We start from the raw sequence: 111974 nt of genomic DNA on the forward strand, positions 1-111974 counted from the left end.
GCCGGATCGATCCCCGCGGCAATCATCGTCGCGGCGACCTCGATCGTGTGCGACGACAGTTCCGACGGCGCGATCCATTCGGTCGGGGCGTGGAGATCGGCGATGAAGAACATCGACTCGCCACCCTGTGCGGCGACGTCGTCCTGCAGCGTCACCCACTGCTTCACCGCCCCCAGGTAATTGCCGAGATGGAGATTACCGGTGGGCTTGATGCCGGAAACGACGCGCATGTTGAAACCTATCTGGAACGACGCAGAAGCGTGGAGATGTCGCCCAACCGGAACGCCCCGGTGAGCAATGTCGCGATCGCATAGACGACGCCGCCGGTCGCGACCAGCACCAGCATCGCCCCCCAGCGCTCGACGCTGGTGCCCGTCACGAACGGCTGGAACAGGCTATTCAGGAAATACATCACGACGCCCATGATGAGCGCGGCGACCAGCAGCCGCCACGTCCGGCGACGGAGCCGGGCATCGGGCGTGAAGTGCCCGCGGCGGACGAGCGTCCGGTACAGCATCGCGACGTTGACCGTGCTGGCGATCGCGGTGGCGAGCGGCGGGCCCATATGGCCGAGCGGCTTGATGAAGGCGAGGTTGAGCACGAGGTTCACAACCATCGACATCGTCGCATAGCGCACCGGCGTGCGCGTGTCGGAACGCGCGTAATAGCCGGGCGTCAGTACCTTCACGAGGATGTACGACGGCAATCCTATCGAGAACGCGGCCAAGGCCTGCGCGGTCAGCACGCTGTCCTCGAGCGCGAACTTGCCGTGCTGGAACAGTGCACCGACGATTGGCACCCCGCACACGATCAGCGCGACTGTTGCGGGGAGAGTGAGGAACAGCGCGAGTTCCATGCCGCGGTTCTGCGTGGTCATTGCCTCCGCATCCTCGCCGCGGCCGAGCTGGCGTGAGATCGTCGGAAGCAACACCGTGCCGAGCCCGATCCCGATCAGCCCGAGCGGGAGCTGGTTCAGTCGGTCCGCAAAATAGATGTATGAGACCGAGCCGGCCGGCAGCAACGCGGCGGCGAGCGCGGTCGAGACGACGAGGTTGATCTGCACGGCTCCGGCCCCGGCGGCGGCGGGCCAGATCAGCGACATCAGCTTTTTAACGTCGGGATTGAGTTGCGGACGCTTGAGGCGGAGCTTTACGCCCGACGCTCGGCAGGCCCAGATCAGCCACAGAAGCTGCAACGCGCCCGATACCGTGACCGCGATCGCCTGGTTGCGCGCGGTCAGCAACGGCTGGTGTTCGTGGAACAACAGCAGCGCCGCGATCAGCGTCGCGTTGAGCAGGATCGGCGCGGCCGCGTTGATCCAGAATTTATGCAGCGAATTCAGGATGCCGCCGAGCAGTGACACGAGGCTGATCAGGAGCAGATAGGGCAGCGTGATCCGCGAGAGGTGGACGACATAGTCGAACCGCTCCGCGCTCGCACCGTTGAATCCGAAGGTCAGCAGCCACGTCATCGGCCACGCCGCGAGTTCGAAGATCGCGGTCATCAGGATCAGCGTCGGCAGCAGCACCGACAGCGCGTCCTCGGCGAACGCGATCCCGTCGGGCAGTCCGCGGCCATCCTTGTCGCCGACCTTCCGATTGAACATCGGGATGAACGCGGCGGAGAACGCGCCCTCCGCGAAGAGCGCGCGGAACATGTTGGGAAGGCGGAACGCGATCAGGAACGCGTCGGACGCGAACCCGGCGCCGACGAACCGCGCGAACAGCGAGTCGCGGACCAGCCCCAGGACGCGGCTGGCGAGCGTCAGCCCGCCGACCGACCCCAGCGCCTTGGTGAGGTTCATCTAAGCGCGCTCCGCCTCCGGTCGATCAGGCCTGGCCGAAATCGCCGACGTTGGGCTGGATGCCAGCCTGCTCGGACTGCTGGATATAGAGCTGCGAGAAGTCGATCGGCTCGAGCAGCAGTGGCGGGAAGCCACCGTCACGGACGGCATCCGACAGCACGCGACGCGCGAACGGGAACAGCAGGCGCGGGGCCTCGCCCAGCAGGAACGGCTGGACATGCTCGGCCGGGATGTTGCGCAGCCCGAACAGGCCCGCGTACGAAAGGTCGACGATGAACGCGACCTGGCCATCGCTCTCGGCGCGGACGTCGATCTTGAGCACGACCTCATGCACTTCGTCGCCGACCTGCGCCGCGCCGATGTTGAACTGAACGTCGATCGCCGGGGGCGTCTGGTTCTGATAGACGGCGGGGGCGTTGGGGTTCTCGAACGACAGGTCCTTGACGTATTGCGAGATCAGCCCGGCAGCGGGGATCGTGTCTTCACCGTTCGCGAGAGCCTGGTCTGGCGTGGTGAAGCCGTTGTCCTGATCATCCATTCGTCGTGTCCTTAGAAGATAAGCGCGGAAATGGGACCGAAGCGGCACGCTTGCGCGTTCATATCGGTCAGGGCGCTGCGAGTAGCAGTGCCGACGGGGCGTTTCAACGGCCCCGGGTTTGAATAAACGCAGCTTTGGCCTATGTTAGCCCGAAGATCGGAGGCACGGTTGTTTTACGTAGTTCTTCTCGCGATGGTTGCAGGCTTCTTGGCGATGCGACTCTACAGCGTGCTCGGCAAGCGAACGGGGCATGAACAGCCCCTGCCGCGGGCAGCCGAGGACCGCCCCGCGATCGCCGCCGTTCCGCGAACGGTCGACGCTGCCACGCCCGAGCCGCGCGAGATCGCGAGCCGCAACATCGAGCCGCGCGCCGAAGCCGGCCTGCGCTCGATCGTCGCCGCCGAATCCGGGTTCGACGTCAACCAGTTCCTCGAAGGTGCGCAGGCGGCGTACCGCATGGTCCTCGAAGCGTTCTGGAAGGGCGACGAGGAACAGCTGGGCTATCTCGCGGAAGACGACGTTCGTGCGGCGTTTGCGGAAGCAATCGCGGCGCGGGTTGCGGCTGGTGAGGTTCTGGACAACCGTCTCGTGTCTATCGAGCGCGCGGTCATTTCCGATGCGAGCGTGTCGGGTCGCGATGCACGGATCACCGTCAGGTTCGATGCAGACATTGCCGCGGTGACGCGTGATGGCGACGGCGTCGTGCTGGCCGGGTCGCTGACCGACGCCGTCGAGACGCATGACGTCTGGACGTTCGCACGGACGCTGAGAAGCAGCGATCCGAACTGGAAGCTCGCCGACACCGACGAGGCGTGATCGTGCGATCCAAGGGGGCCGGGGCTAGCGCACTGGCGCTGTCGATTTTGCTGAGCGCGTGCGTCGGCGGTGTCGCGCCACCGCGATCGGGGCCGGCGCCGGTCGACGATAACCGGGAATCCGATCGCGAACCCGCGCGTGAGCCGGTACGCGTTCATCCCTCGCGCGACACCGGCGCATCCCCGAACATCCGCGGCATTCAGATGCCGGCGCGCATCGTCGGTGCGGTGCCGGTCCTGCCGGTTCCAGTCATCGCGCCCGTAACGCCGACGAATGCGGCAACTGCTGGTGTCGTCGCGGGGCCTGCGGTTGCCAGCCTGCCGATCGACGACGTTCAGGCGCAGTCCGCGCTGGCGGCCTTCGTGACGAGTTGCCCGTCGCTCGTTCGGCGTAACGACGCGTCGGGTCTCACCCGCGGCGCCGACTGGCAGCCGGCCTGTGCTGCCACGGTTTCGGTGCCACGCGGCGGGGCACGCAATTTCTTCGCACAATGGTTCGAGGCGGCGCAGGTCGGCGACGGCAAGGCGTTCGCGACGGGTTATTACGAGCCTGAGATCGCCGGTTCGCTGGAACGGCGCGACGGTTATGCGCCAATCTATGGTCGCCCGAACGACCTGATCGACGTCGATCTCGGTGCGTTCTCGACCGCGCTGAAGGGCAAGAAGGTCCGCGGTCGCGTCGATCGCAGCAATCTGGTGCCCTATTACGATCGGACCGCGATCGAGCAGGGTGCGATATCGGGACGGGCGCCGATCCTCGCCTGGGCGCGCGATCCGATCGAGCTGTTCTTCCTCCAGATCCAGGGATCGGGGCGGCTGCGACTGCCCGACGGCGAGATCCTGCGCGTCGGCTATGCTACCCAGAACGGTCGTGATTATACCGGCATCGGCGCGCTGATGAAGTCGCGCGGGCTGCTTCAGCCCGGACAGACCTCGATGCAGGGTATCGTCGCGTGGCTCCATGCGCACCCGGCCGAGGGGCAGGCGATCATGCGCGAGAACAAGAGCTTCGTGTTCTTCCGCGAACTCGAGGGCGCGCCGCTGGGGGCACTCGGCCTGCCGGTCACTGGTCAGGTAAGCGCGGCGGCGGACGTCAAGTTCGTGCCGCTCGGCGCGCCGGTGTTCCTGTCGCTCGATCGGCAGGACGCGAGCGGCTTGTGGATCGCGCAGGATACTGGCGGCGCGATCAAGGGCAGCAATCGTTTCGACACGTTCTGGGGTGCCGGCCCTGCGGCAGAGTCGACCGCAGGCGGAATGGCCGGGCGTGGCACTGCGTTCCTGTTGCTACCGATCGGCACGGTTCAGCGTCTGAACGGCCAGCGGGTCAACGGTCAGATAGATGGGGCGCAAGATGGCGGGCCGATCCCTCAACCCTGACCCCCTCACTCCCGAGGAGGCGCAACTCTGGGCGCGCGTGATGGCGAGCGTCCGGCCGATGCGCGTGGTCGCGGTTCGTATCCCGGACCGGGCGCCGCCGCTACCGCCCCCGCCCAAGCCGCTGATCGGGCCAAACGGCAAGGTCATACCGCCCCCGCCCGCGCCGATGGGCAAGGTGAAGCCGTTGATTCGCACGGTCGTCACGCCCTTCGCAAGCCGGCCGAGCGCGAAACCGGCGGTTGTGTCGCGGCCGGTCGCCAAGCCGATCACGGCTAACACGCTCGACGGCGGCTGGGACAAGAGGCTGACGCGCGGCGTGATCAGTCCCGACAGTTCGATCGATCTGCACGGGCATACGCTGGCATCGGCGCATGCGTTGCTCGACGTCGGGCTCGGGCGGGCGATCGCGCGAGGGGATCGCGTGCTGCTGCTGGTGACGGGCAAACCGCCGCGGCCGGAAAGCGAACGCCCGCATGCGCGCGGCGCGATCCGGTCGGCAGTGGCGGACTGGCTGGCGGGATCGCGGCATGCCGATTCGATCGCGGCGGTCCGTGGCGCGCATCCGAGGCACGGCGGGCAGGGTGCGCTGTACATCGTGCTCAGGCGCGGACGGGACTAGCCAGGTTTTGATTTTTCCTCCTCCCCGGCGGAGGAGGAAAAAAGGCTCAGCCGAGTGCGCGCGCGATCACGTTTTCGTAGATATCCGTCAGCGTCAGCAAGTCAGCCACCGCGACCGCCTCATCGACCTTGTGCATAGTCGCATTGATCAGCCCGAACTCGACCACCGGGCAGAGTTTCGACAGGAAGCGCGCATCGGAGGTTCCCCCGGTCGTCGACAGTTCCGGGGCGACTCCGGTCGCGCCCACGATCGCGGCCGACAACAGCGTCGAGAAGGCACCCGGTTCGGTAAGAAACGCTTCGCCCGATACCTTGCCTGTCACGACCGCGCCCGGCGCATGACGCTCGGCGATCGCGCGGATATGCTCGATCAGGTCCGTCCCGCGGTGTTGGTCGTTGAACCGGATGCTGAGGCGCGCCGAGGCCTTGGCGGGTATGACGTTGTGTGCGGGATTGCCGACTGCGATGTCGGTGACTTCGATGTTCGACGGCTGGAACCAGTCGGTCCCCTCGTCGAGTACCACGGTCTCGATCTCGGCGAGGATCGCGATCAGGCGCGGGATCGGATTGTCGGCGAGATGCGGATAGGCGACGTGACCCTGGCGCCCCGGCACGTCGATCCAGATGTTGACCGAGCCGCGGCGCCCGATCTTCACCATGTCGCCAAGCCGCGCGGTCGAGGTCGGTTCGCCGACCAGGCACAGGTCTGGCACGATGCCACGCGCGGCCATCCGCTCCATCAATGCGACGGTGCCGTAGGTGGCTGGGCCTTCCTCGTCGCCGGTGATGATGAGTGATAGCGTTCCGGCATCGCTGCGGCTTGCGGCTGCGACGAAGGCGGCGACCGCGCCCTTCATGTCGACCGCGCCGCGTCCGTAGAGCAATCCGTCGCGGACCTCGCCGGACCAGGGCGAGCCGGTCCAGCCTTCGCCGGGGGGGACGACGTCGACATGGCCGGCAAACGCCAGATGTCGCGGTCCATTGCCGCGTACGGCGAGCAGATTCTCGACCGGGCCATCTGGCGCCTCGCCGACGACGAACCGGTCGACCGCAAAGCCGAGCGGGACGAGCGCCGACTCCAGGACATCGAACACCGTACCGCGCGCGGGCGTGACGCTATCCGCGCGGAGCAGCGCCTGGGTCAACGCGACCGGATCGATCGGCGCGCTCATGCAGGCGTCGGCACCGGCTGCTCGAATTGTTCGAGGACCCATTCCTCTTCCTGCGCGGCGGCGATCCAGTCCTGCATGAACGGATGTTCGAACATCGCCTGCATGTAGCCTGCCGCAAAACGCGCGATCGGCAGCTGGTACGTGACGATCCGCGTGACGAGCGGCGCGAACATGATGTCCGCCGCGCCGAACTGGCCGAACAGGAAATCGCCGTCTCCACCGAAGCGTGCGCGCGCCTGTGCCCAGATTTCCATGACGCGCTGCAGCTCGACGAGCACGTCGTCTTCGGGCATGCGCGCCGGGAAGACCTGGCGCACGTTCATGCTGTGTTTGCGACGCAGCGCGGCGAAGCTCGAATGCATTTCGGCCGCCATCGATCGCGCCATCGCGCGAGCCGCGTTGTCCTCGGGCCAGAAGCGCTCGCGCCCGACCTTGTCGGCGAGATAGTCGACGATCGCTAGGCTGTCCCATACGACTGCGTCGCCATCCCACAGGATCGGGACCTTGCCCGACGACGGCGCGAATTCGTCGCCCGAGCGGCGCTTTTCCCAATCGGCGTCGTACATCGGCACGACGACCTCTTCGAACGGCAGCCCCGACTGCTTGCACGCGAGCCAGCCGCGCAGCGACCAGGAGGAATAGGCCTTATTGCCGATGATCAGTTTCATGCGCGCGGTGCTAGGCGAGGGGGCGACAAGAGGCAATCGTCCCGCTCGCTGATGGGGCCAGGGAGGAGCGTATCAGAACAGGCCGGGGACCTCGCGCTGCGCCGTGCCGGGACGATCGGGCATCAGCAGGTCGCGCCGCGTGTCGGACGTGCGCAACGCGCGTGCGCTGGCGTCGCCGGTGATCGGCGTACAACTGCGGCCTGCGAGGAAGTTCAGCGCCTGTCGCGTCGAGGACTCGAGCGGATCGCCGAGCTGGTAGCCGATATCGTCCGACGCCTGGCACGACGCCTCGACCTTGGTCGCGAGCCCGTCATAGTAATCGCCCTGGCGCGCGGCATTCTGTGTCGCCAGTGCGATCACGCGCAGACGATCGTCGCAGGATTCCCTGTCTAGGGCGATCTGGCCGACCGGCTTGCCGTATGTGTTGGTGCCGATCAGCCCCGCGTTGGCGTGTAGGTACGGCGTGAACGCGTTGATGACGAGTTCGCTCGCGGACGCGGTGCCGCCCGTACCGATGAATGCGATTCGCGTCGGCGCGATCGATTCGGGCTGGGGTGCAAAGAACCGCGTCAGGTTGTTCGCGGCCTTTTCGGTGCGGAACGTGACGTAGTCGAACACCTCGGACGTCGACCGGGCACCGCCGAGCAGGTCGCCGAGATATTCGGCGGTCTCGATCAGGCCGCCACCATTGTAGCGCAGATCGACGATGACCTGCGTCACGCCCTTCGCCCGGAAATCGGCAAACGCGGCCTTCAACGGCGCATTGGCAGTCCGAATGAACGTCCGCAGGTTCAGATAGCCGACGCGGCGTCCGCCATCGTCGATGATCTTGGCGCCATAGCGACTCGAAACCGGCAACAGCGCGAAGTCGGTCTTGGCGACCGTGACGACACGCGAGCCCGCCGCATCGTTGACGCGAAAGGCCCGCGACGTACCGGCCGTATCGGGACCAAGCGCCGTGGACAATCCAGCGGTACCCTCTGCGGCGACGATCGCGCTGACAGTTCGCAAGCTGCTGGACGAGGTGCCGATCGCGATGATTTCCGTACCGCGATCGATCCCGGCGGCGAGACCGGGCGCACCTTCGAACGCTTCTGCGGCAAACAGCCGCTGGCCGGTCTGATCCAGCGCGAATCGCAGACCGAAGCCCGCGGTAGCACCCGAATTGTTATACGCGTTCTCTTCCTTGATCGACGTCAGATAGGTGAAATACCGATCTTTGCGCTGTGCCCGCGCGGTCGCCGTCAGAGCATCGATATAGTCGTCGACCGTGGTGTAGGCCGCCGGGCTCAGCGCGGCGGGAAGCGTGTCCGGGAACAGATACCATTCGCGCAACTGCGCCGCGGCCCAATCCTGGCGCTCGCGAAGCGAGCATCCCGTGCTGGCGGTCGGGGTAGGGGTGACCGTCGTACCACCGCCGGTCGTGCTCGACCCGCTATCGCCACCGCCACACCCCGACAGTAGCGCCACCGCCGCCAGCATCGTCCCGAAACGCATCTGCATCGATCACTCTCCCCGTTGGGGCGAGGCTATGAAATTCGGACCGCGGTGTCAGCCGGAAACAACTGATCGGTCCGATGTCGATGGATTTCGCGGGGGGTGCCGGATCGAGCGCATGATGCCGCCCGATACCGGTTCGTTCAGCTGACCGCTTCGACCACCGCCGCGCGGAGCTCGGGAATGCCCATGCCGTATTCGCTCGACGTCACGAGAATGTCGGGATGCGCGGCCGGACGCTTGCGCGCCTCGATCGCGGTGCGCTCGGTGACCTCGACGAGTTCGGACGCCTTGATCTTGTCCGCCTTGGTCAGGACCATGCGGTAGCTGACCGCGGCCTTGTCGAGCATCTCCAGGATCTCGCGGTCGACGTCCTTGATGCCGTGGCGCGAGTCGATCAGCACGAGCGCACGCTTCAACACGTCACGTCCGCGCAGGAAGTCGTTGATCAGGAAGCGCCATTTCTTGACGACGTCCTTGGGCGCCTTGGCGAAGCCGTAGCCCGGCATGTCGACGAGGCGGAACGCGAGAGGGGCGCCGACGTCGAAGAAGTTCAACTCCTGCGTGCGGCCCGGCGTGTTCGACGTACGCGCCATCGAGTTGCGCCCGGTGAGCGCGTTCAACAGCGACGACTTGCCGACGTTCGAGCGACCGGCGAACGCCACTTCCGGCACCGACGCGTCGGGCAGGAATTCGAGCGTCGGTGCCGACTTCAGGAAGCCGACATGCCCCGCGAACAGTTTCCGCGCATGCTCGAGCATCTCGGGGGTGAACGGCGCGTCGGTCTGCTCGAGATCCGGACCTAAGTTGGGGACGTCGTTCACTTGGTCACCGGCACTTTCAGGCCCGGATGGCGGGCGTACAACAGCTTCTGCTGGATGATGGTCAGGCAGTTCGACGTGATCCAGTACACCTGGAGGCCGACCGCGAACGGCGCCATCACGAACATCAGCACCCATGGCAGCAGCTTGAAGACCTGCTTCTGCGTGTCGTCCATCGGCGTCGGGTTCAGCTTGAACTGGAAGTACATGCTGATGCCCAGGATGATCGGCACGATACCGATCGCGATCATGTGCGGCGGCGTGAACGGCAGCAGGCCGAACAGGTTGAGCGGCGTCAGCGGATCGGGCGCGGACAGATCCTTGATCCACGCGACGAACGGCTGGTGACGCATTTCGATCGTCAGCATCAGCACCTTGTACAGCGCGTACATGATCGGGATCTGGAGCAGCGTCGGGGCGCAACCAGCGAGCGGGTTGACGCCTTCGGTCTTGTACAGCGCCATCACTTCCTGCTGCATGCGGACCTTGTCGTCCTTATGCTTCTCCTGGATCGCCTTCATCTTCGGCTGGACGGCACGCATCGCGGCCATCGACTTGAACTGGCGCTGCGCGATCGGGAACAACAGGCCGCGGATCGTCACGGTCAGCAGGATGATCGCGACGCCGAAGTTGCCGACCATGCGGAACAGCCAGTCGAGATAATAGAAGATCGGCTTCTCGACGATCCGGAACCAGCCCCAGTCGATCGCGTAGTCGAGCTTCGCCACGCCCTGCTGATCGGTGTAGCGATCGAGCAGGCGGACTTCCTTGGCGCCCGCGAAGAAGCGCGAGACCTGCGTGATCGCCTGGCCGGGTGCGACCTGCTTGGGCTGGAGCGCGTAGTCGGCCTGGTACGCCTTGTTGGCGCCCGCGCGGAACTGGCCGTCGAACGCCTGGCCCTGGTCGGGGACGAGCGCGGTCAGCCAGTATTTGTCGGTGAAGCCGAGCCAGCCGCCGGTCGTGGTGAACTTCTGCGCGGCTTCGTCGATGTCCTTGTAGTTCGGGCGGTAATGCGCGCCACCATTGTCGACCGACATCGGCCCGACATGGATCGTCATCGACGACGGATCCTTCGAGATGCCGACGCGGTTGACGAGGCCATAGGTGGCGACGGGGACGGGCGCGGTGCCGGCGTTGAGGACGGTCTGGCGGACCGTGAACATGTAATCCTGATCGACCGCGATCTGGATACGGAAGCGCTGGCCGGTGGCGTTGGTCGCGTCGAGCGTGACCGGCGTGGTCGGCGTCAGCGTGGTCGCGCCCGAGGGCGTCCAGACGGCGTCGGCGGCGGGCGGGGTCAGGCCCTGCGCGCGCCACCCGAAGCTTGCGAAATACGCGTCGGGCGCGCCGGCTGGCGATAGCAGGCGGATCGGTGGCGAGTTCTTCGCGACGGTCTCATCATAACCCTTGAGCACGAGATCGTCGATCCGCGCGCCCTTCAGGTTGATCGAACCGGATACGCGAGGGGTCTCGATGCGGATGCGCGGGGTGCTAGCAATCACGGCGTTGCGATCGCCGATCGCGGCGGCACCATCCGCGGCGGGATCGGCCGCGGGGTTCGCGACGGCCTTGGTCTTGCCGCCCTCGATCCGCGTGACCGGCGGATTCGCTGTCGGGAAGAACTTGCCCTGGATCAGCGGCCATCCGAACAGGATCAGCGCCGCGATCACCGCGAACAGCACGAAATTCTGCTTGTCGTCTTTCACAGGGCGGCGTCTTTCAATTTCTTGTCGATATCTGGGACCGGATCGGGGCCGTACCCGCCCCACGGATGGCAACGCGCAATACGCTTCGCCGCCAACCAGCCCCCCTTGAGCGCGCCATAGCGCCCAACGGCCTCGATTGCATAGGCGGAACACGAAGGATCGTAGCGGCAACTCGACGGCAGGACGAGCGAGGGCCCGAGTTGCCAGCCGCGTGCGAGGAGGATGAGGAGGCGGGCTAGCATGTCAAAACCGACGCTGGCGCGCATGGCAAGATTGTTTCCCCGCGAAGGCGGAGACCCTCCCTGTTCTCCCGCCTTCGCGGGAGAACAGGGAGGGGAAGGATCCGGCAAGGTTGGACGCGATCCACTCGTACCCAAACACCACCCCGGCGGAGGCCGGGGCCCATTTGGGGGCCGTGCCTAACGAAGGGCGGTCCTGCATCACGACCGCTTTCCCACCTGGACCCCGGCCTTCGCCGGGGTGGTGGCATGCGCCGATGCGGTGTCGGTGGCTTGAGCTTGCGGCGTAACCTTGCGAAACGCCTTGCCCAACTCGGTCCGCAACAAAGCGTAATCCCGCTCGACGCCGCCGTTGCGCCCGATCAACACATGATCGGCCCCGGCAACGCCGCGTTCCGCCAACAGCTCACGCGCCAACGCCCGCAACCGCCGTTTCATGCGGTTCCGGACGACGGCGTTGCCGATCTTCTTGGTGACGGTGAAGCCGATTCGCATCGTCTCGTCACCGTCGTCGCGGGGCCGCATGAGCAGGACGAATCCCGGCATCGGTGCGCGCTTCCCCGCATTCGCCGCGAGAAAATCGCGGCGCTTGTCGAGTATGGTTAGGCCGACAGCTTCTTGCGACCGCGTGCGCGGCGTGCATGAATCACTGCCCGGCCGCCGACCGTCGCCATCCGTGCGCGGAAGCCGTGACGGCGTGCGCGTACCAGGTTGCTCGGCTGAAAGGTCCGCTTCATTTGTCATTCCCTAGGTCATCAAATAGAAAACGGCCGCCACGAGGACGGCCTTGATGGCTGGGCGCTTACGGAAAGGGCGGCGGTAAGTCAATTCGCACCCGTCGTAACGGTCGTGTTTTTGGCAGCCTTGGCGCGCTCGTGCCGCCGCATCGCGCTCTGCCGCCGCATCATCCGATCGACGAACTGCCCGGTCCGTGGCCACCGCCGCTTCAGCCGCGCCCATTTGAGCCGCGCCCAGCGCGAATTGCGCAGGACGAGGACCATCCCCCCCGCGAACAGGAAGATACCCGCAGGCCCCGGCAGCGGCGCGAGCAGGGGGGCACTCAGGATCAACACTATCCCAAGCACCAACTGGCCGAAGCGGAGAACGGGGGAGCGGACTGCTTTCACGGAAGGCATGTGGGTCCGGTGTATTAGGTTCACAAGACGGCGCGATCGGAGAGTTCCCGACCGCGCGTCCTTGCAGACATGGCAAATCGGGTATGAATAAGGCGTGACGTCATGTCGCGGGGGAGCGGGCATGGCGGCGATCGTAGCGACGGTGGCGTATCTCGGGCTCGAAGCACGCGCGGTCGAGGTGCAAGTCCAACTGATTCCAGGACTTCCCGCGTTCAACGTCGTCGGCCTTGCGGACAAGGCGGTCGGCGAAAGCCGTGAGCGGGTGCGTGGCGCGATCGCCGGGATGGGACTTTCGCTGCCGCCGAAACGCATCGCCGTGAACCTGTCGCCGGCCGATCTGCCGAAAGAAGGATCGCATTTCGATCTTCCTATCGCGCTGGCGTTGCTCGCGGCGATGGGCGTGGTCGATGCCGAAGCGCTGGCGGATTATGTGATCGTTGGCGAGCTCGGGCTCGACGCGCGGATCACCGCCTCGCCGGGCGTGCTGCTGGCGGCGCTGCATGCGTCGGAAGTGGGGAAGGGGCTCGTCTGTCCAGCCGCGCAAGGCTCGGAGGCGGCATGGGCGGGCGAGATCGAGGTGATTGCCGCGCCTGACCTTTTGTCGCTGCTCAATCACTTCAAGGGCCACGGCCTGCTCAGCCCGCCGAAACCGGGGATCGCGGAGCACGCCGATCACGGTCCGGACCTGCGTCAGGTGAAGGGGCAGGAGACCGCGAAGCGCGCGCTGGAGATCGCTGCTGCCGGATCGCATAATTTGCTGATGGTAGGCCCGCCGGGTTCCGGCAAGTCGCTGATGGCTTCGTGCCTGCCCGGTATTCTGCCGCCGCTCGACCCCGCCGAAGCGCTCGAAGTGTCGATGGTCCAATCGGTGGCCGGCACGCTCTCCGGTGGGCGCTTGACTCGAACGCGTCCGTTTCGTGCTCCACATCATTCCGCGTCGATGGCAGCACTCACCGGGGGCGGGCTGAAGGTGAAGCCGGGGGAGGTCAGCCTCGCGCATCTCGGCGTGCTCTTCCTCGACGAACTCCCGGAGTTCCAGCGCGCCGTCCTCGATTCGCTGCGCCAACCGCTCGAGACGGGTACGGTCAGCGTCGCGCGGGCCAACGCGCACGTCACCTTTCCTGCGCGCGTACAGTTGATCGCCGCGATGAACCCGTGTCGGTGCGGCCACCTCGGCGACGCGAGTCTGGCCTGCGCGAGAGCCCCGAAATGCGCCGCGGATTATCAGGCGAAGGTGTCGGGTCCGCTACTCGACCGAATCGACCTGCACATCGACGTCCAGGCGGTCAGCGCCGCCGACCTGATTCTCCCGCCGCCGACCGAGGGCTCGGCCGAGGTTTCCGCCCGCGTTTCCGCCGCCCGGGCGATCCAGACCGAGCGATACCGCGACTACCCGGTACGCACGAACGCAGAGGCGGATGGCGTGCTGCTCGACGCCGTCGCCACGCCCGACGAACCCGGCCGTAAGCTGCTGGCCCAAGCCGCCGAAGCGATGCGCCTGACCGCGCGCGGCTACACCCGCATCCTCCGCGTCGCTCGCACCATCGCCGACCTCGCGGGCAGCGATACCGTCGGCCGTATCCATATCGCCGAGGCGCTAAGTTACCGCCGCCAGCCGCCCCGCAACTAAAGGCGCAACTAAACCTGCTTGCGGCGGACGAAAGCTTCGTCTAGCCAACCCGCCGCTGCCCCTGTGGCGAAATTGGTAGACGCGACCGACTCAAAATCGGTTGCCGCAAGGCATGCTGGTTCGATTCCGGCCAGGGGCACCATCTCTTTCCAGCGATCACGCGTCGACCGTCGGGACGAGCGGCACAGTGATCGTTTCCTTGCGAAAATTTCGCCGGTAAGGACGCGGGATGGCGAAACGACCGGCCCGATATGTCTCATCGCGGCGGCGCAATCGATCGGGGCTGAGGCCATCGTCGGAGCATTGGCTTCTCCTGCTCGGCGCAGTGGTCGCGTTCGCGGCGATCTTCGGGTCGCTAACCGATCTGCCCTGGCCGACCGAAACCACCACGGATCACCGTAAGCCACGTCTCACGATGGCGCAGGCGCGAGCCTCCAATGCGCTGGTCCCGATCGTTGCCGACAAACGCAAGCGCGCGGAGCCGTTCCGGTTTCGCGGTGGTCCTGCGGCGCGCCTCCAGGCGACCGAATGTCTCGCCACCGTCGCGCTGTATGAGGTTGGCGCCGACCGTGACGGACAGCGTGCAGTCATCCAGGTCGTGCTCAACCGGGTCGGCGCGCGGGGCTTCCCCAAAACGGTTTGCGGGGTCGTCTATCAAGGTGCGAACCGCAAGACCGGGTGCCAGTTCTCGTTCACCTGCGACGGATCGCAGACCCGGCGGCCCGAGCATGACGGCTGGGAACAGGCGCGACGTGCGGCACGGCGGGCAATGAACGGCTACGTCTATACGCCGGTCGGCCGCGCGACCCATTACCATACCGATTGGCTGGTGCCGTACTGGCGCAGTTCGCTCGTGAAGGTGGCGACCGTCGGGTCGCACATCTTCTATCAACGGCGCTGACGGGTAAGGTCAGTCGATCCGGTACTGAATAGGCTTGAAGCTGCCGCCGTTCGATTGCAGCGCCGAACACGCGGTCATGCCGATGACGAGGTCCATCGCAGCGCGGAAGACGATCGTGTCGCCGGCCTTGCTTAGCGGCGGCTCAACGGTGAATGCGCCGGTCTCACCATTGATCGGCACGTTCATGAAGCAGTTGAACGCGACCGGGATCTGGTCCGGCTCGATGTCCCACGGCGCGAGCGCTTCGGCGAGATTGCCGAAGCAGCCGCGATGGGGGTCAGTGTCGCCATAGATGATCGCGAAGGTTTCCTTCGAACACGGCGTCAGCAGGAAATCATGCCGCCCGACATCATCCGAGACGATCTCCAGCATCACGTTGCTACGGTTCGAATAGAGCAGGTCGCCGGTCGTCAGGTACAGCCGGCTCGCATAATCGAGCGTCCGCCCCGACGAGATCGCCTCGCGAACGTCGGCGCGGTTATAGGCGAGCAAGTCCGATACCTGGCGGCCTTCCGGATCGATGACGGTGAGCGTCTGCCCCTTGTCAAGCGTGAACCCGGCCCCCGAGCGCGGCGGGATCGTCTTGATGTCAGCCACGGGCTTCGCCTCGCTTGAAGGGGCATTTCCAGGATTCGTCGACGACGCGTCCGCTATATTGTCGCGCTTCGCTCGATTCGCCGTGGCGCGCCAGCATCGGGTTCATCGAGCCGGCGTATTCGAGGTCGCGCGCGAGGATCGACGAGCGCAACTTGTCGTAGCGCTGCTGGTCGCGCAGCACCTCGAACTGGTCGTGCAGGTTGAACACCATCGCCGGCGATTCGAACTTTCGCGCCGGACGGCTCGCATTGGGATGCAGGCCGACGACGAAGAACGCTTCGCCTGCAAAACTCAGTGAAAAATGCGGATCGTCCGGATCGCTGCTGACCGACGGGTCGGGGCGGTAGCCGAGCCACTCGTCCTTGTCGCTAAGTGACTGAGCACGGGCCCAAAGATGTGCCTCGAACTCCTCTTCCGACAGCAAAGCAGGGGCTTCGAACAATATGATCAGCGTCCGGAAGATCGCGCGATCCTCACGGTATTTGCGGACCGTCTCGCCGAGTGCCGGAGAAATTCTCATGTCATCCCAAGCGGATCGCACGTCGCGGGCGACGAGAATGTCCATCTGTCCCTTGGCGAGCGCCGATTTTGCGCCGACGCAGGGGAATTGCGGCGCCCGCACAGTCTCGATGAACTTGCGCGCGAGCGGGTGGTCGTTCTGGAAGATTGGCTGATACATGGTCGGGGAGGAACCCGCGAACCGCGGCAATGTTTCGCATCCGGCATAACCTTTGATATTGATCAGTACGAATCCCGATCTGTTCTTCTACCGCGCAGGGCGGTACGAGGCCGGATGATGAAGGGGCGTCGATGATCTCGGAAAAATTCCTCATGGGCCGTGGTCGCCATGAGTTGAGCAACGAAGAAAAGCAGGTGCTGGAAGACGGCATCGAGTCCGTGCGGCAGGTGCCCGGGCGCAAGCAGATCGTCCGCGCGGGCGATCTGATCGAGACGAGCACATTGCTGATCGAGGGGTTCGTGTGTCGCTACATGGACGACCGCGAGGGTCAGCGTCAGCTGGTCGCCGTGCACGTACCGGGCGATTTCGTCGATCTACACGCATTCCCGATGAAGCGGCTCGATCACGACATCGCCACGCTCGGGCCGGTCAAGATCGCCTGCTTCGAACATCGTACGTTGCAGTCGATCACCGAGCGGTATCCGCACCTGACGCAGAAACTGTGGTTCAGCACGCTGCTCGATGCGGCGATGCACCGCGAGTGGATCTTCCGGCTTGGGCGGCTTGGCGCGGAAGGCCGCGTCGCGCATCTGTTCTGCGAACTGAACGCGCGACTGGAGATGGTCGGGATGGCGGCCGAGGGACGCTATATGCTGCCGATGACTCAGCCCGATCTGGCCGAGGCGAGCGGGCTGACCGGGGTGCATGTCAACCGCGTGCTGAGAGCGCTGCGCGAGAAAAATCTGCTGACGTTCAAGGCTGGCGAAGTAAATATCCTGGATCGTAAAGCACTTGCAGCCGTTGCTGAGTTCGAACCACAATATCTGTACGGTTCCAGAGGCGACTGACTGCGATGGCAGTACGCCGACGGGGCCGTGAACCAGGGAGCGTAGCCATGTTGAAGCCCGAAACCGTCGCGGGCGTAGCGTCGGCGGAGAATGGCGTGGTCACGCTCGATGGGCCCGACGGACTCGCCATCGCGATGACTCCGGAGGCCGCGGCGGAGACCGGTCGCAGACTGATCGCGGCCGCGGAGCGCGCGGCTACGCAGTCGACCGACGAACTGCCGCTGGACTAGGCGGCGCGCCTGCTCGAAACGAGCGGGCAGGGGCCAAATGACCCGCACGGGTTCCTCCGTCTGACTTTATCACTATGATACCCGGTACATTGACCGGGAGATCCATGTGCAGTTTCTATACCTCGCCGCCAGCGCCGTTGCGTTGATGGCGTCTACGTCGATCGTCGCGCAGACTGGTGCGACGTCCACGACACCCGCCGCGAACCCCTTGCTGGCCGACTGGACCGGTCCGCTGGGCGGGGTGCCGCCGTGGGACAAGGTTCGCCCCGAGCTGTTCCCGCAGGCGTTCGAGACGACGCTGGCCGAACGCGCCGCCGAATACCGCAAGATCGCCGACAATCCGGCCAAGCCGACCTTCGCCAACACGATCGTGCCGATGCAACTGGCCGGCAAGCGCTACGGTCAGGTTATGACGCTGTTCGGCGTGATGACCGGCAACATGAACACCCCGGCCTATCAGAAGCTCGACCGCGAATGGTCGCCCAAATTTTCCGCGGCATCGGACGCGATCACGTTCGACAAGCCGCTGTTCGCGCGCATCCAGGCGATCTACGCAGGCCGCAATTCGAGTGGGTTGAATGCGCAGCAGATACGGCTCGTGACGCGGATCTACGACAGCTATGTGCGCCAGGGCGCCAAGCTGACCGACGCGCAGAAGACCCAGCTGTCGCAGTATAACCAGCAGCTCGCGACCGCGTTCTCGACGTTCGGCGAGAAGCTGCTCGCGGACGAGAGCAAGGCGATTTCGGTCACCGACGAGGCACAGCTCGCCGGCTTGCCCGACAGCGTGAAGGCGGTGGCCAAGGCCGCTGCGACCGAGCGGAAGCTGCCGGGCTTCGCGATCGTCAACACGCGGTCGGCGGTCGATCCGGTGCTGACTTACGCCACCGATCGTGCCCTGCGCGAGAAGGTGTGGCGCGCGTTCGTCAACCGCGGCGACAATGGCGACGCGAACGACACGAACGCGACGATCGCGCAGATCGTCAAGCTGCGCGCCGACCGCGCCCACCTGCTCGGGTTCAAGACGCATGCCGACTGGCGGATGCAGGACACGATGGCGAAGACCCCCGCCGCGGCGATGGACCTGATGATCCGCGTCTGGCCTGCCGCCAAGGCGCGCGTGGGCGAGGAAGTCGCGGACATGCAGAAGGTCGCCGGCACGTCGCTGAGGATCGAGCCGTGGGATTACCGCTTCTACCAGGAGAAGGTGCGTAAAGCCCGGTACGATCTCGATCAGGCGCAGCTGAAGCCGTATTTCGAGCTCGGCAACATCATCCAGGGTTCGCTCTACGCCGCCAACCGGCTGTACGGGCTGAGCTTCAAGGAGATCACCGGCACCGTTCCCGTGTTCGAGCCGAACATGCGCGTGTGGAGCGTGACCGACAAGAACGGCAAGGACGTCGGGCTGTTCTACCGCGACGATTTCGCGCGGACCGGCAAGCGGTCGGGCGCGTGGGCGAACACCTATCGCGGGCAGCGGGGCCTAGCCCCGGCGCAGCTCGTGCTGTCGTCGAACAACAACAATTTCGCCAAGGGTGCGCCCGGCGAACCTATCCTGATCAGCCTCGACGATGCGCAAACGCTGTTCCACGAGTTCGGCCACGCGATCCACGCGATGCTCCAGAACGTCTATTATCCGGGACTTGCCGGCACGCCGCGCGACTTCGTGGAATATCCGAGCCAAGTGAACGAGCATTGGCTGCTGACCCGCGACGTGCTCGACAAATATGCGCGGCATTACCAGACCAAGGCGGCGATGCCGCAGGCGTTGCTCGACAAGGTCGAGCAGTCGAGCAAGTTCAACGAAGGCTTCAAGACCGCGGAATATCTTTCGTCGGCGATCGTCGACATGAATATCCATACCGTGCCCGACGGCGTGATCGACCCCGACAAGTTCGAGGCCGCGACGCTCGCCGAGATCGGCATGCCGAAGCAGCTGGTGATGCGTCACCGCGTGCCGCAGTTCCAGCACCTGTTCGCGTCGGACAGCTATTCGGCGGGCTATTACAGCTACCTCTGGTCCGAGACGATGGACGCCGACACGTTCGCGGCATTCGAGGAGGCGGGCAGTCCGTGGGACAAGCCGACCGCCGACAGGTTCGCGAAGATCCTGCTGTCGACCGGCAACGAGACCGACCGCGCGGAGGCGTATCGCGCATTCCGTGGGCGTGATCCCGACGTGAACGCACTACTCAAGAAGCGCGGCTTTCCGACACAAGCGCCGCAGGGGACGAAGTAATGGCACCCGATCAGAAAACGCGCCTCAAGGCGATCATCGGTGGATCGACCGGCAACCTGGTCGAGTGGTTCGACTGGTACGTCTATTCCGCCTTCACGCTGTATTTCGCACCGCATTTCTTCCCGTCGACCGATCGCACCGCGCAGTTGCTCAGCACCGCGGCGGTCTTCGCGGTCGGCTTCCTGATGAGGCCGATTGGCGCGTGGATCATGGGAATTTATGCCGATCGCCATGGTCGCAAGGCCGGGCTGACGGTGTCGGTCACGCTGATGTGCGCGGGCTCGCTGATCATCGCGTGTACGCCGGGGTATGAGACGATCGGCGTCTTCGCACCGACGATGCTGGTGATCGCGCGGCTGATGCAGGGGCTGTCGGTCGGCGGCGAATATGGCGCGTCGGCGACGTATCTGACCGAGATGGCGGGCAAGAACCGCCGCGGCTTCTTCTCGTCGTTCCAGTACGTCACGCTGATCTCGGGCCAGTTGCTCGCGATCTGCGTGCTGCTGATCCTGCAATCGACGATGAGCGAGGCGGCGCTCGATTCCTGGGGCTGGCGCATTCCGTTCGCGATCGGCGCGGTGCTCGCCGTGGTCGTGTTCTACATCCGTCGCGGTCTCGCCGAGACGCAGAGCTTCGAGAATGCCAAGGCCGATGCGGGCGACGGCAAGCCGAAGTCGGGCTTCATCCAGCTGATCACCAAGCACCCGCGTGAGACGATCACGGTGATGCTGCTGACCGCGGGTGGTACGCTCGCCTTCTACGCCTACTCGATCTACATGCAGAAGTTCCTGGTCAACACCAGCGGGTTCAGCCGCGAAGTGGCAAGCCAGATCAACGCCGCGACGCTGTTCGTGTTCATGCTGTTGCAGCCGATCGCGGGCGGGCTGTCGGACAAGATCGGGCGGAAACCGCTGATGGTCGGGTTCGGTATCGCCGGCGTGCTGTTCACCTATCCGATCTTCGCCGCGCTGGAGACCGCGACCAACCCGATCTATGCCGGGTTGCTGGTGATGGCGGCGCTGGTGATCGTGACGGGCTACACGTCGATCAACGCGGTCGTGAAGGCGGAACTGTTCCCCGCACATATCCGCGCGCTGGGCGTCGCCTTGCCCTATGCGCTGGCGAATACGCTGTTCGGTGGGACCGCGGAGTTCGTCGCGCTGAAGTTCAAGGGCGCGGGCTTCGAACGCGGCTTCTACTGGTACGTGACGGCGATGATCGCGGTGTCGCTGGTCGTGTACCTGCGCATGAAGGACACGCGGACGAACAGCCAGATCGTCGAGGACTAAACTTACTGCTCCCTCTCCCTTTCGGAGAGAGGGCTGGGGTGAGGGGCTGTTCCGGGTGATGCACTGCTTGGTTGCCCCTCACCCCGACCCTCTCCCCGGAGGGGAGAGGGCGCAGTTCAGCTAGCGCGGCAGCTCGATGATCGCGTCGAGACCGCCGCCCACTCGATTCACCAGTCGAATCTCGCCCCCAGCTTCGCGCACGATCGCGCGGGCCAGCGCCAGGCCCAGGCCGATCCCGCCCGTCTCGCGATTGCGCGAGCTCTCTAGCCGCGTGAAGGCGTCGAATACGTCGCCCATCCGATCCTCCGGGATACCGGGGCCCTGGTCCGCTACGACGATCGCGACGGTCTTCGCCCCCGCCTCCACGCGCACTTCCGCCGACACGCCGTATTTGATGGCATTCTCGATCAGATTGCGGACCGCTCGGCGGATCAGCGACGGGCGCAGATGCATCCGCAGCCGCTCCGTCTCGACGAAGCTGACGTCGCTGCCGATATCGCGGAAATCCTCGACCACCGCATCGACCAGCGCCGCAAGGTCGACGTCGGTCAGCGGTTCGCTCGGCCGTCCCAGCCGTGCCAGCGACAGGATGTCGTCGAGCGTACGGTTCATCTCCGCCACCGTATCGATCATCCGTGCTCGGTCGGTATCGTCCTCGACGGACTCGATGCGGACCCGCAGAGCTGCAAGCGGCGTGCGCAGGTCATGGCCGATCGCGCCGAGCATCCGGTCCTTCTCGTCGAGCATCCCCGTCACGCGCAGCCGCAGTGCATTGAACGCGGTGATCAGCGCGGCGACGTCGTCGGGACCTTCGGCGGGCATCGGCGTGCCGGGCTCGCCGGGCCGGAAGCGTTCCGCCGCGAAGCGCAGGTTGCGCAAGGGGCGCGACAGCCGCCGGACGATCCAGAGTACGGGCAGCAGCACGATGATGTAGAGGATCGCGGTCTGGGTCAGCAACGCGATCAGCAGGCGAGACCCCGGTTGCGGCCATGGCGCAGTGACCGTCAGCCAGCCGCGCCCCGGCTGTTCGACCGCGATCAACAGCGCGGTGCCATCGCGATCGCCCCGGCGGTTGCCTGCACCGTGACGGTCGTCGTCGTCATAGTCGCGGCCCGACTGAGGACGCAGGCCGGTGTCGATCCGGCCGACCCGCACGCCCTGCTCTGCAAGCTGGCGGCGCAGTTCGACGGCGACTTCGGGATGGCGTTCGTACCCGGCCTGCGGGATCGGATCCGCAGCGACGCGGCGCACCCTCCCGCGATCGGGGGTCAGCGGCCGTCCGGCATGCGCCTCCCGGTCGAACGCGTCGGCGATCCGCGTCGCCACCGGACGTGTCGCCTGCGCGAGACGAAACTCCATGCGATCGCGCAGGATCAGCCCGAAGTTGATGACCTGCGCGACGAACAGCGCGAGCGCGATCAGCAGCGCCATCTGTCCGGCGAGGCTGCGCGGCCAGGGCTTAAACCGCGTCATACGGACCGGATCACAGGCGGGTGACTTCGGCCGCCAGCGTATAGCCGCCGCCCCAGACCGTCTTGATCAGCTCGGGCGTCTTCGCATCCGCCTCGATCTTACGCCGCAACCGGCTGATCTGGTTGTCGATCGCGCGGTCGAAAGCGGCGGCCTCACGGCCTTGGGTCAGGTCGAGCAACTGGTCGCGGGTCAGGACCTGGCGCGGGCGCGTGACGAGCGCGAGCAGCAGGTTGTACTCCCCGGTCGACAGCGGCACCGACACGCCCTCGCGGTCGATCAGCGCACGCTCGCCCGATTTCAGCACCCAGCCGGCGAACCCGTAGGAGCTGCTCTCCGGCGCATGCTGGCGCGATCCGCCCGCCGTCGCGCGGCGCAAAATCACTTTCACGCGCGTCGCCAGTTCGCGCGGCGAGAACGGCTTCACGACATAATCGTCCGCGCCCATTTCGAGACCGACGATCCGGTCGGTCTCCTCAGCGCGCGCGGTCAGCAGGATCACCGGCACGTCGCTGGTCGCGGCGATGTGGCGGCACAGCGACAGTCCGTCCTCGCCCGGCATCATGATATCGAGAATGACGAGATCGATCGCATATGCCGTCAGCCGCGTCCGCGCCGCCTCCGCATCGCCCGCCTGCGTGACGCGAAACCCCTGCTTGGTGAGGTACACGGCCAGCGGCTCGCGGATCGAGCGCTCGTCGTCGACGAGCAGCAGGTGCGGCATATCTCCCATCGGGGCAGTGTCTAGCATGGCGGCTGTCCAGGGGAAGCACCGACGCCCGATGCCGCCCCTCTTCCAAATTATCGAGCAGGCACGGGCGGGGTCACGCCGTCGCGGCGTTCGCGCCGGTCGACGTGGCGCATCTCGGCGGCGTTGGCGCGCTCGGTCGCGTCGATCGTGCCGTCGTGATTGGCATCCATCCGGTCGAACCGCTTGAGCGCGCGCGCCTCGTATTCCTCGCGAGTCACGCTGCCGTCGCCGTTCGGATCAATCCGGCGCCCCATGCCGTCATGCTTGCGACCGCCCGGCGGTGGGACGGGGACGTCGCGACCGCTGGCCACCACCCGGTCGTGCAGCGCCTCGCGATAGGCGCGCATCTCGCCGGCGGTGATCCGGCCGTCGTGATCGGTATCCATCTGTGCGAAGCGGGCGTCGGCCTGCGCGATCGCTTCCGCGCGCGTGGCGACGCCATCGTGGTTCGCATCCTGACGCATCGGTGGGCGCGGTGTGGTAGGCGTTTGCGCGCCAGCGGCGGACGTGATCGCGCTAGCGGCGAGCATCAGGGTTAGGACGGTCTTGCGCATGTCGGTCTCCAGCGGAGTGGGACGAATTCCCATCGAATGACCGTCGTTCTAAACCCTGGTTGTCGCAGGGTTTTGCCGCCCCTCCACCAATGTGTCGCAAGATATGTCAGTGGTCAGGCGAAGATCGCGACGCTCTGCATCTGTTCGGCGACCGGTGTGCCGTCCGCGTTCCAGATCGCCATCTGCTGGCTCGAACTGCCCTCGCGCACGTAATCGGTGGTCGCGCGGAGCAGCCACCAGCCATCGCGCGTCACCGGCTGCGGACCGAGAATGTTGAGCAGCCACGTCATCGAACTGAGCGGGGCGGGGCCTCCCAGCAGTTTCAGCGCGGACGGCGGCAGGCAATCCGCGACCGCGACGAGCTCGACCATCGGATCGAGCCCGTCACGCTCGGCGAGCCGCACCCAGCGCAGCCATTCCGCCGGTCCGACGCCATCATCGCGCCGATCGAGAAGGTCGAAGTTCCGCGAGAATGCGACCGCGCTGGTCCCGCGAAACGTCCGCGTATCGGGGCCGGGCATCGGGAAGTCGGGCGCGCTGCCGGTCTGGTGATCCACGCGCGACGCGACCGCGCCCATGAACACGAACGTCGCGCGCAGCCCGAGCCCGGCCTCGCTCTCGACATCCGCCTGGACGAACGCCGCATTGCGCCCGCGCCGCAACCGGGTCGCGCGGATCACGATGTCACCAGAGAGGGGCCCGATGAACGACACCTGCGCGGATCGCAGCGGCGGCAGGTCGACGTCCGATTTCTGCGCGGCATGCAGCGCGAGTGCGGCGGAGAAGCCCCCATAAGCGGTGCGGCCCTGCAACCAGTTGTCGGGCACCGTCCCGCGCCACCCGCCGCCTTCGATCGGTTCCAGCGCGTCGATCGCCTGTCTTAGACTGGTCATTATGATCCTTTCATTCTCCGTCATCCTGGGCTCGACCCAGGGTCCAGAGCCAAGCATCGCAGCATTCGTGGCTCTGGATCCTGACGTCCGTCAGGATGACGGGAGGGAGGCCGCCAGCCGGCCGCGGAGCTCGCGCTTCAGGACCTTGCCGATCGCACTGCGGGGTAGCTCGTCCGCGACATGGAGGGCGGATAGTCGCTGCGTCTTGCCGAGCCGTGCGTTTGCCCAACTTAGGATTGCGGATGCATCCTCCGTCGCACCGCCACGCGGCACGTAGAACCCCACTGGGGTTTCACCCCAGGCCTCCGATACCACCCCGATCACCGCGCAGTCCGCCACCGCCGGATGCTGGGCCAACACCGCCTCCAGGTCCGACGGATAGATGTTGAACCCGCCCGAAATGATGAGATCCTTCTTCCTGTCCATCAGCGTCAGGAAACCGTCCTCGTCGAACCGCCCCACGTCGCCGTGGCGGATGTAGCGGTTGCCGTCGGCGTCATGCCATTCGGCGTCGCGCGTCGCCGCCGATCGGCCGTGATAGCCGTTCATCATCGCCGGGCTGCGGCCGACGACCTCGCCCATCTCGCCGGGCGCGACCTCGATGCCGTCATCGTCGATCAGGCGGATCTCGTGCCCCGGCATCGGCTGGCCGACGGTGTGCAGCTTGGTCGGGTTCGCCGTTGCATTCAGCGCGCAACTCGCGCCGCCTTCGGTCATGCCGTAGAATTCGACGAGCACGCCCGGCCAGCGCGCGACGACGTCGGCCTTCAACGCCGCAGAGAACGGCGCGCTGGTGCTGGTCTTGAAACGGAACGTCGACAGGTCGAAACTGTCGAAATCGGGCAGCGCCATGATCCGCTGATACTGCACCGGGACCAGCATCGTGTGCGTCGCGCGGTATCGCTGCGCGAGTTCGAGATAGGCGCGCGCATCGAACTTGCCCATCAGCACGACGGTGCCGCCCCAGCCGAGCGTCGGCAGGAAGCTGACCAGCGTCGTGTTCGAATAGAGCGGCGTCGCGATCATCGTGACCGCGGTGTCGAACCCCGCCGCCGTGTTGCGGGAGACGTGCGCCCAGCGCATCGCGTGGCTCTGGACGATGCCCTTGGGCGTACCGGTCGTGCCGGACGAGTAGATGATGTTGAACGGGTCTTCGGGCGCGATCGCGACGGGGGTTGGCTCGGTCTCTGGAGGAGTGAGCCACGCATCAAAAGATTGTTCCCCCGCGAAGGCGGGAGCGCAGCCTGGGGCTCCGTCTCCGCGGGAGAACAATATTATGCAGGCCGTTAGGAGCTGCCCTTCCAAAGCACGCGCATTCTCCGCATCGAGGAACACCAATGGCGCGCCACTATCCGCAATCATCGCCGCAATCGCCGCCGGCGTCGCGGACGGTGCGATCGGCGTCGCGACGCACCCCGCGCGTACCGTACCAAGGAATACCGCCGCATAGTCGGTCGTCGGCGCCGCGACGATCGCCACCGCGCTCCCCGGCGCGACCCCGTCGCGCTGCAACGCCGCCGCCACCCGGTCCATCGTAGCGTCGAGCGTTCGATAGTCGATGCTGCCCTGCGCGTCGGCGACGGCCGTCCGATCTCCGCGTTCCAACGCGTGCGCACGGATCAAATCGGGGAGGGTGGCAAACCCCGTGGCGAGCATGTCTGCAGCGGTCGTCATGCGACGCATCGCTAGGCGAACGCGTCCGGCAATGCCATACGGTGTATTCGAAAACAGATGTCGAGGAGACGCTCTTGCTGTTCTACGATAGCGCACTGCCAGCGCCCAACCCGCGCCGCGTCCGCATCTTCCTGGCGGAAAAGCACATCCGCGTACCGATGGCGCAGATCTCGATCCCGAAGGCCGAACACCGGTCGGACGCGTTCCTGTCGGTCAATTCGCTCGGCCAGACGCCGGCCCTGGCGTTCGACGATGGCCGCGTGCTGACCGAGAGCGTCGCGATCTGCCGGTATTTCGAAGTCCTCCATCCCGATCCCCCGTTGTTCGGCCACGGCGCGCACAATATCGCCGAGATCGACATGTGGACGCGGCGGATCGAACTGCGGCTGATGACGCCGCTGTCGATGGTGTGGCTGCACACGCATCCCTGGACCGCGCGGATCGTCCAGCCGCAATATACCGAGTTCGGCGAGAGCCAGCGTCCGCGCGTGCTGGCGGCGATGGCGGAGTTCGATCACGCGCTCGATGGTCGCGACTGGCTCGACGGCGAGCGCTATACGATGGCCGATATCGTCCTGCTGACCACGGTCGACTTCGCGCGGTTCGTCGGCGTGCACATGCCGGACGAGCTGACGCACCTGAAGGCTTGGCACGATCGCGCCTCCGCCCGTCCGAGTGCGCAGGCATGAGCGCCAGCATCGAAGGCGCCGTCGCGATCGTCACCGGCGGAGGTACCGGGATCGGCGCGGCGGTCGTGCGGCGACTGGCGGCGCGCGGCGTTCGCTGCGTCATCAACTACGCGACCAGCCGCGAAGACGCCGAGGCGCTCGCCGCCGAAGTGGGGCAGGGCGCGATCGCGGTGCAGGCCGACATCGTCGAGGACGCCGCCTGCCGCATGCTTGCCGGGGCCGCGACCGACGCGTTCGGGCGGATCGATTTCCTCGTCAACAACGCCGGCCGGACGAAGTTCGCAGCCCATGAGGATCTCGATGCGCTCGACGCGGAGGACTTCGTCGACATCTACCGGCTCAATACGGTCGCGCCGTTCCAGATGGTCCGCGCGTGCGTACCCGCGCTGCGCGCAAGTTCGTTCGGGGCGGTCGTCAACGTGGCGAGCGTCGCGGGCGTGTTCGGAATGGGCTCGTCGGTCGCCTACGCCGCCTCGAAAGGCGCGCTCGTGACGATGACCAAAAGCCTCGCGCGCGTCCTGGCGCCCGAAATCCGCGTCAACGCGGTCGCGCCTGGATACGTCGCGACCGGCTGGTACGAGAAGCGCCTTGGTGACGAAGGGTTCGCCAAGCTCAACGCGAAGGTCGCGGCGTCGGTGCCGATGGGGTTCGCCACCGGACCCGAGGATGTCGCGGGGCCGATCGAGATGCTGCTCGACCCAATGAGCCGGGCGATGACGGGCGAGGTGCTGTTGCTGGATGGCGGCGGGCATCTGGATGTCGCGCTGTCGCGGAGACCGGGGCGCGAGGAGTGAAGCAGCAGTGATGGAGCCAAGCCGCCATCGAGCAACATCGGATTGAACCCCGGCCTTCGCCGGGGCGGTGCTCGAGATGAGCAAGGAAGCATGCCTGAGCGGGATCAAGGGAGCGCGTAAACAGCGCTCCCCAAACCATCCCGCCGCGCCTCCTACCGCGTCGCCGCAGTCTGCCCGAACAGCATCTTCTTCGCCTCGTCGGTCATCGGCACGCTCGTATCGTGGATCGCTTTGCCCTTCTCATACGCGGAGATCGTCGCCGGCCGCGCCGCGATCGTCTCGAACCAGCGCTTCAAATTCGGGAAATCCTCGAGCCGCTGACCCTGCGCTTCATGCGGCACGATCCACGGATATGCCGCCATGTCCGCGATCGAATAGTCGCCTGCAACGAAGTCGCGCCCCTCGAGCCGGCGATCGAGCACGCCGTACAGGCGGTTGGTTTCCTTCACGTACCGGTCGATCGCATAGGGAATCTTCTCGGGTGCATAGCGGTTGAAATGGTGGTTCTGTCCGAGCATCGGGCCAAGCCCGCCCATCTGCCACATCAGCCACTGCGTCATGTCGGTCCGGCCCCGCAAATCCTTGCCGCCGAACTCGCCCGTCTTTTCGGCCAGATACAGCAGGATCGCGCCCGATTCGAAGATCGCGATCGGCTCGCCGCCGTCGGTCGGTGCGTGATCGACGATCGCCGGCATCCGGTTGTTCGGCGCGATCTTGAGGAAGTCGGGGGCGAACTGCTCGCCGGTACCGATGTTGATCGGCTTGATCGTGTAGTCGAGCCCGGCTTCTTCGAGAAACAGCGTGATCTTGTGGCCGTTCGGCGTGGGCCAGTAAAACAGGTCGATCATCGGAATGCTCCAGCGATTGTGTCGCTCGGCAGATGGGGCAGGGGGGCGTCGTCGGCAAGCAAGCTGCGCGCCCGGGATTCGATCTCGGCGGATGCGGTAAGGAAAAGATGCTTTGCAAGACCGCGAATCTATGCGAGAGGGCCGCATACCCGGTATTCAGATTGCCCGGACGCTTACTCCACCGACGATGGGGAGACGAGCCCGGCCACGACGTTGGAGAGGGGATAAGGCGGAAGAGCGACCCGAACGAGGACGCATCTTCCGCCGTCCTTCTCACGAAACACGGGTCGTGCCGCCAAAATCGTAAGCCTCTGCTTCTCGGGTGTATTTCCGCTTGTCGCAGCTACGCATCGGGTCGCCGCAAGTCGCCACTAAATTTAGCTTTAGCTTGTCTGGTACGCCTGGTTTGCCCTAGCGTAAGTCCTGTTTCGACTTCGAGGTATTGCCGATGGCCACAGCGTATCAGTCCCATCCCGAGATCGCCGACACGCTGGCGATGAAGCGACGGGGCCTGACGCTCGCGCTGCTCACCTTCACCTATTTCTTCAGTTACATGGACCGCCAAATCCTCGCGATCCTGCTCGAACGGATCAAGGCGGATCTGCTCCTGACCGATACGCAGCTCGGTTTGCTTTCCGGATTGGTGTTCGCGATCTTCTACGCGACGCTCGGCATCCCGGTCGCGCGACTCGCGGATCGGACCAGCCGCCGCAACATCATCGCCGCCAGCCTGACGATCTGGAGCGCGATGACCGCGCTGTGCGGGCTCGCGCAGAACTTCACGCAGTTGATGCTGTTCCGGATCGGCGTCGGCATCGGCGAGGCGGGATCGAGCCCGCCCAGCCATTCGATCATCGCCGATCTCTACCCGCCCGAGAAACGCGCGAGTGCGATGGCGGTGTATTCGCTCGGCGTCGTGCTCGGCGCAGGGTTCGGGACGCTGATCGGCGGGGTCGTCGCGCACTCGTACGGCTGGCGGATCGCGATGATGACCGTCGGGTTGCCGGGGATCGCGCTCGCCATTCTCGTCCGCCTGTTCATGGTCGAGCCGCGCCGCGGCCTGTCCGATGCCGCCCGCGCGGTGGCGACGCCGATGCCGAGCGTCGCGCAAGGGTTCGCGTCGATGTGGGCGAGTGCCCCGGCGCGGCATCTGGTGGTCGGCGTCACGCTGACGTCGATGATCGGTTACGCGCTGACCGGCTGGGGCCCGAGCTACATCCAGCGCTCCCTTGGCATCTCGATGCTCGACATCTCGCGGTATATCGCGCTGCCAGGCGCACTGTTCGGAGCTATCTCGGCGCTGGCGGGCGGCAAGATCGCGGACGTGCTCGCCAAGCGTCACGGGCTGCACGTCCAGGCTTGGGTCGTCCTCGTGATGAAGGGCCTGTCGCTCCCGTTCGCGCTCGCCTTCTATCTGATCGACGCGCCGGCGATCGCGATCGGCAGCTATTTCGTCTCGCTGATCTTCGCCAATTCGTATCTCGGGCCGAGCTTCGCGCTGATCCAGCACCTCGCCCCGTTGCAGATCCGCGCGATGTGGGCGGCGATCACGCTGCTGGTGATCAATCTGGTCGGGCTGGGGCTCGGGCCGACGCTGGTCGGGTGGCTCAGCGATCTGCTCAAGCCCGGGTTCGGCGAGGATTCGCTGCGCTACGCGCTGATCATCATCGTGCTGATGACCCCCTGGGCGTTGTTCCACTATTGGCGCGCCGGGGTTCTGCTGAAGCGCGCGGAGGATGCGGCGGCGGCGCATTAATTGCTGGGCTCATGCTCCAGCATCCAGGCCAGTGCCGACTCGCGGTCGTCGAACACCGCCATGTCGTCCCGCACCGAAGCGATCCGCTTCACCTGCAACCGCGCCAGCTTGCCCTCGGTATACAGCGCGACCTTGCGCGACTTCAGCGGCATCGACACCGCCACGCGTTGCAGCATCGCGATCACCTCCTGCGGCTGGATCGCGGATTTCGAGAAGTTGCAGAGCAGCACGTGGCGCTTGCCCGTCGCCAGCACGCGCCGTCCCTCGCGCTCCAGGTCGCGCAGGAAGTCCTCGACATGCTCGATCGTCCAGAAGCCCGACGCGTCGACCTCGATGATACCCGTCGCCAGATCGGTCGTGATGGTGTGCATGCAGCCTCCGTGAAGGCTCAGGACTGGCGACCAGCCGTTAACGCAGCGTAACCAACTCGATCCGGCTTCGATCGCACGCCAGTCCGAGGCGATCGGTTAGCCCTGCGCCATCCGATCATCGAACAGCCCGAACATCAGCGTCGAAGCGTACATCGCGATCGCCCGCTCGCGCGGCATGGTTGAGGCCCATTTGCGCATGTCGAACGCCGCGTTCTGGAGCGCCATCAACGCCTGCGCCGCGATCAGCGCATCGACCGCGCGGATCGAGCCTTCGCCGATCCCGTCCATCATCATGCCGGCATAGCGCCGCGCGATGCCGTTCGAGCGATCGACCATCGCGTTGCGCACGCCGACCGGCAATCCGCTCAGCGCGGTGGTACGCAGCAATGGCCCGCGTTCGGCGAACTGCACGTCGAGCAAGGTCGCGACCGTGCTAGACAATTTGTGCCAGTAGCTCCCGCCCTCGGCCTCGCCCCGACTTTGCGCATCGGCGATCGTGTCGAAGCTGCGGCGGTAGCACGCAATGACGAGGTCGTCCTTCGCATCGAGATGGTGGTAGAAGCTGCCCTTGGTCACGTTCAGCTCGGATGCGATCTTCTGCACCGATGCGCCGCGATAGCCGAGCTCGTTTATCAGGCGCGTCGCGGCGAGCAGGAACGCCTCGCGCCCCGGCTCCGCCTCGTCATGGCTGAGATCGAGCAGGGTAGGGGACCATTTGGCGTTCTTGCCCGCGATGCCGTGCGCGAACACGTCCATCAGCCGTTCCTCGACCCGGCCATATTGATCGGGCTCGTACCGCGTCAGCCAGATCGGCAGCCAGAACGTATTCTCGAGCAGCACATGCGCGCGTGCGCCGTTGAGATCGGTCTGCGCGCGCGACGAAGTCGGCCCCCACAGCAGCCGCGTCCGGCGGAACACCTCGCGCCAGCCCGCCATCAGCCGGCCGCGCATCGGCTCTTCGGTCGCGCGCAGATCGGAGAGGACGGCGAACGCCTTCTCCTCGCCGCGCTGGATCCGCCCGAGCCGGTCCATGTTGAGCGCGAGATAGCGCCGAACGCGGTCCTCCGGCGTGGCCTCTTCCGCCGCGACGTCGAGCATCGCGATCAGCGATTCGAGCGTGTTCTCGAACGCCGCCGCCGCGAGGTCTTCCTTGCGCTTGAAATAATAGGTAACGCTCGTCGTATTGAGCCCGACGCGCCGCGCCACGTCCGCGAACGTCATGCCCTTGGCACTCTGTTCGTTGATCGCTTCTGCCGCCGCGGCGAGGATCGCGTCACGCTTCGCACGGAAGCGCTTGGTCCCCTGTTCGCTCTCGTCGCTGGCCTCTGCCGGAACCTTCATCGAAACACCCTAACAGCTTCGATTTGAAGATACAGTGCTTTTTAGGCGGTTTCAGGGCGGACTTGAAAACATGCTTTCCGGACCACCGCGTACGCTTTACCGAATACGCGGTATGGTCTAACCCGCCTCCAAAGCGACGACGAACGGAGAGCCCGCATGGATTTCACGCTGAGCGAACGAGAGACGTATTTCCGGGATCGGGTCCGGGATTTCATCGACCAGAATATCCGCCCGCGACAGGCCGATTACGACACGCAAGCCCATGAAGGTGAACGCTGGAAGGTGATTCCGGTAATCGAGGAGATGAAGGAGAAGGCCAAGGCTGCCGGGCTCTGGAATTTCTTCATGCCGCCGCATTCGGGCCAGACGCATGTCGATGATTCGTTCGAATTCGAAGGCACCCAGCTGACCAATCTCGAATATGCGTTATGCGCGGAAGAGATGGGCAAGGTCGGCTGGGCGAGCGAGTGTTTCAACTGTTCGGCGCCCGATACCGGCAACATGGAGGTGTTTCACCGCTATGGCACACGCGAGCAGAAGGAGACGTATCTCGGGCCGTTGATGCGCGGCGAGATCCGCTCGGCGTTCCTGATGACCGAGCCCGCGGTAGCGTCGTCGGATGCGACCAACATCGAGACGTCGATGGTCCGCGACGGCGATCATTACGTGATCAACGGCACCAAATGGTGGTCGAGCGGCGTCGGCGATCCGCGCTGCAAGATCGCGATCGTGATGGGCAAGACGAGCTTCGAGGGATCGCGGCACCAGCAGCAGAGCCAGATTCTCGTGCCGATGGATACGCCCGGCGTGACCATCAAGCGAATGCTTTCCGTCTATGGCTATGACCATGCGCCGCACGGGCATGGCGAAGTGGTGCTGGAGAATGTCCGCGTGCCGGTGGAGAACGTGCTGCTCGGCGAGGGGCGCGGGTTCGAGATCGCGCAGGGGCGGCTTGGGCCGGGCCGTATCCATCACTGCATGCGGACGATCGGTGTCGCCGAGACTGCGATCGAGGCGATGGCGCGGCGACTGCTCGACCGGGTCGCGTTCGGCAAGCGGATCGCCGACTTCTCGGTGTGGGAGGAGCGGATCGCGACCGCGCGAATCGACATCGAGATGACTCGTTTGCTCTGCCTCAAGGCGGCGGACATGATGGACAACGCGGGCAACAAGTCCGCGCAGATCGAGATCTCGATGATCAAGGTCGCCGCGCCGAACATGGCGCTGCGGATTCTCGACGATGCGATCCAGGCGCATGGCGGCGGCGGCGTGTCGGGTGACTTCCGGTTGGCGCACGACTGGGCGGCGATGCGCACCCTGCGGTTCGCGGACGGTCCGGATGAGGTCCACAATCGATCGATCGCACGCAACGAGTTCGGGAAATACGGCGACTTCCGCAAGGGTGGCGTGTCGAGCGGGGATGTCGGGGTGAGCCGATAAACCCCCGTTCGTCCTTCTTTCTTCGTCATCCTGGGCTCGACCCAGGACCCATAGCCACAAGGGCAGCGATCTTGGCTCTGGGTCCTGACTTTCGTCAGGATGACGGTCTCGTTTCGGAGCGCACCTACCCATGAAAGCCGCAGTCCTTTTCGAAGCCAAGACGCCGCTCAGCATCGAGGATGTCACTATCTCGAAGCCGACCGCGCACGAAGTGCTGATCCGCACGATGGCGGTCGGCGTGTGCCGGTCCGACCTGCATTTCGTCGACGGCGCCTATCCGCATGCGATGCCGACCATTCCGGGGCACGAGGCTTGCGGCGTGGTCGAGGCGATCGGCGACGAAGTGCGCGGCGTGAAGGTCGGCGATCATGTCGTCACGTGCCTGTCGGCATTCTGTGGTCAGTGCGAGTTCTGCGTCACCGGCCGGATGTCGCTGTGCATCGACGCCAGCGTGCGCCGTCCGAAAGGCGCTACACCGCGCCTGATGCTCGGCGACCGGCCGATCGCGCAGATGCTCAACCTCAGTGCCTATGCCGAGATGATGCTGGTCCACGAACATGCTTGCGTTGCGATCGACCGCGACATGCCGATGGACCGTGCGGCGCTGCTCGGCTGCGCGATCACGACGGGGGCGGGGGCGGTGTTCAACACTACCGACGTGACTCCGGGCGAGACGGTATGCGTGGTCGGCTGCGGCGGTATTGGGCTCGCGGCGGTCAACGCGGCCAAGATCGCCGGCGCAGGGAAGATCATCGCGCTCGATCCGGTCCCCGAGAAGCGCGCGATGGCGGAAAAACTCGGCGCGACGCACAGCATCGATGCGCTGTCCGACACCGCCGCGGACGAGGTCGTCGCGATCACGAAGGGTGGCGTGCATCACGCGATCGAGGCGGTCGGGCGTGCGCAATCCGCGGCGACCGCGGTCAAGGTGCTGCGTCGAGGCGGCACCGCGACGATCCTCGGGATGATGCCGCTCGGCGAGAAGGTCGGGCTGTCAGCGATGGACCTGCTGTCGGGCAAGCGCCTGCAGGGTGGCTTCATGGGCTCGAACCGCTTCCCGGTCGACATCCCGCGGCTGGTCGATTTCTACATGCGCGGGTTGCTCGATCTCGACACGATCATCGCCGACCGGATGCCGCTGGAGCGCATCAACGACGCGTTCGACGAACTCCGCCGCGGCGATACGACCCGTAGTGTGATCACCTTCTCGTGAGCGATGCATCGACCAGCATGGTCGGCACGATCGAGGTCGGCGACAAGGACCGTCTCGACCTCGACACGCTTGGCGCGTGGATGACCGCCAACGTGCCGGGGTATGCGGGGCCGCTGACCTACGCGAAGTTCGCCGGCGGCCAGTCGAACCCGACCTACCGCCTCGACACGCCGGAGCGCGCTTATGTCCTGCGCCGGAAACCGTTCGGCCCGATCCTGCCGAGCGCGCACGCCGTCGACCGCGAATACCGCGTCATCGCGGGGCTGCATCCAACCGGCTTCCCGGTGCCTCGGCCCTATGGTCTCTGCGAGGACGCGGCGGTCATCGGTTCGGCCTTCTACGTCATGGAGATGGTCGAAGGGCGGACGATCTGGGACGGCGCGATGCCGGGTGCGACGCCGCCCGAGCGGGCTTCGCATTACGAGGCGATGGTCGACACGCTCGCCGCGCTACACAACACCGATTACGCGGCGGCGGGGCTCGGGGAGTACGGCAAGCCCGGCAATTATTTCGAGCGCCAGGTCGGCCGCTGGACCAAGCAATATCGCGCCGCCGAAACCGAGCACATGGACTCGGTCGAACGTCTGATCGAGTGGCTGCCGCGTACATTGCCCGAGCAGACGCGGACCTCGATCGTCCACGGTGACTACCGCATCGACAACATGATCTTCGCGCCGTCTGAGCCCAAGGTGATCGCCGTCCTCGACTGGGAATTGTCGACGCTCGGTGATCCGCTCGCGGACTTCTCGTATCTGTTGATGAGTTGGGTGACCGAACCCGAAGGGCGATCGGGCGTGCTCGGCATGACCGGGCCGGAGACGGGCATTCCGACGATCGAGCAGGTTGTAGACCGCTATTGCGCCGCCACCGGCCGCGACGGCGTCCCCGATCTCAACTGGTATTTCGCCTACAACCTCTTCCGCCTGACCGGCATCGTCCAGGGCATCAAGAAGCGCATCATCGACGGCACTGCGTCGAGTGCGCAGGCGGAGAAGACAGTCGCGAAGATCCACGGTCTGGCGGACGCTGCCTGGGGGTTCGCTGTGAAGGCGGGCGCGTAACTCATCCCCCTCCCGCATGCGGGAGGGGCTAGGGGTGGGCTCACGCTCACCATAACCGATACCGTTTGTGGCTGGCCGGGGGGCCCACCCCCGACCCCTCCCGCATGCGGGAGGGGAGAAGCAAGAATGTCGCAGTTCGACCTGACCGGGATGGTCGCCATCGTCACGGGATCGTCGCGAGGAATCGGCTTGGCCTCCGCGCGCGAACTGGCTGAGCACGGCGCGAAGATCGTGATCTCCAGCCGCAAGCAGGACGCATGTGACACCGTCGCGGCGGAACTGAACGCCAGGTATGGCGACGGCACCGCGATCGCGATCGCCGCAAACATCTCCGACAAGGCCGGCCTCCAGCACCTCGTCGACCAGACCCGCGCCCAACTCGGCCGCATCGACATCCTCGTCTGCAACGCCGCCTCGAACCCCTATTACGGCCCGCAGGCCTGCATCGCCGACGACCAGTTCCGCAAGATCCTCGATAACAACATCGTTTCGAACCACTGGCTGATCCAGATGGTCGCGCCCGAGATGCTGGAGCGCCGCAGCGGCAGCATCATCATCATCTCGTCGATCGGTGGGCTGCGCGGTTCACCGGTGATCGGCGCCTATTGCATCAGCAAGGCCGCCGACATGCAGCTCGCGCGCAACCTCGCGGTCGAGTTCGGGCCGTCCAACGTCCGCGTCAACTGCATCGCGCCTGGCCTGATCAAGACCGACTTCGCACGAGCCTTGTGGGAAGACCCGCAGCGGATCGAGGCGGCGAACACCAGTGTGCCGCTCCGCCGGATCGGCGAGCCCGAGGAGATCGCGGGCGCGGTCGTCTTCCTGGCGTCGTCCGCGAGCAACTTCATGACCGGCCAGACGATGGTCATCGACGGCGGCGTCACGATCTAACCGAAGGACCATGCGATGCGCTTTACGGACAAATCGATCATCGTCACCGGCGCAGGCTCCGGCATCGGCCGTGCCGCCGCGCTCCTGTTCGCGAGCGAAGGGGGCAAGGTCATCGTCGCCGACAAGACCGAGGGCGCCGACGAAACCGCGCACCTGATCACGCAGGCCGGCGGCACGGCGAAGGCGATCCGCATCGACGCGGGGCTCGAAGAGGACGTGATCCGCACGATCGCGCTCGCCTGCGACAGCTTCGGCGGGCTCGACGTGATGTTCGCCAATGCGGGTGTCTCGGGCGGCATGGCGAACCTGTTCGACACCGACGTCGCGCTCATCACCGAAGTGCTGCGCGTCAACCTGATCGGCCCGTTCCTCGCGATCAAGCACGCCGCGCCGCGTATCGCCGAGCGAGGGAAGGGCGCGATCGTCCTTACCGCCAGCGTCGCAGGGATCCGCTCCGGCGCCGGCTCGCCCGCCTATTCCGCGTCGAAAGCCGGCGTCATCAACCTAGCCGCCGTCTCCGCGCAGCAACTCACGGGCTCGAACGTCCGCGTCAACGCGATCTGCCCCGGCCTGACCGAGACCGGCATGACGAAGCCCGTCTTCGACTACGCACGCGAGGCGAACAAGATGGACCGCGTCGGCCGGCTCAACCCGCTCCACCGTGGCGCGCAGCCCGAGGAACTCGCCAAGGTGGCGTTGTTCCTCGCCTCCGACGACGCCAGCTACGTCAACGGCCAGGCGATCGCGGTCGATGGCGGCCTCTCGTCCAGCCATCCCGTCACCCGGCAAGAATACGGCAAGACCGCCGCCTGACCGATGATGCTGTCGGGTCGCGGCGTTTCGGCCGCTGGATACGCTTGCGCAACGACTTTTGGGGGACCATTTGCGACGTGCGGACGTTGAGCGTCCGACCCCATAAAGGAGAACCCCCATGGCTTTCGAACTCCCACCGCTGCCGTATGCCTATGACGCGCTCGAGCCGGTGATCGACCAGGAAACGATGAAGTTTCATCACGACAAGCATCACGCGGCGTACACGGCCAAGCTGAACGAAGGCGTCGAGAAGGATTCCGCACTGGCGGGCAAGTCGATCGAGGACATCCTCGGCATGATCTCGTCGCAGCCGCCGCTGGTCCGCAACAATGGCGGTGGTTTCTGGAACCACGACTTCTTCTGGAAGACGATGGCGGCCAAGACCGGCCAGGCACCGTCGGGCAAGCTCGCCGAGGCAATCGATCGTGATTTCGGCAGCCTCGACAAGCTCAAGGAAGAGTTCAACACCAAGGGTGCTGGGCAGTTCGGCTCGGGCTGGGCATGGCTGATCGCGGATGCAAGCGGCAAGCTGAAGGTGACGAGTACACCGAACCAGGACAACCCGCTGATGGACGACGCCAAGGAGTCCGGCACGCCGCTGCTCGGGAACGACGTCTGGGAGCACGCCTATTACCTGACGTACAAGAACGATCGTCCGGGCTATCTGAAGGCCTGGTGGGACATCGTGAACTGGGACGTCGTGGCTGAGCGCTACGCGAAGGTCGCGGGCTGAACCTTAATCCCCCTCCCGCTTGCGGGAGGGGAGCAGTAGATTATCCTTCGGGCGGCAGGTCGGTGACGGCTTTGTCGCCCGTTTGCAATCCGTGCTTCAGCAGCATCGGAATGTTGGCGAACGCGAAGAGCAGCGTCAGCGGGATCGCGCCCCACAGCTTGAAGCCTACCCAGAAATCCCAGGTCGTGTTGCGCCAGACCGCCTCGTTCAGCACCGCCATGAACACGAAGAACACCGCCCAGTTGCGCGTCAGCTTGCGCCAGCCATCGGCGGACAGGCCGGGATAGGCGGTGGCGAGCAGCGACTGGAGCAGCGGGCGCCCGGTGACGAGCCCGAACGTCAGGATCGCCGCGAACATGGCGTAGATGATCGTCGGCTTCATCTGGATGAAGCGCTGGTCGTGGAAATAGATCGTCAGCCCGCCGAACACGACGATCAGCGCGCCCGACAGCCACAGCATCGGCGAGATATGGCCGGTCTTGACCTTCGATACGATCATGGCGGCGATCGTGGCGATGATGAACGCGGTGGTGGCGGCGACGACGCGGACGATCGGCAGGCCGGGGGTCAGGAAGTTCACCGCGAAGAAGACCGCGAGCGGGCCATAGTCGACCGCCATGCGGAGGCCGGGGGACAGGGGGGGCTTGGTCACTGGAATATCCACGAAATACGGTAAGATGCCGTTCGTCCTGAGCTTAGTCGGAGGACATTGCCACAAGCTGACCAGTCCTTCGACTTCGCTCAGGGCAAACGGGGCGCGCGAGGCAAGCGTTACTTCCGAACGCTTTCCACCCCCGCGATGATCCGGCTGACCTCGTTCGCATCGAACGGGCGCAGATCCGTCATGCCCTCGCCGATGCCGATCGCGTGGATCGGAAGGCCGTATTTCTCGGCCGCCGCCACGAGAACGCCGCCGCGGGCGGTGCCGTCGAGCTTGGTCATCACGAGCCCGGTGACGCCCGCGACCTCCTTGAAGACCTCGATCTGCTGGAGTGCGTTCTGGCCGGTCGTCGCGTCGAGCACGAGCACGATGTCGTGGGGGCTCTCGGGGTTGATGCGACCCAGCACGCGGCGGATCTTGGCGAGTTCGTCCATCAACTCGCGCTTGTTCTGGAGGCGGCCGGCGGTGTCGACGATCAGCACGTCGATGCCGGTCTCGGTCGCCTTCTTGACTGCATCCCAAACTACGCCCGCCGCGTCGCCGCCTTCGGGGCCGGTGACGATCGGCACGCCGACGCGCTCGGCCCAGGTGCGGAGCTGGCCGATCGCGGCGGCGCGGAAGGTGTCGCCAGCGGCGAGCATCACACCGTAGTCCTGCTCCATCAACAGATGCGCGAGTTTGGCGATGGTGGTGGTCTTGCCCGAGCCGTTGACGCCGATGACGAGGATCACCTGCGGGCGCGGGAAGGCATCGATCTCGATCGGTTTCGCGACCGTGGCGAGGACCTTCTCGACTTCTTCCGCGACGATCACGCGGATGCCGAGTTCCTCCATGTTGCGCTCGAAGCTGCCTTCGGACAGGCGGCGGCGGATGCGGCCGGCGGTCTCGGGGCCGAGATCGGACGCGATCAGGGCTTCCTCGATGTCGTCCAGCGTCGAATCGTCGAGCCGCGCGCCGCCGAGGCCGGCGAGGTTGCCGACGAGCCGGTCGGAGGTGCGCTTGAAGCCGCCGATCAGCTTGTCGTGCCAGGTGGGGGTGGTGCTCATGATGGTTCTCGTGTTGCGCTGAGGCGGTCGGCCGTGGCGCCGGTGATCGTGATGCGGACGATGTCGCCGGGTATGGAAGGTTCGTCCAGCAGGACTTCTGCGAAATTGCCGATATGGCCGCGGTCGCCGGGGCGTTCGACGAGCAGATCCTGCGATGTTCCCACCAGCGTTTGCAGCCAGTTCGCTCGCGATGTTTCGCCGGCGTCGCGGAGGAGGGCGGCACGCTGGCGGCGGACTTCGGGTTCGACCTGCGGCATCCGCGCGGCGGGGGTGCCGGCGCGGGGCGAGTAGGGGAAGATGTGCGGGTGGACGATGTGGCAGTCGTCGATCAGCGCGCGCGTGTTGGCGAACATCGCCGCATCCTCGGTCGGGAAGCCGGCGATCAGGTCCGCGCCGATCGCGATGTCGGGGCGCGCGGTTTTGAGGCGGTCGACGAGGGCGACGCTTTCGGCGCGCGAATGGCGGCGCTTCATACGCTTGAGGATCATGTCGTCGCCGGCCTGCAACGACAGGTGGACGTGGGGCATGATCCTGCGCTCAGTCGTCAGCAGCGCGAAGAGGCGGTCGTCGATCTCGATGCCGTCTAGCGAGGAGAGACGCAGGCGTTCGAGGCTGGGGATGTGACGCAGGATGCGTTCGACAAGGTGGCCTAGCGTCGGCGCGCCGGGGAGGTCTGGACCGTAGCTGGTGAGGTCGACGCCGGTGAGGACTATCTCGCGGTGGCCTGCGTCGACGAGGCCGGCGATCCGGTCGACGACCGCGCCGGCGGGAACCGAGCGGCTCGGGCCGCGGCCGAACGGGATCGCGCAGAAGGTGCAACGGTGGTCGCAGCCGTTCTGGACTTCGACGAACGCGCGAGCGTGCGCGGAGAAGCTCGCGGCGAGATGCGGCGCGGTCTCGCGGACCTGCATGATGTCGGAGACGACGACCGGGGCTTCGGTCTGCCAAGCTTGCGGCATCAGCTTGTCCGCATTGCCGACGACGCGGTCGACTTCGGGCATCGCGGCGAAGCTCGCGGGGTCGATCTGAGCGGCGCAACCGGTGACGACGATCTGCGCGTCTGGCCGATCGCGTTTAGCCCGGCGGATCGCGACCCGCGTTGCCTTCACGGCGGCGTTGGTGACCGCACAGCTGTTGACGACGACCATATCCCGCCCGGCGACGAGCGCGCGAATGGTCTCGCTTTCGGCGATGTTGAGGCGGCAGCCGAGGCTGATGACCTCTGGCTGCGGGGCAGATGGCATGGGGCGCGATTTAGGAGGGGCGGGGGGGGAAGTCCACGGTTGGTGTTTCGGGGGAGCGTCCGTCTGCGTTCTCCTGCGGATGCAGGAGCCAGGGTACCACCCGCAGCGCTGCCTGGCCCTAGGCTCCGCCTTCGCGGGAAAACTAGCGTAATGGAGGTGCTCCTCCTCCATCAGACACCACCCCGGCGAAGGCCGGGGCCCAATTGGGGAACGTTGCTAACTACGGACTATCCGCGGTTACTGCGACCTTTCCAATTGGGCCCCGCCCTTCGCCGGGGGGGGGTGGGATAGGCCACCCAAGAATAAGCGTGTATTGCAATCACCCCGCCAGCCGCGGCGCAATGCCGCGAGGTGGTGGCACGCTCCGGTCGGGCCGCTGCGCCAGCAATCGTTTCTCGGCCAGCAACCGCCGGATCTGTGCAGCGCCCAGTGGTCGCCCGTACAGATACCCCTGACCCTTCGCGCAGCCGATCGCGCGGAGGCGTTCTTCGATCGCGGCGTCCTCGATGCCTTCCGCGGTCGTCGGCAAGTTGAGACTGTCGCCAAGCCGCACGATCGTGTTGACGATCGCCATGCTCTCCGGATTGTCGAGGATCGACGAGACGAAGCTCTTGTCGATCTTGATCCGGTCGAACGGCAGCGCGCGCAGATGCGCCAAGCTCGAATAGCCGGTGCCGAAATCGTCGAGTGCGAGGCGGATGCCCTGGTTTTTTAGGCTCCCCACGATCGACTGCGCGAGGGGAAGATTGTCGAACAGCGCGCTCTCGGTGATCTCGATCTCGAGCCGGCTCGCGGGAAAGCCCGTCTCGACCAGCGTCTTGATGATCTTCTGCGCGAGCCACGCGTCGCGTAGCTGGAGCGGGGAGACGTTGACCGAGAGGGTGAGCCCGGCGTCCCAGTCCCGCGCTGCGGTGAACGCCTGGTGCATGATCGACAGCGAGAGGTCGCCGATCAGGCCGATTTCCTCGGCGATGGGGATGAACACGTCCGGCGCGATCGTCCCCCTGATGGGATGCTCCCAGCGCGCCAGGACCTCGAAACCGGTGATGAGGCCGGTCGTAAGGTCGACCTGCTGCTCGAAATACGGGACGATCTCCTGCGCGGGAATTGCGTGGCGCAGGCCTGCTTCGAGTTCGCCGCGTAGTTGGAGTGACCGCTCCATCGACCGATCGAACCAGGCATGGCGGCCGCGTCCGGCGGTCTTGGCAGCATGGAGCGCGATGTCGGCATTTCGCAGGAGCGCGTCGACCGAGGCGCAGTCGACGTCCGACCTGGCGATACCGATTGACACGCTCATGTGGATGTCGACGCCATCGGCGCGAAACGGCAGCGCGAGACCGGCGATCATGCGCTCGGCGATTCGATCGGCCACGTTCTTGTGCGCGGAGTCGAACACGAAGGTGCAGGCGAATTCGTCTGCGCCGAGCCGTGCGAGCAGGCTGGCACCAGGAGCGATCGCGGCGATCGTCTCGGCGACATAGACGAGCAGCAGGTCGCCCACCGCATAGCCGTGCAGGTCGTTGACGCCCTTGAAGTGATCGATGTCGATCGTCAGCATGGCCATCGCCTTGCCGCGGCGGCGGGCGCTGGCGAACAGGGTCGCGCCGTCTTCGGACAGGCTGCGGCGATTGAGGAGCCCGGTGAGCGGATCGCGCTGTGCCAGAGCCTCGGCGCGGTGACCCGCGTCGGTCAGCGTGCTCAACTCCGCAGCCAAGGCGCGATACCGGAACCAGCCGAACAGGATCAGCGCGATGTTGAGCAGCATCGCCGCGACCAGCGTGCGGTCGAACACCTCGGTGCTGCTGTGAAAATGCGCGACCGACTTGACGAGTACCGTGCCGCCGGTGCCGACGAACAAAAGGGTTGCGGCGCCCGTAACGGCGCCGGTCATGAATTCCCGACTTATGTTGCGGGGCGCGCGTGGCGCCGCCGACTTTGCGGTCATGGTATAGCCTGTCCGGTCTTCGATTGGTCTGCGGTGTGCCATGCGACAGGTGTAAGATATGTTAAGAAGCCGTTTAGGCGGGACGGAGCGTGTCATGCGCGCGCCTGATTGATCTGCATCACGACATTAGTATTTTCCGCAATCGCGCTGGTCAGTCTGAACACTGCTTTCGCCGGAGAACGAGGAGGCGTCTGCTCGACAAGGCCGACTCCGAGCCCATCTTGCATCCCTACCCACATTCCAGTAATGGGCGCATCACGTTCCGTTACGGGGCGCATTGGACGAGCATCCAAGGATGCACGCTGGCCGGCGAGGTTTCGCCCGCCGGCGCTTTTGCGTTTTGTCGCGGTGATTTGGAGTATTTCGATGTTCGAAAGCCTGAGCGATCGACTTGGCGGCGTCTTCGACCGCCTTCGCGGCCGGGGTGCGTTGTCCGAAGCGGACGTGCGCGCGGCGATGCGCGAGGTGCGCGTCGCGCTGCTCGAAGCCGACGTCGCGCTACCCGTCGCGCGCGAGTTCGTCGAGAAGGCGACCGAGAAGGCGATCGGCCAGAACGTCCTTCGCTCGGTCACGCCGGGGCAGCAGGTCGTCAAGATCGTCAGCGATGCGCTGGTCGAGATGCTCGGCTCGGATGCCGTAGAGCTCGAACTGGGCGTCACGCCGCCGGCCGTCATCATGATGGTCGGCCTCCAGGGCTCGGGCAAGACGACCACCACCGCCAAGATCGCCAAGCGGCTGGCGGCAGGGCAGGCCAATTTTGGGCAGGCTGGTCGCGAGCGCAAGAAGGTGCTGATGGCGTCGCTCGACGTCAATCGCCCGAACGCGCAGGAACAGCTGGCGACGCTCGGCACGCAGATCGACGTTGCGACTCTGCCGATCGTGCAGGGCCAGCAGCCGGTCGATATCGCCCGTCGCGCGATGCAGGCGGCCAAGCTCCAGGGCTATGACGTCCTGATGCTCGACACCGCGGGCCGACTCCATGTCGACCAAGCGTTGATGGACGAGATGAAGGCGGTCGCCGACGTCGCGAACCCGGCCGAGATCCTGCTTGTCGTCGACTCGCTGACCGGCCAGGATGCGGTCAACGTCGCGCAGAACTTCAGCGATCAGGTGCCGCTGACGGGTATCGTGCTGACCCGCATGGACGGCGATGCGCGCGGCGGCGCGGCGCTGTCGATGCGCGCGGTCACCGGCAAGCCGATCAAGTTCGCGGGTACCGGCGAGAAGCTCGATGCGCTCGAGGCGTTCCATCCGGAGCGCGTTGCCGGTCGCATCCTCGGCATGGGCGACGTCGTCAGCTTGGTCGAACGCGCTGCGGAGTCGATCCAGGCCGAAGACGCCGAGCGGATGGCCGCCAAGATGGCCAAGGGTCAGTTCGACATGAACGACCTGCGTGCCCAGCTCGCGCAGATGCAGCGGATGGGCGGGCTCGGCGCGCTGGCCGGGATGATCCCCGGCATGAAGAAGGCGCAGGGCGCGGTCGCGTCGGTCGGTGGCGAAAAGGTGCTGGTGCACATGGACGCGATGATCGGTTCGATGACGATCAAGGAGCGCAACAAGCCCGAACTGATCAACGCCAAGCGCAAGATCCGCATCGCCAAGGGATCCGGGACGACCGTCCAGGAGGTTAACAAGCTGCTGAAAATGCACCTCGAAATGTCGACCGCCATGAAGAAGATCAAGAAGATGGGCGGCATGAAGGGCATGATGGCAATGCTCGGCAAGGGCGGCATGGGCGGTGGTCTTGGCGGCATCGGCAACGCGATCGGCGGGCCGCAGATGGGCGACATGCTCAACAAGGCCGGTGCTGGCGGCCTGCCCGGCGGTGGCGGTGGTCTACCGGGGCTTGGTGGCCCCAAGATGCCGCAGATGCCTGCCGGTTTCGACGATTTTCTGAAGAAGAAATAACCTCTTTATCCAACCACGACACCTCGGCTTTCGCTCGGGGATCTATCTAGAAAACGAAGGAAAATATCATGGCAATCAACATTCGCCTCGCGCGCGGTGGCTCCAAGAAGCGTCCTTACTACAAGATCGTCGTTGCCGATGCGCGTTCGCCGCGTGACGGCCGCTTCATCGAGAAGATCGGCAACTACAACCCGCTCCTCGCCAAGGACAACGAGCAGCGCGTGCAGCTCGACGCCGATCGCGCGAAGCATTGGCTGAGCGTTGGCGCGCAGCCGACCGACCGCGTCGCGCGCTTCCTCGACCAGGCTGGCGTGCTCGAGCGTTCGGCGCGCAACAACCCGAACAAGGGCAAGCCCGGCGAGAAGGCCACCGAGCGCGCCGAAGAGCGTGCGACCAAGGCGGCTGAAGCTGCCGAGGCCGAGGCTGCTGCAAAGGCTGCACCTGCTACGGGCAGCAACGAAGAGACCGAGCAGGTCGTCGCCGCCGAAGTCGAAGACGCCACGAGCGCTTCGTAAAAATCTGGGGCGGTCGGGACATCCCGGCCGCCCTTGTTCCGTCATTCCAGCGAACGCTGGGATCCAGAGCCGGGGACGACAACGTTCGTGGCTCTGGATCCTGGGTCGAGCCCAGGATGACGACGAGGGTAGCGGACCTGCTCCGCACCCGAACCGGACTTCATGCGTTCTCTCAATCGGTAACCCCGAACAGGAGCGCATGATGGCCCCCGAAACCGACCCCCGCACAGCCCCCGCACCCGAGGACATCGAAGATGCCACCAACCAAGGCGTCTCCGCCGACGAACCCGCCGAAGGCTCCGACGACACTCCCGGTCGCGATGAAGGCTCCGCGCAAGGCTGACGTGACGCTCGCCGTCGTCATCGGTGCGCACGGCATCGGTGGCGAAGTGCGGCTGAAGGTCTTTGCCGAGAATTTCGGCAGCTATAAGAGCTTCAACAATGGCGCACTGTCGCTGAAGTCCGCGCGCAACGGCAACAACGGCATGATCGCGCGTTTCGCCGAGGTCGCCGATCGCAACGCTGCCGAGGCGATGCGCGGGACCGAACTGACGGTGCCGCGGTCCTCGTTGCCGCCGCTGGAAGACGGTGAGTATTATCACACGGATGTGATCGGGCTCGATGTCGTCTCGACCGATGGGGAGGCGATCGGACGGGTGGTCGCGATCGATAATTTTGGTGCGGGCGACGTGATCGAGATCGAGCGGCCATCCGTGGATGACAAGCCCGGCAAGCGGTTCATGATCCCGATGCGCCCCGAAGCCGTTCCTGAGTGGAATGCCGACCGGCTTGTCGTAGAGGCTTCGTTCGCGGCTGAGTAACCCTTGTTCTCCCAAGTTGAGTAGCGATTACCGTCGAAGTGGTCGCTGTTCGGTGAGCATGTTGCGGATCGTCGTGGCAGCGACGCCGGCTTCGCCCATCGCGTGGCTGATCTGGTCGAGACCCTTCACCACGTCGCCGGCCGCGAACAGGCCGGGGATTGAGGTTCGCTGGTGCGAGTCGACCTCCAGGCACCCGTCTTCGGATGCGCGGGCGCCTGCTGCGACGGCCAGTTCTGAACGGATGACCGACCCGAGTGCGGGATAGATGCTGTCGAACGATAACCGCCCTTCGACCGTGTCGAGTGCGAGCTTGTCACCCTCAATTGCATAATTGCCGCAGGGACCTCCGACGCGGATGATGCCGGCTTCGTCTAGCGCCGCTTCGCATGCCGGGTCGAGATCGTGGCTCCCCTCGGGGGCGATCAGCGTTACGTCCTTTGTGTAACCGCGCAGAAACAGGGCCTCGCGCATGCCGTGGTCGCCGGTGCCGATGATGCCGACGCGCTTGTCGGTAACCTCGTAGCCGTCGCAGATCGGGCAGTAGCGGAGCAAGCCGGTTTCCAACGCTTCGTCGTGGATGGCGTCGGGCATGTTTGGACGGTTGTTCACGACCCCGGTGGCGAGCAGTACGCTCCGGGCTCGCGCACGGCGATCGCCGAGCCGCACGGTGAAGCCGTCGTCCTCCACCTCGATCGCATCTACCCGCACGCCCTCGCGCACCGCACCGTAAGTCTCCGCCTGCGCCAGCATCCGGGCTAGCAGGTCCGTGCCGCGGATGCCTTCGGGATAGCCGGCATGGTTGTGCGTGCACGGGATCAGCGCGGCGCGGCTGCTGCCGCAATCGAACAGCCGGATCGAGAGGTGGAAGCGCGCGAGATAGATGGCTGCGGTCAGGCCCGCCGGGCCGGCGCCGATGATGATGCAATCGTCCATCCGCCGCGAGCGTTTCGCCAGCGTAATTGTTCCGTTGCGCCGATCCGTATAGGTGCTGGGCGCATTCGGCGCCGCACGATGGCGCAAACGCATAGAGAATTGGACGCTGTGACTTTCGCTGCCACGATATTGACGCTGTATCCGGAGATGTTTCCGGGGCCGCTGGGGACCTCGCTTGCGGGCCGGGCGCTGGGGGAGGGACGGTGGTCCTGCTCGCCGGTGCAGATCCGGGACTTCGCGACGGACAAGCACAAGTCGGTGGACGATACGCCGGCGGGGGGCGGGGCCGGGATGGTGCTGCGCGCCGATGTCGTGGCCTCGGCGATCGACAGCGTGGCGGATGGGCGGCCGGTGCTGGCGATGACGCCTCGGGGCAAGCCGCTTACCCAGGAGCGGGTGCGGGACCTCGCGCAGGGCCCTGGCGTCACCATTCTTTGCGGCCGGTTCGAGGGGTTCGACGAACGGCTGTTCGAGGCGCGGGAGATCGAGGAGGTCTCGATCGGCGACTACATCCTGTCGGGTGGCGAGATGGGGGCGCTGGTGCTGCTCGATGCTTGCATTCGGCTGCTGCCCGGCGTAATGGGCGCGGCTTCTAGTGGGGATGACGAGAGCTTCGAAACGGGGCTGCTCGAATATCCGCATTATACCCGACCTCAATCATGGGAAGGGCGCACGATCCCGCAGGTGCTGCGATCGGGGGATCATGCGAAGATCGCTGCATGGCGCAAACGCCGCGCGGAGATCGATACACGGTCACGGCGACCGGACCTTTGGGAGCGCCATGAGGGCGTTCGGGTCCAGTCGCCCTCTGGCGCGCAGCGACACGAGGACGAGACATGAACCTGTTGCAGACGATCGAAGCCGAGAACATCGCGAAGTTCCTGGCCAACAAGACGATCCCCGATTTCCGCCCCGGCGACACGCTGAAGGTCGGCGTGAAGGTCGTCGAAGGCGAGCGCACGCGTATTCAGAACTACGAGGGCGTGTGCATCGCGCGCTCGAACAAGGGCATGGGCTCGAACTTCACCGTGCGGAAGATGAGCTTCGGCGAGGGCGTCGAGCGCGTCTTCCCGCTCTACTCGCCGAACGTCGATTCGATCGAAGTCGTCCGCAAGGGCGCCGTGCGTCGCGCCAAGCTGTATTACCTGCGTGGCCGCACCGGCAAGGCAGCGCGTATCGCCGAGCGTCGCGACATGCGCCCTGCCAAGGGCACCGCAGCCGCCGAGTAATCGGACTGCCGCCCGTTCTGGGTCAGAGTTGGAGAAGGGCGCGGGGGCGATGGTCCCCGCGCCCTTTTTCGTGGCCGGAACCCTGGTTCGCGTCGAACCATCGTCGGAGGCGGCGTGATGCGGCTGCGCGGAGGCCGAGTCGCGCGGGGGCCGGAGGCGCGCGGAAGTTCACGAAGTTCACGCTACGTCCCCGCTGCAATCCCCCCGCGCGTCTGTGTTTCGGATCGGGCGAGGGTTCGGTCCATAGGGGGCAGGGGGCGGACATGCGGTGACGCTGCGCGTTATCCGGCGTGTAGGACAGCGTTTAGCGTTTCGAACCGTGGTGGCCGTCGGGTCTGTACGGTCCGTTGTCCTTGCGGGCATGGGGGCGGTTATTCGGTTATCCGGTTCTGGTTGGACAGGGGCGCGTGTTCCTGCGCAGACCGACTTCCGTTTCCTTGTTCTCCCGCGAAGGCGGGAGCCCAGTCTGGGTCCCCGCCTTCGCGGGGAAACACGTCTTGCTGGCGGATTGGGATGGCCGTCTGCCTGGACTAGAAGAGGCTTTGCCACGCTGAGCACGCTTGCGTGGACATGCCCCACCCCGACCCTCCCCTGAAGGGGAGGGAGTTTTCGTCGTGCCACCATGCAATTTCGGCGCGTCACGCAACGCACTCCCCGCGCGGGCGGGGAACTCTATCCTCGGGACTTACGATCACATTGCGCCACGGAGCGCAGCTCAAGGACTGGATTCACGCGAAGGCGCTAAGGCGCGAAGAGAAGACCGGGTAAGTGCGCTAAATAAGCTGCTTCTCTTCGCGCCTTAGCGCCTTCGCGTGAACATGCCCTTCTCCGTCATCCTGACGAAAGTCAGGACCCAGGATCACGAACGCCGCGCTGCTTGGCTCTGTGTCCTGACTTTCGTCAGGATGACGGCGTGGGTGGGGAGGCGTTCCGCTCGCAGTCGCGAACGCTGTCGTCTGAAGAGTGCCCATGAGCGCCCGCGCCTCAGGTAGCCCCCACGCACCCGTCAGCCCGCCTCAAGCACCCGTCAGGCGTCGCGCCACGCGCCGGGCTCCAGACCCGCCACGGTCCAGTCGCCGATGCTCCACCGGACCAGCCGCAGCGTGGGGTGCTGAATCGCGGCGGTCATGCGGCGGACTTGCCGGTTGCGGCCTTCGCGGATCGTTATCTTCAGCCAGCAGTCGGGGATGCTCGCGCGGACCCGGATCGGCGGCACGCGCGGCCAGAGGTCGGGGGCGGCGATCCGCTCGACGTCGGCGCGGGCAGGGCCGTCCTTCAGCAGGACGCCGCCCCGCAACCGATCGAGCGCGTCCTCGCCGGCATCGCCCTCGACCTGCACGAGATAGGTCTTGGCCAACTTGAACTTCGGGTCCGCGATCCGCGCCTGAAGGCGGCCGTCGTCGGTCAGCAGCAACAGCCCTTCGCTATCGCGGTCGAGCCGCCCCGCCGGATAGACCCCCGGCACATCGACGAACTGCAACAGCGTCGCGCGCGGGGTCGGACTGTTCACGTCGGTGAACTGGCTGAGCACGTCGTACGGTTTGTTGAACAGGATTACGCGGGGCATGGCTGGGCTTTATGCCAAAGCTGACGTTGGGGTCGAGCGGTTACGTTGAAGCGGGCGTCTTGTTGCAGTTTAAAGCCTGCTTGCTCATGAGCCAGCCATAGCTCAGTTTAGAGCAACTGGCTGGAGGTCACTAGATTAAATTCAAATTTACTCTCTATTGTGACGCCAGTCCCGTCTCCTAGGGTTGGCGAAGCGGCACATCACCACCTAGACGTGAGTGGATTTATCAGATTCAGAAAGCGAAACAGGTTGTGACTGAACGTTATTACGAGGCCACGTCGTTTTGAATGGCCGGGCTCAAGCACAAAAGCCGTACGATGCACCTTGGGCTATGGACGAAATTCAGCGTGGTTTCGAGCGCATTATTCAAGACGCCGAAAAGAGCGGACACGTACTAACCGCGAAGAAAATCGAGCGCATTGCCGAAAAGACGGTGAGAAGCGCAGGGCGTTCCGTTTACCGAACATTGATGGAAAACGCACCGAAGATGCTTTTGGAGCGTCGGAAAGACGGGCTTGGCTTTGAGCGGCGGAACATCCGCCGGTGGCGCAAGGCTTTTGACCTGATCGAGACGATATGGGTGTCGTGTGAGGAGCTTGGCCGTGCCTTTAACGAACACTATCGACCTGAAGCGGTAGAGGAGCAGGATTACGTCTTCGAGGCCATGACACATCTTCACGCGAAGGCGTTGCTCGTAACCTCGGAAATCATATGCCTACTAAAAGGTGGCTTCGCGGATGGAGCGTTGACACGATGGCGGACTCTTTACGAGGTCAACGTTGTCGCTGCACTTATGGTGCAGGAAGGGCAGGAACTCGCGTTGAGGTATCTCGCGCATTCTCGGGTACAAGCCTGGAATGATGTAAAAGATGATGTTCTTGAAGCAGGAGAATCGGAAGAGGATCGCGATTACCTCAGGGGCCAGGCGGAATATGCAATCGCAAGATTTGGTACAGAGCTGAACAAAAGGAATGGATGGGCTTGCGGTATAACTGGCAAGAAAAGCCCGACATTCGATAATCTTATAGAGCTTTCTGGGCGATCTGACGGTAGATCGCTATACAAGCACGCGTCACTTCATATTCACAGTAATCATCGTGGGCTAGACGAGCTTCTAGGAGTATGTGAATCTAAGAGTAGCGTCCTTCTCGTCGGGCAGAGTAACTCAGGAATGGTTATGCCTTTGACGATGGCCGTGTATAGCATCGTGGAAACTACGACGATGCTTATTCTAACTAAGCCAAACCTGGATCGCGGGGTATTGCTAAATTCGATTTTGCGTATGGCAGGGCGGATGAACCGGCTCGCGGGTGGCATTGAACGCCGAACATTTGAAGCGGCTAAAAAGCGCGAGAACGGTAAATCTGACGATCTGGCGGCAAATTGATCGCCTAATTGGCTGGATCAAAATTTGCTCATGCAAGGTAAATGCTAGCCGCTAGATAAGTTGTAAGGCACAGTCTTATTACAAAAATGGGCTGCGTTGTTAATCAACGCAGCCCTTTAACGATATTTAGTTTCAAGTCATTACTGGTCGAGGAAGCTGCGCATTTTCCGGCTACGTGACGGATGCTTCAGCTTCCGCAGCGCCTTCGCCTCGATCTGGCGGATGCGCTCGCGCGTCACCGAGAACTGCTGGCCGACTTCCTCGAGCGTGTGATCGGTGTTCATGCCGATGCCGAAGCGCATGCGCAGCACGCGCTCTTCACGCGGCGTCAGCGACGCCAGCACGCGCGTGACCGTCTCCTTGAGGTTCGCCTGGATCGCGGCGTCCACCGGGATGATCGCGTTCTTGTCCTCGATGAAGTCGCCGAGATGCGAATCCTCCTCGTCGCCGATCGGCGTTTCGAGGCTGATCGGCTCCTTGGCGATCTTCATCACCTTGCGCACCTTCTCCAGCGGCATGGAGAGGCGCTCGGCCATCTCCTCCGGGGTCGGCTCGCGGCCCTGCTCGTGGAGGAACTGGCGGCTGGTGCGAACCAGCTTGTTGATCGTCTCGATCATATGGACAGGAATACGGATCGTGCGCGCCTGGTCCGCGATCGAGCGGGTGATCGCCTGGCGGATCCACCACGTCGCATAGGTGCTGAACTTGTAGCCGCGGCGATACTCGAACTTGTCGACCGCCTTCATCAGGCCGATGTTGCCCTCCTGGATGAGATCCAGGAACTGCAGGCCGCGGTTCGTGTATTTCTTGGCGATCGAGATCACCAGCCGCAGGTTCGCCTCGACCATCTCCTTCTTGGCGATACGCGCCTCGCGCTCGCCCTTCTGGACCATGTTGACGATCCGGCGGAACTCGGTGAGCGCCATGCCGGTCTGCTGCGTGATGTCGGCGATCTCGGCGCGGATGCGCTCGACCGCCTCGCCCTCGTTGGCGACGAACGCGGTCCACTTCTTGTCGACCTTGTTGACCGTCGCCAGCCAGTTCTCGTCGATCTCGTGACCGATATACCGGTCGAGGAAGTCCTTGCGCGGCACCTTGTGGCGCTCGGCGAGGCGCAGCATCTGGCCGCCCAGCGCGGTCAGGCGACGGTTATAGGCATAGAGCTGATCGACCAGATATTCGATCTTGGCGTTGTGGAACTGGACGCTCTCGACCTCGGCGGTGAGTTCCTCGCGCAGCTTCTGGTATTTGCGCTCGTCGGCCGCGGAGAAATCGCCGCCGATGCCCATTGCGTCGACGCGGCTCTGCTGGATCTTGCTGAACTTCTTGTAGAGCGCGGTGATGCTGGCGAACCGCTCGAGCGCGATCGGCTTGAGCTGTTCCTCCATCTGCGCGAGGCTGAGGGTGTTGTCCTCCTCCTCGTCGTCCGATGCGCGCGGGGCACGGCGCTCGCCGTCCTCGTCCTCGTCGGCGGACGGCTCTTCGGGCTCGGCCTCTTCCTTGAACGAAGGGCCGGCGTTCTTTTCGCTGATCTCGCCGTCGTCGGCTTCGCCGTCCTCGGCCATCGCTTCGGGCGCGGGGTCCTTCGACAGCATCGCATCGAGATCCATGATCTCGCGCAGCTGCATCGTGCCCTCGTTCAGCGCGGTCGACCAGTCGATGATCGCGTTGAAGGTGATCGGCGATTCGCACAGGCCGAGGATCATCGTGTCGCGACCCGCCTCGATCCGCTTGGCGATCGCGATCTCGCCCTCCCGGCTGAGCAGCTCGACCGCGCCCATCTCGCGCAGGTACATGCGGACCGGATCGTCGGTGCGATCGATGGTCTCTTTCTTCTTTTCGATCGCGGGGCCTGTGTCGGCATCCGCGTCGGCGGCCTCCGGCTCGTCCTCGTCGTCCTTGGCGGGCTCGGTCTCGCCGTCCTCGCCGGCTTCGTCGTTCTCGACGATGTTGATGCCCATCTCGCTCAGCGCGGCGCTGATGTCCTCGATCTGGTCGGACGACATCTCGCCCTGCGGCAGCGCTTCGTTGAGCTGCTCATAGGTGATGTAGCCGCGCTTCTTGGCGCGCGCGATGACCTTCTTGATCGACGCATCGTTCATGTCGATCAGCGGCGCATCGCCGGTTTCGTTCGTCTCGGCGGGTTCCGCCATGTTCGCCTTAGCCATCAATCGCCCTCGGTACCCAACGCTCGGGCGTCTTCGTTCGACTGTACAAGATTTGCAAGTCGGACTTCCAACGCCTGTTTCTCTCTTACCATAGCCACTTGTCGTTCGAACGCATCTTCGGTGAAGTGCGTCTGCATCGCCGCGGTCGCCTGCTTGAGTGCCGCGTCTACCTCAGGGCGGGCGACCATGATCGCGATCGCCTCGTCGAGGTCGGCACGGACGCGGGCTGGATCGGCCGTGGTCTGCGTGAACGAATAGGGCATCGTATCGGCTCTCAACAGGTCACTCGCGACTGAATTGAAACCGGACCTCGCCAATATGGTGAGCAAGCGCCCGCTATCAAGCTTCTGGTCCTCAAGTGCAACATCTACGACCGCTTCGAACAATCGCCCGAGCGCGCCGTCGATCATTTGGAGCGAGCCGAGCACCTCCATGTGGCGCGCGATCTCGACCGGGTGGCGGATCAGGCCGGCGAGCACCGCCTTCGCCAAGACGCGGTCGATACCGGTGGCGAGGAAGGCCTTAGCGTCTTCGGTCACCGGTGCTGCGGGGGGCTTCCAGCCGCCTTTCGGTCGCTCGCCTCTGGGCACGAAGGGGGCGCGGACCGGTTTGAAATGCTCGTAGAAGCGGTTCTTGAACTCGGCGTGATATTGCTGCTTCACCGACGGGTCGGCGATGCCTTCCGCGAGTTCGTGGAGGCGGCGCTTGAGGCCGGCGCGCTGTTCGGGGGTGTCGAGTGCCTCGGCGGCGACTTCGGACGCCCAGAGCCGGTCGACGAGCTGTTCGGGGGTCTTGAGCAACGCCTCGAATGCACCGGGGCCGCCGGCGCGGACGAGGTCGTCGGGGTCCTGGCCTTGCGGGAGCGTGACGAACGCGAGGCTGCGGCCGGGCGCCAGTAGCGGGAGCGCGCGGTGGGCAGCCCGGAGCGACGCCTTCTGGCCGGCGCCGTCGCCGTCGAAGCAGAGCAGGGGGACGTCGACCATCCGCCACAGCCGTTCGAGCTGCGCTTCGGTCAGGGCCGTGCCGAGCGGGGCGACTGCTTCGCCGAACCCGGCCTGGGCTAGCGCGATGACGTCCATATAGCCCTCGACCACAAGCACACGGCCCGACTTGCGCGAGGCGGGGGCGGCCTTGTCGAGGTTGTAGAGCGTGCGGCCCTTGTCGAAGAGCGGGGTGTCGGGGGAGTTGAGGTATTTTGGCTCGCCACCGTCGAGCACACGCCCGCCGAACGCGATCGTCCGCCCGCGGGGGTCGCGGATCGGGATCATCAGGCGGCCGCGGAATCGGTCGTAGGGGTCCTTGCCCTCGACTGAAATCAGCATGCCGGACTCGACCAGCATCGGGTCGCCGTAATCCTTCAGCGCGGTTTTGAGCTTGCCGCGGCTGTCGGGAGCGAACCCCATGCCGAACGCGCGCGCCGTCTCGGGCCTGATCCCGCGGCGGTCGAGCAGGGCGCGGGCTTCGGTGCCGGGAATGCCGTTGAGTTGTTCCGTGAACCAGTCGGCGGCGTCGGACATGACCTCGTGCAGGCCCTTGGCGCGTTCGGCCTTGGCGGCGGACTGGCGGTCCATCGCGGGCATGTCCATCCCGGCGGCCTGCGCGAGTTCCTTCACCGCGTCCATGAAGGGCAGGCCGCGCTGGTCGGTCATCCACTTGATCGCGTCGCCGTGCGCGGAGCAGCCGAAGCAATGGTAGAAGCCCTTGTCGTCGTTGACGTAGAAGGAGGGGGTCTTCTCGTTGTGGAACGGGCAGCAGCCCTTGTGCTCGCGCCCGGCCTTGGTGAGCTTGGTGGTCTTGCCGACGAGGGCGCTGAGCGAGGTGCGGGCGCGGAGTTCGTCGAGGAATTGTGGGGTTAGGGCCATGGGGTGACTTTGGTGGGGGTGGTGTTTGCGGCACTCCCCTCCCCCGACCCCTCCCGCAGGCGGGAGGGGAGCAGAAGGGGGGCTGCGTTCGCGGAGGACACGACCGAGTCCCCCTTCCGCTTGCGGGAGGGGTTAGGGGAGGGGCGTTCCGCAAGCACGCGCCCGATCTCGGCCACCACGCCCTCCATCCGCTCCAGCACGTCGTTGTTCCAGAACCGGATCACACGGTAGCCTTGGTGTTCGATGAAGCGCGTCCGCCGGGCGTCATCGTCGGACTGCCAGTCATGCTGCCCGCCATCGACTTCGACGACGAGCTTCGTAGCGCGGGAAACGAAGTCGCAGATGAACGGCCCGATCGGGACCTGACGGTTGAACCTCACGCCGGACGTTCGGCGCGCGGCGAGGTGCTGCCACAGTGCGCTCTCTGCACGCGTGGGGTGGGCGCGGAGGTCTCGGATGCGGGTGCGTTGTTCCAATGCTCCGTCTCCTGTGTAGCGCTGCCCTCCCCCGACCCCTCCCGCGAGCGGGAGGGGAGCAGAATTTACGACAGCGCCGCCTTCACCAGGCCGCTCGCCTTGCTCATGTCCAGCTCGCTTGCGTGGCGTGCCTTCAGTTCCGCCATCACGCGGCCCATGTCCTTCATGCCGGTCGCGCCGAGCTCTGCCTTGATCGCCTCGATCGCCGCCGACGTTTCCGCCTCGCTCATCTGCTGGGGGAGGAAGCGTTCGATCACCGCGACCTCGGCCGTCTCCGCATCGGCGAGTTCCTGGCGGCCACCCTTCGAGAACATCTCGATCGACTCGCGGCGCTGCTTGACCATCTTCTGGAGCACTTCGACCACCAGCGCGTCGTCGCTCTCGGGGGCCTTTCCGGTCCGCGCCTCGATGTCGCGGTTCTTGATCGCGGCCTGGATCAACGAGATAGCGTTGCGGCTCGTCTTGTCGCCGGCCTTCATGGCGGTCAGCTGCGCTGCCTTGATGTCGTCGCGAATCATGTACTGGTCTTTCAGGCGGTTCGGGATAGCCCGACGGGATAGCGCGTCCGCCGCCCGTTTAACAGATTGACGCTGCGGCACGCCGGCCTTAGCGGACACCACTTAGCGACATCGTCAACGTAAAGAGAGTGCCCAGCCTGATGGCCGACACCAATCCTATTGCCATGCCCGCTGGAGCTACCGGCGTCCTGGTCCTCGCCAATGGCGACGTGATCTGGGGTCGCGGGTTCGGCGCAGAGGGCAGTGCGGTCGGCGAAGTGTGCTTCCACACCGCGATGACCGGCTATCAGGAGGTGCTGACCGACCCGTCCTTCGCCGGACAGATGATCTGCTTCACCTTCCCGCACATCGGCAATGTCGGCGCGAACCCCGACGACGTCGAGGCGGACGACCCGCACGCGCTCGGCATCATCGTCCGCGAGGACGTGACGCAGCCGTCGAGCTTTCGCGCGGTCGAGGGGCTCGATGGCTGGATGAAGCGGCATGCGCGGATCGGCCTCTCGGGGGTCGACACGCGCGCGCTGACGCGGCGGATCCGGGTGGCGGGCGCGCCTAATGGCGTGATCGCGCATTCGGCGAGTGGCGAGTTCGACGTGGCCGCGCTGCTGGCGATGGCGCGCGCGTGGCCGGGGCTGGAGGGCATGGACCTCGCCAAGGACGTGTCGACCGAGATGCATTATGGCTGGGGTGAGGATGCTCCCGGCGGTGTCTGGAAGCTGGGCTTCGGGTATGGCGACACCGCGCAAGCAGGAGGGCGCGCTTCTGCTCCCCTCCCGCTTGCGGGAGGGGTCGGGGGAGGGGCTGACCAATCAGCGCCGACCCCGCCTGAGGCCATGCCCTCCCCCAACCCCTCCCGCGATGCGGGAGGGGAGCAGAAGGCGCGCCCCCACGTCGTCGCGATCGATTATGGCAGCAAGCGCAACATCTTCCGCAACCTCGTCGAGGCAGGCGCGAAAGTCTCGGTCGTCAGCGCCACCGCCAGTTTCGACGACGTGATGGCGCTCGCCCCCGATGGCATCTTCCTGTCGAACGGCCCCGGCGATCCCGCGGCGACCGCCGACTACGCGGTGCCGGTGATCCGCCAGCTGCTGGAGACGGGCAAGCCGCTGTTCGGCATCTGCCTCGGCCACCAGTTGCTCGGCCTCGCGGTCGGCGCGACCACGACCAAGATGTTCCAGGGCCACCGCGGCGCCAACCACCCGGTCAAGCGCCTGTCCGACGGCGCGGTCGAGATCACCAGCATGAACCACGGTTTCGCAGTCGAGCGCGACAGCCTGCCGGCCAATGTCCGCGAGACGCATGTGTCGCTGTTCGATGGGTCGAACGCGGGGCTAGAACTGACCGACAAGCCGGCGTTCTCGGTGCAATATCATCCTGAAGCGAGCCCCGGACCGCAGGACAGCCTATATCTGTTCGAGCGCTTTGTGAGCTCTTTGCGGAATATTGAGGGAAGCTGACCGATGGCAACTGTCCGCGCGCTTAAAATTTATGAGCCGGAGCGCTCCTCTCCGCAGGGCGACGTGGATGCCTCCATCATATTGCTAGATTTCGAAGGCGAGAAATTCGTTCAGATCGACACTTACGGATCGAAAGATCGCAAGTTTGTCGGAAAGCGATCTCAGAGCTTGAGGCTTTCTAAGGAAGCCTTTGAGCAACTTATGAAACTCGGGACCGCGCATTTCGCGCAAGGACAATAATGCCAAAACGCACCGACATCTCCTCGATCCTCGTCATCGGCGCAGGACCCATTGTCATCGGCCAGGCGTGCGAGTTCGATTATTCGGGCACGCAGGCGATCAAGGCGTTGAAGGAGGAGGGCTATCGTATCGTCCTCGTCAATTCGAACCCCGCCACGATCATGACCGATCCCGAGCTGGCCGACGCGACCTATGTCGAGCCGATCACGCCCGCGATCGTTGCCAAGATCATCGAGAAGGAGCGCCCGGACGCGATCCTGCCGACGATGGGCGGGCAGACCGCGCTCAATACCGCGCTGGCGCTGTTCCATGACGGTACGCTGGAGAAGTTCGGCGTGACGATGATCGGGGCGGATGCCGATGCGATCGACATGGCGGAGGACCGGCTGAAGTTCCGCGATGCGATGGACCGGATCGGGCTGGAAAGCGCGCGCTCGGCGATCGCCCATACTGTCGAGGAAGCGCTCGAAGGCCTTGAGAAGACGGGGCTTCCGTCGATCATCCGGCCGAGCTTCACGATGGGCGGTTCGGGCGGCGGCATCGCGTATAATCGCGAGGAATTCATTGCGATCGTACGCAACGGGCTCGATTTGTCGCCGACCACCGAGGTGCTGATCGAGGAATCGCTGCTCGGCTGGAAAGAATACGAGATGGAGGTGGTGCGCGATCGCAACGACAACGCGATCATCATCTGTTCGATCGAGAATGTCGATCCGATGGGTGTCCACACCGGCGACTCGATCACCGTCGCGCCGGCGCTGACGCTGACCGACAAGGAATACCAGATCATGCGCAACGCATCGATCGCGGTGTTGCGCGAAATCGGTGTCGAAACAGGCGGTTCGAACGTCCAGTTCGCAGTCAATCCGAAGGACGGCCGGCTGGTCGTCATCGAGATGAACCCGCGGGTTTCGCGCTCGTCCGCGCTGGCGTCGAAGGCTACCGGCTTCCCGATCGCGAAGGTCGCGGCGAAGCTGGCGGTCGGCTACACGCTCGACGAGATCGAGAACGACATCACCGGCGCCACGCCCGCCGCCTTCGAGCCGACGATCGATTACGTTGTGACGAAAATCCCGCGGTTTGCGTTCGAGAAGTTCAAGGGCGCATCGAACACGCTCGGCACCGCGATGAAGTCGGTCGGCGAGGTGATGGCGATCGGTCGCAACATCCACGAGTCGATGCAGAAGGCGTTGCGGGGGCTCGAGACGGGCTTGTCGGGGTTCAACCAGGTCGATCATCTGGTCGGTGCGCCGCGTGCGGAAATCGAGGCGGCGCTGGCTGTCGCGACGCCGGACCGGTTGCTGGTGGCGGCGCAGGCGCTCCGCGAGGGCTTCACGGTCGCCGAGGTGCACGCGATCGCCAAGTATGATCCGTGGTTCCTGGAGCGGATCGCCGAGATTATCGCGGCCGAGGCCGAGGTGATGAAGGACGGCCTGCCGATCGACGCGCCCGGCATGCGCCGCCTGAAGAGCATGGGGTTCAGCGACAAGCGGCTTGCGTGGCTGGCGCTGCAATCCGCCAATCTGCGGGGCATGAACCGCGGGATCGCGCGCGGCTCGGGACTGATTCACGAGGTCGTCAAGGCGATGACCGGCGGCGTTACCGAGGAGGAGGTGCGCCAGCATCGCCTGAAGCTCGGCGTGCGGCCGGTGTTCAAGCGGATCGATACGTGCGCGGCCGAATTCGATGCGAAGACGCCGTATATGTATTCGACCTACGAGGCGCCGAGCTTCGGCGAGCCCGAGAACGAGTCCGAGCCGACCGACCGCAAGAAGATCGTCATTCTCGGCGGCGGGCCGAACCGGATCGGGCAGGGGATCGAGTTCGATTATTGCTGCTGCCATGCGTGCTTCGCGCTCGCGGATGCGGGCTATGAGACGATCATGGTCAACTGCAACCCGGAGACGGTGTCGACCGATTACGACACGTCGGACCGGCTGTATTTCGAGCCGCTGACCGCCGAGGACGTGCTGGAGATCCTGCATGTCGAGCAGCAGAACGGCACTTTGGTGGGCGTGATCGTGCAGTTCGGGGGGCAGACGCCGCTTAACCTTGCGCGCGCGCTCGAGGCTGCCGGAATCCCTATCCTGGGGACGACGCCGGACGCGATCGATCTGGCGGAGGACCGTGAGCGGTTCGCGGCGTTGATCACCAAGCTCGGATTGCTCCAGCCGGCCAATGGGCTGGCGCGGAGCCGGGACGAGGCGGTCGCGGCGGCGGAACGGATCGGGTATCCGGTGCTGATGCGGCCTTCCTATGTGCTTGGTGGCCGGGCGATGGAGATCGTCGATACGATCGGGCAGCTCGAGCATTACATCGCGACCGCGGTGCAGGTGTCGGGCGACTCGCCGGTGCTGATCGACCAGTATCTGCGCGATGCGATCGAGGTCGATGTCGACGCGATCTGCGATGGGACCGGCGTGGTCGTCGCGGGCGTGTTGCAGCATATCGAGGAGGCGGGCGTCCATTCGGGTGACTCTGCGTGCTCGATCCCGCCATATTCGCTGTCGGCGGAGATCATCGCCGAGATCGAGCGGCAGACGGTGGCGCTCGCGCATGCCTTGTCGGTGGTCGGCCTGATGAACATCCAGTTCGCGGTGAAGGATGGCCTGGTCTACCTAATCGAGGTCAACCCGCGTGCGTCGCGCACCGTGCCGTTCGTCGCCAAGGCGATTGGCGCGCCCATCGCCAAGATCGCTGCACGCGTCATGGCGGGCGAGAAGCTGATCAATTTGCCGAAGATCGACCGGCATATCGACTATTATGCGGTGAAGGAGGCGGTGTTCCCCTTCAACAAGTTCCCCGGCGTCGATCCGGTGTTGTCACCGGAAATGAAGTCGACCGGCGAAGTCATGGGAATCGATCCCGATTTCACGATCGCCTTCGCCAAGGCGCAGCTTGGCGCGGGGACGATCCTGCCGACCAAGGGCAATGTCTTCGTCAGCGTGAAGGACGGCGACAAGGCGATGATCGTCGAGGCGGTGAAGGCGCTGGTCGACACCGGCTTCTCGATCGTCGCGACCGGCGGCACCGCGGATCATCTAGCTCGCGCCGGGTTGCCGGTCGAGAAGGTCAACAAGGTGGCGCAGGGCCGGCCGCATATCGTTGACCGGATCAAGGACGGCGATATCGCGCTGATCTTCAACACCACCGAGGGGTGGCAGAGCCTGAAGGACTCGCAGCCGATCCGCGCGTCGGCGCTGGGACAACGCATTCCGTACTTCACGACCGCACCCGCTTCGCTCGAAGCGGCGAAGGCGATCGCCAAGCTTTCGACGCACAGCCTTGAAGTACGGCCGCTGCAATCCTATTATTCGCAGTCGCACGACTGATCCCGACATGAGAATGATGTGTGGGCGGGGCTGGTACAGGGCCTCGCGCGGGGAAATGGATTTGGGGACGAGATGATGGCGACCGTCGAAAAGATGCCGATGCTGCAGGAAGGCTATGAGACGCTCAGCGCGGATCTGAAGCGCCTGAAAGCCGAACGTCCGACGATCGTCGACGCGATCGAAGAGGCGCGCGCACACGGCGACCTGAGCGAGAACGCGGAATATCATGCCGCGAAGGAGCGTCAGGGCCAGGTCGAGGCATCGATCTCGGACATCGAGGACAAGCTGTCGCGTGCGCAGATCATCGATCCGAAGGACCTGTCGGGCGACAAGGTCGTGTTCGGCGCGACGGTGACGCTGCTCGACGAGAACGACAAGCCGGTGAAGTATCAGATCGTCGGCCAGACCGAGGCTAACGCGAAGACCGGTCGGATCTCGTACAATTCGCCGCTGGGTCGCGGGCTGATCGGGCGCAAGCTCGACGAAGAGGTCGAGGTCACGGTGCCGGCCGGCGAGCGGTATTACGTCGTCTCCAAGATCGAGTTCATCTGAGCCTTATGCAATTCTTCGAGACGCGGGCGACGGCGATCATCACGATCGTGACGGTCATCGTCTCGGGATTTTTGGTGCTGAGTGGATCGCTCGGGTACTGGGCGGTGAACGCCGGGTTCATCCCTTTGCGGATGACCGATCTCGGTATTCCGAGCGAGCATATGTTCGTCGTGCCGTCTTGGGCGACGCCGCTGACTGCGACTCTGATCCATGGTGGCTGGGCGCATATCGCGCTGAACCTCGTGATGCTCGTGTATTGCGGGCAGTTCGTCGAGAAAGCGCTGGGGACGGTCGGGTTGATCGTTCTGTATGTGCTGGGCGCGTATGCGGCGGCGGCGGGGCATTGGGCGTTCGGGCCTGACTCCACCGCGCCTATGATTGGCGCCAGCGGTGCGATTTCGGCGGTCGTTGGGGCTTATGCGCTGCTGTATGGCGAGCGGCGGGCGCAGGCGATCGGGCCGGTGCCGGCTGGGGTCGTGCATGTTGTGTGGCTTGCCGCAGCGTGGATCGGGATCCAGTTGCTGATGGGGCTGGCCGGGTTTGGGGCTTCGGTTGGGGCTAGCGGGCCGATCGCTATTGGCGCGCATATCGGCGGGTTCTTGGCGGGGCTGGCGCTGGCTCGGCCGCTGTTGCTGTGGCATTACCGCGCGGCTTGAGCCAGCCAGCTCCTAACTACCGCCACTTGATCCACGCAAACCCCGTTCGTCCTGAGTAGCTGCTGAGCTTGTCGAAGCGGCGTATCGAAGGATGGGTTGGCGCGCGGGGCCTGTGCTTCGATACGAGCCCTCGATACGCTCCTTGCGGAGCCTACTCGTTCTCTACTCAGCACGAACGGGGGTGGGGAAAGGGCTACTGCTCCAAGTCGCGAACTGGCGAGGCCGCGGGAGCACGTTGCCGTAGTCCTGCTTGGCGTGCCCTCACCCATCGCCGCCTTTGGCGTCTTTCCCTCTCCCCGATGGGAGAGGGACGAGGGGGGTCGCTTCATGCAAACTTGATCGTCAGACAGGTACTACAGAACCGTCATCCCCGCGAAGGCGGAGATCCATAGCCTATGTCGTTGCGATCGGTTAGCTACGTCAGCCGGTATGGATTCCCGCCTTCGCGGGAATGACGGCTCAGGAGTAGTTCAGGCTACGGTCGCGCCGAGGTTCGGTTCGAGCATGCGGTGCAGGTGCACCACGACGAACTTCATCTCGGCATCGTCGACGGTACGCTGCGCCGCAGCACGCCAGGCCTTCTCGGCGCTGGCGTAGTCGGGGAATACGCCGACGAACTCGATCTTGCTCAGATCGTTGAAGTCCAGGGTGCGCGGGTCGCTGACGCGACCGCCGAATACGAGGTGGAGCTTGCTCATGCGCTTGCTTTCCTAGGGAGGGGGTTGCCGCCTCCCTAGCGTGTTCGACCCGCGGTTTGAACCCTTAGACAGTAGGCTTTTGCGAAACCGCCTTCGCACCTGCAGTACCGGCCGTCGTGACCGCCTTGACGATACCCTCGAGCAGGCCCTTGGCCTGGTCGCGCGCATTGTCCTTGGTCAGGCCGAGTTCGCCGAGTTCCGAACGACCGGCATCCTTGGCTGCCGCGGTCGCCGCGACGAGCGTTTCGCTGAGGCGCTTGCCGACGGGGGCGAGCAGTTCCTTCTCGCGCGCCGAACGCGGGAGCAGCGCGCCGGCGAGGGCGCCGACAGCGAGACCGCCGACGAGGATGCCGAGCGGGCTGGACTCGAGGTTGTTGACGACGCGCTTGGTCTTCTCGCGCGAGACTTCGAGAACCTCCGAGGCCTTGTCGCCGGCGTCGTGATAGACCTTCGATGCGGTCTCGCGGACGGTGTCGAGGCCTTCGCGGAGACGGCTCTCGGTCTCGTGGGCGGCTTCGTTGGCGGTGGTCTTTGCGTCGGTCATAGAAAGTGTCCTTCTGGTGGCAAGCTGCTCGCCGTTCAATGCAATGAGGGTTCAACGCGAGCCGGGACTTCAAGGTTTCAATATGGTGACCGTGGTCAGGGCAATCACCGCCCGCGGCGGAAGAGTCCGACGATCCGGTGGCGTGCGAGGAACAGTCCGGCGACCGCGGCGAACCCTGCGGTCGGCCCCGGATTGCGCTTCACGGTCTCGACGCTGGCGCTGAGCGCGGCGGTGCCCGCATCCGCGACGTCGCGGCTGGCGTTCAGCGCGAGCTTCCGCGGATTGAGGCGGTCCTGCAACTGCCCGATCGTCATCATGACGCGCTGGCGGGCGAGGGCCGATTCGATCTCTGCGGCGGCGACTTTGGCGGATGTCATGATACGGGCTCGCTCTTCGTCTGAAGCTTCGACTTGCCGATCATCGCCAGGATCGCCGCCACTGCGAGGACGGCCACCACGACGATGGCGGTCGCCCATCCTGGCCCCACCAGCGTCGCCACCGTCAAGATCGCACCGACCAGCAGTGCGATCAGCGCGGCGAGAGCCAGTACGCCAGCGACCGCGAAGAACATCGCGGCCGACTTGTACGCGCTCGCCGTCTCGCCGAACTTCGCCTTGTAGACAGCGACTTCCGCGGTCGCGAGACTCTTCGTCTCGGTCGCCAGGCGACCGACGATCGACACGAGGCTCTCGTCCTCGCCGGTCGCGAACGTCAGTGGATCGACCAAGACGTCAGACCTTCGAGTTGGCATCGACGCCCGACTGCACCAGTCGCGCGACGACGAAGCCGATGGCCGCTGCTGCACCCACCGCGATCGCGGGCGATTTCCGCACGAGTTCGCGCGCGTCGTCGAACAGCTCGTCGATGTCCTTCGCCTTCACCTGGTCGGCGAAACCCGAGACGCTGTCGGCGGCGCTGCGGGCATAGCCGCCATATTGCGAGCCCAGCTTCTCATCGACCTGGCCGGCGGCGTCGGTCAGCAACTGCGCGACCTGCTCCAGAGCGCCGCTCGCGCGTGCCTTGCCGTCCTCGGCGAAGGTGCGGACCTTGTCGGTCGCCTGCGCGGTGTACTTGTTCGCGCCGTCCTTGATCGCCTGCTTGGCGTCGCCGGCCTTGGCCGAGACATCGCCGTTATCGATCGTCTTGCTGAGCTCGGTCCCGACCTCGTTCGCGGTCGTTTTCAGGTCGTTGACGGTGTCGTTTACGCTGGAGTCGGCCATGACGGTCCCTTTCAGAATTGTTACGCCCTCAACACCGTCGTTGGAGCACGGTTCCCGAACCGTCGCGCGATTGCACGACACTATTCTCGGATGTCCGCGCGATTGCCCGATATGGCGTGAGACGGTAGAGGCGGCGCGAACGACCCGGCACCGGGATTTGTAGGAGCATCGTTACGTGACCGCAATCATCGACCTTCATGCACGCCAGATCCTCGACAGCCGCGGCAATCCGACCGTCGAGGTCGACGTACTGCTCGAAGACGGCAGCTTCGGCCGCGCCGCCGTGCCCTCGGGCGCCTCGACCGGCGCACACGAGGCGGTCGAGCGCCGCGACGGCGACAAGACCCGCTGGGGCGGCAAGGGCGTCGATGGCGCGGTCGACGCGGTCAACGACGAGATCACCGACACCGTGCTCGGCATGGACGCGGAGGACCAGTCGGACCTCGATCGCGCGATGATCGAACTCGACGGCACCGAGAACAAGGGCCGGCTTGGCGCGAACGCGATCCTCGGCGTCAGCCTGGCCGTCGCCAAGGCGGCTGCAGAAGCGCGCGGCCTGCCGCTGTACCGTTATGTCGGCGGCGTGCAGGCGCATCTGCTGCCGGTGCCGATGATGAACATCATCAACGGCGGCGAGCATGCCGACAACCCGATCGACTTCCAAGAATTCATGGTCGTGCCGGTCGGCGCGTCGAACATCCTCGAAGCAGTCCGTTGCGGCTCGGAGATCTTCCACACGCTGAAGAAGGGCCTGAGCGAGAAGGGCCTGTCGACCAGCGTCGGCGACGAGGGCGGCTTCGCACCGAACATTGGCAGCACCACCGAGGCGCTCGACTTCATCATGTCGAGCATCGAGAAGGCAGGGTACAAACCCGGCGAGGACGTGATGCTCGCGCTCGATTGCGCGGCGACCGAGTTCTACAAGAACGGCAAGTACGACATCTCGGGCGAGGGCCGGATCCTCGAAAGCGCCGAGATGGCGGAGTATCTCGCGGACCTGACGCGCCGCTACCCGATCTTCTCGATCGAGGACGGCATGGGCGAGGACGACTGGGAGGGCTGGAAGACGCTCACCGACCTGATCGGCGACAAGGTCCAGCTGGTCGGCGACGATCTGTTCGTGACCAACCCGAAGCGTCTGAAGCGTGGGATCGACCAGGGTATCGCGAACTCGCTGCTGGTGAAGGTGAACCAGATCGGCACGTTGACCGAGACGCTGGAGGCTGTGTCGATGGCGCAGCGCGCGAAGTATACGGCGGTGATGTCGCATCGGTCGGGTGAGACCGAGGATGCGACGATCGCTGATCTGGCGGTCGCGACCAACTGCGGGCAGATCAAGACGGGCAGCCTTGCGCGCTCGGACCGGTTGGCGAAGTACAACCAGCTGATCCGGATCGAGGAAGAGCTGGGCGATGCGGCGCGCTATGCGGGTCGCGACATCCTGATCGGGGGTTGATTGCCCATCCGTCATGCCGGGCCCTTCGACTAGCTCAGGAGGGCCTTGTTCCGGCATCCACGGTCCCGCATATTCGACAGACTTGATTGCGCGGAACGGTGGACCCCGGAACTAGTCCGGGGTGACGGAGTGGGTTTGGAGTACCGGAGGACGACATGGCACGCGTGACGACGAAGACCAGCAAGTTGCGGAAGACGATGCGCAAGGCCGCGTGGCCGGCGCTGGGGCTGACGCTGATGGCGTTCTTCGGCGCGTATGCCGTGCTCGGGCCGAACGGGATGTTCGCGTATGGCGACTACAAGCGGCAGCTTGCGAAGCGTGAGCAGGATTACGCCGCGCTCGATCGCAAGCGTGAGGTTCTGAAGAACCGGGTCGCGCTGCTGAACCCGGATCACGCGAACCCGGATATGGTCGACGAGATGGTCCGCAAGGAACTGAACGTCGCGCATCCGGACGAGGTTATCGTCCCGCTGGGGAACTGAGCGCGCCGTCATCCTGGACTTGATCCAGGATCCAGAGCCACTCGCGACCCCGCTCGTGGCTCTGGATCCTGACTTTCGTCAGGATGACGGGCGGGGCGTTAACGTCCCAGGAACGTGAGCAGGTCGTTGGTGAAGCGATCGCTCTCGGTGATCGTCAGGCCGTGCGGCGCGCCGTCATATTCGACCAGTTGCGAGTCCGCGATGCCCTTGGCGGCGGCGCGGCCGGTGGCGTCGATCGGCACTGTCTTGTCGCTTGTCCCATGCACGACCAGCGTCGGTACGCGGAACGCCGCCAGGTCCTGACGGAAGTCGGTGTGGCCGAACGCCTTGGCGCACTCCAGTGTCGGGTGAAGGCCTGCCTGCATCGCGAGGCTCCAGACCCAGTCGACCACCTCATCGCTGACCGGCGAGGTGATGAACCCGACGCCGAGGAATTGCTGGAGGAAGGTCTTGAAGAACGCCGGGCGATCGTCTTCGATACCGGCGCCGATGCTGGCCAGCGTCTCTTCGGGAACGCCATCCGGGTTGTCGTCGGTCTTGAGCATGTACGGCACCACCGACGAGATCAGCCCGGCGGCGACCACGCCCTTGCCTTCGTAGCGGCTCATGTAGCGCGCGATCTCGCCGCCCCCCATCGAGAAGCCGACGATCGTCGCGTCGGTGTTCGCGCCGGTGGCTTCCATCACGTCGGCCAGATCGTCGGTCAGCGTGTCGTAGTTATAGCCGGTCCAGGGCTGGCCCGAACGCCCGAAGCCGCGGCGGTCATAGGCGATCGCGCGGAAGCCGGCGTGCGCGAGTGCCATCGCCTGCGCGTCCCAGCTGTCGGCGTTTAGCGGCCAGCCATGCGTTAGGATCACCGGGCGACCTGTGCCCCAGTCCTTGACGTAAATGTCTGTACCGTCACGGGTTTTTACGTAGGGCATGCAAGTCTCCGGTCTGTCTTGGCAGATGCACGTTCAACGGCTCATCGTGCGCGCCGTTCCGCACGCTGGCGTACCAAGACTTCGACTGGCAGCATGGGGCCAGACGAATCGGAATTGGAGACAGGATGCGGATCGGACTTTTGACGACGGCACTCGGCGCGGTCCTCGCCTTGAGCGCGTGTGGCTCTGCGCAGACGACCGCGAATACGCAGGCTCCTGCCGTGCCGACGACCGCTGCGAAGGGCGACTGGGCGGGGTTCCGCGATGGCTTCATCGACGGCTGGTTCAAGATCGATCCGGCGAACGCGGTCTATCAGGGCAAGCACGAGTATGACGGCGGCTTGGGCGACTGGAGCGCTGCGGGGCTGAAGCGGCAGGCGGACTTCCTGCATGGCGCGATCGACAAGGCGGGGGCGTTCACGGATCTGAAGCCCGCCGAGGCGTTCGAGCGCGATTATCTGGTGCAGGTCGCCAAGGGCAAGCTGTTCTGGCTGGAGGATGCCGACCAGCCGCACCATAATCCGGCTTGGTATGTGAGCGCGGGACTCGATCCGAACACGTATATCGCGCGCAACTATGCCGATGCGCCGACCCGGATGAAGGCGTTGACCGCGTTTCTGCAGAAGATTCCGGCGGCGGCGGGGAACATCAAGGCGAACCTCAAGACGCCGATGCCGCTGAGCTACGTCAATTACGGGACGGCGGCGTTCAACGGGTTTGCGGATTATTATGCGGGCGACGCGGTGAAGGCGTTCGCAAGCGTGAAGGATGCAGCGGCGCAGAAGCAGCTGACCGATGCGGCGCAGGCGGCGTCGGAGGCGATGCGCGATCTGGGGACATGGACCGAGGGCCAGCGCGCGACCGCGACGCAGGATTTCGCGCTCGGGGCGGACAAGTTCTCGCGGATGGTGGCGATGACCGAGGGTGTCGATACGCCGCTCGACCAGCTCGAGGCGGCGGGTGTTGCCGACCTCAAGCGCAACCAGGCGGCGCTGGCGCAGGCGTGCGGGGTGTTCGCCAAGGGGCAGACGATCCTCGCGTGCATGGACAAGATGAACGCGAACAAGCCGGTCGGTGGCCCGGTCGCGGAGGCTCGGCGACAGATCCCGACGTTGCGGAAATTCGTCGTGGATCACGACCTGCTGACGATCCCGGGGACCGAGCAGGCGCTGGTCGAGGAATCGCCACCGTATAACCGGCAGAACTCGGCGTATATCGATCCGCCGGGGCCGTTCGATAAGGGCGTGCCGTCGATCTACTACATCTCGCCGCCCGATCCGAGCTGGACCAAGGCGGTGCAGGACGCGTTCGTGCCGGGCAAGAACGACCTGCTGTTCACCTCGGTGCACGAGGTGATGCCGGGGCATTTCGTCCAGTTCCTGCATGCGAACCGCTCGCCGTCGCTCTTCGGGCGGCTGTTCGTGGGGTATGCATTCGCCGAGGGGTGGGCGCATTATGCCGAAGAGATGATGTGGGAGGCGGGGCTCAACAACGGTGATGCGGAGACGCATGTCGGGCAGATCTCTAACGCGTTGCTGCGGGATTGCCGGTATCTGTCCGCGATCCGCATGCATGCGAAGGGGATGACGCAGGAGCAGTCGTTCCGGATGTTCGTCGACGAGTGTTATCAGGACGAGGGGAACGCTAAGCAGCAGGCTGCTCGGGGGACGTATGATCCGGCGTATCTGAATTATACTATGGGTAAGTTGATGATCCGGAAGTTGCGTAGCGACTGGACTGCGACGCGGGGTGGGCGGAAGGCTTGGAAGGCGTTCCATGACGAGTTCTTGAGTTTTGGGGGGCCGCCGATTCCCTTGGTGCGGAAGGCTATGATGGGGGAGGATAGGGCTACGGCTGCCTTCTGATTTGGGGGCAGTTGCACACATTTCGCACCACCCCGGCGGAGGCCGGGGCCCAGTTGGGGAACGTTGCTAACGATGCGCGGCCCTCCGTTACGCCGACCTTTCCAACTGGGCCCCGGCCTTCGCCGGGGTGGTGTTATTTTTGGGGAGGTCGTCGCGTTTCCTCAGGAGCATGTGTCCCCGCGAAGGCGGGGACCCAGACTGGGCACCCGCCTTCGCGGGTGAACATTCTTCTTCTGCTCCCTCTCCCCTGCGGGGAGAGGGCTGGGGTGAGGGGCTGTTCCGGGCGGAGCGCTCCTTGGCTGCCCCTCACCCCGACCCTCTAAACGGAGGGGAGAGGGAGTAGCAGTTACCGCGTCTGTTGCGCGGGCTGGACGTCTTGCGTTTCTTCGGTCGCCGGGTTGCGGATCGAGGGGCGGAGGCGGCTCAGGCTGCATAGGCCTGCCACTAGCGCTAGACCGGCAGCTACGAGCGGCGGTGTCATGCCGGCGCCAACGCCCATCGCCAACAACGCCGCGACCAAGGTGGCGCCGGTGGTCTGGCCTACCAGCCGCACCGTCGAGACCAGGCCGCCTGCCGCTGCGGCGCGTTCGCGTGGTGCGGAGCCGATGATGAGGCGCGCATTCGGCGCCATGAACATCCCGAACCCCGACCCGCACAATGCCATCCGCCAGGCGATGTCGAAATAGCCGGGGTCCGCCGGCATGTACGCGATCAGCAGCAGCGCGCAGATCGACACCCCCATGCCGATCCCGCCGAGCAGTCCTGCCGGGTAGCGATCGGACAACCAGCCGGAGAGCGGCGCTACGAACATGTTCGCCAGTGGCCATGGTGCGATCGCCGCGCCGACTTCCGCCGCGCTGAAGCCGTAGGTGTGCGTCAGGCGGAACGGGGTCGAGAGCAGCAGCGTCATCTGCGCGATGAACGCGGTGTAGGCACCGATCGCCGACAGCGCGAGCACGGGACGGGCGAGCAGGTCGATCGGCAGGATCGGCTTGGTCTCGCCTTGCTCGCGCTTCACGAAGAACCAACCGATCACCACGCCGGTCAGGACGATCGCCGCCGAGACGATCGGGCTGTCGCCGTGGACCGCGCTTTCCGCGCCGCCGATGACGAGCCCGATCATCGCCGCGCACATGACTGCGCCGAGGACGTCGAACGGTTCGTCGTGTTTGCGCGGTTCGGGTAGCGCGCGGCCGAGCAGCAGCGACGCGATCGCGAACGGTACGGCGCTGGCGAACACCCAGGGCCAGGGGGCGATGGCGAGGACGAGGCCGCCGATGGTCGGGGCGAGTGCCGCCGAACTGGAGACGACGACCGAGTTGATGCCGAGTCCGCGGCCGAGCTGTTTGGTCGGGTAGATCGAGCGGATAAGTGCTGAGGAGACGCTGAGCGCGGCTGCGGCACCCAGGGCTTGCGCGGCGCGGACGACGAGCAGGAACGGCAGGCTCTTGGCGAAGAAGCAGAGCAACGTCGCGACGGTGAAGAGCAGCTGGCCGTATTGGTACATGCGCTTCAGGCCGATCCGGTCGCCGAGGCCGGAGAACGGGAGCAGCGCCATCGCGAGGATCAGCTGGTACACGGTAACGACGGTCACCACCGCGCTGCTGCCGACGTGCAGGTCGCGCGCGATCGTCGGGAGCGCGACGGTGGCGATGCCGCCGTCGATGATCGTCAGCGCGGTGCCTGCCGAGATCGCGGCGATCGCGACGAAACGGCGCGGCTTGGGCAGGCCGTCGGCCGCCGATATCTGGTCCGGTTGCATTGCGGACCGCGATAGACCCCGGCATGTATCGCGCCAAGCAAATCAGGGAGATACGGTGATGCGGGTTCTGGCTTCGATGCTTGCGGCGACGATATTGAGCGGTGGCGCCGGGCTTGCGGGCGGTGCCGCGCTTGCCCAAGTCGCACCGATGACCAAAACGAACAGCGCCGCCGACCCGTATATCTGGCTCGAGGACAAGGATGGCGCGAAGCCGTTGGCCTGGGTCGAGGCGGAGAATGCGAAGACGCTCCCCCGGCTCCAGAACGATCCACGCTACAAGACCTTCTATGCCGAGGCGCTGGCGATCGCGTCGGCGAAGGATCGCATCCCGATGCCGAACCAGATGTTCGGGCGGATCTATAATTTCTGGCGCGATGCCGAGCATCCGCACGGGCTTTGGCGCTGGACGAGTGCGGCGGATTACGCGAGCGCCACGCCGAAATGGACGACCGCGCTCGATCTCGATGCGCTGGGCAAGGCCGAGGGCAAGCAGTGGGTGTGGAAGGGCTCGACCTGCCTTCAGCCCGAGGAGCGGCTGTGCCTGGTCGCGCTGTCGGAGGGTGGCGAGGATGCGGTGACGTACCGCGAGTTCGACCTGTCGACCGGCGCGTTCGTCGAGGGCGGCTTCACGCTGCCCAAGTCGAAGCAGGATGCGAGCTGGGTCGACAAGGATACGCTGCTGGTCGCGCGCGACTGGGGGGCGGGGACGACGACGCAGTCGGGCTATGCGTTCGTGCTGAAGCAGGTGAAGCGCGGCCAGCCGCTGACCGCCGCGACCGAGGTGTATCGCGGCGCGGCGACCGATCAGGGGCCGACCGGCGCGGACGTGCTGACCGACGAGAAGGGCAACCGACTGGTCGTGATCCAGCGGCGGAAGACGTTCTTCGGCGCGGACAAGCTGGTGTGGACGCCGGCGGGGACGCGTCCGCTTGCGCTGCCCGATCGGACGTTTCCGGCGGGGATGATCGACGGACAGGTGATCTTCTCGACCAGCGATCCTTGGGGCAAGATCCCCGAGGGCGCGGTTGCGTCCGCGCCGCTTGCCGAGGTGGAGAAGGGGACGATCAACCCCACGATCGTGTTCGCACCGGGGCCGCGCCAGTCGGTCGACGGGATGGCGTTGACCAAGTCGAAGCTGTTGCTGGTGGTGTCGGACAACGTCCGTGGTCGCGCATCGGTCTATACGCATGGCGCAAGCGGCTGGACCGCCAAGCCGATCGCGCTGCCCGACAACGCCTCGATCGATGTCGCGAGCACGACCGATCGTACCGACGATGCGTATCTGACGGTGACGGGGTTCCTGACGCCGACGTCGCTCTATTCGCTGGATGCGGCGACGGGCGCTGCGCCGAAGCCGATCAAGACTTTGCCGGCAAAGTTCGATGCGTCGAACGATGTCGTCGAGCAGTTCGAGGCGACGTCCACTGACGGGACGAAGGTGCCGTATTTCGTCGTGCACAAGAAGGGCATCACGCTCGACGGCACCACGCCGACGATCATGACGGCGTATGGCGGTTTCCAGGTATCGATGACGCCGAGCTATTCCGGGAGCACCGGAAAGCTTTGGCTGGAGCGGGGCGGGTCGTACGTGCTCGCCAACATCCGTGGTGGTGGCGAGTTCGGGCCGAAATGGCATGACGCCGGGCGGAAGACGAAGCGGCAGGTGATCTATGACGACTTTGCCGCAGTGGCGAAGGACCTGTTTGCGCGGATGCTGACGAGCCCGGCCAAGCTGGGGATCTATGGCGGGTCGAACGGCGGGCTGTTGATGGGGGTCGAGTTCAACCAGCATCCCGATCTCTGGAAGGCGGTGACGATCCAGGTGCCGCTGCTCGACATGATCCGGTACGAGGGGATCGCGGCTGGGGCGTCGTGGGTCGACGAATATGGCTCGGTGAGCGTGCCCGAGGAAAAGGCGTTCCTCGAAAAAATCTCGCCGTATCAGAACATCAAGAAGGGCGTGGCGTATCCGGAGCCGTATATCTGGACGACGACCAAGGACGACCGCGTCGGGCCGCAGCATGCGCGCAAGTTCGCGGCGCGGTTGAAAGAATATGGGCTGCCGTATCTGTATTATGAGGACACGGCGGGCGGGCATTCGGGCGATGCGGATATCGAGCAGGGGGCTCGGTTGCAGGCTTTGCAGATGACGTATTTCACGCAGAAGCTGGTGGGGGTGGCGAAGTAGGGGGGCGGCTCCTGCCGTCTCCCGCTACTTCCTGCCGTTCTCCCGCGAACGCGGGAGCCCAGGGTCACGAACGGTATCGCTTGTGATCCTGGGCCCCCGCGTTCGCGGGGGAACATTTAGCTCGCGGCTCGAACTTAGCGGCAGCGGACCTGGCTGTTGCTCTGCTCCACTGCACGCCCGGCGAGACCTCCCGCGGCTGCGCCCAGCAGCGAGCCGACGATGCGCGAACGGCCGCCGTCGATCACGTTGCCGAGGATGCCGCCACCGGCCGCGCCGATGATCAGCCCGGTCGTGCCGTCGTTGCGCTTGCAGTAATATTTGCCGTCCTGGCCGGCATAGACGCGGTCGTTGGTCGCCAGCGTGCGCTCCTGGTAGTTCGGGCCTGCGCGGTAATAGCGCGAGGGGTCGTAATTGCCCTCGTCGCGCTCGTCCGGATACGCTTCCTGATAACCACGGTCGGGTGCGGTGCGATAGCCGCCCTGCGGCACATACCCGCCGCGGTTGCGGACCGACTGATAGCGATCGAATTCCTGGCGGAAGATCTGCAATTCGCTGTCGAGGCGCGACTGGGCGGCGGCGAACCGCGCATCGTCGGCCTGCGACTGCGCGAGCGCGGGCGTGGCGGCGGAGAGGCAGGTAGCGGCGATCAGTGCAGCCGTACCGAGAAAACGCTTCATGATCCGGATCCTTCTAGAGTGTCACGACGATGACGGGCGGCAGCATCGCGCCACCGCCCGCCCGATATCAAGACTTATCAGCGGCAGATCTGCACGCGACGGTTGTGGCGCCATTCGGTGCGGCAGCGGCGGTTGTTGTTCCAGTTGCGACGATCGTTGTCGCGACCACGATAGCGGCGGTTGTCGTGACGATCGCCGCGGTGATCGTTGCGGCGATAATCGCGGCGATCGCCCCGGTGGTCGCCACGGTGATCGTTGTCGCGATACTGCTGGCTGTGCCCGCGATCGCGCTGCGCTTCTGCGGGAGCGGCGGCACCGAGACCGAGCGTGGCAAAGGCGAGGCCCGCGGCGATGAGATGCGTAAACTTCATGAGATGTCCTCTCGAACCCGACAATCGGGATGCGCCGTTGATACGGTTGTTTGGCGGCATCGTTCCTGAACGACATTGTCGGCTGGCGTACAGGTTCGTCGAGCGCGCGGGGATATCGCGGGCTTGGAGTCGCACGCTTGGATATCGGACGCATGGAACCCGGCGCAGGATATCGGTATGGGGGCGCACGAGGCGGGGTTTCTCGATCCTCGTCGTTCGGTGGCCCGGTCGAAAATCCGGTCGAGGACGCGAAGGCCGACGGCGCTTCGGTGATGGAGACGGACGATTTTCAACCTGATATTCGCGACGCCGTGCCTGTTCGTTCTCGCGCGCTGGCTGTGGCCGTTGGCGCTGCCGTTCTGGATTAAGGCCGGCATCGGCATCGTGCTCCTGCTGGCCTCGCAATATCATTTCTGGAGTCGGCTATCGTCGGGGTCGATCTTCGCGCCGGAGTTTCCGCGGGCGATCGTCATTCTCTTCAATTGGGCGTTCGGCGCGATCGTGCTGCTGGCGGTGCTGCAGATCGTGCTCGACCTTGGTACGCTCGCGACGATGCTGGTGCGGCGTGGATCGGTCGGGGTTCCTGACGGCGTCCGCTATGCTATCGGCGGGCTGGCGGGGCTGCTCGCCGCGATCGGCGTCGCGAACGCCGTGCGGGTCCCGCCGGTCGAAGATGTCGAGATTCGCGTGCGCGACCTGCCGCCGCAGTTCGACGGGTATCGGCTGTTGCAACTGACCGACCTGCATATCAGCCGCTTGTTTCCCGAACGCTGGACCCGCGCGGTCGTCGACCGGGCGAATGCGACCGGTGTCGACCTGATCGTCGTGACGGGGGACTTCATCGACGGATCGGTCGCGATGCGCCGCGCGGACGTGGCACCGCTGGCGGATCTTCGTGCGCCGGACGGCGTGTATGCCATTCCCGGCAACCACGAATATTTCTTCGATTATGCCGCGTGGATGCGACATCTGTCGGGGCTGGGCATCCGCATGTTGCCGAACGCGCATTCCGTGCTGACGCGTGGCGACGCCGGGCTGGTGATCGCGGGCGTCACGGATCTGTCGGCGCCCGGAGTCGGACAGCCCGGTCCCGATCTCGACGCCGCGCTCGCGGGTGCGCCACGCGACATGCCGATCGTGCTGCTCGATCATCAACCGAAGAATGCGCGGCGGTCGGCGGCGCGGGGCATCGCGATCCAGCTTTCGTGACACACGCATGGCGGCATGATCCGCGGGTTCGACCGGCTGTTCGCATCCGCCAATGGCGGGTTCGTGACGCGGCGGTACGACGTCGACGGCATGACGCTGTACGTCAGCAACGGCACCGGGTTGTGGCCGGGGTTCGCGTTGCGACTGGGGCGGCCAGCGGAGATGACGCGGATCACGCTGCGCGCAACGCGGTAGATTGCGCAGACTTCCGAACGACTTGGTGACTTTCCCGGCGCCACCCCGCGGGCTAAGTCCGCCAAGGCGATGGCAACGACGATCGCAGGAGAGAGGCAGCGTATGCGCGTGATGATGACCAGTATGTTCGTGTGTCTGGCGCTGGCGGGATGCGGCGCGGACCCCGACCGATCAAACCAGACGACCGTCGCGCGCGACACCGAAACCACTGCACCGGCGGCAGAATCGTCGCCGGCATCGACGCCGGCATCGACGCCGGCATCGACGCGGGCACCGACGAAGGTCGCGCTGACGTCCGGTCCGTCTTCGAAGCCGGTCGCCTCGACACCGATCTCGTCGGAGCTGCTGTCGTGTAACGCCGAGATCGGCGAGGCCGCCGCCGCCAAGCGCGTGGCGATGTGCCGGGATGTGTCACCTGCGACCCATCCGCCGTGCAACGCCGTCAACAGCTGCGCGATTATCGAGGACGAGATCGCCCGGAGCTGTGCACTGTTCGATGGTAGGGGCACGCCGATAGCAGGGTGCGAACCGGCGCCGAAGAGCATGGAAGCCGCCGCCGCGGTGGTGCGACGCTATTATTCGGCGATCAACGCGCGCGATTACGCGACCGCCTGGACGCAATGGGGCGACGAGGGCCGGCCGGGCCAGACGCTCGCCGCGTTCGAGGCGGGATTCGCGCATACCCGCAGCACCCGCGTGACGATCGGTGCGCTACAGCCGGGCGACGGCGGTGCCGGATCGATCTATCAGCCGGTGCCCGTCACCGTCGATGCGACCCTCGACGACGGTACGCAGCAGCGCTTCCGCGGCACCTATGTCGTGCGCCGGGTCAACGATGTCGACGGCGCGTCGGCGAGCCAGTTGCGGTGGCATATCGGGTCGGCACAATTGAAGCGGATACCCGCAGCGTAAGGACGCAACCCAGGGGCCGGCGACATTGCGCCGGCCCCTGGGGCATGGCTCAGACGAGCGTCAGGCCGACGTCGACGTTGCCGCGCGTCGCGTTCGAGTACGGGCAGATCTGATGCGCCGCATCGACGAGCTCCTGCGCCCGATCGCGCTCCAGGCCTGGCAGCGTCACCGTCAGGTCGGTCGTGATGCCGAAGCCACCAGCCGCGCGCGGACCGATGCCGACCTTGGCGGTGACGGCGACGTCATCCGGAACCTTCATCTTCAACTGCTGGCCCGCGACCTTGAGCGCGCCGATGAAGCATGCGGAATAGCCAGCCGCGAACAGCTGCTCGGGGTTGCTGCCGTCGCCGCCTGCGCCGCCCAGTTCCTTCGGCGTCGAGAGGGCTACGTCGAAGCGGCCGTCCTGCGAACGTGCGTGGCCGTCACGGCCGCCGGTTGCGGTGGCTTCGGTGGTGTACTTGACGTCGATCGACATGCTGTGTCTCCATATTGCTTATCGCGATAACTATCTAGGCGGGCACGATACGGAAGTCCAGCAACAATTGTCGCGATAAACATTTTCATGCTATACCCGATTGCGAAGGAGCCCCGCCGTGTCCGATCCCCTGCCGCTCGACCAACAGCTCTGCTTTTCGCTGTATGCCGCGACGATCGCGATCAACCGCGCGTACAAGCCAGTGCTCGACCGGCTCGGCATCACCTATCCGCAGTTCCTCGTTCTCCAGACCTTGAACGAGGCGGAGGATGGGTGTTCGATCGGGGCGATCGCCGAGCGGCTCGCGCTGGAGCCGAGCACGATCACGCCGCTGGCAAAGCGGCTCGAGGCCGCCGGGCTCGTCACCCGGATTCGCAACCCCGCCGACGAACGCCAGGTGCGCGTTCGCCTGACCGACGCGGGCAGGGCGCGGTGGACCGAAACGGGCTGTCTCGGACCATTGATCGTCGAGCGATCGGGCATGACGCCGGACCGTCTCGCGTCGCTCAATGCGGAAGTCGCGGCCCTCCGCCGTGCGCTCGCCAGCGAGGCGCCGGCTACGCAGTGAAACGCCGGGCTTGCGGCTATCCGCCCGAGCCGCCGTCGGTTGCCCCGACCGTGGCTTCCATGCAGACGTGCGATACGGGAAGGGCGCGCGACATGGGGAGTGTCGAGTTCAGGCGGGGATGGGGGTGGTTGCTGTTGGCGACGCTCGCGATCTCGACGATCGGCGACGAGATCTCCCTGATCACGCTGATGTTCCGCACGGCCGGCGATCGTGCGCCATTCGCCGTACCGCTGCTGCTCATGGCGCAGCTGCTGCCGGGGCTGCTCGCGACGCCGTACATCGGTCGCCTCGTCGATGCGCGTGATGCGGGCATGCTGCTTGCCGGGGCTGCGTTGGCCGATGCGGTCGTGCTGGTCTGGATGGCGTATCATCCGGATCTGAGTTCGACGCTCGCGGGGGCCAGCGTCCTCAGCATCCTCTTTGCGATCGGCGGCACGGCTAGCTTCGCGCTCATCCCCGTGTTGGCGACCGGACTGGGGATGACGCTGGCGCGTGCGAACGCGGTGCTGGAGTTCGTGCGGAGTGCGGGCATGCTCGCGGGGCCGGTCGTCGGGGGCATGCTGGTGGCCTGGGGCGGGGCCGGCAACGCGCTGCTGATCGATGCGGCCAGCTTCGCGCTGCTTGCCGCGGTGATCGTGGGTAGCGGCCTGCGGCGTCCGGTCGAGCGCCATGTCGGCGGGGTAGGGCGGGCCCTGTTCGCGGACTATCTGTCGGTGTTGCGGGATCGGCGGATCGTCATCATGATCGGCGCCCTGACGTTCGGCGTCTTCGCCAGCGCGATCGCCGATGTTGCGTTCGTCTTTCTGGTGACCGTTTCGTTGTCCGCGGGTTCGATAGCGTTCGGGCTGCTGACCGCCTGTTGGGCGGCCGGGATGATGGCGGGCGCGGTCGTCGTGGGAACATGGCCCGTGAACCGACCGGCGCCCGTCGCCTTCGCGTCGGTCATGGTGATGGGGACGATGATGGTCACGATCGGTGTCGCCGGTGCGACCATGCTGGCCGGACTGTCGTTGGTGGGGATCGCCTTCATCGTCGGCGGCGCGGCGAACAGCGTGCACAACGTCGCCGTCCGGACGATGTTGCAACGCGAAGCCCCCGCTAGCGCTCATGGCAAGGTCGCAGCACTTTACAGCGCGGCCACGAACGGTGCGGCGATCCTTGGTTACATGGTCGGCGGCCTTTTCATGCCGGCCGGCGCAATCGACGCGTATCTTCTCGGAGGGGTGCTCGGGATCCTGGCCGGCGGTATCGGATGGCTGTTGTTCGCGGTGCTGAAACCAGGTGCAGCCCGGCTATGAGATAGGTGGACCGAAGACCGACCATCCGGTGCGTGCGTTGAGCATCTCCAGCGCGCGGACGCCGAGCATCGAGTTGCCGTGCTGGTCGAGATTGGGCGACCAAACCGCGATCGATGCGATGCCCGGTGCGATCGCCAGGATGCCGCCGCCGACGCCACTCTTGGCGGGGAGACCGACACGCACCGCGAAGTCGCCCGAACCGTCGTAATGGCCGCACGTCATCATCAGCGCGAGGATGGTACGCATGCGTTTGGCGCGGTCTGCAGTATTGGCCGAAATGCGCGTGTCGGCCAGATAGCGACCGGCTTGGGCCAGTCCGACGCAATCGACCGCCACCGCACACTGCCGCGCATAGGCATCCATGATCGCATCGATCGGCGATCGGATATTATCGTGGTGGACCATGAAATGCAGCATGGCGCGATTGAGGTCGCCGCCTTCCTCGAGCACGTCCTTGTCGAGCGCGACCGCTGATTTCGCTGCGGTGTCGTCGATGCCGTCGCGTACGAGATTTAGAACGGCGTCCTTCGCTCGATCGCCGAAGTGTTCGACCAGCATGTCGACTATCACCAGCGCGCCAGCATTGATGAACGGATTGCGCGGGACACCGCATGTTCGTTCCAGATCGATCACCGAATTGAACGGATCGCCCGAGGGTTCGCGCCCGACGCGCTTGAACAACGGGTCGCCGATCTTCTCTATCGCCAAGCTCAGCGCAAAGACTTTTGAAATGCTCTGGATAGGGAAGACGGTGTCGGCCGATCCCGCTCGGATCAGCGATCCGTCGGCCATCGCGATCGCCATGCCGAACGGGCCTGGTTCGAGCCCCGCTATCTTCGCGTCGGCCGCATGCTCGATATCGCGGGCATCGCGCTGGATGGTAGCGGCGATTTCGGCGGCGATATCGGCGAGAGGCATGGTGGTCGAGGCTCCGTGTTCGGAGCGACAACGCCCGCTGCTCGTTTCGTCTCCCCCTACGTGGAAGGACGCGCCTTCATTGCGTCACAGTGCCCGGCAGGACGCTCTTTTCCAAAGGGAAAGTCCCCGTCTGGGACGGTTGTAAGGAACAGGTCATGGCCATGTGACGCGCAAAGATGCACGAACCGTCATGATGTAAATCAAGCGGGGCGGCGATGATCTGGATAGTTGGGGGCGGCGTCATAGCGGCCGGAGCAATTTTACTGCTGCTCGTCGTGACGAAGCGTCGTCGTCGAGCGGGCCAGTCTTCAAGCCGCTATATCCACGATGTGGATAGCACGCGGGCTTGGACGATGATGAACCAGCCTGGCACCAACAAGCACCCTCGCGGCTGACATCCGTCGCGGCCCGGCCCGGCTTTTCGGATTTTTCGATATTCGGGCGTATCGGGTGTCGATGACGGCCCGACGCCGCGCTTGAGAGCAGCAAATGGGGCGGCGATGCTTCGCCGCCCCAACCGACTCAGTTGCTGTCGGAATTGTCGTCGTTGTCGATCGCCATGTACAGACCGCCGCCAACTGCGACTGCAGCGATGGCGATGATCAGCAGGCCGGAACCGCTGACGTCAGCGAAATGGCTCTTCTTCCCGGTCGACGATGCGGCGCGAACCGACTTCGTGGTCGAGAGCGATGCTGCGGAATTCGATGCTGCGCTGGCGGCCACTGGCATTGCTGCAACGGCGATCGCGGACAGGGAAAGGATAAGTTTACGCATTTGAACGCTCCAAGATTTTACAAGAAGGGCTCGAATAGGAGATTTTCCGAAAATTTTGAAGAGCTAATTGAAGTTAAGAAAATCCGAATTGATCTAGATTTTGGTGGGCCGTGCAGATGCTTGCACGATCGAGTGGGTTTATTCGGCTGTAAAGCCGGAGCGCTGCGACAATCTGCGCACTTCAATTGAACGAAGTTACTGCCAAGCACGCTCAGCTGCGATAATTAGTATATATATCGCAATGGGATAGTGTGATTTGGCCGAGCGGAAGCGACGCCTTGAACTGTGGGGGGCGATCACCGCAAGCCTTGGCGATCCACGAGAAAATCGATTTGTTGCCGTGTGATGCCAGCAGCGAGTGCCGCCTGGAAGATCGCGGGCCGCGGATGGCGTCGGCCGAGTGCGATCACGAGCATCCGCAGCGCTTCGAGGCGGGGATCGGCCAGGCGGGTGGCATGCTCGAACCCGAAGAGCGTCTTGCACAAAGTAGCGAGCCAGCCATCCGGTTTGAGGTACGATTCCCGATCTCGCCGACCGATCTGGACAACCATCAGTTCCAGGACATCGAACGGCTGCATCTCGGCGTTTGCCGACTCGCCGAAATAAAGGGGAGGGCGGTTGGTGCGCGTGGCCGGGGATCGTCGGTGGTCCGGGTCGTGGCTTCTACGCCGAGGCAATGAATTGATGATCAGCAGGGCATTGGCCGTTGCGTGAGACAGATACGGCGTGGATGTCGACGACAGGAGCATGAGGGATGCCAACATGCTAAAGTCCGAACCGATAGGTCAGGCCCAGGCCGAGCGTCTTCTGGTTGCGCGATCCGCGTTCGCGGACGAGGGGAGACTTCGCGGCGTCTCCCGACAATCGATCGAACCCGCCGATCAGGGCCGCGCTGAGCTTGGGGGAGATGGGAACGACGACGACCGCGTTGACGCCGTAGGACTGCAACCCGCCCTTGGCATCGAAGCGTGCAAGACCGGTACGCGAGGACTGTCCGGCATCGATGCTGAAATACGTCGCCTCGTATTTGCTATCGACGACCGTCGCGCCCGGGCCAATCGAAAGGATGATCGGCCGATCACCGACGCTCAGGCCGGCGAGCGGTGTCGTGTATCGCAGGCCGAATTCGGCGATGACGCCGTCATGGCCGCCGAGCCCTTTACGCACCTCCGCGTTCGCCGAGAAGGGGCCCGACTGATAGCGGATATAGCCACCTGCCTCGATGGTCGCGTCGACGTCGCCCATACCGAGCAGTGCGGTGGACCGCTTGCCCGCGATCATGAACGTGGATTTGCCGTTCTCCCGGCGCTGCTGCTGGAATTTGACGACCGGGCCCGCTCTGAAGCTGTCGGTCTTGATCAGATCGAAACCGACGCCATCGAGGACCGAAATGAAGAAGCGGTCCTTGTAACGCACCGCGATATTGGGACCTGCCTGGAGCTGATAATCCTTGGATCCGACGAAGTTGGGGCTGTAAAAGCCGCCCACGCCGAGCTGGATCTGCCAATCGTCCCGCGGCTCATCTGGTGTGCCGACGGCACGGATCGCGTCGGGATCGAGCGGCGGACGCTCCTGCGCGGATGAAGCCGTGGCCCCCAGCGTTGCAGCAGCGCAGAGGACGGCGGAACGGCACAAGACGGAGATTTTCATATAAGACCTTATGGCTGCTGCCGAGCGCGCTCAGAGCGGTGTCCGCCGGGCATGGAGGCACGGCCCGCGGTTCGTGACCGAGGTGGAGGCGCGCTGTCGGACAAGTTCGGAGCGGTTGTTTGAAATGCAGATTTCGTCGACCGAAGCCGTGGCGTTCGATTGCCGATCGACGAAATCTTCAGACGGCGACGATCACCGGCTTAATCGAGATGTCTTTGCCGAATACGTCGCTACGCATCGGGTATAGTGCGTGAGTAGATGAGTAGGGATCTGCGATATCGGTGCTTTTTGTTGCGCTGGACCACAGGTGCCTCCTTTCCTGACTGAGACGCCGACGATATCGATATTCCCCATCACAAATATATTATCGAGCAATGTCAGGTTATTGGCTTTGGTTTAGTCTTGCGTAACACCGAAATGACTCAATCGTTCTCGAGAAAATGTGATTTTGAGTCTGTCGAGGCGCATTGATAGACATTCACAAAATCGATAACGCTATTGCTTGCGTTCGGTATTGGATGTTGACGGCATATGCCGAATAGAGAAATTCTGGGAATGCTGGTTCCATTGAGGCCGGCATTGCTACGATTTCTTGCGTCCCGTGGCGCCGCCGCGGACGAGGCGGAGGATATTCTCCAGGAAGTGTATCTTACTCTTTCGGCTGCAAAGATCGGTCCGGTCACGGAGCCTCGCGCCTATCTGTACCGGACCGCCAACAGTCATTTTCTCGATCATCGTCGCGCGGCGGGACGACGCGTGCGACGCGAGGGCGACTGGGTCGATGCGCATACCGGCGAGGACCGGGAACTCGACGAACGACCGTCGGCCGAGACGTCGCTAATCGCCAACCAGCAGGTCGCAATCTTGCAGCACGTGCTGGACGGACTGCCGGAGCGAACCCGGACGATATTCCGACGCTTCCGGGTAGAGGGCGAACCGCAACGGCAGATCGCCGCGGACATCGGCGTCAGTGTCAGCGCGGTCGAGAAGCATCTGACGCGCGCGTACGAAGCGATCGCCGCTGCGAGGCTTCATCTGGATGGGGATGATTCGATGCCGCGGCGTCTCAGGCATGAAAGAGGGCATCATGGAGACTGAGACGGCCCGTCGCCACGACGCGCGCGCGATCGAATGGCATGTTCGGCTTCGCGATGGCGACGACCGCGCATGGGAAGCGTTCGCCGACTGGCTTGCCGAGGATCCGCGGCATGCTGCTGCATATGACGCCATCGAACGCGTCGATGCCGCGATCGCGCCGCTATTGTCCGAGGTGTCGTTCGCGCCTGCGGAACGAACGGCCGCCAACGACGATGCCGTCATGCCCGCGTCTGACCGCAGGGTACGCAGCTGGCTGATCGCCGGCGGCGCACTGGCCGCGTCGGTCGCCGCGGCGATCGTCGTCGCCCCGCAGTTCGAGTCGGGCCGCTACGATGTCGCGACGGGCCCTGGCGAGCGCCGGACGATCGCACTGGATGCGACGACTGTGGTGGCGCTCAACGGCTCGACGCGAATGACGTTCGATCGCAAGAATGCGCGGTTCGCTTCGCTGGTCGGGGGCGAGGCCTTGTTCCGGGTTCGCCATGACGATGCCGCGCCGTTTACGCTTCACGTCGGTCGCAACCGCGTGGAAGATGTCGGAACCGTCTTCAACGTCGTGAACGATGCAGGCGGGGTGCGGGTCACGGTGGCCGAAGGCGAGATCGTGTATAACCCCGGCGATAGGGGAATTTCCCTCCATGCCGGCCAGGGATTGATCGATCCGTCGTCTTCGAAGACGGTGCGCGTGATCGCTACGCCGGTCGCGTCCGTCGGCGGGTGGCAAAAAGGGCAACTGCTCTATGGTGGGGCGCCGCTGTCGAGCGTGGCAGCCGACCTCGCCCGAGCGCTCGGCGTTCGCATCGACATGGCGCCCGCGATCGCGAACCGTCCGTTTTCCGGTGCAATTCGCCTCGACGGTTCGGGCCTCGGTCAGCTCGAGCGACTGGCCCCGGCTCTGGGCGTCACCGTGCAGCGTGGGTCCGCGGGCTGGATCATGAAACCCGGTGACGGTGCTGCGCGCTAGATGGGCGGCGATGGCGACGGTCGGTACCGGGCTCGTTCTCGCCATGCCGGCCATCGCTCAGGCCGAAAGGTTCGACGTTTCACCGGGACGGCTCGGCGACGTGGCAGCGACGCTCGGCGCGCAGGCTGGGATCACGATAACGGTGACCGATCCGATCACCGCCGCCAGACGATCGCCGGGCGTCCGGGGTGCGCGTTCGGTGTCCGCCGCCTTGACGGAGGCGATCAAGGGGACTGGTGCCGACTTCGTCTTCTACGATCGCAAGACGGTTCGGATCATGGCGCGGAAAATCATCCCGCCCAAAAAGCCTAAACGTCCCAATCCGATCAGGACTCCGATCGAACCCGCCGAAGTGCCTAGCGATATCATCGTTACGGCCAGCAAGCAGGGAACGCTGCTCGACGATTTTCCAGGCTCGGTGAAGCTCATGGAATTCGATGCCGGCTGGCTAGCGCGCAACGCCGGCAACGGTAGCGCGGCGATCGCCGAACTGCTGCCGACCATGGGCTCCACGAATTTGGGCCCCGGGCGGGACAAGCTGTTTATCCGAGGAATCGCGGACAGCAGTTTCAGCGGCCAGACCCAGGCCACCGTCGGCCAGTATCTCGGGGAAGTACGCCTGAATTACAGTGCGCCCGATCCCGATCTGAACCTGTACGACATGGAACGCGTCGAAATCCTGGTCGGTCCTCAGGGCACATTGTACGGCGCGAGTGCGCTCGGCGGGATCATGCGTTTCGTCCCCAACGCACCGGCGACCGACCGCATCGCCGCGACCGCTTCCGCCGGACTGAGTTCGACACGGTCAGGCAGCGTCGGGGGCGACGGTGCCGCGATGCTCAACATCCCGATCGCGGCGGACCGCATCGCCCTGCGCATCGTCGCATTCGGCGCGCGCGAAGCCGGATATATCGACGATCCGTCTCGCAACCTGCGCGACATCAACACGACGCGAAGCTTTGGGCAGCGCGTGACGCTACGCATCGCCGATCTTTCGGGCTGGACCGTCGATATCGGTGGCGTCGAGCAGAATATCACCAGCCGCGACGGGCAGTACACGATCCGGGGCGATCCGCCGCTTACCCGCGCGACGGCGATCGCGCAGCCGTTCCGCGATCATTATCATCTCGGCTACGTGACCGCGCGACGTCCGCTTGGGCGGGGGGAGATCGTCACGACGGCGTCGGTGGTCGAGCATGATTTCACGACCGTCTTCGATGCGACGGGATATCTCGGCGCAACGTCGCCGCTCAAGTTCGAAGAGACGAACGCGATCCGCGCCTATGCCTATGAGACGCGCGTGTCGGGCGGAGGCCAGCGATCGCCTTGGGTGGCGGGGGTGGCGGGGATCCATAACGTTAGCCGATTGTCACGCTCGATCGGGGTGCCGGATGCGCTCGAGCAGATCGCCGGCGTCCGTAACCGGCAGATGGAATTCGCACTGTTCGGACAGGCATCGAAGCCCATAACACGAACGCTGACGGCGACGGCGGGCGTACGCGTCACTCTGGCACGAAGCGCGGGCAGCCTGCTCGACAAATCCAAGAATGGATCGAAGGAGCCCTCCAGTACGGCGCTGCCTGCACTGCCGAGCTTCGCGGTGGATTGGCAGCCGTCCCGGTCGTTCTCGAGCTTCGTGCATTTCCAGAAGGGGTTCAGGGCGGGCGGTCTCGCGGTGGCACCATCGGGCGACGCGCTGGATAGCCGGAAATTCGTGGCCGACGATCTGTCGATGACCGAACTCGGCGTGCGGTGGGGGCGCAGGGGGGAGGATCGGTTGAGTATTCGCGCCGCGATCTTCTTCGCCGACTGGAACCACATCCAGGCCGACCTCGTCGATACGTCGGGTTTGCCGTACACCGCCAATGTGGGGGACGGGCGGGTCTATGGGCTGGACGCGGAGATAACGTGGCGGCTGTCGCCCGCGCTCACGCTCACCGGCGCGGCGTTCGTCAACAACAGCAAACTGTACGCGGCCGAGGCCGATTTCGGCACGTCGGAAGAGCAGACTTTGCCGAACGTTCCGAGGAACGGCACGCGCGCGGCCGCTACCTGGCAAAAGACCATCGCCGAGGGGGTGAATTTGAGCGCGGACGTGTCGGTGCGCTACATCGGTCAATCCCGACTTGGTGTCGGCCCTGTCCTCAATATCCCGCAAGGCCGATATGCGGTCGGCGATCTGGGGGGGCGTTTGGGCTTCGATAGGTTCGGCGTGTCGCTCGACATCGACAATATCGGCGACGTCCGCGCGAACAGTTTCGCGTTCGGCAATCCGTTCAGCGTGGCCGAGCGCAACCAGATGACCCCGCTCAGGCCGCGTACCATCCGACTGGGTTTCGACGTCCGCTTCTGACGACAGCTCGATCAGGACGAACTGCTTTCCGCCAGTGCGCGCAACCACTGCCGACACCGGTAAAGAGTATCAATCCAGCAACCCGCCGACGTTATTGTTGGAACCGGAGCGGTGACTTGGCGCCGGGCGATTTGGCGCTGGTGGAGCCGAAGGGAATCGAACCCTTGACCTCCGCAGTGCGATTGCGGCGCTCTCCCATCTGAGCTACGGCCCCGTGCGGTGGCCCGAGGCCATGATCGAGCCATTAGCGGTTGGTTTTGGGCGATGCAATGGTCGCTGCCAGTCCTTCCCACACGTCGTCGCAGGGCTGCGTCCTGTCGCCGCCACATGGCCGGGTTTGCAGGAACATTCCGCCTTTTTGGCGTTTGTAGTCATCGGAATGTACGGCCCCGCGATCGACGACAGATCGACGTAGCCGGCAGCCGCAGGACAGCAATTAGGAGGTTCCTATGGTCTACGAACGCAACACCCGAGATCGCCAGTCGGGCGATTATTACGGTCGGCCGAACTCGAACGATTATGGTCGCGATTTCCGCGCAGACGGTGGCGGCTATGGTCGTTCCAGCGCGCGTGAATATGAAGCCGCCGGCGAATATGACCGCGACGACAACCGCAGCGGCCGCGGCCAGGGATATCAGGGGCGTGACGACCAGGGACGCGGCGACCAATATGGTCGCGAGCAGGGCGGTCGTGACTATTACGGCGGCCACAATGACCGCTCGCAGCCATCGGGCGGCGATCGCTACGGCCAGTCGCGCTACGGTCAGGGATCGGGCCAGCAGGGTTACGGGCAGCAGGGCTATGGCCAGCAGCGTTCCGGACAGGGCTATGGCCAGCAGTCCTACGGCCAGCGTAGCCAGGGTTCGGGCGATACCGAATATCACGGTAGCTATGCATCGGATGGCCGTCGCTTCGAGGACGTAGGTCGCAACCGCGATGCCGATGACGACAACCGCAACTCTTCGCGCGGCGGCAGCCGAAACGAGGGGCGTGATTATGGTCGCCAGCCACAGGGTTACGACTATGACGATCGCGGGTTCATCGCGCGCGCGGGCGACGAAGTTCGCTCGTGGTTCGGTGACGACGAGGCCGAGCGTCGCCGCGAAGCCGATGCACGCTACGACGAGCGGTCCTATGGCAACTCGGACAATCGTGCGTTCGGCAATCGCTCGTCGAACACGCATGACGACCATTACCATAGCTGGCGCAGCACGCAGATCGCGGCGCTCGACCGCGACTATGACGAGTACCGGAACGAGAACCGCTCGAAGTTCGAGAACGAGTTCTCGTCGTGGCGTACCGAGCGCCAGGGTCAGCGCAGCTCGCTGTCGCAGGTCGCCGAGCATATGGAAGTCGTCGGTTCCGATGGCAGCCATGTCGGCACGGTCGACAAGGTAAAGGGCGACCGGATCCTGCTGACCAAGAACGACCGCGATGCGGGCGGCGTGCATCACTCGATCCCGTCGCGCTGGATCAAGGCCGTCGACGGCAAGGTGACGCTGTCGAAGTCGGCTGACGAGGCCAAGGCCGCGTGGAAGGACGAAGAGCGCAACTCGGCGATGTTCGAGTACGGCGATCGCACCGGCGGCGACAAGAAGGATGCCGGCACCAGCGGTTATGCTTCGAGCGCCTCGACCGGCAGTTCGTCCACCACGGGTGCGGCATCGACCAGCAGCACGACGTCGGACACGCTCGGCAAGGCGCGTTCGACCACGTATTGATCGCATGACGATATTGACCGGCGTCGCCTGACGCAGGTCGAAAAGGGGCCCGGGCGGAAACGTCCGGGCTTTTTTGCGGGTTGCGCGCGCAGGGCTTTTCGCCATACCCGCAACACGAATAATAAAGACAGGAGCAAGTTTATGGCCCGTGCATGGAGCCTGAAGGCACGTCCGCAAGGCATGCCGAAGCATACCGACTTCGCCATGATCGATTTGAACCAGTCGACGCTCGGCGCCGGCGAGGTGCGGATCGCCAATCGCTGGCTGTCGGTCGACCCGTACATGCGCGGGCGGATGAACGACGTTAAGAGCTATGTCCCGCCGTTCGCGCTGGGCGAGGCGATGCAGGGCGGCGCGGTCGGCGAAGTGGTCGAGAGCGACGACGACGGAGTCAAGGTCGGCGACATGGTGCTGCATATGGCGGGCTGGCGCGACGAAGCGGTGGTGCCGGCCGCGCAGGTGCAGAAGCTACCCGCGCTCGACGTGCCTCCGCAGGCGTTTCTGGGTCAGCTCGGCATGCCGGGGATGACGGGGTATTTCGGGCTGCTTCAGGTTGCCGAGGCGAAGGCGGGCGACACGGTGTTCGTGTCGGCGGCAGCAGGTGCGGTGGGCTCGACCGTGGTGCAGGTCGCCAAGGCCAAGGGCATGACAGTGATCGGCTCGGCCGGCGGCGCGGAGAAATGCGCTTGGGTGAAGTCGCTCGGGGCGGATGCGGTGATCGACTATAAGAGCGATGTGCCGGTGGTGAAGGCGCTTGGCGAGGCCGCTCCGAAAGGTATCGACGTGTATTTCGACAACGTCGGCGGCGAGCATCTCGACGCGGCGCTGGCACATGCGCGGATGCATGCGCGGTTCGCGGTGTGCGGGATGATCGACGTGTACAACAGCGGCGCGGCGACGCAGCTGAAGTACCTCGCGCGACTGATCGGTAACCGTGTGCAGATCCGCGGATTTATCGTCAGCGACTACATGAATCGCGCTGAGGAATTCTACAAGGACATGGGCGGGATGCTCGCGGCGGGGACGCTGAAGCGGCAGGAGACCGTGCACGAAGGGCTCGAGACGATGCCGGACGCGTTCCTGGGGCTGTTCTCGGGCGGGAATACGGGGAAGATGCTCGTCAAGGTTTGAGCTAACCTTCTTCCATTCCAGCACCTACCCCCCCCGGCGGAGGCCGGGGTCCAATTGAAAGGTCGCAGTAACGGAGCGCAACGCCCGTCATTGGTGGCCCCCAATTGGGCCCCGGCCTTCGCCGGGGGGGAAGCAATGTCCCGCTCGTTTGAAATGACGATCAGGTCGATCCTCGGGTCTACAGCCACTTCGCCTGCTTGAACTTCACGTACAGCGCGGCGCAGACGACCCCGATCACCGCCAGCACGACGAAATACCCGTATTCCGTCTTCAACTCGGGCATGTTTTCGAAGTTCATGCCGTAGATCCCGGCGATCGCGGTGGGGACGGCGAGGATCGCGGCCCAGGCGGCGAGCTGGCGGGTGATCGCGCCGGTGCGTTGTTGTTCGAGCAGGTTGCTGAATTCGAACACCGAGGTCAGCACTTCGCGTAACCCCTCGACCATCGTCTGCACCCGGCGGACGTGATCGAGCACGTCGCTGAAATACGGTTTCGCCTCGGTATCGATGCAGGGGAGGTCGAGGCGGACGATCTTGCCCGCGACCTCGCCCATCGGCCCGAGGATACGCTGGAAGCGGATCATTTCGCGTCTCAGACCAAAGATACGGACAATTTCGTCGCGGCCCAGGAAGGCGTCGATCGTGCGCTGTTCCATCGCAAGCACCTCGTCCTCGATGCTCTCGACGATCGGGAGATAGCCGTCGACGACGTAATCGAGGATCGCGTGGAGGACATAGTCGACGCCGTTGATCAACAAGGTCGGCGCGGCTTCGAGCTGTTCGCGCAGCGCCTTGTGCGAGCGTGCCGAGCCGTGGCGGACGCTGATGATGTGACTGTGGCCGACGAAGATCGCGGTTTCGCCGTATGCGATCTTGTCGTCTTCGAGTTGCGCGGTGCGCGCGACGACGAACAGCTGGTCGCCATAGACGTCGACCTTGGGCAGCTGATCAGCCTTGATCGCGTCCTCCACCGCCAGTGGGTGGAGGTTATACTGGTCCTTCAGCGTCCGCATCTCGGCGTCGGTCGGGTCGCAGATGCCGATCCAGACGAACTCCGAACGATCCGCGGGACAATCGACCTTTTCGTCGATCGAGACCGCGCGGACGCGCTTGCCATGACGATAGAGATACGCGGCGACGACCGTCATGGAGCCTCGAGGATTACGCGGACTGGGCTCGCGCCGGTATCAGAACGCCGGCAGCACCGCACCCCGATAATGCTGCTCGATGAAGGTCTTGGTGGCCGGGCTGCGCAACGCAGCGATCAGCTTCACGACCCGCGGGTCCTTCTCGCCACCGGGCAGGCCGACGACGAAATTGACGTAGGGGCTGTTCTTGTCCTCGATCGCGAGTGCATCGCGGACCGGGTTGAGCTTCGCGTCGAGCGCGTAGTTGGTGTTGATCAGCGCGAGATCTACTTCGCCGAGCGTGCGGGGCAGGGTGGCGCCCTCCAGTTCCTTGAACTGCAGGTTCTTCGGGTTGGTGGCGATGTCGTTGAGGCTCGACAGCGGATTGGTCGGGTTCTTGAGCGTTATAAGCCCAGCCTTTTGGAGCAACAGCAGCGCGCGGCCACCGTTGCTCGGCTCGTTGGGGATCGCGACGGTCGCGCCGTTGGGTACCTGCGCGATCGACTTCCACTTGCGCGAATAGGCGCCGAGCGGTTCGACGTGGACGCCGGCATAGGTGACCAGATGCGTGCCGCGCGAGGCGTTGAACTCGTCGAGATACGGCTTGGTCTCGAAATAGCTGACGTCGATCTGCTTCTGCTCGACCTGGAGGTTGGGCTGGACGTAGTCGTTGAAGACGCGGATCTGGAGGTCGACGCCTTCCTTCGCCAGCGTCGGCTTGATTGACTCGAGGATTTCGGCATGCGGCACCGCGGTCGCGGCGACGGTCAGCGTCTTGCCGTCGTTAGTCTTTGCACCACCGCAGGCGGCGAGCGCGAGCAGCGAGAACGAGGCGAGCAAAATGCGGCGGTTCATGGCGATTCCTAGCGGCGGGTGAAGTGGCGGGCGAGCGCGTCGCCGGCATATTGGATGATCTGGACGAGCACGACCAGCAGCACGACGGTGACGACCATGACGTCGGTCTGGAAGCGCTGATAGCCAAAGCGGATCGCGAGGTCGCCGAGGCCCCCTGCGCCAACCACGCCCGCCATCGCGGTGAACGAGACGAGCGCGACCGCGGTGACGGTGGCGCCGGCGATCAGGCCGGGGAGGGCCTCGGGAATCAGAGCGCCGGTGACGATCTGGCGCGTGGTGGCACCCATCGCCTGCACCGCCTCGATCGTGGTGCGGTCGACTTCCTTCAGCGATCCTTCGACTAGGCGGGCATAAAAGGGTGCGGCGCCGACGACCAGCGGCGGGATCGCGCCGGCGACGCCTAGCGAGGTGCCGACGAGCATCACGGTGAGCGGGATCATCACGATCAGCAGGATGATGAACGGCACCGAGCGGAGGATGTTGACGATGATCCCGAGCACGGCGTTGGCGATACGGTTCTGCGACAGGCGGCCTCGGTCGGTGAGGTAGAGCAGCACGCCGAGCGGCAGGCCGAACGCGATCGTGAGGATCAGCGATCCACCGAGCATGATCAGCGTGTCGAGGCAGGCCTGGCCGATGTCCGACCAGTCGATGTTGGCGAAGAAGCTCATGCCGCCAGCGCCGCCAGCATGCGCCGCGTTGCCGGGTGGGCGGCGTTGGCGAAGATGTCGGTAACGTCTCCGGTCTCGACGATGCGGCCGCGTTCGAGGACGGCTACGCGGTCGCAGACGTAGCGGACGACGTCCATTTCGTGGGTGATGAGGACGATCGTGAGGCCGAGGTCTCGGTTGAGTTCGCGGAGGAGAGTGAGGACCGAGCGGGTGGTTTCGGGATCGAGTGCGCTGGTCGCTTCGTCACAAAGGAGGATGTCGGGGTCGGTAGCAAGCGCACGGGCTATGCCGACGCGTTGCTTCTGGCCGCCGGAGAGCTGGGCAGGGTATTTGGCGGCGTGATCGGCGAGGCCTACGCGGTCGAGCAGCGCAGCGACTTTCGTCTCGCGCTCAGCTTTGGATACACCCGCGAGCACGAGCGGGAACGCGACGTTTGCCGCGACCGTGCGCGACGACAGCAGGCCGAAGTTCTGGAAGATCATGCCGATGCGGCGGCGCAGTGCGCGCAGGTCCGCCGCTGACAGTGCCGCGACGTCGACGCCATCGACCTCGACCCGACCTGAAGTCGGTCGTTCGAGCGCGTTGATCAGGCGGATCAGCGTCGACTTGCCCGCGCCGGACTGGCCGATGACGCCGAACACGCCGCGCGCGGGAATTTTGAGCGACACTCCGTCGAGGGCAGCCGCGTCGCTTGCCGGGTAGGTTTTGATGACGTCGGTGAGGCGGATCATGCGGTGCCCATGACCTGCGCGGCGAACCGCTCCATTTCCTCGGCCTGCGGGCTCATCTGGAGCAGCAGCAGGTCGAGACCGGCCGCCTCATACTCAGCGACGCGCTCCTTCAACTGCTCGGGCGTGCCGACCAGATTGGGGCGCAGGCCGCGGTTGGAGACGGAGTATTCCTGGATCTTCAGTTCGCGTTCGAGCTGCGTGCCCGACAGCCACTGGTCGAAGTTCGCATAGCCGGCGGGGAGTTCGGTGACGCTGGTGATGCGTTCGAGCTCGCGCTTCGCCTCCGCCTCGCTGTCGCGGACGATCGCGTAGGCGGCCATGCCGTATTGCATCGGCGCGCCGCCAGCTGCTTCGCGTCGCGCCGCCATGTCGGCGATCTTCGGCGCGATCGCGTCGGCGGGGTCACCGTGCATGACGTAGGCGTCGCACTGCGCGGCGATCATCGCCTTGGCCTTCTCGCTCTCGCCGCCGGCATAGACGGTCGGGCGCTTGGCGGGCTTGGGCGAGCAGATCGCCTGTTCGGTGGTGTAGAACTGGCCCGCGAAGTCGAAGCGCTCCTGCGTCCAAAGCCCGTCGACCACGGTCAACCACTCGGCGGTGCGCGCGTAGCGATCGTCGTGCTGGTCGAACTGGAGGCCGTATTGCTTGGCCTCGTCCGCCCACCAGGACGAGACGACGTTCAGCGCTAGGCGTCCGCCCGAGATCCGGTCGATGTTCGCCGCCGCCTTGGCGAACAGCGCGGGGTGGTGGAAGTTCGGGCGGACCGCGACCATCAGCTCGATGCTGTCGGTCACCGCCGCCAGCGCCGCCGCGGTCGACCATGCGTCGAGCGCGGGCTGTTCTATGCCCTTGATATCGTTGAGGTTCAGCTCTGCGATCAACGTCAGGTCATAGCCCCAGCGCTCGGCGTTCTGCGTCAGCGCCTTGGTGTACGCCCAGCTCGCCTCCATGCCCTCGTCGGGGACATTGCGAAGCCAACCGCCGAAGACGGGAGTCCAGTAACCATAGCGCATCAGCGGGCCTTTTCGATCTGTTCGATCAGGTAATCGACGAGGCGGTCGTGCGGATCCCAGCCGAGCATTTCGAGGGGCTTGGCGACGAAGTTCGACAGTGCGTTGATGTCGTAGAAACGCGCGACGCCGTCGCGGTCGTCGATCATTACTTCCACGCCACCTACGTCGAGATAGACCGCGCGGGCAATGGCTTCGGCGGCGTCCTTCAAGGTCTGCGAGGGCTCGACCGCGGCCATCCTGATGCCCGAGCCGGGGACGACGCACGCATCTGCCGGGCAGAGATCGAATGCGCCGCCGCCGGCGACTTCGATCGCGTAGAGGAACTTGCGGTCGAGCGTCTCGATCCGGGTGATCGCGCCGTCGCGGACGGGGACGTATTCCTGGACCAGCAGGACGCCGTCGACGCTGCTCGGGAGGCCGGCGTCGGCGACGGCGGTGCGGAGTTCGTCGAGGCTGTCGAAACGGATGATGCCTGCGCCTGATCCGCCGATGTTCGCTTTGACGACCAGCGGGAAGCGGAGCGTCTGCGCGGCGGGGACGACGTCGGCGGCGCGGTGGACGACGCGGGTCTCGGGGATTGCGAGGCCGAGCGAGGCGATCAGCGACAATTGCCGGGCTTTCGAGGCGTCGATCGCGAGGACGTCGGTACCGTTTACCACGCGCGCACCAGTGCGGCGCCAGTGATCGAGCATTGCCATCGTGTCGAAGATCGGATGCTCGTCGTTGCGCAGGAAGCTCGACATCGCGATGCGGTTGAAGACGACGGGGGCGGGGGCGCTCTGGTCGGCGGGGTTCCAGAACCCGTCGGGCGTCGCGCGGGTGAACGCGACGCCGCGGCGGTCGAGGGCGGCGAACAGCGGTTCGAACCAGAGCGGGTGCTCGTAGAGAATGGCGAGATCGGTCATCGCGACCCGGATACGCATTGCGTGGGGGCGTGCAAACCCAAGCAAAACTTTGCCGCGCGCAATATCGTGTCGTGGGACCGCTGACAGGAGCGGGGCGACGCGGTAGCGTGGCGGATGATCTCCAGATTCGTCACGCTCGCTCTTGCCGTTCTCGGCGCCGTTTCCGTTTCGGCGCAGGAGGCTCCGCTGGCGCCTTCACCTGTCGTCCCGGCGACGGTCTCGATCGTGATGACGACGAGCGAGGGGCCGATCACGCTGGCGCTGGAGAAGGAGCGCGCGCCGCTGACGACCGCGAACTTCCTGCGCTATGTCGACCAGAAGCGGCTCGACGGGGTTACGTTCTACCGGGCGATGAAGCTCGGGGCGGACGCGGGGTTGATCCAGGGCGGGCCGCGGGGTGATGCGAAGCGGCTGCTGCCGCCGGTGAAGCACGAGCCGACCAGCCAGACCGGGTTGTCGCATGTCGACGCGACGATCTCGATGGCACGGTTTGCGCCGGGGAGTGCGACGGCGGACTTCTTCATCACGGTCGGGCCGGTGTTGTCGCTCGATGCGAACCCGGCTGGGAGCGGGGATACGGCGGGGTTCGCGGCGTTTGGGCACGTCGTTGAGGGGATGGATGTGGTGAAGCGGATTCTTGCTGCGCCGACGTCGCCTACTGCCGGGGTGGGGGTGATGAAGGGGCAGATGATTGCTGCGCCGGTTCAGGTGCTGACGGTTCGGCGGGTGAAGTAACGGGCGTCGGTTCGAGCGCGATTACGCTTCACAGCTACCACCCCGGCGGAGGCCGGGGCCCAGTTGGGGGACGTCGCCAACTGAGCGCTGCGCGTCGTTACTGCGACCTTTCCAACTGGGCCCCGGCCTTCGCCGGGGTGGTGGCTCGTGAGGCGGGCTATCGTGACCCAATGTTGTTTCCCCGCGAAGGCGGGGACCCAGACTGGGCTCCCGCCTTCGCGGGAGAACAAGGAAGCGGGGGCTGACCTTCGCCTCAGGCGGGCGCCATCACCCGGATGATCCCGGCAGCGACCTTGGCCGTCACCGGAGTCTTCGCCAGTACCTCGCCGTCGATCGAGATCGGCAGCGGCGGGATTGTGTTGATCTTCAGGCTCTTCCCTCGAAAGTCCCGCACCTTCTCGTGCCGCGATTCCAGCCGGAACACGCTGGCATACCAGTTCTGCACCAGTCGCCGCTTCACGTGCCCCATCACCGCCTGCACCACGATCTCGCCCGAATCGACCGCGGCCGCGTCGACCAGTTCGGTGCCGCCGTGATAGGGCCCGTTGGAAATCCGCACCTCGACGACCCGGATCTTCACCGCGGTCGGGCCTTCGCCGACGATCAGCGTGAACGGGCGGAAGCGCATGTATTGATACGTCGCCCACGCCAGATAGCCGACCTTGCCGAAGACCTTCTTGAGGCCGTGCGGCACTGTCTCGGCGATCTTCGGGCTGATGCCCATCGCCGCGCAGTTCGCGAAATAATCGCCGTCGATCATGCCGAGATCGATCCGGCGGGGCTTGCCGGTACGGATCACTTCGACCGCGCCTTCGATATTCAACGGAATGCCGAGCGTGCGGGCGAAACTGTTAGCGGTGCCGAGCGGCAGCACGCCGAGGATCACGTCGTGGCCGACCATCAGGTCCACCAACCCGCTGACCGTGCCGTCGCCCCCACCGAGAATGAGCAAGTCCGGCTTCTTCGCCAGCGCCCGCAACACCGTCGCCTCCAGATCCTTCGGATCCTCGACCGCATGCGCGTCGACATCATAGGGCAGCCCCGACATCGCCGCACACGCGCGCTTGAACAGCTTCTGGCCCTTGCGCGACTTGGCATTGACGACGAGCGCGGCGGACGTGATCGTATCGTTCGACATAGGGCCCCCAACGCACGGCATGCGGTTTCGCACCCGTAACGCTTCTCCCGTAAAACTTGATCCGTCGCCGCGCATCCCGCAAAGCCCGCCGCATGACCGCAAGCTATCCCGCGCTTCGCCTCCGTCGCACCCGCGCCTCCGCCTGGAGCCGCCGCCTCCATGCCGAGACCGTGCTGACGCCCGCCGACCTAATCTGGCCGTTGTTCGTCACCGAGGGAGCCGGCGTCGAGCAACCGATCGCCAGCCTGCCCGGCGTCTCGCGCTGGTCGGTCGACGGGATCGTCGCGCGCGGCCGCGAGGCGCGCGACCTCGGCATCCCGTGCATCGCGCTGTTCCCGTACACGCAGGTCGAGCGCCGGACCGAGGATGGTCGCGAGGCGCTCAACCCCGACAACCTGATGTGCCAAGCAATCCGTGCGCTGAAAGATGCGGTGCCCGAGGTCGGCGTGCTGACCGACGTCGCGCTCGATCCGTACACGAGCCACGGCCATGACGGGCTGGTCGACGCGGCTGGCTACGTCGTCAACGACACCACCGCCGAGATGCTCGTCGCGCAGGCGCTCAACCAGGCGAATGCGGGCGCCGACATCATCGCGCCGTCGGACATGATGGACGGCCGGATCGGCATGATCCGCAGCGCGCTCGAAGAGGAGTCGCACCACAACGTCCAGATCATGTCCTACGCCGCCAAGTACGCGAGCGCGTTCTACGGTCCGTTCCGCGATGCAGTCGGCTCGCGCGGACTGCTGAAGGGCGACAAGAAGACGTACCAGATGGACAACGCCAATGCCGAAGAGGCACTGCGCGAGGTCGCGATGGACCTGGCGGAGGGCGCCGACACGGTGATGGTCAAGCCCGGCCTGCCGTATCTCGACATCATCGTCCGCGTCCGCCAGGCGTTCGAGGTGCCGGTGTTCGCGTACCAGGTGTCGGGCGAATACGCGATGATCGAGCACGCGGTCGCGGCGGGTGCGGCGGAGCGCGACGTGATGGTGCTGGAGACACTGATGTCGTTCAAGCGCGCGGGCTGCTCGGGTGTGCTGACGTACCACGCGGCGCACGCGGCGAAATTGCTGAATGGCTGACGCTGTCGGCGCGGACGACAGGCCGCTGATGGCACGCTGGTGCCGGACGATGTTCGTGGCGACGATCCTGACCGGGTCGTTCCTGCTGTTCCTCGTCCAGCCGATGGTGGCGCGGATGGCGTTGCCGCGGCTGGGTGGCGCGCCGGCGGTGTGGAACTCGGCGATGCTGGTGTACCAGGCGTTGCTGCTCGCGGGCTATGCGTATGCGCATTGGCTCGGGCGAGTGAGGCCGCGGGCGCAGGCGGCGATCCATCTTGGCGTGTTGATCGTCGCGGCGCTGTGGTTGCCGATCGGGTTGATCGCGATGGACCTGCCGGCGGACGCGCTGCCCGCGCTTTGGGTGCCGTGGCTGCTTGGGCTGTCGATCGGGCCGTTGTTCTTTGCGGTCTCCGCGCAGGCGCCGCTCATCCAGCGCTGGTTCAGCGCGGCGAGCGGGGGCGGCGATCCGTATGCGTTGTATGCCGCGTCCAATCTCGGCAGTTTCGCGGGGCTGATCGCGTACCCCCTACTGGTCGAGCCGCTGATGGCGGTGCACGGCCAGAGCCTGTTGTGGAGCGGCGGGTATCTGCTGCTGATCGTGCTGGTGCTCGCCTGCGCCACGCGCCTGCCCAAGACCGCGGCGGTCGATCACGTTGCCGCGACCAGCGCGCCGCCGGGCGCCAGACGGATCGCGCACTGGATCGCGCTGGCGCTCGTGCCGTCGGGGATGATGCTGGCGACGTCGACGTACATCACCACCGATATCGTCGCGATGCCGCTGCTGTGGGTGATCCCGCTCGGGCTGTACCTGCTGAGCTTTAGCGTGGCGTTTGCGAACGATCGCTGGCTTGCCGACCTGCTGACCCGGATCGCGCCGATCACGATTCTGTTGTTCGGCGGGGTCATCATGGGCGGGGTCAACGAACGGCCGTTCTTCAGCGCGGGGATCGCGCTGGTGCTGTTGTTTATGATCTCGGTTGCGCTGCACACCACGCTGTATCGCAAGCGGCCGGCGCCGGATCGACTGACCGGCTTCTATCTTGCGATGTCGGCGGGTGGGGCACTTGGTGGCGTGTTCGCTGCGCTGGTGGCGCCGGTGGTGTTCGACTGGACGTATGAGTATCCGCTGCTGATCCTCGCGGCGGGCGCGCTGGTGCCGCAGATGTATCTGTTCGGGCGATCCCGCGCGCTGTGGATGGGCAAGGGGCCGGCGAAACATGTCGCGCTGCTCGCGATCGTCGTCGCGTTGGTTGTCCTGATCGGCTTGCGGATCACCCATCCTGACGGCGCGTTCGGCGAGAGCCGGCAGGGTCTCGATTTCCTCGTGATAGCCGCCATCGGGTTCGTCGCGATCGGCGCGCGGCGGCCGTACATGGTCGTGCTGGCGGGTGCGCTGGTGCTGTTCGGCGGATATCGGTCGCTCGAGTTCTCGCTCGATCCGGGCGCGCGCGTGCGGAGTTATTTCGGGGTTTATACCGTACGCAACACGCCGGGCCCGAATGGCGGCGTTCGCGAGCTCGATCACGGGACGACGGTGCACGGCATCCAGCTGCGCGGCTCGCCCGAGCGCGAGCGGACGCCGACCACCTATTATGCGGCCGGATCGGGCGTCGGGCAGGCGATGCAAGCCGCGCCCGCCTTGTACGGCCCGCAGGCGCGGATAGGTGTCGTCGGGCTGGGGACGGGGACACTGTCTTGTTACGCAAAGCCCGGTCAGCACTGGCGGTTCTACGAGATCGACCCGGCTGTGGTGCGGATCGCACGCGATACCGGGCAGTTCACCTATCTTTCGCGGTGCCTGCCCAAGTCGGAAATCCGGATGGGCGATGCGCGGATCGCGCTCGCGCATGATGCGCCCGATAGCCTCGACCTGCTCGCGCTCGATGCGTTCTCGTCGGACTCGGTGCCTATGCACCTGATGACGCGCGAGGCGTTCGCGACCTATGGCCGCGTGCTGTCGCGAAACGGGCTGCTGCTAGTGCATATCTCGAACCGGTTCATCGATCTCGAACCGGTGATCGCGGCGGCGGCGCGACAGGGCGGGTGGACTGCGGTCGAGCTGAAATACCGCCCGTCGAGCCTGCTGGTCGATCGGGCGTCTGCGTCGGACTGGGTGGCACTGTCGCGTGATCCGCGTGCGATTGCTGCGTTGCGGTCGGATGATCCGGAATGGGCGCCGCTGGTGCCGCGCAAAGGCTTCACTGCGTGGACCGACGATTATTCGACGATCCTGCCGTTGTTGAAGGGGTTCTAGCCTTCTGATCCTCCCCCTGACGGGGGAGGTGGCGCCGAAGGCGACGGAGGGGGAGGACACGCAACCAGCATGATCGCTTTCCTCCCCCTCCGTCTGGCAAGCGCCAGACACCTCCCCCTGGCGGGGGAGGATCAGAAGTGAACTAAGCGGCGGGGAGGCTTGCCTGGATGCGCGTGATCGTGGCGCCCTGGCGATCGTTTTCCGCCTGTGCCTTGTCGCGGATCGCGGCCAGCGCCGGATAGTCCGCTTGCAGATTGGCGGCGCGGTCGGTGGCGCGTTGCTCGATATCGGTCACCAGTGCGGACGATTGCGCGCGCCAGTCGTCGAGTCCGGCCAGCGCGGTCTGCGCGGCGAGCCACGCGTCGCTGCCGACGGCGCCGCCGCGTGCGGTCCGTGCCAGGGCCTCGGTCTTGGCTGCGTCGCGCGTGAAGCCGGTGGCAATCGCATCGAGCTTGCCCGAGATCGTCCGGATATCCGCATCGAGCGCCGGATCGGGCGCGGCCACCGCGGTCTTCACCTCGGGCTCGGCGAATCCGAGCTTCTCGACCGGGCGTAGGCCGAGCGACGGATAAGCGGTGGTATCCTTGCTGCATGCGGACGCCGCGAGCAGGGCGAGTAGCGACAGCGAGCGGAGCGGAGCGGCGAGTTTCATGCCCGCCGCTCTATGCGTCCGCGTCGCGCGACACAACTTTATCGCGCTACGCCCTTGCGCCCCCGAAAATGCCTGCTATCAGCGCCCCTCCAGTGCACCCATAGCTCAGCTGGATAGAGCATCAGACTACGAATCTGAGGGTCGGGCGTTCGAATCGCTCTGGGTGCACCAGGATTTTCCGCTTCACGGCGGGCTTGTCGAACCGGTCACGGGACGGCGATGCACCCATAGCTCAGCTGGATAGAGCATCAGACTACGAATCTGAGGGTCGGGCGTTCGAATCGCTCTGGGTGCACCATTTTTCCTATCATCGGGCGTCGAGCCAGCGGGCGATGCGATCGAGCAGCCGGTCGGTCGCGTCCAGCCTTTCGCCCATTTGCAGGAAGGCGTGGATCATGCCGTCGAACCGGTCGTGGTCGACCGTGACGCCTGCGTCGCGCAGGCGCTGGCCATAGGCTTCACCCTCGTCGCGTAGCGGGTCGTTCTCGCAGGTTACCAGCAGCGTCGGGGGCAGGGCGGCGAGGTTGTTTGCCAGGACGGGCGACGCGCGCGGATCGGTGCGGTCTGCATCGGAGGCTAGGTACAGGTCGATCTGCCGCTCCAGGGACTTCGCGTCGATGATGTTGCCGTCTTCGCTTTGCCGCGACGGGTAGGCGGTATCGCGGCGCAGGTCGGTGTTCGGGTAGAGCAGGATCTGGCCGTGTAGCGCTGGTCCGCCTTCGGACGCCGCGCGCGAGGCGAGCGCGGTTGCGAGCGTACCGCCTATACTGTCCCCGGAGACGACGACGCGCGACCGGTCGATGTCCAGCGCGTCGGCTTGCGCGACGAGGCCTTGCAACGCGGTCCAGCTATCGTCGAGTTGCGCGGGGAAGCGGTGTTCGGGCGCCAGGCGATAGGCGGGGGCGGCGACCAGCCAGCCGGTTCGGTTCGCCAGCGCGCGCAAGGCCGGGTCGTGTCCGTCGATCGACCCGGCGATCGCGCCGCCGCCGTGGATGTGCAGCAGGAGCGGCAACGGGCCGGGTTTCGGGCGATAGAGCCGCACAGTGAGCGGGCCGGACTTCGACGGCAGCATGAGGTGCGTGATCGCGTGGACCGGCTCCGGATCGCCCGAGAAGGTCTTCAGCAGTGCCGTCTGATAGCGGAAGTCGGCGAGCCACCGCGCATCGTCGGCGTGCGGATCAGCGTCCGGGGCGAGTGTCTTTATCGTGTCGAGTATCGTTCGAGCCTGTGGATCCACCGGCGCATCTCCTTCGCGGATCGGACGTTTGGTGACCACGACGGGTTCCATGCGCGGGCGGCTGCGACTTTGGACAAGGCCGGGCGTTCAGCGCACTAAGGATTTGAAGGAGATGGCTATGAAGCGGACGGGCAAGCGATTGATCGGCGGGGCGCTGCTGGCGGCGGTATCGGGGATCGGGCTGTCGCTCTATTCGAGCCGCGTCGCGCGGCTTGCCGAGGACCTGGTGCCGGCGGAAGGGCGTTTTCTCGACGTCGCGGGCGCGCGGTTGCATTATATCGATGTCGGCAGCGGGCCGGCGATCGTCATGGTCCACGGGCTCGCCGGGCAGTTGCGCAACTTCAGCTATGCGCTCGTCGATCTGCTGAAGGACGACTACCGCGTGATCGTCGTCGACCGGCCGGGGTCGGGCTATTCGACCGCGACGGGGGCGATGCCGGGGATTATCGGGCAGGGCGCGATCATCGCCGACTTCATCCAGAAGCTTGGGCTGGATCGACCGTTGCTGGTCGGGCATTCGCTGGGCGGTGCGCTCAGCCTAGCGGTCGGGCTCGACCATCCGCATCTGGTTCGCGCGCTCGCCTTGATCGCGCCGCTGACGCAGCCGTTGGAGCAGGTGCCGGAGAGCTTCCGCGGATTGGCGCGGATTCCGTCGGGTGCGCGTCTGGCGTTCGCGCAGGTGCTGGGTACGCCGCTAAGCCGGCTGACTGCGAAGAAGACGCTGGAAGGCGTGTTTGCGCCCGAGGCTGTGCCGGAGGATTTCATAACGCGGGGCGGCGGCGCGTTGTCGGCGCGACCGATCGCGATTGCGGCGGCGGCGGCTGATCTGGCCGGGGCGAACGACGATGTGACGGCGATGGTCGGGCGGTATGCGGAGATCGGCTTGCCGGTGCGGATATTGTTCGGGCGCCAGGATGTGATTCTTGATCCGGCCTGGAATGGTCACCGGACTGCGGCGGTGATTCCGGGGGCCAAGATCGACACGATCGAGGGCGGGCACATGATCCCGATTACTGCGCCTGATGCTTGTGCGCGGTTTGTAAGGGCTGCGTTTGCGGCTGGGTGAGTTTGCGGCTGGGTGAGTTATCTCTCCGAGACGGTGCCGAGGTAGCTTATCCGCCCCGGCGAAGGCCGGGGTCCAATTGGAAAGGTCGGCGTAACGGAGGGATGCGCTTCGTCAGCTACCTTCCCCAATTGGACCCCGGCCTCCGCCGGGGTGGTGCTTTGGTGGGGAGCGCGTTCTCGACAACAAGCACTTGCGGGGTTGAGAGTTGCCGATGCTCGCGTTGATGCGATGCCAATAACCGTGCGGGAGACAGCAACGAACGCCATCTCCCGCTCCTTGTTCTCCCGCGAAGGCGGGAGTCCAGTCTGGGCTCCCGCCTTCGCGGGAGAACATGCTTGCGTTTGAGTGCCGGTCAGCCCGCGACGGGGAGCTTCACCTTGCCCTCGTCGTCGCGTTCCAGAGCGCCGTAGGACAGCACGACTTCCAGCAGCAGCGGGCCGCCATGGATGTGCGGGAACAGTTGCCCGCCGCGCGACTCTTCCCACTTCACGTCGTCGCCGAGCGCTTCGAGATCGATCGCCGCCACATGCATGTCCGACTGGCCGGCAAAGTGCTTGTCGACCGTCTCCGTCAGCTGCTCCGCGGTCGACAGGTGGATATAGCCATCGGCCAGATCCACCGGCGCGCCCGCGAAGCTGCCGCTTTCCAGCGTGGCCAACTGTTCGCCGGTCAAGACCTTGTACGCGATCGGATCGCGGCTCATTCGCCGTCCTCCGGGCCCGCAGCCGTATCCTCGCCGATCGTCGCGCCGGTATCCGGAGCGACCTCTGGCACGGCGTCCGCCAGGTTGATTTCGGCGTCTTCCTCGGTTTCCTCGATCCGTGCGGCCGAGACGACATGCTCGCCCTTCGCCACGTCGAACAGCTTCACGCCGGCCGAGTTACGGCTGATGACGCGGAGCGACGCGAGCGTCGTGCGGATCAGTTTCGCTTGGTTGGTCACCAGCATCAACTGATGGCCCTTCGCCGCGGCGAAGCTCGCCACGACGGGGCCGTTACGCGCGATGTTGTCGATGTTGGTGATGCCCTGGCCACCGCGACCGGTGCGGCGATAGTCATAGGCGCTCGACAGCTTGCCGTAGCCGTTCTCGCAGACCGTCAGGATGAACTGCTCGCGGTCCTTGAGATCGTTGTAGCGGTCGGCGCCCAGATCATGCTCGCCCTCGCGCTCGCCCTTCCACGGTGCGAACTTGAGGTACGTCTCGCGCTCCTCGGGCGTCGCGCCGACGCGGTGGAGGACCGACAACGAGATGACCTCGTCGTCGCCCTTGAGCGTTACGCCGCGCACGCCGGTCGACGTCCGGCTCTGGAACTCGCGGACGTCGTCGCCGGCGAAGCGGATCGCCTTGCCGAGCTTGGTCGCGAGCAGCACGTCGTCATGCTCGCTGAGCAGCGCGACGCCGATCAGCTTGTCCTCGGAGCCCTCTTCGAAGCGCATCGCGATCTTGCCGTTCGACGGCACGTTGGTGAACGCATCCATCGCGTTGCGGCGCACGAGCCCGCGCTGCGTCGCGAACATCACGTGCAGGCGGCTCCACTCGCTGAGATCCTCCGGCAGCGGGAGCACTGTCGAGATCGTCTCGCCCGGTGCCAGTGGCAACAGGTTGATCATCGGCCGACCGCGCGTGGCGGGGCCACCCTCGGGCAGGCGCCAGACCTTGTAGCGGTACACCTTGCCAAGGTTCGAGAAGAACAGCACCGGGGTGTGCGTCGAGGTGACGAACAGCTCGGTGACGACGTCCTCGTCCTTCGTCGACATGCCCGCGCGACCCTTGCCGCCGCGCGCCTGCGCGCGGAACGTGTCGAGGCTGGTGCGCTTGATATAGCCCTGCATGGTCACGGTGACGACCATGTCCTCGCGCTCGATCAGGTCCTCGTCGTCGATGCCGTTGGCGGCGGCGGCGATCTCGGAGCGGCGTGGCGTGGCGAATTCGTCGCGGATCGCGATCAGCTCGCCACGCATGACTTCGTACAGCTTCGCGCGGTCGCCGAGGATGTGGAGCAGTTCGCCGATCGTCGCGGCCAGCGCCTTCAGCTCGTCGCCGATCTCGTCGCGGCCGAGCAATGTCAGGCGGTGCAGGCGGAGATCGAGGATCGCGCGGACCTGTGGCTCGGACAGCTTGTAGATGCCGTCGGCCTGCTTGTCCTCGACCGCCTCGACCAGCGCGATGTACGGCGCGATCTCCTCGACCGGCCATTCACGCGCGAGCAGCTTGCCGCGTGCTTCGGCGGGGCTCGACGACCCGCGGATGATCTTGACGACTTCGTCGAGATTGGTGACCGCGATGACGAGGCCGAGCAACAGATGCGCGCGCTCTCTAGCCTTGGCGAGTTCGAACTTCGAGCGGCGGGTGATGACCTGCTCGCGGAAGGTGATGAACGCGCCGATGATGTCGCGCAGGTTGAGCAGCTCGGGACGGCCGCCGCGGATCGCCAGCATGTTGGCGGGGAAGCTCGACTGCGCCGGCGTGTGCCGCCAGAGCTGGTTGAGCACCACGTCGACGGTCGCGTCGCGCTTCAGGTCGATGACGATGCGGACGCCCATCCGGCTCGATTCGTCGCGGATGTCGCTGACGCCTTCGATCCGCTTGTCCTTGGCGGCTTCGGCGATCTTCTCGACCAGGCCGTTCTTGCCGGTCTGGAACGGGATCTCGGTGAGGACGATCGAGCGACGGTCGCCCTTGCCCTCCTCGACGATGTGGCGCGAGCGGACGATGATCGAGCCCCGGCCGGTCTCGTAGGCGGACTTGGCACCCGCGCGGCCGAGGATGATCGCGCCGGTCGGGAAGTCGGGACCGGGGACGATCTCGAACAGTTCTTCCGTCGTGATCGCGCCATTGTCCATGTAGGCGAGGCACGCGGCGATGACTTCGCCCAGATTGTGCGGCGGGATGTTGGTCGCCATGCCGACGGCGATGCCGCCCGCGCCGTTGACCAGCAGGTTCGGGAAGCGCGCCGGCAACACCGAAGGCTCGCGCTCCGAGCCGTCATAGTTGGGCGTGAAGTCGACCGTGTCCTTGTCGAGATCGCCGAGCAGCGCGTTGGCTACCTTGCCGAGACGCGCCTCGGTGTAGCGCATCGCCGCGGGCGGATCGGGATCCATCGAGCCGAAGTTGCCCTGGCCGTCGATCAGCGGCACGCGCATCGACCAGTCCTGGGTCATGCGGGCCAACGCGTCGTAGATCGAGCTGTCGCCGTGCGGATGGTATTTACCCATCACGTCACCGACGATGCGCGCGGACTTGCGGTAGGGCTTGCCGGCGACGAAGCCGCTTTCGTGCGCGCCGTACAGGATGCGGCGATGGACGGGCTTCAGGCCGTCGCGGACGTCGGGCAGCGCGCGCGCGACGATGACGCTCATCGCATAGTCGAGATAGCTCGACTTCATCTCGTCGACGATCGAGATCGTGGCGATGCCGGCGGGCTCGCCGCCCTGGGGTTCGGCGAGTATGGTCTCGTCGGTCAAATCTGAACGCTTTCGGCTTGTTGCGGTGTTGTGACACACCTTAGCCGAGGGGGGGGCACCTTACTACCCCCGCGCACGCGTACGCACGCGAGGGAGAAGGGTTTCATCGTTAATTCGGGCTTATTTGCAGGCGGTCTTGGTCTTGTTGCCGGCGAGCGAGCAATTGTACGTGACGGTCTTGCCGTTCGCGAGTTTGGCGGTGACCATGCGGCCTTTCTTGACCGTGGTGGTGCGCTTGGCGACCTTGGTGTTGCCCATCGGCGTGGTGGTCTTGGTGGTCGTGGTGTGCGTCGCGACGGTCTTCGGCTGGACGGTCTTGGTCTGAGCCTGAGTGGCGGCAACCGCTGCGCCGCCGGAGAGCAGCGCGCTACCGGCGAGGATCGCGAGGGGGAGGGACTTCTTCATGCGGGTATCCTCTCGTTTCGGCCTTGGTGGACGATGCCAAGAGACTGCGCCGGAGGACCTGAACGGAGTGTGGCAGGCAGGTGAAATCGGCGTCATGCATAGTGCCGAAGTCCAGCCAAGGCCTTGTCATTCCCGCGGAGGCGGGAACCCATAGTGGCGAACCTTTCGGCTCCATCGCTACCGTCAGAGCATATGGATCCCCGCCTGCGCGGGGATGACGAGGTGGTTGGTCGGCAAACCGGTATCGCTGGCCGTTATGGCGTTACCTCGACCCCGTCCCACGCAAACAGTTTGCCGCTGTCCGGTGCGCGCAGGCCGTCGATGACGTCGAGCAACTGCACCGCCGCGCGGTCCGGCTTGAACAGGTTGCCGGGGGTGACGTTGCCCTGGAATGGCTTCGACAAGCCGGTGTCGACCGTCCCCGGATGCAACCCCACGACGATCCCGCTGGAGTTCCGGCGCTTGTCCTCGATCGAGATCGTCTTCACCAACTGGTTGAGCGCCGCCTTCGACGCACGATAGCCGTACCAGCCGCCGAGCTTGTTATCGCCAATGCTCCCCACGCGAGCAGACAACACCGCGAACACGATCCGCCCCGCCTTCGGCGTCGTCGGCAGGAAATGCTTCGCCACCAGCGCCGGCCCGATCGCGTTGATCGCGAAGTTGCGCGCCATCCACACAGGATCGAGCTCGCGCATCGCCTTCTCCGGCCCCTTGGCGCCGTCGTGCAGCAAGCCCGTCGCGACGATCACCAGCGTCGGCGAGCCCACGCGCCCGGCTGCCGCCGCAATGCTAGCCTCGTCTTCCAGATCGAGATGCCGATCGCCGCTCTCCGACCGCGCGAACCCATAGACGTTATCGAACGCGCCTTCCTCGATCAGCGCCTCCTCCAGCGCCTTGCCGATCCCGCCCGACACACCGATGACGACCGCGCTGCTCACTTGCGCACGAACCGAAACTGCGCGTCGCTGCTGCCTGCCGCGTCATACGCATAGCCGTCGCTGTCGAACCCCTTGATACCCTCGATGTCGTCGACGCGGTGCTCGACCAGCCACCGTGCGACCATCCCGCGCGCCTTCTTCGCGTGGAAGCTGACGAACTTCTGCGCCTCGCCCTCGCGGAAATCGATCGCGATGACGCGGATCGCCTTGGGCAGCTTGCCGTCCGCCGCCGCCCAATATTCCTGGCTCGCGAGGTTGAGGATCGTCCCCGATCCTTCCGCCTCGACATCGTCCGCAAGCAGCTTGGCGATCCGGTCCCCCCACCAGTCGGTCAGCTTCGTCTTCCGCGGCGCCCAGCGCGTGCCCATCTCCAGCCGGTAGGGCCGCATCAGGTCGAGCGGCCGCAGCAACCCGTACAGACCCGACAGCATCCGCACGTGATCCTGCGCGTAATCCACCGCCGCCTCGTCGAGCGTCTTCGCCTCCAGCCCGGTATAGACGTCGCCGGCAAACGCGAACATCGCCGGCCGCTCGGGCAGCGTGTCGAAATCGCGGAACCGGTCGGCGTTCAGCTTCGCCAGCGCCGGCGAGATATGCATCAGCTCCGACAGCTTCTTCTGCGTCAGGTGCGCGGCGGCATGCGCCAGCGTCTTCGCCTCGTCGGCAAAGCGCGGCGCTGTCGAGTCGAGCTTGGGCAGTGCGCTCTCGTAATCGAGCGTCTTGGCGGGTGATAGGACAGCGATCATGCGTGCGATCTACCGCCCACTGTCATCTCGTTCAATCGCGGTTCACGGGGTAAATTCCATGCGCGGGGATACAAGCCGCTTGCTTGAACGTATGCACGGCGGACCATATAGCGTCGGCGCGCGCCACCACGGTAGGGCCGACGCAGAGGGAGAGTTTCCGCATGAAGACCATTTCCAAGCTTGCACTGGTTGCGGCATTCGCCACTGGCGTAAGCAGCATGGCGCTCACCACGCCCGCCTTCGCCAAGGACAAGAAGGCCGATGCGGCGCCAGCGATGAAGCTGAGCCCCGAAGTCCAGAAGCCCGGCATCGCCGCGCAGACCGCGCTGGCTGCCAAGGATTATGCCGGTGCGCAGACCGCGATCGACCAGATCGATGTCGCTGCCAAGACCGATTACGAGAAGTATATCGGCGCCGCCCTCCGTTATCAGCTCGAAACCGAGAAGATCGTCGCCGCGCAGACCGCGAACCCGAACGCGCCGGTCAACGAGACCACGCTCGCCAAGCCGCTCGACGCGCTGATCGCAAACGCGGCGACGCCTGCTGCCGATCGTGGTCGCTATGCCTATCGCCGCGGCGCGCTCGCGTTCAACGGCAAGCAGTATCCGGTCGCGCTGCAGTATTTCGCGAAGGCCAAGGAGCTTGGCTACACCGATCCGAACCTCGGTCTCCAGATCGTCAAGGCGAAGATGGATAGCGGCGACGTCGCCGGTGGCACCGCGGATCTCGAAGCCGCGATCGCACAGATGACCGCAGCGGGTCAAAAGGCGCCGGAAGAATATTACCGTTACGCCGTCGCAAAGTCGTATGCCGCAAAGCGCAACGCCGACACGATGGCTTGGCTGAAGAAGTGGGTCACCGCGTATCCGTCGGCCAAGAACTGGCGTGACACGCTGGTGCTCTCGGGCATCCAGCAGAACGCGCTGATCACGCTCGACGAGACGCAGAAGATCGACATCTTCCGCCTGATGCGTGCGACCAACTCGCTCGCCGACCAGACCGACTATCTGCAATACGCCGATAGCGTGAACCGTCGTGGCCTGCCGAGCGAAGCGCAGGCAGTGATCAAGGAAGGTATGGCGCAGGGCAAGATCCCGGCGTCGAACACGATGGCGAAGGGCCTGCTGGCCGACGCGACGAAGAACATCGCCGCCGACGGTCCGCTCGCAGGTCTCGAAAAGCGTGCGACGACGGCTGCCAACGGCAAGCTCGCCGCGGGTACGGCCGATGCGTATCTCGGCCAGAACAACTACGCCAAGGCGATCGAACTGTACCGCCTGGCGCTGACCAAGGGTGGTGTCGACGCCGACGACGTCAACCTGCATCTCGGCATCGCGCTGGCACGCTCGGGCGACAAGGCCGGCGCTGCGACCGCGTTCTCGGCGGTGAAGGCTGCACCGAAGTCGGACGTTGCCGGTCTGTGGACGACCTGGGCTGCCGCACCGGCTGCATAAACCGGCGAAGCCTGGATGTGAGGAAACGGGGCGGCAGCGATGCCGCCCCGTTTTCGTTTATGGGGCTTTGTTTCTGATCCTCACCCGCAAGGGGGAGGTGGCGCCGAAGGTGACGGAGGGGAAGGACACGCAACGTCGTTCGTTGCTTACGGCCCCCTTCGTCAGGCGAGTGCCTTCAACCTCCTCCTGGCGGAGGAGGATCGAGGGGCTGATGTCAGTCCACCACCACCGGTATTCCCGACAGCGCCTTGGCCGTCCGGATCGTCAGCGACGTCTTCACGCTCGCCACGTTCGGCGCTGGCGTCAGGTGGGTCGTCAGGATCTCCTGGAAGCTCTTCAGGTCCGCCGCGACGATCTTCAGGATGAAGTCGATCTCGCCGTTGAGCATGTGGCATTCCCGAATTTCCGGAATGTCTGCAATATGATGCTCGAACGCGGCGAGGTCGTGCTCGGCCTGACTGCGCAGCGACACCATCGCGAACACCGTGATCGGGAAGCCCAGCCGGCTCGCGTCGAGGTCCGCATGATAGCCGCGGATCGCACCCGCTTCCTCGAGCGCGCGGACGCGGCGGAGGCAGGGCGGTGCGGTAAGGCCCACCTGGTCGGCCAGGTCGACATTGGTCATCCGACCGTCGGCCTGCAACAGCGACAGGATCTGCCGATCGATCCGGTCAAAACTCATTTCACGCAACTCCTGATGGGCATCGCAAACCAAGCGATTCATTCTTCATAGCGATAAGATTGTTGCGGCGAAACGCAATTGTCCCACAATGCGACGAAGAGGGTGCCTACCAAAATGGGTTGTTCCTTCGCATCGCCGCGCGCGTTAAGGAATCGGTACGGAGAGCGTGCTAGGCCCGCTGAAGCCGGGGAACGATGTGCGGTTCGACGATAGCCTGAAGACGATCCTTGCCGCCGACATGGCCACCGGTTTCGGTGCGCAATCGGCATGGCGGCAGTTGGTCGACCTGATGGGACGCGGCCGGGCCGTGGTCGACGAGCCCGCGATCGCGCGGTTGCGGTTGTTGCGGCAGGCGGTGCCGGTCGACGTTCGTGCCGCCAGCGCCCGGGCGCTCGCCTTCGCCAAACCCGATGCGCGCCTGGTCGGTTTCTTCGCGGAAGACGTTCTGGCGATCGCCGCGCCGGTGTTGCGGACGGCCACGCTGGCGACCGACGAATGGCTCGCGCTTCTCCCGCGGCTGACCCCGGCAAGCCGGTCGGTCCTGCGTCACCGCCGTGATCTGTCCGCCGGGGTTCAGCGCGGTTTGCAGAGCTTCGGTTCGACCGACTTCGTCTTGCCCAATCCCGATGTCGACGAGAGGGCGGTGTCGTCGGAACCTGTCGTCGATGTGACGATTGCGGACGAGGTGCTCGAGCCGTCCGCCGGCGAGCGTGTCGTCGCGGAGATGCTGGCTGCCGATGCCGCTCCCGAGCCCGCTATCGTCGAGACG

112 protein-coding genes and 4 tRNA genes (2 of these 116 cut by a window edge) are annotated in these 111974 nt (G+C 65.2%); 54 read left to right on the plus strand and 62 right to left on the minus strand.

Features of this window, described 5'->3' with window-relative positions; all coding sequences use genetic code 11:
* The 3 genes in view from trpS to secB are tightly spaced (at most 25 nt apart) and all read right to left on the minus strand, a layout consistent with a single transcriptional unit that may run on beyond the window.
* Positions 1-230: the 5' portion of a tryptophan--tRNA ligase gene (gene trpS, locus C8J45_RS02655; protein WP_107961754.1), read on the minus strand. Its footprint begins 778 nt before the window's first position; only the first 230 of its 1008 coding nucleotides appear in the window; its start codon is at positions 228-230; the stop codon falls past the left edge of the window.
* An 8-nt stretch (positions 231-238) separates the two neighbouring features.
* The gene (gene murJ, locus C8J45_RS02660) at positions 239-1804 is read right to left on the minus strand and encodes a murein biosynthesis integral membrane protein MurJ (RefSeq protein WP_107961755.1); all 1566 of its coding nucleotides are present in this window, start codon (positions 1802-1804) and stop codon (positions 239-241) included.
* Positions 1805-1829: 25 nt separating this feature from the next.
* A complete protein-coding gene (secB, locus tag C8J45_RS02665) occupies positions 1830-2342 on the minus strand; it encodes a protein-export chaperone SecB (RefSeq protein ID WP_107961756.1) in 513 nt (170 codons plus the stop codon).
* A gap of 168 nt (positions 2343-2510) precedes the next feature.
* On the opposite strand from secB, the gene C8J45_RS02670 reads away from it, so the two are divergent.
* The 3 genes from C8J45_RS02670 to C8J45_RS02680 all read left to right on the plus strand — a co-directional run bounded on the left by C8J45_RS02670 (position 2511) and on the right by C8J45_RS02680 (position 5153).
* Positions 2511-3158 (plus strand): Tim44/TimA family putative adaptor protein, encoded by a 648-nt coding sequence (locus C8J45_RS02670; protein ID WP_146168558.1) that lies wholly within the window; start codon positions 2511-2513, stop codon positions 3156-3158.
* 203 nt (positions 3159-3361) lie between these two features.
* Positions 3362-4534, plus strand: a complete 1173-nt coding sequence (locus C8J45_RS02675; protein WP_181321107.1) for a murein transglycosylase A — start codon at positions 3362-3364, stop codon at positions 4532-4534.
* Entirely contained in the window at positions 4509-5153 is a 645-nt protein-coding gene (locus C8J45_RS02680; RefSeq protein WP_181321070.1) for a Smr/MutS family protein, read from the plus strand. The genes C8J45_RS02675 and C8J45_RS02680 overlap by 26 nt, the downstream gene beginning before the upstream one ends.
* A 46-nt stretch (positions 5154-5199) precedes the next feature.
* Here C8J45_RS02680 and dapE read toward each other — a convergent pair whose 3' ends face one another.
* From dapE to C8J45_RS02725, 9 genes are all read right to left on the minus strand, one after another.
* Positions 5200-6324, minus strand: a complete 1125-nt coding sequence (gene dapE, locus C8J45_RS02685; protein ID WP_107961759.1) for a succinyl-diaminopimelate desuccinylase — start codon at positions 6322-6324, stop codon at positions 5200-5202.
* Positions 6321-6992: a glutathione S-transferase family protein gene (locus C8J45_RS02690; protein ID WP_107961760.1), complete on the minus strand. Its 672-nt coding sequence runs from the start codon at positions 6990-6992 to the stop codon at positions 6321-6323. The genes dapE and C8J45_RS02690 overlap by 4 nt, the downstream gene beginning before the upstream one ends.
* Before the next feature lie 72 nt (positions 6993-7064).
* Complete coding sequence (locus C8J45_RS02695) at positions 7065-8495, minus strand: S41 family peptidase (RefSeq protein ID WP_258191248.1); 1431 nt, start codon at positions 8493-8495, stop codon at positions 7065-7067.
* 137 nt (positions 8496-8632) lie between these two features.
* Entirely contained in the window at positions 8633-9250 is a 618-nt protein-coding gene (gene yihA, locus C8J45_RS02700) for a ribosome biogenesis GTP-binding protein YihA/YsxC (protein ID WP_056052878.1), read from the minus strand.
* A 59-nt stretch (positions 9251-9309) separates the two neighbouring features.
* Complete coding sequence (gene yidC, locus C8J45_RS02705; protein ID WP_107961761.1) at positions 9310-11016, minus strand: membrane protein insertase YidC; 1707 nt, start codon at positions 11014-11016, stop codon at positions 9310-9312.
* Entirely contained in the window at positions 11013-11258 is a 246-nt protein-coding gene (gene yidD, locus C8J45_RS02710; RefSeq protein WP_056062193.1) for a membrane protein insertion efficiency factor YidD, read from the minus strand. Before yidD ends, yidC begins: the two co-directional genes overlap by 4 nt.
* Before the next feature lie 198 nt (positions 11259-11456).
* On the minus strand, positions 11457-11801 hold the full coding sequence (gene rnpA, locus C8J45_RS02715; protein WP_374956413.1) for a ribonuclease P protein component: 345 nt from the start codon (positions 11799-11801) through the stop codon (positions 11457-11459).
* Between the two features lie 56 nt (positions 11802-11857).
* Positions 11858-11992, minus strand: a complete 135-nt coding sequence (gene rpmH, locus C8J45_RS02720) for a 50S ribosomal protein L34 (RefSeq protein ID WP_031393806.1) — start codon at positions 11990-11992, stop codon at positions 11858-11860.
* Between the two features lie 87 nt (positions 11993-12079).
* Positions 12080-12391 (minus strand): hypothetical protein, encoded by a 312-nt coding sequence (locus tag C8J45_RS02725; protein WP_107961762.1) that lies wholly within the window; start codon positions 12389-12391, stop codon positions 12080-12082.
* Positions 12392-12512: 121 nt separating this feature from the next.
* On the opposite strand from C8J45_RS02725, the gene C8J45_RS02730 reads away from it, so the two are divergent.
* The 3 genes from C8J45_RS02730 (at position 12513) to C8J45_RS02740 (ending at position 14922) form a co-directional block, all read left to right on the plus strand.
* Positions 12513-14021: a YifB family Mg chelatase-like AAA ATPase gene (locus C8J45_RS02730; protein ID WP_107961763.1), complete on the plus strand. Its 1509-nt coding sequence runs from the start codon at positions 12513-12515 to the stop codon at positions 14019-14021.
* 57 nt (positions 14022-14078) lie between these two features.
* A tRNA-Leu gene (locus tag C8J45_RS02735) sits at positions 14079-14163 on the plus strand.
* 87 nt (positions 14164-14250) lie between these two features.
* Complete coding sequence (locus C8J45_RS02740; protein WP_107961764.1) at positions 14251-14922, plus strand: cell wall hydrolase; 672 nt, start codon at positions 14251-14253, stop codon at positions 14920-14922.
* Between the two features lie 9 nt (positions 14923-14931).
* On the opposite strand, the gene C8J45_RS02745 is transcribed toward C8J45_RS02740, so the two are convergent.
* A complete protein-coding gene (locus tag C8J45_RS02745) occupies positions 14932-15519 on the minus strand; it encodes a DUF1989 domain-containing protein (RefSeq protein ID WP_107961765.1) in 588 nt (195 codons plus the stop codon).
* Positions 15512-16198 carry a guanitoxin biosynthesis heme-dependent pre-guanitoxin N-hydroxylase GntA gene (gene gntA / locus C8J45_RS02750; RefSeq protein WP_107961766.1) on the minus strand — a complete coding sequence of 229 codons (687 nt, stop codon included), beginning with the start codon at positions 16196-16198 and terminating at the stop codon, positions 15512-15514. Before gntA ends, C8J45_RS02745 begins: the two co-directional genes overlap by 8 nt.
* Positions 16199-16329: 131 nt before the next feature.
* Between gntA and C8J45_RS02755 the strand changes: the two genes are divergently transcribed.
* The 4 genes from C8J45_RS02755 (at position 16330) to C8J45_RS02770 (ending at position 20804) form a co-directional block, all read left to right on the plus strand.
* Positions 16330-17046: a Crp/Fnr family transcriptional regulator gene (locus C8J45_RS02755; RefSeq protein WP_107961767.1), complete on the plus strand. Its 717-nt coding sequence runs from the start codon at positions 16330-16332 to the stop codon at positions 17044-17046.
* A 47-nt stretch (positions 17047-17093) separates the two neighbouring features.
* Positions 17094-17276 (plus strand): hypothetical protein, encoded by a 183-nt coding sequence (locus C8J45_RS02760; protein WP_107961768.1) that lies wholly within the window; start codon positions 17094-17096, stop codon positions 17274-17276.
* A gap of 106 nt (positions 17277-17382) precedes the next feature.
* Positions 17383-19515 carry a M3 family metallopeptidase gene (locus C8J45_RS02765; protein WP_107961769.1) on the plus strand — a complete coding sequence of 711 codons (2133 nt, stop codon included), beginning with the start codon at positions 17383-17385 and terminating at the stop codon, positions 19513-19515.
* Entirely contained in the window at positions 19515-20804 is a 1290-nt protein-coding gene (locus C8J45_RS02770; RefSeq protein WP_107952251.1) for an MFS transporter, read from the plus strand. Before C8J45_RS02765 ends, C8J45_RS02770 begins: the two co-directional genes overlap by 1 nt.
* A 120-nt stretch (positions 20805-20924) precedes the next feature.
* Here the strand turns inward: C8J45_RS02770 and C8J45_RS02775 are convergent, their stop codons facing one another.
* The 5 genes from C8J45_RS02775 to C8J45_RS02795 all read right to left on the minus strand — a co-directional run bounded on the left by C8J45_RS02775 (position 20925) and on the right by C8J45_RS02795 (position 26146).
* Positions 20925-22277, minus strand: a complete 1353-nt coding sequence (locus C8J45_RS02775; RefSeq protein ID WP_258191249.1) for a HAMP domain-containing sensor histidine kinase — start codon at positions 22275-22277, stop codon at positions 20925-20927.
* Between the two features lie 10 nt (positions 22278-22287).
* Positions 22288-23007: a response regulator gene (locus C8J45_RS02780; protein ID WP_107952252.1), complete on the minus strand. Its 720-nt coding sequence runs from the start codon at positions 23005-23007 to the stop codon at positions 22288-22290.
* Between the two features lie 68 nt (positions 23008-23075).
* On the minus strand, positions 23076-23579 hold the full coding sequence (locus tag C8J45_RS02785; RefSeq protein ID WP_181321071.1) for an EF-hand domain-containing protein: 504 nt from the start codon (positions 23577-23579) through the stop codon (positions 23076-23078).
* Positions 23580-23692: 113 nt separating this feature from the next.
* Positions 23693-24472 (minus strand): acyl-CoA thioesterase II, encoded by a 780-nt coding sequence (locus C8J45_RS02790; RefSeq protein WP_107961771.1) that lies wholly within the window; start codon positions 24470-24472, stop codon positions 23693-23695.
* Positions 24473-24562: 90 nt separating this feature from the next.
* Positions 24563-26146, minus strand: coding sequence for a class I adenylate-forming enzyme family protein (locus tag C8J45_RS02795; protein WP_107961772.1), 1584 nt, complete (start codon positions 26144-26146; stop codon positions 24563-24565).
* 74 nt (positions 26147-26220) lie between these two features.
* Between C8J45_RS02795 and C8J45_RS02800 the strand changes: the two genes are divergently transcribed.
* Together C8J45_RS02800 and C8J45_RS02805 are read left to right on the plus strand one after the other, a co-directional pair.
* Entirely contained in the window at positions 26221-26835 is a 615-nt protein-coding gene (locus C8J45_RS02800; protein ID WP_107962213.1) for a glutathione S-transferase family protein, read from the plus strand.
* The gene (locus C8J45_RS02805) at positions 26832-27629 is read left to right on the plus strand and encodes an SDR family NAD(P)-dependent oxidoreductase (RefSeq protein ID WP_107961773.1); all 798 of its coding nucleotides are present in this window, start codon (positions 26832-26834) and stop codon (positions 27627-27629) included. Before C8J45_RS02800 ends, C8J45_RS02805 begins: the two co-directional genes overlap by 4 nt.
* A gap of 152 nt (positions 27630-27781) precedes the next feature.
* Here the strand turns inward: C8J45_RS02805 and C8J45_RS02810 are convergent, their stop codons facing one another.
* Positions 27782-28477: a glutathione binding-like protein gene (locus tag C8J45_RS02810; RefSeq protein WP_107961774.1), complete on the minus strand. Its 696-nt coding sequence runs from the start codon at positions 28475-28477 to the stop codon at positions 27782-27784.
* A 448-nt stretch (positions 28478-28925) separates the two neighbouring features.
* Here C8J45_RS02810 and C8J45_RS02815 point away from each other — a divergent pair, with 448 nt between their 5' ends.
* Entirely contained in the window at positions 28926-30233 is a 1308-nt protein-coding gene (locus C8J45_RS02815; RefSeq protein WP_107961775.1) for an MFS transporter, read from the plus strand.
* Here the strand turns inward: C8J45_RS02815 and C8J45_RS02820 are convergent.
* Positions 30230-30604, minus strand: a complete 375-nt coding sequence (locus tag C8J45_RS02820) for a hypothetical protein (protein WP_107961776.1) — start codon at positions 30602-30604, stop codon at positions 30230-30232. The two genes, C8J45_RS02815 and C8J45_RS02820, sit on opposite strands and share 4 nt — an antisense overlap.
* Before the next feature lie 96 nt (positions 30605-30700).
* Positions 30701-31945 (minus strand): TetR/AcrR family transcriptional regulator, encoded by a 1245-nt coding sequence (locus tag C8J45_RS02825; RefSeq protein WP_107961777.1) that lies wholly within the window; start codon positions 31943-31945, stop codon positions 30701-30703.
* A 156-nt stretch (positions 31946-32101) separates the two neighbouring features.
* Between C8J45_RS02825 and C8J45_RS02830 the strand changes: the two genes are divergently transcribed.
* The 6 genes from C8J45_RS02830 (at position 32102) to C8J45_RS02855 (ending at position 38096) form a co-directional block, all read left to right on the plus strand.
* Positions 32102-33385 carry an acyl-CoA dehydrogenase family protein gene (locus C8J45_RS02830; RefSeq protein WP_107961778.1) on the plus strand — a complete coding sequence of 428 codons (1284 nt, stop codon included), beginning with the start codon at positions 32102-32104 and terminating at the stop codon, positions 33383-33385.
* A gap of 130 nt (positions 33386-33515) precedes the next feature.
* On the plus strand, positions 33516-34598 hold the full coding sequence (locus C8J45_RS02835; protein ID WP_107961779.1) for a Zn-dependent alcohol dehydrogenase: 1083 nt from the start codon (positions 33516-33518) through the stop codon (positions 34596-34598).
* Positions 34599-34615: 17 nt separating this feature from the next.
* Positions 34616-35659: a phosphotransferase family protein gene (locus C8J45_RS02840; protein WP_107962214.1), complete on the plus strand. Its 1044-nt coding sequence runs from the start codon at positions 34616-34618 to the stop codon at positions 35657-35659.
* 126 nt (positions 35660-35785) lie between these two features.
* Positions 35786-36550, plus strand: a complete 765-nt coding sequence (locus C8J45_RS02845) for an SDR family oxidoreductase (protein WP_107961780.1) — start codon at positions 35786-35788, stop codon at positions 36548-36550.
* A gap of 15 nt (positions 36551-36565) precedes the next feature.
* Positions 36566-37363: an SDR family NAD(P)-dependent oxidoreductase gene (locus C8J45_RS02850; protein WP_107961781.1), complete on the plus strand. Its 798-nt coding sequence runs from the start codon at positions 36566-36568 to the stop codon at positions 37361-37363.
* A 118-nt stretch (positions 37364-37481) separates the two neighbouring features.
* On the plus strand, positions 37482-38096 hold the full coding sequence (locus C8J45_RS02855; RefSeq protein WP_107961782.1) for a superoxide dismutase: 615 nt from the start codon (positions 37482-37484) through the stop codon (positions 38094-38096).
* Between the two features lie 40 nt (positions 38097-38136).
* Here C8J45_RS02855 and C8J45_RS02860 read toward each other — a convergent pair whose 3' ends face one another.
* From C8J45_RS02860 to C8J45_RS02875, 4 genes are all read right to left on the minus strand, one after another.
* Positions 38137-38748 carry a septation protein A gene (locus C8J45_RS02860; RefSeq protein WP_258191250.1) on the minus strand — a complete coding sequence of 204 codons (612 nt, stop codon included), beginning with the start codon at positions 38746-38748 and terminating at the stop codon, positions 38137-38139.
* A 119-nt stretch (positions 38749-38867) separates the two neighbouring features.
* Positions 38868-39803: a signal recognition particle-docking protein FtsY gene (ftsY, locus tag C8J45_RS02865; RefSeq protein WP_056051078.1), complete on the minus strand. Its 936-nt coding sequence runs from the start codon at positions 39801-39803 to the stop codon at positions 38868-38870.
* The gene (gene mtaB / locus C8J45_RS02870) at positions 39800-41047 is read right to left on the minus strand and encodes a tRNA (N(6)-L-threonylcarbamoyladenosine(37)-C(2))-methylthiotransferase MtaB (protein WP_107961783.1); all 1248 of its coding nucleotides are present in this window, start codon (positions 41045-41047) and stop codon (positions 39800-39802) included. The genes ftsY and mtaB overlap by 4 nt, the downstream gene beginning before the upstream one ends.
* 319 nt (positions 41048-41366) lie before the next feature.
* Positions 41367-42938, minus strand: a complete 1572-nt coding sequence (locus C8J45_RS02875) for a bifunctional diguanylate cyclase/phosphodiesterase (RefSeq protein ID WP_107962215.1) — start codon at positions 42936-42938, stop codon at positions 41367-41369.
* 420 nt (positions 42939-43358) lie between these two features.
* On the opposite strand from C8J45_RS02875, the gene ffh reads away from it, so the two are divergent.
* The 4 genes from ffh (at position 43359) to rimM (ending at position 46236) form a co-directional block, all read left to right on the plus strand.
* Entirely contained in the window at positions 43359-44900 is a 1542-nt protein-coding gene (ffh, locus tag C8J45_RS02880; RefSeq protein WP_107961784.1) for a signal recognition particle protein, read from the plus strand.
* Between the two features lie 68 nt (positions 44901-44968).
* Positions 44969-45415, plus strand: a complete 447-nt coding sequence (rpsP, locus tag C8J45_RS02885; RefSeq protein ID WP_107961785.1) for a 30S ribosomal protein S16 — start codon at positions 44969-44971, stop codon at positions 45413-45415.
* 202 nt (positions 45416-45617) lie between these two features.
* The gene (locus tag C8J45_RS19065) at positions 45618-45758 is read left to right on the plus strand and encodes a hypothetical protein (RefSeq protein WP_181321072.1); all 141 of its coding nucleotides are present in this window, start codon (positions 45618-45620) and stop codon (positions 45756-45758) included.
* On the plus strand, positions 45736-46236 hold the full coding sequence (gene rimM / locus C8J45_RS02890; RefSeq protein WP_107961786.1) for a ribosome maturation factor RimM: 501 nt from the start codon (positions 45736-45738) through the stop codon (positions 46234-46236). The genes C8J45_RS19065 and rimM overlap by 23 nt, the downstream gene beginning before the upstream one ends.
* 27 nt (positions 46237-46263) lie before the next feature.
* On the opposite strand, the gene C8J45_RS02895 is transcribed toward rimM, so the two are convergent.
* Positions 46264-47169 (minus strand): NAD(P)/FAD-dependent oxidoreductase, encoded by a 906-nt coding sequence (locus C8J45_RS02895; RefSeq protein ID WP_107962216.1) that lies wholly within the window; start codon positions 47167-47169, stop codon positions 46264-46266.
* A gap of 108 nt (positions 47170-47277) precedes the next feature.
* Between C8J45_RS02895 and trmD the strand changes: the two genes are divergently transcribed.
* Both trmD and rplS read left to right on the plus strand, forming a co-directional pair.
* Positions 47278-48009: a tRNA (guanosine(37)-N1)-methyltransferase TrmD gene (gene trmD, locus C8J45_RS02900; RefSeq protein ID WP_107962217.1), complete on the plus strand. Its 732-nt coding sequence runs from the start codon at positions 47278-47280 to the stop codon at positions 48007-48009.
* A complete protein-coding gene (gene rplS / locus C8J45_RS02905) occupies positions 48006-48398 on the plus strand; it encodes a 50S ribosomal protein L19 (RefSeq protein ID WP_031395442.1) in 393 nt (130 codons plus the stop codon). The genes trmD and rplS overlap by 4 nt, the downstream gene beginning before the upstream one ends.
* Before the next feature lie 1027 nt (positions 48399-49425).
* Here rplS and C8J45_RS02910 read toward each other — a convergent pair.
* Complete coding sequence (locus C8J45_RS02910; protein ID WP_107961787.1) at positions 49426-49965, minus strand: pseudouridine synthase; 540 nt, start codon at positions 49963-49965, stop codon at positions 49426-49428.
* A gap of 331 nt (positions 49966-50296) precedes the next feature.
* Here C8J45_RS02910 and C8J45_RS02915 point away from each other — a divergent pair, with 331 nt between their 5' ends.
* Positions 50297-51352, plus strand: a complete 1056-nt coding sequence (locus C8J45_RS02915; protein WP_107961788.1) for a DUF5677 domain-containing protein — start codon at positions 50297-50299, stop codon at positions 51350-51352.
* Positions 51353-51492: 140 nt separating this feature from the next.
* Here the strand turns inward: C8J45_RS02915 and rpoD are convergent, their stop codons facing one another.
* The 4 genes from rpoD to C8J45_RS02935 form a co-directional block, all read right to left on the minus strand.
* Positions 51493-53520 carry an RNA polymerase sigma factor RpoD gene (gene rpoD, locus C8J45_RS02920; RefSeq protein ID WP_056062280.1) on the minus strand — a complete coding sequence of 676 codons (2028 nt, stop codon included), beginning with the start codon at positions 53518-53520 and terminating at the stop codon, positions 51493-51495.
* On the minus strand, positions 53520-55382 hold the full coding sequence (gene dnaG / locus C8J45_RS02925) for a DNA primase (RefSeq protein WP_107961789.1): 1863 nt from the start codon (positions 55380-55382) through the stop codon (positions 53520-53522). Before dnaG ends, rpoD begins: the two co-directional genes overlap by 1 nt.
* Positions 55373-55858 (minus strand): endonuclease domain-containing protein, encoded by a 486-nt coding sequence (locus C8J45_RS02930; protein ID WP_107961790.1) that lies wholly within the window; start codon positions 55856-55858, stop codon positions 55373-55375. Before C8J45_RS02930 ends, dnaG begins: the two co-directional genes overlap by 10 nt.
* Before the next feature lie 65 nt (positions 55859-55923).
* A complete protein-coding gene (locus C8J45_RS02935) occupies positions 55924-56376 on the minus strand; it encodes a GatB/YqeY domain-containing protein (RefSeq protein ID WP_093399393.1) in 453 nt (150 codons plus the stop codon).
* A 140-nt stretch (positions 56377-56516) separates the two neighbouring features.
* Here C8J45_RS02935 and carA point away from each other — a divergent pair, with 140 nt between their 5' ends.
* From carA to C8J45_RS02960, 5 genes are all read left to right on the plus strand, one after another.
* Positions 56517-57833 carry a glutamine-hydrolyzing carbamoyl-phosphate synthase small subunit gene (carA, locus tag C8J45_RS02940; protein WP_107961791.1) on the plus strand — a complete coding sequence of 439 codons (1317 nt, stop codon included), beginning with the start codon at positions 56517-56519 and terminating at the stop codon, positions 57831-57833.
* 3 nt (positions 57834-57836) lie between these two features.
* Positions 57837-58073 carry a hypothetical protein gene (locus C8J45_RS02945; protein WP_107961792.1) on the plus strand — a complete coding sequence of 79 codons (237 nt, stop codon included), beginning with the start codon at positions 57837-57839 and terminating at the stop codon, positions 58071-58073.
* The gene (gene carB / locus C8J45_RS02950) at positions 58073-61405 is read left to right on the plus strand and encodes a carbamoyl-phosphate synthase large subunit (RefSeq protein WP_107961793.1); all 3333 of its coding nucleotides are present in this window, start codon (positions 58073-58075) and stop codon (positions 61403-61405) included. Before C8J45_RS02945 ends, carB begins: the two co-directional genes overlap by 1 nt.
* Before the next feature lie 75 nt (positions 61406-61480).
* Complete coding sequence (gene greA / locus C8J45_RS02955; RefSeq protein WP_056052861.1) at positions 61481-61957, plus strand: transcription elongation factor GreA; 477 nt, start codon at positions 61481-61483, stop codon at positions 61955-61957.
* Positions 61958-61962: 5 nt separating this feature from the next.
* Complete coding sequence (locus C8J45_RS02960) at positions 61963-62613, plus strand: rhomboid family intramembrane serine protease (protein ID WP_107961794.1); 651 nt, start codon at positions 61963-61965, stop codon at positions 62611-62613.
* 470 nt (positions 62614-63083) lie between these two features.
* Here the strand turns inward: C8J45_RS02960 and C8J45_RS02965 are convergent, their stop codons facing one another.
* The 5 genes from C8J45_RS02965 to C8J45_RS02985 all read right to left on the minus strand — a co-directional run bounded on the left by C8J45_RS02965 (position 63084) and on the right by C8J45_RS02985 (position 65075).
* Positions 63084-63311, minus strand: a complete 228-nt coding sequence (locus C8J45_RS02965; protein WP_056051043.1) for a DUF4170 domain-containing protein — start codon at positions 63309-63311, stop codon at positions 63084-63086.
* A gap of 64 nt (positions 63312-63375) precedes the next feature.
* Positions 63376-63855 carry a hypothetical protein gene (locus C8J45_RS02970; RefSeq protein WP_107961795.1) on the minus strand — a complete coding sequence of 160 codons (480 nt, stop codon included), beginning with the start codon at positions 63853-63855 and terminating at the stop codon, positions 63376-63378.
* Between the two features lie 104 nt (positions 63856-63959).
* Positions 63960-64232 (minus strand): hypothetical protein, encoded by a 273-nt coding sequence (locus C8J45_RS02975; protein WP_056062302.1) that lies wholly within the window; start codon positions 64230-64232, stop codon positions 63960-63962.
* Positions 64229-64582 (minus strand): phage holin family protein, encoded by a 354-nt coding sequence (locus C8J45_RS02980; protein ID WP_235529837.1) that lies wholly within the window; start codon positions 64580-64582, stop codon positions 64229-64231. The genes C8J45_RS02975 and C8J45_RS02980 overlap by 4 nt, the downstream gene beginning before the upstream one ends.
* 4 nt (positions 64583-64586) lie before the next feature.
* Positions 64587-65075 carry a hypothetical protein gene (locus tag C8J45_RS02985; protein WP_056062308.1) on the minus strand — a complete coding sequence of 163 codons (489 nt, stop codon included), beginning with the start codon at positions 65073-65075 and terminating at the stop codon, positions 64587-64589.
* A 175-nt stretch (positions 65076-65250) separates the two neighbouring features.
* On the opposite strand from C8J45_RS02985, the gene eno reads away from it, so the two are divergent.
* Positions 65251-66531 carry a phosphopyruvate hydratase gene (eno, locus tag C8J45_RS02990; RefSeq protein WP_107961796.1) on the plus strand — a complete coding sequence of 427 codons (1281 nt, stop codon included), beginning with the start codon at positions 65251-65253 and terminating at the stop codon, positions 66529-66531.
* A gap of 155 nt (positions 66532-66686) precedes the next feature.
* A complete protein-coding gene (locus tag C8J45_RS02995) occupies positions 66687-67013 on the plus strand; it encodes a septum formation initiator family protein (protein ID WP_055878455.1) in 327 nt (108 codons plus the stop codon).
* Between the two features lie 98 nt (positions 67014-67111).
* Here C8J45_RS02995 and C8J45_RS03000 read toward each other — a convergent pair whose 3' ends face one another.
* The gene (locus C8J45_RS03000; protein ID WP_107952284.1) at positions 67112-67936 is read right to left on the minus strand and encodes an alpha/beta fold hydrolase; all 825 of its coding nucleotides are present in this window, start codon (positions 67934-67936) and stop codon (positions 67112-67114) included.
* Positions 67937-68061: 125 nt separating this feature from the next.
* Between C8J45_RS03000 and C8J45_RS03005 the strand changes: the two genes are divergently transcribed.
* Positions 68062-69801 (plus strand): DUF885 domain-containing protein, encoded by a 1740-nt coding sequence (locus tag C8J45_RS03005; protein ID WP_107961797.1) that lies wholly within the window; start codon positions 68062-68064, stop codon positions 69799-69801.
* A gap of 346 nt (positions 69802-70147) precedes the next feature.
* Here C8J45_RS03005 and C8J45_RS03010 read toward each other — a convergent pair whose 3' ends face one another.
* On the minus strand, positions 70148-71563 hold the full coding sequence (locus tag C8J45_RS03010) for an MFS transporter (protein ID WP_107961798.1): 1416 nt from the start codon (positions 71561-71563) through the stop codon (positions 70148-70150).
* 58 nt (positions 71564-71621) lie between these two features.
* Here C8J45_RS03010 and C8J45_RS03015 point away from each other — a divergent pair, with 58 nt between their 5' ends.
* The gene (locus C8J45_RS03015) at positions 71622-73751 is read left to right on the plus strand and encodes a prolyl oligopeptidase family protein (protein WP_107961799.1); all 2130 of its coding nucleotides are present in this window, start codon (positions 71622-71624) and stop codon (positions 73749-73751) included.
* A gap of 134 nt (positions 73752-73885) precedes the next feature.
* On the opposite strand, the gene C8J45_RS03020 is transcribed toward C8J45_RS03015, so the two are convergent.
* Both C8J45_RS03020 and C8J45_RS03025 read right to left on the minus strand, forming a co-directional pair.
* The gene (locus C8J45_RS03020) at positions 73886-74428 is read right to left on the minus strand and encodes a glycine zipper 2TM domain-containing protein (protein ID WP_107961800.1); all 543 of its coding nucleotides are present in this window, start codon (positions 74426-74428) and stop codon (positions 73886-73888) included.
* A 77-nt stretch (positions 74429-74505) separates the two neighbouring features.
* Entirely contained in the window at positions 74506-74799 is a 294-nt protein-coding gene (locus tag C8J45_RS03025; RefSeq protein WP_107961801.1) for a hypothetical protein, read from the minus strand.
* Between the two features lie 137 nt (positions 74800-74936).
* Between C8J45_RS03025 and C8J45_RS18830 the strand changes: the two genes are divergently transcribed.
* The 4 genes from C8J45_RS18830 to C8J45_RS19400 all read left to right on the plus strand — a co-directional run bounded on the left by C8J45_RS18830 (position 74937) and on the right by C8J45_RS19400 (position 77115).
* Positions 74937-75167, plus strand: a complete 231-nt coding sequence (locus C8J45_RS18830) for a hypothetical protein (RefSeq protein ID WP_146168559.1) — start codon at positions 74937-74939, stop codon at positions 75165-75167.
* On the plus strand, positions 75145-76008 hold the full coding sequence (locus C8J45_RS03030; protein ID WP_258191251.1) for a metallophosphoesterase: 864 nt from the start codon (positions 75145-75147) through the stop codon (positions 76006-76008). The genes C8J45_RS18830 and C8J45_RS03030 overlap by 23 nt, the downstream gene beginning before the upstream one ends.
* A gap of 15 nt (positions 76009-76023) precedes the next feature.
* On the plus strand, positions 76024-76203 hold the full coding sequence (locus C8J45_RS19515; RefSeq protein ID WP_258191252.1) for a hypothetical protein: 180 nt from the start codon (positions 76024-76026) through the stop codon (positions 76201-76203).
* Positions 76204-76314: 111 nt separating this feature from the next.
* Positions 76315-77115, plus strand: coding sequence for a hypothetical protein (locus C8J45_RS19400; protein ID WP_374956419.1), 801 nt, complete (start codon positions 76315-76317; stop codon positions 77113-77115).
* Between the two features lie 49 nt (positions 77116-77164).
* Here C8J45_RS19400 and C8J45_RS03040 read toward each other — a convergent pair whose 3' ends face one another.
* Positions 77165-77590 carry an organic hydroperoxide resistance protein gene (locus C8J45_RS03040; protein ID WP_107961802.1) on the minus strand — a complete coding sequence of 142 codons (426 nt, stop codon included), beginning with the start codon at positions 77588-77590 and terminating at the stop codon, positions 77165-77167.
* Positions 77591-77708: 118 nt separating this feature from the next.
* On the opposite strand from C8J45_RS03040, the gene C8J45_RS03045 reads away from it, so the two are divergent.
* The gene (locus C8J45_RS03045) at positions 77709-78158 is read left to right on the plus strand and encodes a MarR family winged helix-turn-helix transcriptional regulator (RefSeq protein ID WP_107961803.1); all 450 of its coding nucleotides are present in this window, start codon (positions 77709-77711) and stop codon (positions 78156-78158) included.
* Positions 78159-78292: 134 nt separating this feature from the next.
* Entirely contained in the window at positions 78293-79456 is a 1164-nt protein-coding gene (locus tag C8J45_RS03050) for an MFS transporter (protein ID WP_258191254.1), read from the plus strand.
* Here C8J45_RS03050 and glsA read toward each other — a convergent pair.
* From glsA to C8J45_RS03070, 4 genes are all read right to left on the minus strand, one after another.
* Positions 79451-80374, minus strand: a complete 924-nt coding sequence (gene glsA, locus C8J45_RS03055) for a glutaminase A (RefSeq protein ID WP_107961805.1) — start codon at positions 80372-80374, stop codon at positions 79451-79453. The two genes, C8J45_RS03050 and glsA, sit on opposite strands and share 6 nt — an antisense overlap.
* A gap of 522 nt (positions 80375-80896) precedes the next feature.
* Positions 80897-81148 carry a hypothetical protein gene (locus C8J45_RS03060; RefSeq protein ID WP_146168560.1) on the minus strand — a complete coding sequence of 84 codons (252 nt, stop codon included), beginning with the start codon at positions 81146-81148 and terminating at the stop codon, positions 80897-80899.
* 296 nt (positions 81149-81444) lie between these two features.
* Complete coding sequence (locus C8J45_RS18835) at positions 81445-81912, minus strand: hypothetical protein (protein WP_146168561.1); 468 nt, start codon at positions 81910-81912, stop codon at positions 81445-81447.
* Between the two features lies 1 nt (position 81913).
* Positions 81914-82798 (minus strand): MipA/OmpV family protein, encoded by an 885-nt coding sequence (locus tag C8J45_RS03070; RefSeq protein ID WP_107961808.1) that lies wholly within the window; start codon positions 82796-82798, stop codon positions 81914-81916.
* Between the two features lie 579 nt (positions 82799-83377).
* On the opposite strand from C8J45_RS03070, the gene C8J45_RS03075 reads away from it, so the two are divergent.
* Genes C8J45_RS03075 through C8J45_RS03085 form a run of 3 tightly spaced genes read left to right on the plus strand, consistent with a single transcriptional unit; the run spans position 83378 to position 87213 of the window.
* Positions 83378-83896, plus strand: a complete 519-nt coding sequence (locus tag C8J45_RS03075; protein WP_181321073.1) for an RNA polymerase sigma factor — start codon at positions 83378-83380, stop codon at positions 83894-83896.
* Positions 83886-84860, plus strand: coding sequence for a FecR domain-containing protein (locus tag C8J45_RS03080; RefSeq protein ID WP_181321074.1), 975 nt, complete (start codon positions 83886-83888; stop codon positions 84858-84860). Before C8J45_RS03075 ends, C8J45_RS03080 begins: the two co-directional genes overlap by 11 nt.
* Positions 84861-84870: 10 nt before the next feature.
* A complete protein-coding gene (locus C8J45_RS03085) occupies positions 84871-87213 on the plus strand; it encodes a TonB-dependent receptor (protein ID WP_107961811.1) in 2343 nt (780 codons plus the stop codon).
* Positions 87214-87351: 138 nt separating this feature from the next.
* On the opposite strand, the gene C8J45_RS03090 is transcribed toward C8J45_RS03085, so the two are convergent.
* Positions 87352-87427, minus strand: a tRNA-Ala gene (locus tag C8J45_RS03090).
* A gap of 235 nt (positions 87428-87662) precedes the next feature.
* Between C8J45_RS03090 and C8J45_RS03095 the strand changes: the two genes are divergently transcribed.
* Both C8J45_RS03095 and C8J45_RS03100 read left to right on the plus strand, forming a co-directional pair.
* The gene (locus tag C8J45_RS03095; RefSeq protein ID WP_107961812.1) at positions 87663-88934 is read left to right on the plus strand and encodes a DUF2171 domain-containing protein; all 1272 of its coding nucleotides are present in this window, start codon (positions 87663-87665) and stop codon (positions 88932-88934) included.
* A 141-nt stretch (positions 88935-89075) separates the two neighbouring features.
* Positions 89076-90065, plus strand: coding sequence for an NADP-dependent oxidoreductase (locus C8J45_RS03100; protein WP_107961813.1), 990 nt, complete (start codon positions 89076-89078; stop codon positions 90063-90065).
* Between the two features lie 178 nt (positions 90066-90243).
* Here C8J45_RS03100 and C8J45_RS03105 read toward each other — a convergent pair whose 3' ends face one another.
* Genes C8J45_RS03105 through C8J45_RS03130 form a run of 6 tightly spaced genes read right to left on the minus strand, consistent with a single transcriptional unit; the run spans position 90244 to position 95366 of the window.
* On the minus strand, positions 90244-91212 hold the full coding sequence (locus C8J45_RS03105; protein WP_107961814.1) for a magnesium and cobalt transport protein CorA: 969 nt from the start codon (positions 91210-91212) through the stop codon (positions 90244-90246).
* 39 nt (positions 91213-91251) lie between these two features.
* Complete coding sequence (locus tag C8J45_RS03110; RefSeq protein WP_107961815.1) at positions 91252-92046, minus strand: MetQ/NlpA family ABC transporter substrate-binding protein; 795 nt, start codon at positions 92044-92046, stop codon at positions 91252-91254.
* A gap of 8 nt (positions 92047-92054) precedes the next feature.
* Complete coding sequence (locus C8J45_RS03115) at positions 92055-92717, minus strand: methionine ABC transporter permease (RefSeq protein WP_056486048.1); 663 nt, start codon at positions 92715-92717, stop codon at positions 92055-92057.
* A complete protein-coding gene (locus C8J45_RS03120) occupies positions 92714-93448 on the minus strand; it encodes a methionine ABC transporter ATP-binding protein (RefSeq protein WP_107961816.1) in 735 nt (244 codons plus the stop codon). Before C8J45_RS03120 ends, C8J45_RS03115 begins: the two co-directional genes overlap by 4 nt.
* The gene (locus tag C8J45_RS03125; RefSeq protein WP_107961817.1) at positions 93445-94461 is read right to left on the minus strand and encodes an LLM class flavin-dependent oxidoreductase; all 1017 of its coding nucleotides are present in this window, start codon (positions 94459-94461) and stop codon (positions 93445-93447) included. Before C8J45_RS03125 ends, C8J45_RS03120 begins: the two co-directional genes overlap by 4 nt.
* Complete coding sequence (locus C8J45_RS03130; protein WP_107962219.1) at positions 94461-95366, minus strand: RimK family alpha-L-glutamate ligase; 906 nt, start codon at positions 95364-95366, stop codon at positions 94461-94463. The genes C8J45_RS03125 and C8J45_RS03130 overlap by 1 nt, the downstream gene beginning before the upstream one ends.
* A 114-nt stretch (positions 95367-95480) precedes the next feature.
* Here C8J45_RS03130 and C8J45_RS03135 point away from each other — a divergent pair, with 114 nt between their 5' ends.
* The gene (locus tag C8J45_RS03135) at positions 95481-96101 is read left to right on the plus strand and encodes a peptidylprolyl isomerase (RefSeq protein WP_107961818.1); all 621 of its coding nucleotides are present in this window, start codon (positions 95481-95483) and stop codon (positions 96099-96101) included.
* A gap of 253 nt (positions 96102-96354) precedes the next feature.
* On the opposite strand, the gene C8J45_RS03140 is transcribed toward C8J45_RS03135, so the two are convergent.
* A complete protein-coding gene (locus tag C8J45_RS03140; protein WP_107961819.1) occupies positions 96355-97239 on the minus strand; it encodes a diacylglycerol kinase family protein in 885 nt (294 codons plus the stop codon).
* 92 nt (positions 97240-97331) lie between these two features.
* Between C8J45_RS03140 and hemB the strand changes: the two genes are divergently transcribed.
* Complete coding sequence (gene hemB / locus C8J45_RS03145; RefSeq protein ID WP_107961820.1) at positions 97332-98324, plus strand: porphobilinogen synthase; 993 nt, start codon at positions 97332-97334, stop codon at positions 98322-98324.
* Entirely contained in the window at positions 98317-100557 is a 2241-nt protein-coding gene (locus C8J45_RS03150; protein ID WP_258191255.1) for a fused MFS/spermidine synthase, read from the plus strand. Before hemB ends, C8J45_RS03150 begins: the two co-directional genes overlap by 8 nt.
* Before the next feature lie 142 nt (positions 100558-100699).
* Here C8J45_RS03150 and C8J45_RS03155 read toward each other — a convergent pair whose 3' ends face one another.
* Positions 100700-101209, minus strand: coding sequence for a hypothetical protein (locus C8J45_RS03155; protein ID WP_107961821.1), 510 nt, complete (start codon positions 101207-101209; stop codon positions 100700-100702).
* 94 nt (positions 101210-101303) lie between these two features.
* On the opposite strand from C8J45_RS03155, the gene C8J45_RS03160 reads away from it, so the two are divergent.
* Both C8J45_RS03160 and C8J45_RS03165 read left to right on the plus strand, forming a co-directional pair.
* A tRNA-Arg gene (locus C8J45_RS03160) sits at positions 101304-101380 on the plus strand.
* A gap of 50 nt (positions 101381-101430) precedes the next feature.
* Positions 101431-101507: transfer RNA gene (locus C8J45_RS03165), tRNA-Arg, on the plus strand.
* Positions 101508-101516: 9 nt separating this feature from the next.
* Here the strand turns inward: C8J45_RS03165 and C8J45_RS03170 are convergent.
* On the minus strand, positions 101517-102446 hold the full coding sequence (locus C8J45_RS03170) for an alpha/beta hydrolase (protein ID WP_181321075.1): 930 nt from the start codon (positions 102444-102446) through the stop codon (positions 101517-101519).
* Positions 102447-102564: 118 nt separating this feature from the next.
* On the opposite strand from C8J45_RS03170, the gene C8J45_RS03175 reads away from it, so the two are divergent.
* Positions 102565-103512, plus strand: a complete 948-nt coding sequence (locus C8J45_RS03175) for an alpha/beta fold hydrolase (RefSeq protein WP_219907324.1) — start codon at positions 102565-102567, stop codon at positions 103510-103512.
* Between the two features lie 352 nt (positions 103513-103864).
* Here the strand turns inward: C8J45_RS03175 and C8J45_RS03180 are convergent, their stop codons facing one another.
* From C8J45_RS03180 to yaaA, 5 genes are all read right to left on the minus strand, one after another.
* Entirely contained in the window at positions 103865-104215 is a 351-nt protein-coding gene (locus C8J45_RS03180) for a DUF952 domain-containing protein (RefSeq protein WP_107961824.1), read from the minus strand.
* Positions 104212-106977 carry a DNA gyrase subunit A gene (gene gyrA, locus C8J45_RS03185; protein ID WP_107961825.1) on the minus strand — a complete coding sequence of 922 codons (2766 nt, stop codon included), beginning with the start codon at positions 106975-106977 and terminating at the stop codon, positions 104212-104214. The genes C8J45_RS03180 and gyrA overlap by 4 nt, the downstream gene beginning before the upstream one ends.
* A 120-nt stretch (positions 106978-107097) precedes the next feature.
* Positions 107098-107382: a hypothetical protein gene (locus C8J45_RS03190; RefSeq protein WP_107961826.1), complete on the minus strand. Its 285-nt coding sequence runs from the start codon at positions 107380-107382 to the stop codon at positions 107098-107100.
* A gap of 254 nt (positions 107383-107636) precedes the next feature.
* Positions 107637-108323 (minus strand): SDR family NAD(P)-dependent oxidoreductase, encoded by a 687-nt coding sequence (locus C8J45_RS03195; protein ID WP_107961827.1) that lies wholly within the window; start codon positions 108321-108323, stop codon positions 107637-107639.
* Positions 108320-109069, minus strand: coding sequence for a peroxide stress protein YaaA (gene yaaA, locus C8J45_RS03200; protein ID WP_107961828.1), 750 nt, complete (start codon positions 109067-109069; stop codon positions 108320-108322). The genes C8J45_RS03195 and yaaA overlap by 4 nt, the downstream gene beginning before the upstream one ends.
* A gap of 161 nt (positions 109070-109230) precedes the next feature.
* Here yaaA and C8J45_RS03205 point away from each other — a divergent pair, with 161 nt between their 5' ends.
* Positions 109231-110523 (plus strand): tol-pal system YbgF family protein, encoded by a 1293-nt coding sequence (locus C8J45_RS03205; protein ID WP_107961829.1) that lies wholly within the window; start codon positions 109231-109233, stop codon positions 110521-110523.
* 214 nt (positions 110524-110737) lie between these two features.
* On the opposite strand, the gene C8J45_RS03210 is transcribed toward C8J45_RS03205, so the two are convergent.
* Complete coding sequence (locus C8J45_RS03210; protein WP_055880606.1) at positions 110738-111205, minus strand: Lrp/AsnC family transcriptional regulator; 468 nt, start codon at positions 111203-111205, stop codon at positions 110738-110740.
* A 196-nt stretch (positions 111206-111401) separates the two neighbouring features.
* Between C8J45_RS03210 and C8J45_RS03215 the strand changes: the two genes are divergently transcribed.
* Positions 111402-111974, plus strand: partial view of a HAMP domain-containing sensor histidine kinase gene (locus tag C8J45_RS03215; protein ID WP_258191256.1) — the 5' end (the start) only. The gene runs 1314 nt beyond the window's last position; 573 of the gene's 1887 nt are visible here — the first part of the coding sequence; the start codon lies at positions 111402-111404; its stop codon lies beyond the right edge, outside the window.

It is taken from the genome of Sphingomonas sp. PP-CE-3G-477 (genome assembly GCF_003050745.1).
In the GTDB taxonomy this organism is placed as follows: Bacteria; Pseudomonadota; Alphaproteobacteria; order Sphingomonadales; family Sphingomonadaceae; genus Sphingomonas.

Bases quoted from the DNA above. Each gene is read 5' to 3' on its own strand.
- murJ (WP_107961755.1), bottom strand. From the start codon at position 1,804: ATGAACCTCACCAAGGCGCTGGGGTCGGTCGGCGGGCTGACGCTCGCC.
- secB (WP_107961756.1), bottom strand. From the start codon at position 2,342: ATGGATGATCAGGACAACGGCTTCACCACGCCAGACCAGGCTCTCGCG.
- C8J45_RS02675 (WP_181321107.1), top strand. From the start codon at position 3,362: ATGCCGGCGCGCATCGTCGGTGCGGTGCCGGTCCTGCCGGTTCCAGTC.
- C8J45_RS02680 (WP_181321070.1), top strand. From the start codon at position 4,509: ATGGCGGGCCGATCCCTCAACCCTGACCCCCTCACTCCCGAGGAGGCG.
- dapE (WP_107961759.1), bottom strand. From the start codon at position 6,324: ATGAGCGCGCCGATCGATCCGGTCGCGTTGACCCAGGCGCTGCTCCGC.
- C8J45_RS02690 (WP_107961760.1), bottom strand. From the start codon at position 6,992: ATGAAACTGATCATCGGCAATAAGGCCTATTCCTCCTGGTCGCTGCGC.
- C8J45_RS02695 (WP_258191248.1), bottom strand. From the start codon at position 8,495: ATGCAGATGCGTTTCGGGACGATGCTGGCGGCGGTGGCGCTACTGTCG.
- yihA (WP_056052878.1), bottom strand. From the start codon at position 9,250: ATGCTCGAGCATGCGCGGAAACTGTTCGCGGGGCATGTCGGCTTCCTG.
- yidD (WP_056062193.1), bottom strand. From the start codon at position 11,258: ATGCTAGCCCGCCTCCTCATCCTCCTCGCACGCGGCTGGCAACTCGGG.
- rnpA (WP_374956413.1), bottom strand. From the start codon at position 11,801: ATGCCGGGATTCGTCCTGCTCATGCGGCCCCGCGACGACGGTGACGAG.
- rpmH (WP_031393806.1), bottom strand. From the start codon at position 11,992: ATGAAGCGGACCTTTCAGCCGAGCAACCTGGTACGCGCACGCCGTCAC.
- C8J45_RS02725 (WP_107961762.1), bottom strand. From the start codon at position 12,391: ATGCCTTCCGTGAAAGCAGTCCGCTCCCCCGTTCTCCGCTTCGGCCAG.
- C8J45_RS02730 (WP_107961763.1), top strand. From the start codon at position 12,513: ATGGCGGCGATCGTAGCGACGGTGGCGTATCTCGGGCTCGAAGCACGC.
- C8J45_RS02740 (WP_107961764.1), top strand. From the start codon at position 14,251: ATGGCGAAACGACCGGCCCGATATGTCTCATCGCGGCGGCGCAATCGA.
- gntA (WP_107961766.1), bottom strand. From the start codon at position 16,198: ATGTATCAGCCAATCTTCCAGAACGACCACCCGCTCGCGCGCAAGTTC.
- C8J45_RS02755 (WP_107961767.1), top strand. From the start codon at position 16,330: ATGATCTCGGAAAAATTCCTCATGGGCCGTGGTCGCCATGAGTTGAGC.
- C8J45_RS02760 (WP_107961768.1), top strand. From the start codon at position 17,094: ATGTTGAAGCCCGAAACCGTCGCGGGCGTAGCGTCGGCGGAGAATGGC.
- C8J45_RS02770 (WP_107952251.1), top strand. From the start codon at position 19,515: ATGGCACCCGATCAGAAAACGCGCCTCAAGGCGATCATCGGTGGATCG.
- C8J45_RS02775 (WP_258191249.1), bottom strand. From the start codon at position 22,277: ATGACGCGGTTTAAGCCCTGGCCGCGCAGCCTCGCCGGACAGATGGCG.
- C8J45_RS02780 (WP_107952252.1), bottom strand. From the start codon at position 23,007: ATGGGAGATATGCCGCACCTGCTGCTCGTCGACGACGAGCGCTCGATC.
- C8J45_RS02785 (WP_181321071.1), bottom strand. From the start codon at position 23,579: ATGCGCAAGACCGTCCTAACCCTGATGCTCGCCGCTAGCGCGATCACG.
- C8J45_RS02790 (WP_107961771.1), bottom strand. From the start codon at position 24,472: ATGACCAGTCTAAGACAGGCGATCGACGCGCTGGAACCGATCGAAGGC.
- C8J45_RS02795 (WP_107961772.1), bottom strand. From the start codon at position 26,146: ATGACGACCGCTGCAGACATGCTCGCCACGGGGTTTGCCACCCTCCCC.
- C8J45_RS02805 (WP_107961773.1), top strand. From the start codon at position 26,832: ATGAGCGCCAGCATCGAAGGCGCCGTCGCGATCGTCACCGGCGGAGGT.
- C8J45_RS02810 (WP_107961774.1), bottom strand. From the start codon at position 28,477: ATGATCGACCTGTTTTACTGGCCCACGCCGAACGGCCACAAGATCACG.
- C8J45_RS02815 (WP_107961775.1), top strand. From the start codon at position 28,926: ATGGCCACAGCGTATCAGTCCCATCCCGAGATCGCCGACACGCTGGCG.
- C8J45_RS02820 (WP_107961776.1), bottom strand. From the start codon at position 30,604: ATGCACACCATCACGACCGATCTGGCGACGGGTATCATCGAGGTCGAC.
- C8J45_RS02825 (WP_107961777.1), bottom strand. From the start codon at position 31,945: ATGAAGGTTCCGGCAGAGGCCAGCGACGAGAGCGAACAGGGGACCAAG.
- C8J45_RS02830 (WP_107961778.1), top strand. From the start codon at position 32,102: ATGGATTTCACGCTGAGCGAACGAGAGACGTATTTCCGGGATCGGGTC.
- C8J45_RS02835 (WP_107961779.1), top strand. From the start codon at position 33,516: ATGAAAGCCGCAGTCCTTTTCGAAGCCAAGACGCCGCTCAGCATCGAG.
- C8J45_RS02840 (WP_107962214.1), top strand. From the start codon at position 34,616: ATGGTCGGCACGATCGAGGTCGGCGACAAGGACCGTCTCGACCTCGAC.
- C8J45_RS02845 (WP_107961780.1), top strand. From the start codon at position 35,786: ATGTCGCAGTTCGACCTGACCGGGATGGTCGCCATCGTCACGGGATCG.
- C8J45_RS02850 (WP_107961781.1), top strand. From the start codon at position 36,566: ATGCGCTTTACGGACAAATCGATCATCGTCACCGGCGCAGGCTCCGGC.
- C8J45_RS02855 (WP_107961782.1), top strand. From the start codon at position 37,482: ATGGCTTTCGAACTCCCACCGCTGCCGTATGCCTATGACGCGCTCGAG.
- ftsY (WP_056051078.1), bottom strand. From the start codon at position 39,803: ATGAGCACCACCCCCACCTGGCACGACAAGCTGATCGGCGGCTTCAAG.
- mtaB (WP_107961783.1), bottom strand. From the start codon at position 41,047: ATGCCATCTGCCCCGCAGCCAGAGGTCATCAGCCTCGGCTGCCGCCTC.
- C8J45_RS02875 (WP_107962215.1), bottom strand. From the start codon at position 42,938: ATGACCGGCGCCGTTACGGGCGCCGCAACCCTTTTGTTCGTCGGCACC.
- ffh (WP_107961784.1), top strand. From the start codon at position 43,359: ATGTTCGAAAGCCTGAGCGATCGACTTGGCGGCGTCTTCGACCGCCTT.
- rpsP (WP_107961785.1), top strand. From the start codon at position 44,969: ATGGCAATCAACATTCGCCTCGCGCGCGGTGGCTCCAAGAAGCGTCCT.
- C8J45_RS19065 (WP_181321072.1), top strand. From the start codon at position 45,618: ATGGCCCCCGAAACCGACCCCCGCACAGCCCCCGCACCCGAGGACATC.
- rimM (WP_107961786.1), top strand. From the start codon at position 45,736: ATGAAGGCTCCGCGCAAGGCTGACGTGACGCTCGCCGTCGTCATCGGT.
- C8J45_RS02895 (WP_107962216.1), bottom strand. From the start codon at position 47,169: ATGGACGATTGCATCATCATCGGCGCCGGCCCGGCGGGCCTGACCGCA.
- rplS (WP_031395442.1), top strand. From the start codon at position 48,006: ATGAACCTGTTGCAGACGATCGAAGCCGAGAACATCGCGAAGTTCCTG.
- C8J45_RS02910 (WP_107961787.1), bottom strand. From the start codon at position 49,965: ATGCCCCGCGTAATCCTGTTCAACAAACCGTACGACGTGCTCAGCCAG.
- C8J45_RS02915 (WP_107961788.1), top strand. From the start codon at position 50,297: ATGGACGAAATTCAGCGTGGTTTCGAGCGCATTATTCAAGACGCCGAA.
- rpoD (WP_056062280.1), bottom strand. From the start codon at position 53,520: ATGGCTAAGGCGAACATGGCGGAACCCGCCGAGACGAACGAAACCGGC.
- dnaG (WP_107961789.1), bottom strand. From the start codon at position 55,382: ATGGCCCTAACCCCACAATTCCTCGACGAACTCCGCGCCCGCACCTCG.
- C8J45_RS02935 (WP_093399393.1), bottom strand. From the start codon at position 56,376: ATGATTCGCGACGACATCAAGGCAGCGCAGCTGACCGCCATGAAGGCC.
- carA (WP_107961791.1), top strand. From the start codon at position 56,517: ATGGCCGACACCAATCCTATTGCCATGCCCGCTGGAGCTACCGGCGTC.
- C8J45_RS02945 (WP_107961792.1), top strand. From the start codon at position 57,837: ATGGCAACTGTCCGCGCGCTTAAAATTTATGAGCCGGAGCGCTCCTCT.
- carB (WP_107961793.1), top strand. From the start codon at position 58,073: ATGCCAAAACGCACCGACATCTCCTCGATCCTCGTCATCGGCGCAGGA.
- greA (WP_056052861.1), top strand. From the start codon at position 61,481: ATGGCGACCGTCGAAAAGATGCCGATGCTGCAGGAAGGCTATGAGACG.
- C8J45_RS02960 (WP_107961794.1), top strand. From the start codon at position 61,963: ATGCAATTCTTCGAGACGCGGGCGACGGCGATCATCACGATCGTGACG.
- C8J45_RS02965 (WP_056051043.1), bottom strand. From the start codon at position 63,311: ATGAGCAAGCTCCACCTCGTATTCGGCGGTCGCGTCAGCGACCCGCGC.
- C8J45_RS02970 (WP_107961795.1), bottom strand. From the start codon at position 63,855: ATGACCGACGCAAAGACCACCGCCAACGAAGCCGCCCACGAGACCGAG.
- C8J45_RS02975 (WP_056062302.1), bottom strand. From the start codon at position 64,232: ATGACATCCGCCAAAGTCGCCGCCGCAGAGATCGAATCGGCCCTCGCC.
- C8J45_RS02985 (WP_056062308.1), bottom strand. From the start codon at position 65,075: ATGGCCGACTCCAGCGTAAACGACACCGTCAACGACCTGAAAACGACC.
- C8J45_RS02995 (WP_055878455.1), top strand. From the start codon at position 66,687: ATGGCACGCGTGACGACGAAGACCAGCAAGTTGCGGAAGACGATGCGC.
- C8J45_RS03000 (WP_107952284.1), bottom strand. From the start codon at position 67,936: ATGCCCTACGTAAAAACCCGTGACGGTACAGACATTTACGTCAAGGAC.
- C8J45_RS03005 (WP_107961797.1), top strand. From the start codon at position 68,062: ATGCGGATCGGACTTTTGACGACGGCACTCGGCGCGGTCCTCGCCTTG.
- C8J45_RS03010 (WP_107961798.1), bottom strand. From the start codon at position 71,563: ATGCAACCGGACCAGATATCGGCGGCCGACGGCCTGCCCAAGCCGCGC.
- C8J45_RS03015 (WP_107961799.1), top strand. From the start codon at position 71,622: ATGCGGGTTCTGGCTTCGATGCTTGCGGCGACGATATTGAGCGGTGGC.
- C8J45_RS03020 (WP_107961800.1), bottom strand. From the start codon at position 74,428: ATGAAGCGTTTTCTCGGTACGGCTGCACTGATCGCCGCTACCTGCCTC.
- C8J45_RS03025 (WP_107961801.1), bottom strand. From the start codon at position 74,799: ATGAAGTTTACGCATCTCATCGCCGCGGGCCTCGCCTTTGCCACGCTC.
- C8J45_RS19515 (WP_258191252.1), top strand. From the start codon at position 76,024: ATGATCCGCGGGTTCGACCGGCTGTTCGCATCCGCCAATGGCGGGTTC.
- C8J45_RS19400 (WP_374956419.1), top strand. From the start codon at position 76,315: ATGATGACCAGTATGTTCGTGTGTCTGGCGCTGGCGGGATGCGGCGCG.
- C8J45_RS03040 (WP_107961802.1), bottom strand. From the start codon at position 77,590: ATGTCGATCGACGTCAAGTACACCACCGAAGCCACCGCAACCGGCGGC.
- glsA (WP_107961805.1), bottom strand. From the start codon at position 80,374: ATGCCTCTCGCCGATATCGCCGCCGAAATCGCCGCTACCATCCAGCGC.
- C8J45_RS03060 (WP_146168560.1), bottom strand. From the start codon at position 81,148: ATGCGTAAACTTATCCTTTCCCTGTCCGCGATCGCCGTTGCAGCAATG.
- C8J45_RS18835 (WP_146168561.1), bottom strand. From the start codon at position 81,912: ATGTTGGCATCCCTCATGCTCCTGTCGTCGACATCCACGCCGTATCTG.
- C8J45_RS03070 (WP_107961808.1), bottom strand. From the start codon at position 82,798: ATGAAAATCTCCGTCTTGTGCCGTTCCGCCGTCCTCTGCGCTGCTGCA.
- C8J45_RS03080 (WP_181321074.1), top strand. From the start codon at position 83,886: ATGGAGACTGAGACGGCCCGTCGCCACGACGCGCGCGCGATCGAATGG.
- C8J45_RS03085 (WP_107961811.1), top strand. From the start codon at position 84,871: ATGGCGACGGTCGGTACCGGGCTCGTTCTCGCCATGCCGGCCATCGCT.
- C8J45_RS03095 (WP_107961812.1), top strand. From the start codon at position 87,663: ATGGTCTACGAACGCAACACCCGAGATCGCCAGTCGGGCGATTATTAC.
- C8J45_RS03100 (WP_107961813.1), top strand. From the start codon at position 89,076: ATGGCCCGTGCATGGAGCCTGAAGGCACGTCCGCAAGGCATGCCGAAG.
- C8J45_RS03105 (WP_107961814.1), bottom strand. From the start codon at position 91,212: ATGACGGTCGTCGCCGCGTATCTCTATCGTCATGGCAAGCGCGTCCGC.
- C8J45_RS03110 (WP_107961815.1), bottom strand. From the start codon at position 92,046: ATGAACCGCCGCATTTTGCTCGCCTCGTTCTCGCTGCTCGCGCTCGCC.
- C8J45_RS03115 (WP_056486048.1), bottom strand. From the start codon at position 92,717: ATGAGCTTCTTCGCCAACATCGACTGGTCGGACATCGGCCAGGCCTGC.
- C8J45_RS03120 (WP_107961816.1), bottom strand. From the start codon at position 93,448: ATGATCCGCCTCACCGACGTCATCAAAACCTACCCGGCAAGCGACGCG.
- C8J45_RS03125 (WP_107961817.1), bottom strand. From the start codon at position 94,461: ATGCGCTATGGTTACTGGACTCCCGTCTTCGGCGGTTGGCTTCGCAAT.
- C8J45_RS03130 (WP_107962219.1), bottom strand. From the start codon at position 95,366: ATGACCGATCTCGCCATTCTCTACGAGCACCCGCTCTGGTTCGAACCG.
- C8J45_RS03135 (WP_107961818.1), top strand. From the start codon at position 95,481: ATGATCTCCAGATTCGTCACGCTCGCTCTTGCCGTTCTCGGCGCCGTT.
- C8J45_RS03140 (WP_107961819.1), bottom strand. From the start codon at position 97,239: ATGTCGAACGATACGATCACGTCCGCCGCGCTCGTCGTCAATGCCAAG.
- hemB (WP_107961820.1), top strand. From the start codon at position 97,332: ATGACCGCAAGCTATCCCGCGCTTCGCCTCCGTCGCACCCGCGCCTCC.
- C8J45_RS03150 (WP_258191255.1), top strand. From the start codon at position 98,317: ATGGCTGACGCTGTCGGCGCGGACGACAGGCCGCTGATGGCACGCTGG.
- C8J45_RS03155 (WP_107961821.1), bottom strand. From the start codon at position 101,209: ATGAAACTCGCCGCTCCGCTCCGCTCGCTGTCGCTACTCGCCCTGCTC.
- C8J45_RS03175 (WP_219907324.1), top strand. From the start codon at position 102,565: ATGAAGCGGACGGGCAAGCGATTGATCGGCGGGGCGCTGCTGGCGGCG.
- C8J45_RS03180 (WP_107961824.1), bottom strand. From the start codon at position 104,215: ATGAGCCGCGATCCGATCGCGTACAAGGTCTTGACCGGCGAACAGTTG.
- C8J45_RS03190 (WP_107961826.1), bottom strand. From the start codon at position 107,382: ATGAAGAAGTCCCTCCCCCTCGCGATCCTCGCCGGTAGCGCGCTGCTC.
- yaaA (WP_107961828.1), bottom strand. From the start codon at position 109,069: ATGATCGCTGTCCTATCACCCGCCAAGACGCTCGATTACGAGAGCGCA.
- C8J45_RS03205 (WP_107961829.1), top strand. From the start codon at position 109,231: ATGAAGACCATTTCCAAGCTTGCACTGGTTGCGGCATTCGCCACTGGC.
- C8J45_RS03210 (WP_055880606.1), bottom strand. From the start codon at position 111,205: ATGAGTTTTGACCGGATCGATCGGCAGATCCTGTCGCTGTTGCAGGCC.